Origin of the sequence: Micromonospora sp. NPDC005254 (genome assembly GCF_042872525.1) — a bacterium.
In the GTDB taxonomy this organism is placed as follows: domain Bacteria; phylum Actinomycetota; class Actinomycetes; order Mycobacteriales; family Micromonosporaceae; genus Micromonospora.
The window spans coordinates 24,987-136,738 of the sequence record NZ_JBIAKM010000007.1 but is presented as its reverse complement, the minus strand read 5'-3'; the positions used below and the strand labels follow the sequence as shown (position 1 = coordinate 136,738).

108 protein-coding genes and 1 pseudogene (2 of these 109 cut by a window edge) are annotated in these 111,752 nt (G+C 72.9%); 40 read left to right on the top strand and 69 right to left on the bottom strand.

Translation table 11 applies throughout. From position 1 onward, the window contains the following. The 3 genes from ACFYPR_RS22030 to ACFYPR_RS22020 all read right to left on the bottom strand — a co-directional run. A protein-coding gene (locus ACFYPR_RS22030) for a hypothetical protein (protein ID WP_387262121.1) crosses the window boundary here: on the bottom strand, positions 1-113 show its 5' portion. 313 nt of this gene lie to the left of the window's left edge; only the first 113 of its 426 coding nucleotides appear in the window; the start codon lies at positions 111-113; its stop codon lies beyond the left edge, outside the window. A gap of 179 nt (positions 114-292) precedes the next feature. Continuing rightward, the gene (locus tag ACFYPR_RS22025) at positions 293-745 is read right to left on the bottom strand and encodes an HAD domain-containing protein (RefSeq protein ID WP_387262118.1); all 453 of its coding nucleotides are present in this window, start codon (positions 743-745) and stop codon (positions 293-295) included. A gap of 62 nt (positions 746-807) precedes the next feature. Beyond that, positions 808-1,236: a hypothetical protein gene (locus ACFYPR_RS22020; RefSeq protein WP_387262115.1), complete on the bottom strand. Its 429-nt coding sequence runs from the start codon at positions 1,234-1,236 to the stop codon at positions 808-810. Between the two features lie 150 nt (positions 1,237-1,386). On the opposite strand from ACFYPR_RS22020, the gene ACFYPR_RS22015 reads away from it, so the two are divergent. Continuing rightward, the gene (locus ACFYPR_RS22015; protein ID WP_387262112.1) at positions 1,387-1,674 is read left to right on the top strand and encodes a hypothetical protein; all 288 of its coding nucleotides are present in this window, start codon (positions 1,387-1,389) and stop codon (positions 1,672-1,674) included. Positions 1,675-1,748: 74 nt separating this feature from the next. Here the strand turns inward: ACFYPR_RS22015 and ACFYPR_RS22010 are convergent, their stop codons facing one another. The 4 genes from ACFYPR_RS22010 to ACFYPR_RS21995 all read right to left on the bottom strand — a co-directional run bounded on the left by ACFYPR_RS22010 (position 1,749) and on the right by ACFYPR_RS21995 (position 6,860). Then, positions 1,749-2,972: a cellulose binding domain-containing protein gene (locus tag ACFYPR_RS22010; protein WP_355137498.1), complete on the bottom strand. Its 1,224-nt coding sequence runs from the start codon at positions 2,970-2,972 to the stop codon at positions 1,749-1,751. A 35-nt stretch (positions 2,973-3,007) separates the two neighbouring features. Continuing rightward, positions 3,008-4,423 carry a cellulose binding domain-containing protein gene (locus tag ACFYPR_RS22005; protein WP_387262111.1) on the bottom strand — a complete coding sequence of 472 codons (1,416 nt, stop codon included), beginning with the start codon at positions 4,421-4,423 and terminating at the stop codon, positions 3,008-3,010. After that, the gene (locus ACFYPR_RS22000) at positions 4,420-5,457 is read right to left on the bottom strand and encodes a pectinesterase family protein (RefSeq protein ID WP_387262108.1); all 1,038 of its coding nucleotides are present in this window, start codon (positions 5,455-5,457) and stop codon (positions 4,420-4,422) included. The genes ACFYPR_RS22005 and ACFYPR_RS22000 overlap by 4 nt, the downstream gene beginning before the upstream one ends. Positions 5,458-5,612: 155 nt before the next feature. Further along, positions 5,613-6,860, bottom strand: coding sequence for an MFS transporter (locus ACFYPR_RS21995; RefSeq protein WP_387262107.1), 1,248 nt, complete (start codon positions 6,858-6,860; stop codon positions 5,613-5,615). 123 nt (positions 6,861-6,983) lie between these two features. On the opposite strand from ACFYPR_RS21995, the gene ACFYPR_RS21990 reads away from it, so the two are divergent. The 5 genes from ACFYPR_RS21990 to ACFYPR_RS21970 all read left to right on the top strand — a co-directional run bounded on the left by ACFYPR_RS21990 (position 6,984) and on the right by ACFYPR_RS21970 (position 11,149). Next, positions 6,984-7,229: a LysR family transcriptional regulator gene (locus ACFYPR_RS21990; RefSeq protein WP_355065117.1), complete on the top strand. Its 246-nt coding sequence runs from the start codon at positions 6,984-6,986 to the stop codon at positions 7,227-7,229. 191 nt (positions 7,230-7,420) lie between these two features. Next, positions 7,421-7,807 carry a YciI family protein gene (locus ACFYPR_RS21985; protein ID WP_354856067.1) on the top strand — a complete coding sequence of 129 codons (387 nt, stop codon included), beginning with the start codon at positions 7,421-7,423 and terminating at the stop codon, positions 7,805-7,807. Next, positions 7,807-9,051, top strand: a complete 1,245-nt coding sequence (locus tag ACFYPR_RS21980) for an RNA polymerase sigma factor (RefSeq protein WP_387262104.1) — start codon at positions 7,807-7,809, stop codon at positions 9,049-9,051. The genes ACFYPR_RS21985 and ACFYPR_RS21980 overlap by 1 nt, the downstream gene beginning before the upstream one ends. 192 nt (positions 9,052-9,243) lie before the next feature. Next, a complete protein-coding gene (locus ACFYPR_RS21975; protein WP_387262101.1) occupies positions 9,244-10,494 on the top strand; it encodes a cellulose binding domain-containing protein in 1,251 nt (416 codons plus the stop codon). A 121-nt stretch (positions 10,495-10,615) separates the two neighbouring features. After that, on the top strand, positions 10,616-11,149 hold the full coding sequence (locus tag ACFYPR_RS21970) for a GNAT family N-acetyltransferase (protein ID WP_354856070.1): 534 nt from the start codon (positions 10,616-10,618) through the stop codon (positions 11,147-11,149). Positions 11,150-11,221: 72 nt separating this feature from the next. Here ACFYPR_RS21970 and ACFYPR_RS21965 read toward each other — a convergent pair whose 3' ends face one another. After that, complete coding sequence (locus ACFYPR_RS21965; protein ID WP_387262099.1) at positions 11,222-11,704, bottom strand: hypothetical protein; 483 nt, start codon at positions 11,702-11,704, stop codon at positions 11,222-11,224. A 120-nt stretch (positions 11,705-11,824) separates the two neighbouring features. On the opposite strand from ACFYPR_RS21965, the gene ACFYPR_RS21960 reads away from it, so the two are divergent. Then, positions 11,825-12,751 carry a maleylpyruvate isomerase N-terminal domain-containing protein gene (locus ACFYPR_RS21960; RefSeq protein ID WP_387262096.1) on the top strand — a complete coding sequence of 309 codons (927 nt, stop codon included), beginning with the start codon at positions 11,825-11,827 and terminating at the stop codon, positions 12,749-12,751. Positions 12,752-12,781: 30 nt separating this feature from the next. Here the strand turns inward: ACFYPR_RS21960 and ACFYPR_RS21955 are convergent, their stop codons facing one another. Then, positions 12,782-13,129 carry a hypothetical protein gene (locus ACFYPR_RS21955; RefSeq protein ID WP_354856073.1) on the bottom strand — a complete coding sequence of 116 codons (348 nt, stop codon included), beginning with the start codon at positions 13,127-13,129 and terminating at the stop codon, positions 12,782-12,784. Between the two features lie 255 nt (positions 13,130-13,384). Continuing rightward, positions 13,385-13,579, bottom strand: coding sequence for a nuclear transport factor 2 family protein (locus ACFYPR_RS21950; RefSeq protein ID WP_387262093.1), 195 nt, complete (start codon positions 13,577-13,579; stop codon positions 13,385-13,387). Positions 13,580-13,732: 153 nt separating this feature from the next. Here ACFYPR_RS21950 and ACFYPR_RS21945 point away from each other — a divergent pair, with 153 nt between their 5' ends. Then, positions 13,733-17,197 (top strand): ThuA domain-containing protein, encoded by a 3,465-nt coding sequence (locus ACFYPR_RS21945; protein ID WP_387262090.1) that lies wholly within the window; start codon positions 13,733-13,735, stop codon positions 17,195-17,197. A 218-nt stretch (positions 17,198-17,415) separates the two neighbouring features. Further along, entirely contained in the window at positions 17,416-17,868 is a 453-nt protein-coding gene (locus ACFYPR_RS21940; RefSeq protein WP_355065101.1) for a DUF6817 domain-containing protein, read from the top strand. Here the strand turns inward: ACFYPR_RS21940 and ACFYPR_RS21935 are convergent. From ACFYPR_RS21935 to ACFYPR_RS21890, 10 genes are all read right to left on the bottom strand, one after another. After that, entirely contained in the window at positions 17,772-18,716 is a 945-nt protein-coding gene (locus ACFYPR_RS21935) for an acyltransferase domain-containing protein (RefSeq protein ID WP_355065099.1), read from the bottom strand. The genes ACFYPR_RS21940 and ACFYPR_RS21935 overlap by 97 nt on opposite strands. Before the next feature lie 48 nt (positions 18,717-18,764). Continuing rightward, positions 18,765-19,955 (bottom strand): amidohydrolase family protein, encoded by a 1,191-nt coding sequence (locus ACFYPR_RS21930; protein WP_355065097.1) that lies wholly within the window; start codon positions 19,953-19,955, stop codon positions 18,765-18,767. Positions 19,956-20,175: 220 nt separating this feature from the next. Beyond that, complete coding sequence (locus tag ACFYPR_RS21925; RefSeq protein WP_387262086.1) at positions 20,176-21,333, bottom strand: hypothetical protein; 1,158 nt, start codon at positions 21,331-21,333, stop codon at positions 20,176-20,178. Continuing rightward, positions 21,326-22,129, bottom strand: coding sequence for a sugar phosphate isomerase/epimerase family protein (locus ACFYPR_RS21920; protein WP_387262083.1), 804 nt, complete (start codon positions 22,127-22,129; stop codon positions 21,326-21,328). Before ACFYPR_RS21920 ends, ACFYPR_RS21925 begins: the two co-directional genes overlap by 8 nt. Continuing rightward, complete coding sequence (locus ACFYPR_RS21915; RefSeq protein WP_387262080.1) at positions 22,126-23,280, bottom strand: dihydrodipicolinate synthase family protein; 1,155 nt, start codon at positions 23,278-23,280, stop codon at positions 22,126-22,128. Before ACFYPR_RS21915 ends, ACFYPR_RS21920 begins: the two co-directional genes overlap by 4 nt. Continuing rightward, a complete protein-coding gene (locus ACFYPR_RS21910; RefSeq protein WP_387262077.1) occupies positions 23,277-24,428 on the bottom strand; it encodes a Gfo/Idh/MocA family protein in 1,152 nt (383 codons plus the stop codon). Before ACFYPR_RS21910 ends, ACFYPR_RS21915 begins: the two co-directional genes overlap by 4 nt. 38 nt (positions 24,429-24,466) lie before the next feature. Further along, positions 24,467-25,222, bottom strand: a complete 756-nt coding sequence (locus ACFYPR_RS21905) for an ABC transporter ATP-binding protein (RefSeq protein WP_387262457.1) — start codon at positions 25,220-25,222, stop codon at positions 24,467-24,469. Positions 25,223-25,265: 43 nt separating this feature from the next. Further along, positions 25,266-26,270 carry an ABC transporter substrate-binding protein gene (locus ACFYPR_RS21900; protein WP_363941603.1) on the bottom strand — a complete coding sequence of 335 codons (1,005 nt, stop codon included), beginning with the start codon at positions 26,268-26,270 and terminating at the stop codon, positions 25,266-25,268. A 23-nt stretch (positions 26,271-26,293) separates the two neighbouring features. Further along, a complete protein-coding gene (locus ACFYPR_RS21895) occupies positions 26,294-27,277 on the bottom strand; it encodes an ABC transporter permease (protein WP_387262074.1) in 984 nt (327 codons plus the stop codon). Positions 27,278-27,542: 265 nt separating this feature from the next. Then, positions 27,543-28,259 carry a cupin domain-containing protein gene (locus tag ACFYPR_RS21890; protein ID WP_387179448.1) on the bottom strand — a complete coding sequence of 239 codons (717 nt, stop codon included), beginning with the start codon at positions 28,257-28,259 and terminating at the stop codon, positions 27,543-27,545. 93 nt (positions 28,260-28,352) lie between these two features. On the opposite strand from ACFYPR_RS21890, the gene ACFYPR_RS21885 reads away from it, so the two are divergent. After that, a complete protein-coding gene (locus ACFYPR_RS21885; RefSeq protein WP_355137534.1) occupies positions 28,353-29,426 on the top strand; it encodes a LacI family DNA-binding transcriptional regulator in 1,074 nt (357 codons plus the stop codon). 189 nt (positions 29,427-29,615) lie between these two features. Here the strand turns inward: ACFYPR_RS21885 and ACFYPR_RS21880 are convergent, their stop codons facing one another. Continuing rightward, on the bottom strand, positions 29,616-30,275 hold the full coding sequence (locus tag ACFYPR_RS21880) for a fasciclin domain-containing protein (RefSeq protein WP_354856091.1): 660 nt from the start codon (positions 30,273-30,275) through the stop codon (positions 29,616-29,618). A 153-nt stretch (positions 30,276-30,428) separates the two neighbouring features. Between ACFYPR_RS21880 and ACFYPR_RS21875 the strand changes: the two genes are divergently transcribed. Continuing rightward, complete coding sequence (locus ACFYPR_RS21875) at positions 30,429-30,914, top strand: GNAT family N-acetyltransferase (protein WP_354856092.1); 486 nt, start codon at positions 30,429-30,431, stop codon at positions 30,912-30,914. Positions 30,915-30,929: 15 nt separating this feature from the next. Here ACFYPR_RS21875 and ACFYPR_RS21870 read toward each other — a convergent pair whose 3' ends face one another. Then, positions 30,930-32,204, bottom strand: coding sequence for an MFS transporter (locus ACFYPR_RS21870; RefSeq protein WP_387262069.1), 1,275 nt, complete (start codon positions 32,202-32,204; stop codon positions 30,930-30,932). A 243-nt stretch (positions 32,205-32,447) separates the two neighbouring features. Then, entirely contained in the window at positions 32,448-34,781 is a 2,334-nt protein-coding gene (locus ACFYPR_RS21865) for a beta-L-arabinofuranosidase domain-containing protein (RefSeq protein WP_363938086.1), read from the bottom strand. A gap of 322 nt (positions 34,782-35,103) precedes the next feature. Between ACFYPR_RS21865 and ACFYPR_RS21860 the strand changes: the two genes are divergently transcribed. Continuing rightward, entirely contained in the window at positions 35,104-36,153 is a 1,050-nt protein-coding gene (locus tag ACFYPR_RS21860; protein ID WP_387262066.1) for a S66 peptidase family protein, read from the top strand. A 67-nt stretch (positions 36,154-36,220) separates the two neighbouring features. On the opposite strand, the gene ACFYPR_RS21855 is transcribed toward ACFYPR_RS21860, so the two are convergent. From ACFYPR_RS21855 to ACFYPR_RS21830, 6 genes are all read right to left on the bottom strand, one after another. Further along, the gene (locus ACFYPR_RS21855) at positions 36,221-37,960 is read right to left on the bottom strand and encodes an IucA/IucC family protein (RefSeq protein WP_387262455.1); all 1,740 of its coding nucleotides are present in this window, start codon (positions 37,958-37,960) and stop codon (positions 36,221-36,223) included. A gap of 101 nt (positions 37,961-38,061) precedes the next feature. Continuing rightward, positions 38,062-38,679, bottom strand: coding sequence for a GNAT family N-acetyltransferase (locus ACFYPR_RS21850; RefSeq protein WP_387262063.1), 618 nt, complete (start codon positions 38,677-38,679; stop codon positions 38,062-38,064). After that, entirely contained in the window at positions 38,676-39,953 is a 1,278-nt protein-coding gene (locus ACFYPR_RS21845) for a lysine N(6)-hydroxylase/L-ornithine N(5)-oxygenase family protein (protein WP_387262060.1), read from the bottom strand. The genes ACFYPR_RS21850 and ACFYPR_RS21845 overlap by 4 nt, the downstream gene beginning before the upstream one ends. 26 nt (positions 39,954-39,979) lie before the next feature. After that, positions 39,980-41,557: a pyridoxal phosphate-dependent decarboxylase family protein gene (locus ACFYPR_RS21840; RefSeq protein WP_387262058.1), complete on the bottom strand. Its 1,578-nt coding sequence runs from the start codon at positions 41,555-41,557 to the stop codon at positions 39,980-39,982. Between the two features lie 96 nt (positions 41,558-41,653). Then, positions 41,654-42,511 carry a siderophore-interacting protein gene (locus ACFYPR_RS21835; protein ID WP_387262056.1) on the bottom strand — a complete coding sequence of 286 codons (858 nt, stop codon included), beginning with the start codon at positions 42,509-42,511 and terminating at the stop codon, positions 41,654-41,656. Between the two features lie 4 nt (positions 42,512-42,515). Further along, positions 42,516-43,550, bottom strand: coding sequence for an ABC transporter substrate-binding protein (locus ACFYPR_RS21830; RefSeq protein ID WP_387262053.1), 1,035 nt, complete (start codon positions 43,548-43,550; stop codon positions 42,516-42,518). A 118-nt stretch (positions 43,551-43,668) separates the two neighbouring features. Between ACFYPR_RS21830 and ACFYPR_RS21825 the strand changes: the two genes are divergently transcribed. From ACFYPR_RS21825 to ACFYPR_RS21805, 5 genes are read left to right on the top strand one after another with little or no spacing between them, the layout of a single operon-like run. Continuing rightward, on the top strand, positions 43,669-44,730 hold the full coding sequence (locus tag ACFYPR_RS21825) for a FecCD family ABC transporter permease (protein ID WP_387262452.1): 1,062 nt from the start codon (positions 43,669-43,671) through the stop codon (positions 44,728-44,730). A 49-nt stretch (positions 44,731-44,779) separates the two neighbouring features. Then, on the top strand, positions 44,780-45,808 hold the full coding sequence (locus tag ACFYPR_RS21820) for a FecCD family ABC transporter permease (protein ID WP_387262050.1): 1,029 nt from the start codon (positions 44,780-44,782) through the stop codon (positions 45,806-45,808). Positions 45,809-45,831: 23 nt separating this feature from the next. Beyond that, the gene (locus ACFYPR_RS21815) at positions 45,832-46,635 is read left to right on the top strand and encodes an ABC transporter ATP-binding protein (protein WP_387179418.1); all 804 of its coding nucleotides are present in this window, start codon (positions 45,832-45,834) and stop codon (positions 46,633-46,635) included. Further along, positions 46,632-48,686, top strand: coding sequence for a penicillin acylase family protein (locus tag ACFYPR_RS21810; RefSeq protein WP_387262047.1), 2,055 nt, complete (start codon positions 46,632-46,634; stop codon positions 48,684-48,686). Before ACFYPR_RS21815 ends, ACFYPR_RS21810 begins: the two co-directional genes overlap by 4 nt. Then, positions 48,676-49,233, top strand: a complete 558-nt coding sequence (locus tag ACFYPR_RS21805; protein WP_387262044.1) for a GNAT family N-acetyltransferase — start codon at positions 48,676-48,678, stop codon at positions 49,231-49,233. Before ACFYPR_RS21810 ends, ACFYPR_RS21805 begins: the two co-directional genes overlap by 11 nt. A gap of 52 nt (positions 49,234-49,285) precedes the next feature. On the opposite strand, the gene ACFYPR_RS21800 is transcribed toward ACFYPR_RS21805, so the two are convergent. The 4 genes from ACFYPR_RS21800 to ACFYPR_RS21785 form a co-directional block, all read right to left on the bottom strand. Then, positions 49,286-49,894: a bifunctional 4-hydroxy-2-oxoglutarate aldolase/2-dehydro-3-deoxy-phosphogluconate aldolase gene (locus ACFYPR_RS21800; protein WP_387262041.1), complete on the bottom strand. Its 609-nt coding sequence runs from the start codon at positions 49,892-49,894 to the stop codon at positions 49,286-49,288. Further along, positions 49,891-50,628, bottom strand: coding sequence for an IclR family transcriptional regulator (locus ACFYPR_RS21795; RefSeq protein WP_387262037.1), 738 nt, complete (start codon positions 50,626-50,628; stop codon positions 49,891-49,893). Before ACFYPR_RS21795 ends, ACFYPR_RS21800 begins: the two co-directional genes overlap by 4 nt. Before the next feature lie 3 nt (positions 50,629-50,631). Continuing rightward, positions 50,632-51,648: a sugar kinase gene (locus ACFYPR_RS21790; RefSeq protein WP_354856106.1), complete on the bottom strand. Its 1,017-nt coding sequence runs from the start codon at positions 51,646-51,648 to the stop codon at positions 50,632-50,634. A gap of 95 nt (positions 51,649-51,743) precedes the next feature. Next, positions 51,744-52,232, bottom strand: a complete 489-nt coding sequence (locus ACFYPR_RS21785) for a S1 family peptidase (RefSeq protein ID WP_387262034.1) — start codon at positions 52,230-52,232, stop codon at positions 51,744-51,746. Between the two features lie 107 nt (positions 52,233-52,339). On the opposite strand from ACFYPR_RS21785, the pseudogene ACFYPR_RS21780 reads away from it, so the two are divergent. Then, positions 52,340-53,266 (top strand): annotated as a pseudogene (locus tag ACFYPR_RS21780) (low temperature requirement protein A); the annotation flags it as partial. A 182-nt stretch (positions 53,267-53,448) separates the two neighbouring features. Here the strand turns inward: ACFYPR_RS21780 and ACFYPR_RS21775 are convergent. After that, a complete protein-coding gene (locus ACFYPR_RS21775; protein ID WP_354856108.1) occupies positions 53,449-54,021 on the bottom strand; it encodes a nucleosidase in 573 nt (190 codons plus the stop codon). Positions 54,022-54,211: 190 nt separating this feature from the next. Between ACFYPR_RS21775 and ACFYPR_RS21770 the strand changes: the two genes are divergently transcribed. Beyond that, positions 54,212-54,643: a Rieske (2Fe-2S) protein gene (locus ACFYPR_RS21770; protein WP_354856109.1), complete on the top strand. Its 432-nt coding sequence runs from the start codon at positions 54,212-54,214 to the stop codon at positions 54,641-54,643. Positions 54,644-54,661: 18 nt separating this feature from the next. On the opposite strand, the gene ACFYPR_RS21765 is transcribed toward ACFYPR_RS21770, so the two are convergent. The 5 genes from ACFYPR_RS21765 to ACFYPR_RS21745 all read right to left on the bottom strand — a co-directional run bounded on the left by ACFYPR_RS21765 (position 54,662) and on the right by ACFYPR_RS21745 (position 60,803). Continuing rightward, complete coding sequence (locus ACFYPR_RS21765) at positions 54,662-57,445, bottom strand: Hsp70 family protein (RefSeq protein ID WP_387262031.1); 2,784 nt, start codon at positions 57,443-57,445, stop codon at positions 54,662-54,664. Between the two features lie 101 nt (positions 57,446-57,546). Continuing rightward, the gene (locus ACFYPR_RS21760) at positions 57,547-58,836 is read right to left on the bottom strand and encodes a DUF4147 domain-containing protein (RefSeq protein ID WP_354856111.1); all 1,290 of its coding nucleotides are present in this window, start codon (positions 58,834-58,836) and stop codon (positions 57,547-57,549) included. 12 nt (positions 58,837-58,848) lie between these two features. After that, positions 58,849-59,457: a dTMP kinase gene (locus ACFYPR_RS21755; protein ID WP_354856112.1), complete on the bottom strand. Its 609-nt coding sequence runs from the start codon at positions 59,455-59,457 to the stop codon at positions 58,849-58,851. Positions 59,458-59,470: 13 nt separating this feature from the next. After that, positions 59,471-60,052 (bottom strand): SLATT domain-containing protein, encoded by a 582-nt coding sequence (locus ACFYPR_RS21750; RefSeq protein WP_354856113.1) that lies wholly within the window; start codon positions 60,050-60,052, stop codon positions 59,471-59,473. A 16-nt stretch (positions 60,053-60,068) separates the two neighbouring features. Continuing rightward, on the bottom strand, positions 60,069-60,803 hold the full coding sequence (locus ACFYPR_RS21745) for a hypothetical protein (RefSeq protein WP_354856114.1): 735 nt from the start codon (positions 60,801-60,803) through the stop codon (positions 60,069-60,071). A gap of 152 nt (positions 60,804-60,955) precedes the next feature. Between ACFYPR_RS21745 and ACFYPR_RS21740 the strand changes: the two genes are divergently transcribed. The 3 genes from ACFYPR_RS21740 to ACFYPR_RS21730 all read left to right on the top strand — a co-directional run bounded on the left by ACFYPR_RS21740 (position 60,956) and on the right by ACFYPR_RS21730 (position 63,493). Next, the gene (locus ACFYPR_RS21740) at positions 60,956-61,726 is read left to right on the top strand and encodes an HAD family hydrolase (protein ID WP_355069184.1); all 771 of its coding nucleotides are present in this window, start codon (positions 60,956-60,958) and stop codon (positions 61,724-61,726) included. A 68-nt stretch (positions 61,727-61,794) separates the two neighbouring features. Continuing rightward, positions 61,795-62,487: a response regulator transcription factor gene (locus ACFYPR_RS21735; protein WP_007461060.1), complete on the top strand. Its 693-nt coding sequence runs from the start codon at positions 61,795-61,797 to the stop codon at positions 62,485-62,487. Continuing rightward, positions 62,480-63,493 (top strand): HAMP domain-containing sensor histidine kinase, encoded by a 1,014-nt coding sequence (locus tag ACFYPR_RS21730; protein ID WP_354856116.1) that lies wholly within the window; start codon positions 62,480-62,482, stop codon positions 63,491-63,493. Before ACFYPR_RS21735 ends, ACFYPR_RS21730 begins: the two co-directional genes overlap by 8 nt. A 12-nt stretch (positions 63,494-63,505) precedes the next feature. On the opposite strand, the gene ACFYPR_RS21725 is transcribed toward ACFYPR_RS21730, so the two are convergent. From ACFYPR_RS21725 to ACFYPR_RS21715, 3 genes are read right to left on the bottom strand one after another with little or no spacing between them, the layout of a single operon-like run. Further along, a complete protein-coding gene (locus ACFYPR_RS21725) occupies positions 63,506-64,189 on the bottom strand; it encodes a class I SAM-dependent methyltransferase (RefSeq protein ID WP_387262449.1) in 684 nt (227 codons plus the stop codon). A 47-nt stretch (positions 64,190-64,236) separates the two neighbouring features. Next, a complete protein-coding gene (locus ACFYPR_RS21720; protein ID WP_354860863.1) occupies positions 64,237-64,917 on the bottom strand; it encodes a DUF2064 domain-containing protein in 681 nt (226 codons plus the stop codon). Next, positions 64,914-65,588, bottom strand: a complete 675-nt coding sequence (locus ACFYPR_RS21715) for a glycosyltransferase family 2 protein (RefSeq protein WP_387262027.1) — start codon at positions 65,586-65,588, stop codon at positions 64,914-64,916. The genes ACFYPR_RS21720 and ACFYPR_RS21715 overlap by 4 nt, the downstream gene beginning before the upstream one ends. A gap of 145 nt (positions 65,589-65,733) precedes the next feature. Here ACFYPR_RS21715 and ACFYPR_RS21710 point away from each other — a divergent pair, with 145 nt between their 5' ends. Then, positions 65,734-67,227, top strand: coding sequence for a hypothetical protein (locus ACFYPR_RS21710; RefSeq protein WP_387262024.1), 1,494 nt, complete (start codon positions 65,734-65,736; stop codon positions 67,225-67,227). A 388-nt stretch (positions 67,228-67,615) separates the two neighbouring features. On the opposite strand, the gene ACFYPR_RS21705 is transcribed toward ACFYPR_RS21710, so the two are convergent. Further along, entirely contained in the window at positions 67,616-68,680 is a 1,065-nt protein-coding gene (locus ACFYPR_RS21705; protein WP_355069211.1) for an NAD-dependent epimerase/dehydratase family protein, read from the bottom strand. 237 nt (positions 68,681-68,917) lie between these two features. On the opposite strand from ACFYPR_RS21705, the gene ACFYPR_RS21700 reads away from it, so the two are divergent. Both ACFYPR_RS21700 and ACFYPR_RS21695 read left to right on the top strand, forming a co-directional pair. Continuing rightward, positions 68,918-70,285 carry a molybdopterin-dependent oxidoreductase gene (locus tag ACFYPR_RS21700; protein ID WP_387262022.1) on the top strand — a complete coding sequence of 456 codons (1,368 nt, stop codon included), beginning with the start codon at positions 68,918-68,920 and terminating at the stop codon, positions 70,283-70,285. Next, positions 70,278-70,808 carry a hypothetical protein gene (locus ACFYPR_RS21695; RefSeq protein ID WP_387262019.1) on the top strand — a complete coding sequence of 177 codons (531 nt, stop codon included), beginning with the start codon at positions 70,278-70,280 and terminating at the stop codon, positions 70,806-70,808. The genes ACFYPR_RS21700 and ACFYPR_RS21695 overlap by 8 nt, the downstream gene beginning before the upstream one ends. A gap of 42 nt (positions 70,809-70,850) precedes the next feature. Here ACFYPR_RS21695 and ACFYPR_RS21690 read toward each other — a convergent pair whose 3' ends face one another. Further along, a complete protein-coding gene (locus tag ACFYPR_RS21690) occupies positions 70,851-71,267 on the bottom strand; it encodes an SgcJ/EcaC family oxidoreductase (RefSeq protein WP_355069206.1) in 417 nt (138 codons plus the stop codon). A gap of 212 nt (positions 71,268-71,479) precedes the next feature. Here ACFYPR_RS21690 and ACFYPR_RS21685 point away from each other — a divergent pair, with 212 nt between their 5' ends. After that, entirely contained in the window at positions 71,480-72,451 is a 972-nt protein-coding gene (locus tag ACFYPR_RS21685) for an RNA polymerase subunit sigma-70 (RefSeq protein ID WP_387262016.1), read from the top strand. Between the two features lie 10 nt (positions 72,452-72,461). Here ACFYPR_RS21685 and ACFYPR_RS21680 read toward each other — a convergent pair whose 3' ends face one another. The 7 genes from ACFYPR_RS21680 to ACFYPR_RS21650 form a co-directional block, all read right to left on the bottom strand. Beyond that, the gene (locus tag ACFYPR_RS21680; protein ID WP_355069204.1) at positions 72,462-73,154 is read right to left on the bottom strand and encodes a dihydrofolate reductase family protein; all 693 of its coding nucleotides are present in this window, start codon (positions 73,152-73,154) and stop codon (positions 72,462-72,464) included. Further along, positions 73,151-73,849, bottom strand: coding sequence for a GTP cyclohydrolase II (gene ribA / locus ACFYPR_RS21675; RefSeq protein ID WP_387262012.1), 699 nt, complete (start codon positions 73,847-73,849; stop codon positions 73,151-73,153). The genes ACFYPR_RS21680 and ribA overlap by 4 nt, the downstream gene beginning before the upstream one ends. A gap of 57 nt (positions 73,850-73,906) precedes the next feature. Further along, positions 73,907-74,845, bottom strand: a complete 939-nt coding sequence (locus ACFYPR_RS21670) for a lysylphosphatidylglycerol synthase transmembrane domain-containing protein (RefSeq protein ID WP_363939998.1) — start codon at positions 74,843-74,845, stop codon at positions 73,907-73,909. 64 nt (positions 74,846-74,909) lie between these two features. Beyond that, a complete protein-coding gene (locus ACFYPR_RS21665) occupies positions 74,910-75,734 on the bottom strand; it encodes a class I SAM-dependent methyltransferase (RefSeq protein WP_387262009.1) in 825 nt (274 codons plus the stop codon). Then, a complete protein-coding gene (locus ACFYPR_RS21660) occupies positions 75,731-76,759 on the bottom strand; it encodes a glycosyltransferase family 4 protein (protein WP_354860866.1) in 1,029 nt (342 codons plus the stop codon). The genes ACFYPR_RS21665 and ACFYPR_RS21660 overlap by 4 nt, the downstream gene beginning before the upstream one ends. A 62-nt stretch (positions 76,760-76,821) precedes the next feature. Further along, positions 76,822-77,220, bottom strand: coding sequence for a 6-carboxytetrahydropterin synthase (locus ACFYPR_RS21655; protein WP_354860845.1), 399 nt, complete (start codon positions 77,218-77,220; stop codon positions 76,822-76,824). Positions 77,221-77,222: 2 nt separating this feature from the next. Then, complete coding sequence (locus ACFYPR_RS21650; RefSeq protein WP_354860844.1) at positions 77,223-78,206, bottom strand: NAD(P)-binding protein; 984 nt, start codon at positions 78,204-78,206, stop codon at positions 77,223-77,225. Between the two features lie 93 nt (positions 78,207-78,299). Between ACFYPR_RS21650 and ACFYPR_RS21645 the strand changes: the two genes are divergently transcribed. Both ACFYPR_RS21645 and ACFYPR_RS21640 read left to right on the top strand, forming a co-directional pair. Continuing rightward, positions 78,300-79,208, top strand: a complete 909-nt coding sequence (locus ACFYPR_RS21645) for a CDP-alcohol phosphatidyltransferase family protein (RefSeq protein WP_387262006.1) — start codon at positions 78,300-78,302, stop codon at positions 79,206-79,208. Beyond that, a complete protein-coding gene (locus tag ACFYPR_RS21640; RefSeq protein WP_387262003.1) occupies positions 79,208-80,953 on the top strand; it encodes a sulfatase-like hydrolase/transferase in 1,746 nt (581 codons plus the stop codon). Before ACFYPR_RS21645 ends, ACFYPR_RS21640 begins: the two co-directional genes overlap by 1 nt. 28 nt (positions 80,954-80,981) lie before the next feature. On the opposite strand, the gene ACFYPR_RS21635 is transcribed toward ACFYPR_RS21640, so the two are convergent. Then, entirely contained in the window at positions 80,982-81,575 is a 594-nt protein-coding gene (locus tag ACFYPR_RS21635) for a helix-turn-helix domain-containing protein (protein WP_387262000.1), read from the bottom strand. A gap of 74 nt (positions 81,576-81,649) precedes the next feature. Here ACFYPR_RS21635 and ACFYPR_RS21630 point away from each other — a divergent pair, with 74 nt between their 5' ends. The 4 genes from ACFYPR_RS21630 (at position 81,650) to ACFYPR_RS21615 (ending at position 87,648) form a co-directional block, all read left to right on the top strand. Beyond that, on the top strand, positions 81,650-83,212 hold the full coding sequence (locus ACFYPR_RS21630) for an FAD-dependent oxidoreductase (RefSeq protein ID WP_387261998.1): 1,563 nt from the start codon (positions 81,650-81,652) through the stop codon (positions 83,210-83,212). A gap of 211 nt (positions 83,213-83,423) precedes the next feature. Further along, entirely contained in the window at positions 83,424-85,133 is a 1,710-nt protein-coding gene (locus tag ACFYPR_RS21625) for a hypothetical protein (RefSeq protein ID WP_387261995.1), read from the top strand. A gap of 8 nt (positions 85,134-85,141) precedes the next feature. After that, a complete protein-coding gene (locus tag ACFYPR_RS21620; protein WP_387261992.1) occupies positions 85,142-86,065 on the top strand; it encodes a methyltransferase domain-containing protein in 924 nt (307 codons plus the stop codon). Positions 86,066-86,253: 188 nt separating this feature from the next. Next, positions 86,254-87,648, top strand: coding sequence for a dihydrolipoyl dehydrogenase family protein (locus ACFYPR_RS21615; RefSeq protein ID WP_387261989.1), 1,395 nt, complete (start codon positions 86,254-86,256; stop codon positions 87,646-87,648). 7 nt (positions 87,649-87,655) lie between these two features. On the opposite strand, the gene ACFYPR_RS21610 is transcribed toward ACFYPR_RS21615, so the two are convergent. From ACFYPR_RS21610 to ACFYPR_RS21600, 3 genes are read right to left on the bottom strand one after another with little or no spacing between them, the layout of a single operon-like run. After that, entirely contained in the window at positions 87,656-88,429 is a 774-nt protein-coding gene (locus ACFYPR_RS21610; protein WP_387261986.1) for a nucleotidyltransferase domain-containing protein, read from the bottom strand. Positions 88,430-88,479: 50 nt separating this feature from the next. After that, entirely contained in the window at positions 88,480-89,865 is a 1,386-nt protein-coding gene (locus ACFYPR_RS21605) for a hypothetical protein (RefSeq protein ID WP_387261984.1), read from the bottom strand. Between the two features lie 5 nt (positions 89,866-89,870). Further along, positions 89,871-90,353 (bottom strand): hypothetical protein, encoded by a 483-nt coding sequence (locus tag ACFYPR_RS21600; RefSeq protein ID WP_387261981.1) that lies wholly within the window; start codon positions 90,351-90,353, stop codon positions 89,871-89,873. 101 nt (positions 90,354-90,454) lie between these two features. Between ACFYPR_RS21600 and ACFYPR_RS21595 the strand changes: the two genes are divergently transcribed. Both ACFYPR_RS21595 and ACFYPR_RS21590 read left to right on the top strand, forming a co-directional pair. Next, a complete protein-coding gene (locus tag ACFYPR_RS21595) occupies positions 90,455-91,282 on the top strand; it encodes a copper resistance protein CopC (RefSeq protein ID WP_387261978.1) in 828 nt (275 codons plus the stop codon). A 372-nt stretch (positions 91,283-91,654) separates the two neighbouring features. Continuing rightward, positions 91,655-94,486 (top strand): ricin-type beta-trefoil lectin domain protein, encoded by a 2,832-nt coding sequence (locus tag ACFYPR_RS21590; RefSeq protein WP_387261976.1) that lies wholly within the window; start codon positions 91,655-91,657, stop codon positions 94,484-94,486. An 87-nt stretch (positions 94,487-94,573) separates the two neighbouring features. Here the strand turns inward: ACFYPR_RS21590 and ACFYPR_RS21585 are convergent, their stop codons facing one another. Further along, positions 94,574-94,960 (bottom strand): DUF2267 domain-containing protein, encoded by a 387-nt coding sequence (locus ACFYPR_RS21585; protein WP_354860673.1) that lies wholly within the window; start codon positions 94,958-94,960, stop codon positions 94,574-94,576. Positions 94,961-95,139: 179 nt separating this feature from the next. Here ACFYPR_RS21585 and ACFYPR_RS21580 point away from each other — a divergent pair, with 179 nt between their 5' ends. From ACFYPR_RS21580 to ACFYPR_RS21570, 3 genes are all read left to right on the top strand, one after another. After that, the gene (locus ACFYPR_RS21580) at positions 95,140-95,472 is read left to right on the top strand and encodes a nuclear transport factor 2 family protein (protein WP_354860672.1); all 333 of its coding nucleotides are present in this window, start codon (positions 95,140-95,142) and stop codon (positions 95,470-95,472) included. A 253-nt stretch (positions 95,473-95,725) separates the two neighbouring features. After that, complete coding sequence (locus tag ACFYPR_RS21575) at positions 95,726-96,058, top strand: STAS domain-containing protein (RefSeq protein WP_355066522.1); 333 nt, start codon at positions 95,726-95,728, stop codon at positions 96,056-96,058. Positions 96,059-96,087: 29 nt separating this feature from the next. Then, positions 96,088-96,483 (top strand): ATP-binding protein, encoded by a 396-nt coding sequence (locus ACFYPR_RS21570; protein ID WP_387261973.1) that lies wholly within the window; start codon positions 96,088-96,090, stop codon positions 96,481-96,483. Between the two features lie 10 nt (positions 96,484-96,493). Here the strand turns inward: ACFYPR_RS21570 and ACFYPR_RS21565 are convergent, their stop codons facing one another. After that, complete coding sequence (locus ACFYPR_RS21565) at positions 96,494-98,038, bottom strand: PP2C family protein-serine/threonine phosphatase (protein ID WP_387261970.1); 1,545 nt, start codon at positions 98,036-98,038, stop codon at positions 96,494-96,496. 191 nt (positions 98,039-98,229) lie between these two features. Here ACFYPR_RS21565 and ACFYPR_RS21560 point away from each other — a divergent pair, with 191 nt between their 5' ends. Next, positions 98,230-98,607, top strand: a complete 378-nt coding sequence (locus ACFYPR_RS21560) for a nuclear transport factor 2 family protein (protein ID WP_354860666.1) — start codon at positions 98,230-98,232, stop codon at positions 98,605-98,607. A gap of 24 nt (positions 98,608-98,631) precedes the next feature. On the opposite strand, the gene ACFYPR_RS21555 is transcribed toward ACFYPR_RS21560, so the two are convergent. The 3 genes from ACFYPR_RS21555 to ACFYPR_RS21545 form a co-directional block, all read right to left on the bottom strand. Next, entirely contained in the window at positions 98,632-99,102 is a 471-nt protein-coding gene (locus tag ACFYPR_RS21555) for a molybdenum cofactor biosysynthesis protein (RefSeq protein ID WP_354860665.1), read from the bottom strand. Between the two features lie 100 nt (positions 99,103-99,202). Continuing rightward, on the bottom strand, positions 99,203-101,305 hold the full coding sequence (locus tag ACFYPR_RS21550) for a PQQ-dependent sugar dehydrogenase (RefSeq protein WP_387261967.1): 2,103 nt from the start codon (positions 101,303-101,305) through the stop codon (positions 99,203-99,205). A 37-nt stretch (positions 101,306-101,342) separates the two neighbouring features. Further along, complete coding sequence (locus tag ACFYPR_RS21545) at positions 101,343-102,290, bottom strand: LamG-like jellyroll fold domain-containing protein (protein WP_354860663.1); 948 nt, start codon at positions 102,288-102,290, stop codon at positions 101,343-101,345. A gap of 129 nt (positions 102,291-102,419) precedes the next feature. Here ACFYPR_RS21545 and ACFYPR_RS21540 point away from each other — a divergent pair, with 129 nt between their 5' ends. Continuing rightward, positions 102,420-103,454 (top strand): LacI family DNA-binding transcriptional regulator, encoded by a 1,035-nt coding sequence (locus tag ACFYPR_RS21540; protein WP_387261964.1) that lies wholly within the window; start codon positions 102,420-102,422, stop codon positions 103,452-103,454. Between the two features lie 18 nt (positions 103,455-103,472). Here the strand turns inward: ACFYPR_RS21540 and urtE are convergent, their stop codons facing one another. The 6 genes from urtE to ACFYPR_RS21510 all read right to left on the bottom strand — a co-directional run bounded on the left by urtE (position 103,473) and on the right by ACFYPR_RS21510 (position 109,871). Further along, entirely contained in the window at positions 103,473-104,168 is a 696-nt protein-coding gene (urtE, locus tag ACFYPR_RS21535; protein ID WP_387261961.1) for an urea ABC transporter ATP-binding subunit UrtE, read from the bottom strand. Continuing rightward, positions 104,165-104,998 carry an urea ABC transporter ATP-binding protein UrtD gene (gene urtD, locus ACFYPR_RS21530; protein ID WP_387261958.1) on the bottom strand — a complete coding sequence of 278 codons (834 nt, stop codon included), beginning with the start codon at positions 104,996-104,998 and terminating at the stop codon, positions 104,165-104,167. Before urtD ends, urtE begins: the two co-directional genes overlap by 4 nt. Beyond that, positions 104,995-106,182 (bottom strand): urea ABC transporter permease subunit UrtC, encoded by a 1,188-nt coding sequence (urtC, locus tag ACFYPR_RS21525; RefSeq protein ID WP_387261956.1) that lies wholly within the window; start codon positions 106,180-106,182, stop codon positions 104,995-104,997. Before urtC ends, urtD begins: the two co-directional genes overlap by 4 nt. Next, positions 106,179-107,066, bottom strand: coding sequence for an urea ABC transporter permease subunit UrtB (urtB, locus tag ACFYPR_RS21520; RefSeq protein WP_355066516.1), 888 nt, complete (start codon positions 107,064-107,066; stop codon positions 106,179-106,181). The genes urtC and urtB overlap by 4 nt, the downstream gene beginning before the upstream one ends. 72 nt (positions 107,067-107,138) lie before the next feature. After that, positions 107,139-108,383: an urea ABC transporter substrate-binding protein gene (gene urtA, locus ACFYPR_RS21515; RefSeq protein WP_387261953.1), complete on the bottom strand. Its 1,245-nt coding sequence runs from the start codon at positions 108,381-108,383 to the stop codon at positions 107,139-107,141. Positions 108,384-108,788: 405 nt separating this feature from the next. Continuing rightward, positions 108,789-109,871 (bottom strand): substrate-binding domain-containing protein, encoded by a 1,083-nt coding sequence (locus ACFYPR_RS21510; protein ID WP_387261950.1) that lies wholly within the window; start codon positions 109,869-109,871, stop codon positions 108,789-108,791. A gap of 96 nt (positions 109,872-109,967) precedes the next feature. Between ACFYPR_RS21510 and ACFYPR_RS21505 the strand changes: the two genes are divergently transcribed. Beyond that, positions 109,968-110,432, top strand: coding sequence for a MarR family transcriptional regulator (locus ACFYPR_RS21505; protein ID WP_355066514.1), 465 nt, complete (start codon positions 109,968-109,970; stop codon positions 110,430-110,432). 15 nt (positions 110,433-110,447) lie between these two features. On the opposite strand, the gene ACFYPR_RS21500 is transcribed toward ACFYPR_RS21505, so the two are convergent. From ACFYPR_RS21500 to ureG, 3 genes are all read right to left on the bottom strand, one after another. Further along, positions 110,448-110,822, bottom strand: coding sequence for a cupin domain-containing protein (locus ACFYPR_RS21500; protein ID WP_354860647.1), 375 nt, complete (start codon positions 110,820-110,822; stop codon positions 110,448-110,450). A gap of 115 nt (positions 110,823-110,937) precedes the next feature. After that, positions 110,938-111,654, bottom strand: coding sequence for an urease accessory protein UreD (locus ACFYPR_RS21495; RefSeq protein ID WP_354860646.1), 717 nt, complete (start codon positions 111,652-111,654; stop codon positions 110,938-110,940). Further along, positions 111,654-111,752, bottom strand: the 3' portion of a protein-coding gene (gene ureG, locus ACFYPR_RS21490) for an urease accessory protein UreG (protein WP_387261947.1). The gene runs 789 nt beyond the window's last position; the window shows 99 of its 888 coding nt (coding positions 790-888); its start codon lies beyond the right edge, outside the window; the stop codon is at positions 111,654-111,656. The genes ACFYPR_RS21495 and ureG overlap by 1 nt, the downstream gene beginning before the upstream one ends.

Here is a 111,752-nt window from a genome sequence, read left to right as displayed (position 1 = left end):
GGCGTGCCCGTCGCCGCCGACGCCGCCGAGGCGGTGCCGACCAGGATGAGGGCCACGGTCGCCGGCACCATGATCAGAGCACCGGCCAGCCGCGTACTCGGCTTCCTACGCAATCGCGTCAACTCCCCCAGCATTCACCATGATCGTCATTTCGGTCCTGGACGGTAACAGCCGGGCCGTCGCCGAACGAAGCCGATGTGGACGGCGACTCGTCATGGGCCTGCCACCGATCTTCCCAGCGTTGCAGTTCGTCACGACGACAGGCTCAGGGGCACCGAGGTCGATGCGCCTGTCAGCGGTTGAAGTGGGCTCCGTCAGGCCCTACGCCGAGTTGCGTGAGCCATCGGCGAATGACTGAGAAGTCCGCGTCGGTCAGGCCCCTGTACGGGTCAACGCGGTGCAGAAGCGCCGGCGCCGGATGATGAGCCTCGACCCATCGCCGGTCGGCATCGGTCGTCTCGTCGTCTATCCAGACGAACGGGCGGCCGGCCGCCCACTGTGTCAGGAACACCGTCTTCCAGTGCAGACGGGGCGCAGGATCCTCGTCGTCGTCCGGCCAGTCGATGACCGGCAGGGCCGGAAGCCCAAGCCGTGGCGAGACCATTTCGTTCGCCTCGGCCATCCACGTCGTAGCCCAGACCAATTGGCACGTCAGGGCCAGCAGCCGACGACCGTCATCCGGATCAAGTCGATCGAGCAGCGGGTTACCGGCACCCTCATTCGGCTGCCAGGCCGCACTGTCCACTACCAGCAGAGCTGAGGGCCGAAGGGGCTCCACCACGGGTCGGTGGCACGTCCGCGTTCGGTTCAGAACCACGTCCACGGGCGGATCGCCCTCCACACACGTCCGCGCATCCGTGCGCGCCTCGGTTGGAGGAAGACCTCGATGTCCTCCAGCGCGTTGGCGGCGGTACCGGTGACGTGTGGCAGCGCCCGGGCTCGGCGCAGAGCGGCGACCACCCGGCGTTCATCCAGTTGACGGTGGACCCTCGCGAGATGCCCCAGGCACGTCGCGGCGAGCGCACTGACCTGGCGATCGTCGTGTTCGAGCAACCGAAGGTGCAGTTCCTGCAGCTCTCTCCAGTCCCCGTCGCCGTACAGGGCGGTGCCGACCATGGCGTCCAGCGCGGCCGACAGGTCGCCGCGGTCGAGCGCGGCGCGTACCTCATCCGGTGTCGATGGCGGCGGGTTGTGGAAGACATGATGCTCGTGACGCACCGGCGCATCCTCCCTCATCCCGCGCTGCGGCGCGTGGCCCGACTCGTCGCGCTCGGTTGGCGGCGCAGGACTCCGCCAACGATCGAGGTGCTGCGGGATCGCGGCACGGCAGTCGCCGTGAGTTGATTACGTGGAGTCGGCAGCAGACCCGGTCCGAAGGAGTTACCCGTGGCACTTGGCAGCGAGCAACGTCGTGGAGAACGCAAGCCGCGCGTCGAAGGGCTGTTCGCCGGTGGGCAGATTGAAGCCGCGCTCGACCTCCTGCACCTGATGGACATGGCGTGGCACGACTGCTACGGCCCCGAGGAACTGGAGGTTCCGCCTTTCGTGCTCGACGATGTCCTGTTGCTGGCAGGAGGTGACCTCGCCGTCCTGATCACGGTTGCTCGCGAGGCAGTTGTCGACTTCCGTGACGTCCGGATCGCTGCCGACGCAAGACGTACGAAGAGCAGGTAGCGGCGCACGCCTCCAGCAGCCTGGCTCCTGTCGTCTGCGAGCGCGATCGGGTCACACCGCCAAAGGGGTGGCTGTCACTTCAGGTGGGCGGCGAGCGGGATGTTCTGCGCCCGGAGGGCGGTGGCGATCAGGCCGGCGATCTGTCTGGCGCCGGCCGCCTCGAAGTGGGTGTGGTCGTTGCAGAAGAACGCGCCGACCGCGCCCGTCGAGTAGTCGCCGTTGTTCGGGCACAGCCTGAGCGTGTTGTAGAGCGCCACGCTCTTGGCGTGCAGGTCGATGACCGGTACGCCGTTGGCGGCGGCCGCAGCCGTCGTCTCGGCGACGAAACCGCGATTGCCGACGGCGGAGCCGCCGCTGCAGGTGATTGCCGCGACCGGGGTGACGAAGATTGGCTTCACCCCTCTGGCTTTGGCAGCCGTCGCCATGACGCCGAGCAGTTCCTTGAAGCGATTGGTGCCAACGTGTCGCGGGCAGGCCGAGTCACCGTCGTTGATGCCGAACTGGATGATCAGATAGTCACCGTTCTTGAAGCCGCTGCCGGTGTCCAGCATCGCCGACCACCGCGCGCTGTAAGCAGTCGAGCTGAGCGTGCACTCGCCGGCCGAGTTCTTGGTGGAGGTCACATTGCCCTCGTAGAGCCACGTCTGGATGCTGCGACCGCCGACGGCACTGTTCTGCACGGTGACGTTCGACGTGAAGTAGGACGCGAACTGGCTGCCCCAGCCGATCGGACAGGAACTGGCGTTCATCATCGTGGAATCGCCGGCCATCCACACCTTGATCGGCGCGGGTGCCGATGACGTGGAAGGGGTCGCCTGCGGTGTGCTCGGCTCGGGGCAGGGCGTTGGCCCCGGCGTGGGCGTCTGCGCGGTGGGGGTCGCTGCCGGTGGGCCGGCACAGGTGATGCCGTTGAACGAGAACGACGACGGCACCGGGTTGCTGCCGCTCCACGAGCCGGTGAAGCCGAAGTTGACCGATGCGCCGGAGCCGACGGCACCGTTGTAGCTCACGTTGGTGGCGGTCACCGCCGTGCCGGTGACCGTGACGGCGGCGTTCCACGCCTGCGTCACGCCCTGCCCGGGGGCGAGACTCCACCCCACGGCCCAGCTGGTCACCGCGTCACCGAGGTTGGTGACGACGACATCGGCCCCGAACCCGCCGGTCCACTCGCTGGTGACCCGATAGGCGACACCGCACGCCGGGGTGGCGGCCTGGGCGGTGGCGATGCCGAGCCCGCCGGCCACGACGGTCAGGACCGTTGCTGCCAGGACCACGAGACGCCATCGACGAACCGTCATCGGGTCACTCCTGCCTTGATCGGAGACGCTCGCCATCACGTGGCGGCGGCGCACGGGGAGCCGTTGAGGGCGAAACCGGTCGCTCCGCCGAGCGGGCTGTCGGTGACGAATCCGAAGCTGACCGAACCGGCGGCCGGGATCACCGCGTTCCAGGAGGCGTTCACCGCCGTGGCCGCAGCGCCGGACTGCGTGACGGTGGAATTCCAGGACTGCGTGATCCGCTGACTGCCTGGCAGGGACCAGGTCAGTGTCCAACCGTTGACCGGGATGGTGGAGGTGTTGCTGAGCGTCACGTCGAACTGGGCGCCCGTACCCCAGTCACCGGTCTTGCGGTAGGTGACCGCGCAGGCCCCCGCAGGAGCGGTCGGCGCAGGGGTGGTCGGCGCAGTCGTGGGGGGCGGGGTCGTCGGGTCCGGGGTCGTGGTCAGTCGTGCGCTGAGGACCGGGGCCAGCCTGTCGGTGATGGCCTGATGGCCCGCGTCGTTCGGGTGCACCGAGTCGCTCAGGCCGCCGGACGGCAGCCAGCCGGTGGTGTCCACGTAGAATACGTTGGCGTCACCCGCGGCGTTGCGTGCCCGCACCGCCGCCTCCGTCTCCGTGGCATAACGACCGATGAACGTCCGCATCGCGAAGAGCTTGGCGTTCGGGAACCTGGCCCGGATCCTCGTGAGGAAGGTGGTGTACGTCGCCTGGAAGGCCGCGGCGCTCACGCCATGGCTCTTGTCGTTGGTCCCCAGGTTGATCACCACGCCGTCGGCCGTGTAGCGGGAGAAGTCCCACGGGTCGGTGCCGGCCTGGCCACCGGACGACATCCAGTAGCGTGTCTCCTGCGCCCAGCATCCATCGGTCGTCTCGGCCAGACACATGCCACCGATCGCGATCTGGGTGTGGTCGTAGCCGAGCCTCTCACCGACCTTGAAGCCGTAGTCGGTCACGGCAAGCTGACTGCTCGTGGCCCCTGCGGTGATCGAGTCACCGACGAACTCGACCAGCTTGGGGCGGGCCGGTGGCGCGAATGTGCCCGCGCCCGACTCCAGGATCAGCCCCTGGAAGACCGCGTCACCCGTGTAGGAGCCGGCCACCTGCCGGTAACTGACGATCAACGTGTGGTTGCCGGCCGCCAGCGCGGTCGGCGTCAGGTTGATCGTGCTGGAGCCCGTGAAGGACGTGAACGCCCTACCGTCGATGCTGGCCCACAGCTGGATGGTGTTGCGCTGCCGGAGCTTCACCGTTCTGCCGGTGAACCCGACCCGCAGGTACGCGCCGGCCCAGTAGGGCACGTAGGCCGAGGCGTTCGTCTTGTTCCACCGGCCGACGAAGCTGATGTTCGAGTCGGCCGGCGTGCCGTCACCGACCGCAGCCTCGGCGCTGAGGACCGGCAGACCTGCGGCGAGCACCCCGGCGGCGACTGCGATGAGGGCCGCGGTCCGCAGGGAACGAATCTTCGTCATCGGATGGGGTTCCAGCCGTCGTTACCCGCCAGGTAGGCGGTGGGTGTGTACTGGGTGGCGGTGGAGGCGCTCATCTGGGGCCGGTCGGCGTTGATGACGGCGCCAGCCCCGGTGCTGCTGTACTCGGCGAACCGGGCGGTCCGCCACGAGAAGCCGGACATGTCGGTCCAGGGGTCGGTGCGGATGTGTGCGCCCATCGCGACGCCCCGGTAGAGGACCTGACCGCGGGCGTTGACGTCGCCGCTGGGATGCCAGGGCCGGCCCAGATAGACGGTTCTGGCGGGGGCGTTGCTGGTCAGTGTGGTTCCCCAGAACAGGAAGCCGAACTTGTTGTTGATGTCGGTGGCCGCCGCGGTGAGGTAGCCGTTGTTCGACGACGAACCCCGGGTGAGCGAGTGCACGGTGCCGTTCTGGAAGACCATGGTGCCCCGGCCGAAGATGAAGTCGACGTCACCCTCCACGTAGGAGTTACGGACGTAGAGACGCCGGACCGAGCTGACACTGGGTGCGTTGACCAGCAGGGTGTCCTGGTTGCCGAGGATGCGGACGTTGTCGAACTGCACCCGGTCGCCGGAGGTGTTGACGGCGACGGCCTGCTCGGCGTCGAGGGTGTTGGCGGCCTCGTTGAAGTCGTTCGACATGGTCAGATTGCTGATCGTGGTGTCGTTGGCGTTGACGAAGACCGAGGCACTGCCGGACGTGCCGTACGTGCCGCCACCGGGCTTGGTCTGGCCGGCCGCGTGCCCTTCGACGATCAGCACCTGGGCGGCGGAGCTGCCGGCGCCGGCCAACGTGAGGTGGGGCTTGTTGGCGGGAATGGTGACCACGCCCCGGTAGGTGCCGGGTTTGATGGTGATGGTGACCGGAGCGCCGTTGTTCGCCGCGACACTGTCGATCGCCGCCTGCACGGTCGTGTAGTTGCCGCTGCCGTCGGCGGCCACGGTGATGGACGCGGACGCGGACGCGGACGCGGCAGAAGCCACCGAGACTGCGGCGGCGAGAGCGCACACCGTCACCACCGCCACCGAGCGCACGCGAAGAACCCTGCCGGACGTGGTCATAAGCGTTCTCCGATCCCACCGGGCCGCTGCCGAAGATGATGTCGACCGGCAGACGACGACGTTAAGTGAACGTTAACATCGATGAGCGAGAATATAAAGGTCGCGGGCACGGAGGGTGCGCCACCCGTTCATCCGACCTGAACGTCTCTCCCGGACGCGGCGGGCTCGGTGGCCACCGACGGTGTCCGCCTGGGCAGCAGGAGCGGGGTGGCGAGCAGGAGAACGCCGGAGATGGTGATCGCCGCGAGAGGGCTGGTGAGGGTCGCGAGGACGCCCCAGATCACCACCAGGGCCGCCTGGACGAGTCTGCTGACGGCACTCCACGTGCTGAGGACGCGGGCGGTGTGGCCGAGCGGGGTGCGGTGCAGTCGTTCGGTCGCGTAGATCGGGTTGAAGACGCCCATGCAGGTGATCAGCAGGCCCTCGACGACGATCACGGTGACCAGTCCGGGGATGCCCGGCTGGACGAACGCGAGACCGAGTGGGAAGACCGAGCGCAGCCACCCGGACACGATCATGACGCGGTGCCGGCCGTGGCGGGCCACGAGGCGCGCGGACAGGCGGGCGCCCACCAGGCCGCCGAGCGCCGGGACGCCGAAGGCGAGGCCGTACTGCCAGGCCGGGAGGTGGTACTGGCCCAACAGGAGGACAGCCAGGAGCGGGGCGGTGGCCATGATGAGGCCGCCGACCAGGATGGAGTTGAGGAACAGCCCTCGCAGGGCACGGTCGTGCAGGATGAACCGCCAGCCGACCAGAAGATCGGCGCCGCGCAGCCGGCCGGCACGGTCCTGGGGCGACGCGACGTCGCCGCCGCGAATGCGCAGGACCGCGAGCGCCGACAGCAGGTAGCTGAGGGCGTCGGCCGCGACACTGACGACCGGGCCGAGCAGCCCGACGAGCGCGCCACCGAGGGGCGGGCCCACCGCCGTCGCCGCCCAGCTCGTGGCCTCGAACCGACCGTTCGCCACCAGCTGGTGATCGCCCTGGACGAGATACTTGAGGTACGCGCCGGACGCGGCGGCGAAGGCGATGCTCGCGGTCCCGGAGAGGACCGAGACGACCAGCAACTGGCCGTAGGACAGCAGACCGAAGGCGTACGCGAGCGGGACACTCGCCATGGCCACGAACCGGAGCAGGTCCATGGCGACCAGCACCGGACGCTTCGCCCGGTGCTCGACCCACGGCCCGAGCGAGAACGCCACGACCGCCGCGACGGCCGGTCCGGCCGCCGCCAGGATCGACACGGCGAACGCCGGCGAGTGCAGGACGCGAACCGCGATCAGCGGGAACGCGCCGAAGGCGATCCACGTGCCGTACGTGCTGACGGCGTACGCCGACCACAGCCAACCGAAACTGGACCCCAACCGCGCGCCCATCCGCCCCCCTCGTGACAACCGACGTTCGGGTCCGGGCAGCACACCAACGCCACCGACGTCGGCGCAAACAACCAACGTCCGGGCGTGTCACAACCAACGGTTGTACGGGTGGATGATGGTCCGGTGGATACCGAGGCAGTGCGATCGTTCGTCCGGGCGGCCGAGTTCGGGCAGTTGCAGCACGCGGCCGAGGAGCTGGGCGTGACGCAGCAGGCCGTGTCGAAGCGGATCGCGGCCCTTGAACGCGCCCTCGACGTCCGGCTGTTCACCCGTACTCCCCGAGGGGTCGAGCTGACGCTCGACGGCCAGGCATTCCTCCCGCACGCCCGGGGCATCGTGGCCGGGGTGGACCGCGCCCTCGGAAGCTGATGGCCGCGAGCCCGCAGCACCCCGCCGGCCGACCGCACTCGCCGCGGTCGCGCCCGAGCAGGATGAACGGATGTCGAGGGCGACCGGACTGCGACGAGGGTTTCTTTTGGGGGCCGCGTCGATCCACCGGCCGTTCGTTCGACGTGTGGAGTGAGGGCCGAGGGGCGGCCCCGCCGGACGAGGAGAACAAGTTGTCGACGTACATGCTGATCATGCGAGGCACCGACGAGTCGAACGCCGCCATGATGGCCTCGATCGACGAGGCGATGGTCGCGACCCGCACGTTCATCGAGGAGATGGTCAAGGCCGGTGTCCTCCTCGCGGCCGAGGGGCTGGACGATCCGGCCCAGGGCGTCGTGGTCGACTTCGGCGGCGAGGCCCCGGTGGTCACGGACGGGCCGTACGGCGAGACCAAGGAACTGTTCGGGGGCTACTTCCTGCTCGATGTCGCCTCGAAGGAGGAGGCGGTGCAGTGGGCCAGGAGGTTCCCCGCGGTCCGCGGCTCCAAGATCGAGGTCCGGCGGGTGGCCGAGGCCGACGAGGTCCCGGCGGACAGCGCGAGCAACGGCCACCTCTGATGGGTACGGCCGACGTCGAGGCCGTCTGGCGGATCGAGTCGGCGCGGATCGTCGCCGCGCTGACCCGGTTCACGGGCGATTTCGAGCTGGCCGAGGACGCCGCCCAGGAGGCGGTGGCCGAGGCGCTGGTGTCATGGCGGCGTGCCGCCCCGGTCAATCCGGCCGGTTGGCTGATGGCCACGGCCCGACGGCGGGCCATCGACGCGATCCGCCGCCGAAGCGCGCTCCAGCAGCGGTACGCCCTGCTGGCGATCGACGCGGCGGCCTGCTTCGTTGACGAGGACATCGACCCCGACCGGATCGACGACGACGTGCTGGCGCTGATGTTCGTCAGCTGCCACCCGGTGCTCTCCCCCGAGGCCCGGGTGGCGCTGACCCTGCGCGTGGTCGGCGGCCTGTCCAGCGAGGAGATCGCCCGCGCGTTCCTCGTGTCCGTGCCGACCGTGCAGGCCCGCATCACCCGCGCCAAGAAGACGATCGCGGCGGCCCGGGTGCCGTTCGAGCTGCCGCCGGCCGCCGAGCGCCGGGAACGGCTCGGCGGCGTGCTCAGCGTCCTGTACGTGATCTTCACCGAGGGGTCGACGGCCACGTCGGGCGACCGGTTGCTGCGCCCCGACGTCGCGTACGAGGCGATCCGGCTGGCCCGTACGCTGGCCGCGCTGCAACCGGACGAGCCGGAGGTGCACGGCCTTCTCGCGTTGTGCGAGCTGACGGCCGCACGCTTTCCGGCCCGGACCGGCCCGGACGGCTCGCCGGTCCTGCTGGAGGACCAGGACCGACGGCGGTGGGACGTGTCCGCGATCCGTCGCGGGCTGACCGCGCTGTCCAGGGCGTCGGCCCGCGGGCTCGGCCCCTACGGTCTGCAGGCCGCGATCGCCGCCACCCACGCGTCGGCGCCCTCCGTCGAGGCGACCGACTGGGAGCGGATCGTCGTGCTCTACGAGGCGCTCGGCCGGGTCGCCCCCTCACCGGTGGTCGACCTCAACCGGGCCGTCGCCGTGGCCATGGCCTCGGGCCCGGCGCACGCCCTGGCCATCGTGGACGAGCTGATCGCCGCGAACCGGCTCCCCGGATCGCACCTGGTCCCGACCGTACGCGGGGAGCTGCTGGCCCGGCTCGGACGGCGAGCGGAAGCGCGCGCCGAGCTGGAGCTGGCCGCCCGGCTGTGCGCCAACCAGCGTGAACGCTCGGTGCTGCTGCGCAAGGCGTCGGAGTCAGCGAGCCCGGGACCGACCATAGATTGACACTTTTCGTTACGGCAGTGATAGTAACTGCATACCGCTCCCATCGGATCGCCTGTGGGGACCCCGCCGGGTGGTCGACGCGTTCGCCTCGACCTGGCCCGTGGCCTGCGCTGACCACTGCGGTCGCAGCGTGAACGAACAGCCGCCACCGCCGCCGCCGGGAGCCCACCGTGACATCCGTTGGAGGGGTGCATGAGAAGGAGATCGAAGATCTACGCGGGGCTGGTGACCGTCATCGTCCCGGTTGCCTCGGTGATCGTGATGCTCGGCGCGACACCGGCCGATGCCGCCGTCGGCGGTTCCGGGCCCTATCCCGCCGACTACGAGACGTCGGCCAGCCTGGCCAACCACACCATCTTCCGGCCCCAGACCCTCCCGTCCGAACGCCTCCCCATCTTCGTCTGGGGCAACGGCGGGTGCTCTGCCAACGGCCTCTCCCAGGGCAACTTCCTGCGCGAGATCGCCTCCCACGGTTTCCTCGCCATCGCCAACGGAGCCCCGAACGGGTCCGGCTCCACCACCTCCCAGATGCTCACCCAGTCCATCGACTGGGCCGTGGCGGAGAACTCCCGGCAGGGCAGCAAGTACTTCAACAAGCTCGACACCACCAAGGTCGCCGTCGCGGGCTTCTCCTGCGGAGGGCTGGAGGCGTACGCCGTCTCGGCCGACCCGCGCGTCACCACGACCGGGATCTTCAGCAGCGGCCTGCTGAACGACGCCGACGACTACCAGCTCAGGAGGCTGACCAAGCCGATCGCCTACTTCATCGGCGGGCCCAGCGACATCGCCTACCCCAACGCCATGGACGACTGGGGCAAGCTGCCGACCGGGCTGCCCGCCTTCATGGGCAATCTCAACGTCGGTCACGGCGGCACCTACGACCAGGCCAACGGCGGCGAGTTCGGCCGCGTCGCGGTGCTCTACCTCAGGTGGCGCCTGAAGGGTGACACCACCGCAGGCGCCAACTTCGCCGGCCCCGACTGCGGCCTGTGCCGCAACCAGTGGACCGTCCAGCAGAAGAACCTGACGCTCGACGGCGGCACGCCGCCCACCACGCCGCCACCCACGACACCTCCGCCCACGACGCCCCCGCCCAGCACACCTCCGCCCAGCACGCCTCCGCCGACCACGCCGCCGCCCACCGGCACCCCGGCCTGCACCGCCGTCTACTCAGTCCAGGACCAGTGGAACGGCGGATTCGTCGCCACCGTGACCGTCACCGCGGGGACGTCCGCGCTCACCGGCTGGCGGGTCACCCTCACCCTGCCGAGCGGAGCTTCGGTCAGCTCGGTGTGGAACGGCGTCGCCAGCGGTACCAGCGGCACCATCACCGTCGCCAACCAGAGCTACAACGGACGACTGGCGGCGGGTCAGACCACCAGTTTCGGGTTCCAGGGCACCGGTAACGGCAGCGGCACCACCGCCACCTGCACCGGAAGCTGACGTAGGCCAGCTCTGCGGTTCGGCGCCGGGGGCGCCGGCCCGCAGAGCCGTTGTGCGCCCTTCCACTGCTGGCCGTGCGCACCCGGTCAGAGCGCCCCGGTCGGCATGCAAGACTGCCGCGGTGCCCTGGGAAGCTGCGATGCCGCCTCGCCCGCCCTCGAACCCCGTCGCGCTGATACCGGTCGACCGGTCGCACCGGGCGGTGCTCGGCAATCTGGGTCAGTTGTATCGCCATGACCTGTCAGAGGCGTACGGTCACGTCCCCAACGATGATGGCACGTTCAACGACCGGCCACTCGACCGGTTTCTCGCCGGCGTCGACCCGCAGCGCCGGGCATGGTTGATTACTGCGGCCGGCCGTACGGCAGGGTTCGTGATGACCACGCCGACCGAGGACGGCGGCAGGTCCGTCACCAGTTTCTTCGTCGTCCGCGCGCTGCGTCGCACAGGCGTCGGCCGTACCGCTGCCGTTCAGGTCATCGCACTGTGCCCCGGAAGGTGGAGTATCGGCTTCCAGCGTTACAACACCGGTGTCGAAGCGTTCTGGTCGCGGGTGGCAGAACAGGTCGTCGGGGACGCGTGGGAGGTCCACGACGGTGCGACTGCCGAAACGCGGCCCCCCGACACCTTTATCACCTTCACCACCTCCGGCTGACAGGATCGTCGCGGCCGGCGGGAGCTGCTCCCCGGCGGGTCATCGGCGGAGCGTGGCCGGTCGCGGCAACGGTCAGACCTGTCGCCACACCTGGAAGGTCTGCTGAACTCGCCACGTTCCGTCGGGCTGCTGTGCCTCGTTGCGCCAGCGGAACTCGTCGGCGCCGATGTCGGAGAAGGTCCACCGCAAATCACCGCCGTCGAGCACGATCTGCTCGCCGACGCGGGCGGCCCGGAAGGTGTGCGTCCGATGCCGGCCCGGCCCCACCCACGTCGAGCGCCAGATTCCCGGCCCTGCCGTAGGATCGGGGAATCGCACGCTGACGCCGTGTTCGACGCCGGGCAGGATCCAGACATCGGTGGTCGCCCGACCGCCCAACGCGTACCCGAAGTGCCACTCGCCCCGCCGGACGGACGAGGACCCATCGGGGTCGTACTCGGTGCAGTCCAGTGCCCAGGAGCCCGTGAACTGTCCGAACAGGCTGAGGTCGACGCCATCGGCCGGGCCGTCCGCGAGGAAGGCGGCACCGACGGCGCGGGATGAGTCGCGGAGCATGTCAGAACGATAGCCACACCACCGAAGCGGGTGAGGTAGCTCGTGACGGCGGCCCGGAACTGGCGAATGAGCGCACGTTCGGAGAAGTCCGGTGTGAGCGAATGCCCGATACTGCTGGACGTGAGTGAAACGGCAGGCCCGGACCGCTGGAATGTGGCGAACACGGCCCTGCGGGCGGCTGCCGACCGGTTCACCGAGATGGTGGCCGCCGCGCCGTCGCCCACGGTCCTGGTCACCGACGACTGGACCCTCGCCGACACCGTCGCGCACGTGGTGTCGATCGCGGTGCTGTACGTGGCCAGACTGGAGGGCACCGAGGTCACCATCCGGGTGCCGGGCCTGGAGGACATGCTCGCCGTCACGAACGTCGACACGGTGGCCGACGTCAACAGCCACGTGCTCGCCCACTTCACCGAGCGGGAGCCGGAAGTCCTGCTGCCGCAGCTGAACACCGCGGTCGCCCGCCTCCTGGTCACGACCGCGGATCCGCGGTCGACGGTGAGTTGGCTGGGCAACGCGCGGGTGACGGCCGGCGGCCTGTTCGCCCATCTGACCAACGAGCTGCTCGTGCACGGCTGGGACATCGCGCGGGCGCTGCGCCGACCGTGGCCGATGCCGGACGAACACGCCGCGCTCTACTGGGACCTGTTCATGTTCGACATGCTGCGCGACTCGTACGGGGTGCTGCTCAACACCGAGCTGCCGATGCCTCGCCACCACGTGTCGGTGCAGTTCCGATCGGCGTTCACGCCGACCACGACGCTGACGCTGGGCGACCGCAGGGTGTGGATCGCACCGCCCGACGCCCCGTTCGACGTGCGCGTGAGGTTCCAGCCCGCCCGGTTCAACCTGATGATGTTCGGCCGGATCAGCATCGCGCAGGCGATGCTGCGGCGCGACGTCGTCATCGGCGGGCCACGGCCGTGGCGGCTGCCCGCGTTCCTCCGGGTCGTCCACATGCCCAACGGTCGGCTCGCGCCGGCGGGAACGGAGAGCGCCGATCGACGACGGAGCGACCGGCCGAACGGCAGCGCTGGCGACCGGTGATCGTCGTACGCCGCGACGGCCGGCCAGCTGTCAGCTGGCCCGGTAGGTGAGGTAGCGGCCCTCCGGCCAGCTGTGGAAGTTGTTGAGCTCGGTTGCCGGACCGCTGCAGTCGGGGGTCCGGTAGCCGGGCACCGAACCGAAGCCACCGCTCCAGGTGAGCATCCAGGCCGCGTCGGCCGGGACCTGGTGGCAGATGCCGTCGGGTGTGGCCAGCCTGCCGGCCACTTCGGTCGGGTAGCTCGAGTAGAAGACCAGGCCCTGGTCCGGGCTCTGGAACGGTTCGCCGGCCACCGCGGGCGACCCCGGCAGCGTCACGGCCAGCGCGGCGATCAGGACGGCGGCGAAACCCGCCGCGGTCCGGTGGGCGAATGTGCGCATGAGCGTCCTTCCCGGAACGGCGTTGAAAGAGCGGACCGAAAGCTGACTCGGTCCAGAATCAGAGTGACTTGCATCAATGCCTCAGTCCATCCGGGACGCCTTTCGACACGGATCGCGGCAGACGCACGCGCTTGATCACGTCGGAGAGAAATCCTCCAGGTCCCGCCCGGCCAGCTCGACGTCGGCCAGGGAAGGTCGCTGCCCGAGGGGCACCTGTGGCCCGCCTCTCGGTGACGCAGGTCGGCGGCCGGCGGCCTACGCGTGAGTGCCGCCGGTGATGCTGGCCAACGCGTCGAGCAGCGGGAGCGGGTTGATGTAGTCGCGGTACGACAGGATCTGACCGTCCCGGACCCGGAACACGGCGATGACGATCTGCTCGAACGCCGCGCCGGTGGCGACGACGCTGCCGAGCGCCGCATTCACGATGTCACGGAGCGTGTCCAGGGACATCGTAAGCGCCGCCGCGCGGGCGCGGTGTCCCTGCTGCCGCGTCAGGAAACCGCTTACCCGAAGCTATTGACGGTCGTCACTGGCTGTCAGTACCGTGATGCGGGCAGCAAGAAAGCGCTTTCCGACCCTCACCGTCCGACAGGGAGCGCCCCCATGCCCAAACACCTGCGCGCGATCTGCCTCGCCCTGCTCACCGTCGCCACCGTGCTGAGCACCACCACCGCCCTGCCCGCCGAGGCCGCCCCGCGCTTCCGGGTGCTGGTCTTCTCGAAGATCACCAATTTCTACCACGACTCGATCCCGGCCGGCGTCGCCGCGATCCAGCAGCTCGGCGCCACTCACAACTTCGAGGTCGTCGCCACCACCGACGCGGGCGCCTTCACCGACGCCAACCTCGCCACCTTCGACGCCCTGGTCTTCAACAACACCAACTCCACCCCCGCCTCGGGTGACCTGCTCAACGCCAGCCAGCGCGCGGCGTTGCAGACGTTCATCCGCAACGGCGGCGGCTGGGCCGGCCTGCACGCCGCCTCGGCCAGCGAACGCGACTGGCCGTGGTACGAGGGCCTGGTCGGCACCATCTTCGACTACCACCCCGACTTCTCGGCCACCGGCGGCACGTACCCGGGTCGGGTCAAGGTCCTCGACCGCGCCCACCCCTCCACCCGCAACCTGCCGGAGCTGTGGGAGCAGAGCGAGGAGTGGTACAACTGGCGGACCAACCCGACCGGCAACGTGCACACCCTCGCGCAGATCAAGGTGCGCGACGGGATCAGCGGTCTGGACGAGGGCGTCGACCACGCGTACTCCTGGTGTCAGCGGTACGACGGCGGCCGGTCGTGGTTCACCGCCGGCGGGCACGCCAGCTCCCGGTTCAGCGAGCCGGCGTTCCTGGAGCATCTGCGCTACGGCATCGAGTGGGCCGCCGGCGCGGTCGCCGGCGACTGCTCCGCCACCAGGACCGGAAACTTCGAGCGGGTGGGCCTGGTCACCGAGAACCTCGCCGACCCCTTCGAGCTGGCCGTCGCCCCGGACCGGAAGGTCTACTACATCCAGCGCACCGGCGCGCTGAAGGTGGTCGACTCGAACACGCTCCAGGTCACCACGCTGCTGGACTTCGCCTACACCTCGGCGATGACCGACCAGTCCGACGGGCTGCTCGGGATGACCCTGGACCGCAACTTCGCCAGCAACGGCTGGGTCTACCTGCTCTGGTCCGACAAGACCCTCAAACAGCTCAACCTGTCCCGGTTCACGGTGGCGAACAACAGCGTCGCGCTGTCCTCGGAGAAGCGGCTGCTGACCGTTCCGACGTACCGCGGCGTGGGCCGGGCCAACTCGCACATGGGCGGCTCGCTGGCCATGGACGCGGCCGGTCGCCTGTACGCAGCGATCGGCGACAACACCGACCCGTTCGCCTCCAGCGGTTACACCCCCATCGACGAGCAGGCCGGCCGGGCCGCCTGGGACGCGCAGGGCACCGCCGGCAACACCAACGACCTGCGCGGCAAGATCCTGCGGATCACCCCGCAGGCCGACGGTACGTACACCGTGCCGAGCGGCAACCTCTTCCCGGCCGGCACGGCGAAGACCCGGCCGGAGATCTACGCGATGGGTATGCGCAACCCGTTCCGGATCACCATCGAGCCGCAGACGAACGCGGTGCTGGTCGGTGACTACGGCCCGGACGCCCGCGCCGCCGACCCCAACCGCGGTCCGGAGGGGACTGTCGAGTTCAACCGCATCACCGCCGCCGGCAACTACGGCTGGCCGTACTGCGTCGGCAACAACATCCCGTTCAACGACTACAACTTCGCCACCAGCACCTCCGGGGCGAAGTTCACCTGCGCGGCGCTGACGAACAACTCCCCCAACAACACCGGCCTGACCACCCTGCCGGCGGCGAAGTCGGCGCTGGTCTGGTACGCGTACTCCGCCTCCAGCCAGTTCCCGGAGGTGGGCACCGGGGGCGGCGGCCCGATGAGCGGGCCGGTCTACGACTACGACCCGGCCAACACCCGCACCACGAAGTTCCCGGAGTACTTCGACGGCAAGTGGATCACGTACGAGTTCACCCGCAAGTGGTTCAAGACGCTCTCGATCCACCGGACCGCGCAGACCTTCACCAACTCGCGCTTCGGTCCCACCGCGGTCGGCGACCTCCAGTCGATCAACGGAATCTTCGACAACATGAGCTGGATCCAGCCCTTCGAGGCGGAGTTCGGCCCGGACGGCTCGCTCTACGTCATCGACTTCGGCGAGGGCACCGGCAGCGGTCGTGGCGGCAGCAACGCCGGCGCCGGCATCTACCGGATCGACTACGTGGCCAACGGCCGACCGCCGACCGCGAAGATCGCCGCCACCCCGGACAGCGGACGCGCGCCGCTCGCGGTCAGCTTCTCCTCGGCCGGTACGGCGGCCGGTGACGGCTCGGCGCTCAGCTACGCCTGGGACTTCACCAACGACGGCACCACCGACTCCACCGCCGCCAACCCGAGCTTCACCTACTCGACGGCCGGGAAGTTCACCGCCCGGCTGACCGTGCGCAACAGCGGCAACGGGTTGACCGCCAGCGCCGTCACCGACGTGGTGGTCGGCAACACCCGACCCACGGTGACCATCACCGTGCCCGACGGCGGGTTCTTCGACTTCGGCGACAAGATCCCCTACACGGTGATTGTCACCGACCCGGAGGACACCACCATCGACTGCGCCAAGGTGACCGTGCAGACCCAACTCGGCCACGACACGCACGCCCACCCGCTGGACGTCTACACCGGCTGCTCGGGACTGCTCGCGACCGAGGCGGACGCCGGTGACGGCCACGGGCCGGGGCAGAACCTCTACACCGTCGTCACCGCGCAGTACACCGACGGCGGCGCGGCCGGCGGCGTACCGGCGCTGACCGGCTCGACCCGGGCGCAGCTGCAACCCAAGAGCAAGGAGGCCGAGCACTTCAGCGCCCAGTCCGGCCTCACCGTGAACGACCGGACCACCGCCCGCGCCGGCAAGCGGCTCGGCGACGTCGACCACAACGACTGGGCGGCGTACGGGCCGGTGGACCTGCGCAACATCGGCTCGGTGACGCTCGGGGTGACCAACGGCGGGCTCGGCGGCGTCATCGAGCTGCGCACCGGCTCCCCCACCGGCACCCTGATCGGCTCGGCCACCATCGGCTCGACCGGCGGGTGGGACAACCTGGTCTCGCCCACCGTCACGCTGACCAACAAGCCCGCCGGCACCACAGTCCTGTACGCCAGGTTCGTCAACGCCGCACAGGTCGGCGGCACACCGGACCTGCTCTCGCTCGACTGGCTGCGGTTCAACGGGGCCGGCGTCAAGCAGGAACCGGGCGGGACGCTGTCGCTCGCGGCCAACCCGGCCAGCGGCACCGCGCCGCTGACCACCACGCTGACCGCCACCGCGACGGCACCGTCGGGGCAGAGCATCACCGACTACGCGTGGGACTTCGGCGACAACAGCGCCGTCACGCACGGCGCGACCCTGCGGTCGACGAGTCACAGCTACACGCGCAAGGGGACCTTCACCGCCCGGGTGACGGTCACCTACACCAGCGGGGAGACCCGCTCGCTCAACCTCACCGTCACTGCCACCTGATCGGGAGTCGGGGGTGGACGGGCCAAACCCCCGTCCGCCCCGCCGAGACGGGCCCGCGGAGCCGCTGACGGCGCAGATCTTGGACAGTTTCCGTTCGGCCCGAACGGAAACTGTCCAAGATCTCCCCTCGGACCTCGGCGACATCCACCTGAGCGTGTGACATATTGCCCACGTCCGGGGGCAGCGAGTTCCGGCAGCCGATACCTACAGTCGGGGCCATGAGCACCGACACCGCCGTGCGGGGCTGGCTGCGCGACCGGGGCGCTGAGCAGATCGCGCATCCCGGGGGCAATCTGTACGCCCACCTGTGTCGCGTCAGCGACCGACTCGCCGCGCTCGGCTGCGACGGCGACGTGCAGGCCGCGGGCCTCACCCACGCCGTCTACGGCACCGACGGGTTCGACCTCACCCTGCTCGATCGGGCCGATCGTGCGGTCCTGCGGGATCTGATCGGCGCCGACGCCGAGGAGCGGTGTTACGGATCGCCGGAGATAGAAGATCACGTCGCGGCCACTGTGCCTAGATCGTCTTTCCAGGCGCTGGCAGAGCGGGGTCCGCGCTCCCAGGTGGATGGTCAGATCGGGAAGCGGCCCTGGCGCCATTGCCAGTGGCGGCCGGCCGCCAGGTGGTCGACGATCGCGCGCTGGAGGGCGGTACGGCGCGGCAGTTGATCGAGCGGCGTGCTCAGGGTGCGGAACGTGAACCGCAGCACCTCGACGTCGGCGTCCAGCCCCTCCGGCTCCTCGTAGGGCTCCAGCTCGAACCGTCGCTGGAACCGGACGATGTTGGAGTCCTCGGGCAGGTACTCCCGCAGCTGCGGGTCGAGCAGCCACGAGCCGCAGGAGAACTCCGTGTAGCGCTCGTCGGGGAAGTGGCGCGGGAAGAACGCGCGGGCCTCGTCGAGCGACGCCGTGATCGCCTCCGGCGTCAACGGTCCCGACTCCGGGATGTGCAGGCCGAGGGTCGTGCCGCCCCGGTGGTGCTGCAGCCGGCCCAGCTCGTAGACGCCGCCGCGCACATGCAGCGTCAGCCAGCTCTGCATCACCGGCCAACCCTCACCCCGCATCCGCCGATCGACGGCGAGATTGCGGCCCAGGTCCGCGAGGGTCAGCCAGGAAACGGCATCGGGCACGCCGTGGTCGCGGTGGTAACCCCGGACGACGTCGACCAGGGCGAGGTACGCGTACACGTAGAGGTGCCGCCACGCGTTGCCCCGTTCGCGCGGCAGCTCCGGACCGGGCGGCAGCCAGACGTGGCCACCGAGATCGGCACGGACCAGTGCGATCGAGCGGTCGAGCAGCCAGCACAGCTCCGGAGTCCACAGTGCGGAGTCGGGGTCCGGCCAGCCCGCCATGATCTCCGCGGCGTCGTCCGGCCGCACCGCGAGCCGGTCAAGGAGCGCGGGCGCGTCGGCCCTGGCTGGCAGCGGAGCCGACGGCTGGTCCCCGGCGAGCCGGTGCACACGCTCGACGTCCTGGACGGGCACCCCGAGCCGGGCGGCGATGTCCTCCAGATCCATGCCGACGAACCTACCGCCGGTCGGCGCCTTCCCACAGCCCGCGACTGCTCAGTCTCCAGGCACCGCCCCAGCGAGGTACACGGCGAGCGGGCGGCGCAGTACGGTGATGTCGCTGGTCGGGTCGCCGTCCACGACCAGCAGGTCGGCGTCATAGCCGGGGCGGACGCGGCCCTTACTCCGCCCCAGGCCACACACCTCGGCGCCGACCGAGGTCGCCGCGGCGAGGGCTGCTGTGGCGGGGATGCCACACGCGACGTACTCGACGAGCGTCTCCGGCAGGATCCCGTGCGGCTTCGCGGGGCCGAGGCCCGCGTCCGAGCCGGCCACCAGGCGAACCCCGGCCCGGTGCAGGGTGGCGGCGGCGGCGCGCAGCGCGGCCTCGCTGAGCCCGGCCCGCGCCGCCATCTCCACCACCTCCGGCGGGGTGATCACGGCTGGGTCGGTGCCGAGCGTGGCACAGACCGCCACCCCGGACATGGCCAGGCGATCCGCGAGGTCGTCGGGGACGTGGGCGCCGGCCGCGGTCACGCACGTGCAGTGCTCGATGCCGTCGACACCGACGCGCAGGGCCTGCTCGACAGCGCTGAGCGCGTGCGCGTGCGCCGTCACCGGCAGGCCGAGATCATGCGCCCGGGTCACCGCGGCGGTCAGCTCCTGGTCGCTGAACTGCGGCCGGGTGGTGTCGGTGCCGGGGGTGAACACCCCGCCGCTGGCCATGACCTTCACCAGGTTGGCGCCGGCCGCCGCCTGCTCACGCACGGCCGCGCGGATCCCGTCGACGCCACTCGCCTCGCCCCCCATCCACCAGCAGTGCCCGCCGACGCTGGTGATCGGCGCGCCCGACCCGACCACCGTTGGTAGGTCGTCGCGCACCCCCCGGTCCCGCCACCGCAGCACGGCACCGCGGCGGTCGCCCAGGTCCCGGACGGTCGTGACGCCGGCCGCCAGGTGCGCACCCAGTGACGCCTCGACGACCGCGTCGAGGTCCGTCTCAGGACGTTCGGCGAGCCGGCCGAGCGCGTCCGGCCCGGCATCGGCGCACAGGTGCACGTGCGCGTCGATCAAGCCCGGAAGCAGGGTGCCGTCCGGATGCTCGCGCACCGGCCAGTCCTCCGGCGCCTGCGCCCAACCCCGGTGCACGTCGGTGATACGACAGTCGTCCAGCAGGACCAGCACCCCGCCGTCCACGAGCCGCTCGCCGTCGAACATCCGCGCCGCCCGGACAGCATGCTTCGTCATCGGTCCTCCCCCGTCGAGCTGAACAGTTACCACCGGCTCTGCGCTGACGGCGCCCCGCGAACAAGGGGCCCTGGTCAGCCCGAACCTGCTCGCCGGTTTCCCGGCGCCTCCCGTGGGCACGGCTGGCGTCAGGCTCGGACCGGTCGAGGTGGGGCTCATGGCGTCCACGATCCGCGCCGTCGAACCCTGCCACCTCCCCCCAGGAGGCGAGCCCTGTCCCTCACCAGAGGGAACGGCGCCAGCTCATGGTGAGCGCCCCGGCGAGGGCCAGCCCGAGCAGCGGCGCGACGCCCACCCCGGCGAGCGTGCACCCGACCGCGAGCAGTGCCGGCGGCACCCAACACCACGCGGGCACGGTCCGTGGGGCACGGCCGCGCCGCCGTGCCGCCGCCTCCACGGCCATCGGCACGACAAGCACCGGCAGCGCGGCGGCCAGCAGGGTCAACCACGGCAGGACGAGGCGGTCGAAGCGGGCAACCGCCAGCATCCCGCCGAGCACCGCGACGGCGAGCATCGCCACGCGGGCCGGCACCCGGGGCGCCAGGCCGCGCACCGCCAGAGCACCGGAGTACGTCGTGGTCAGCGCCGCCGCGAAGACCGCCACCGCGACGAACAGATTCGCGTACGCCGCCAGTCCCGAACCGGCGGCGAGCAGCGCGACCACGTCCGCCGAGCCGGTTCGCAGCCACAGGCCGGCGCCCGCGAGCACCCCGAGCAGCGCGGGCCCGATCAGCAGGCCCACGCACCAGGCCAGGTCCCGCCGTCGGGCGAGGTCGACGCTGAAGTCCGGGGCGCGCAGCGCGAACACCGCGGCGTACCCGATCAGCGCAGCGGCGTCGGCGAGCCCGCCGGCGGCGACACGGACCGGAGCACCCGGTGGCGGCAGCACGGTCAGGCACCAGCCGACCAGCACCACCGCGCTGAGGGTGGTGACGACCGCGACCCGGTTGCCGAGCCGGGCCGGCGCCCAGGAGACGGCGAGGACCGCCACCTCCAGCAGCGCCGGCCCGGCCCAGCCCGGCAGGTGCGTCAGAGCGGCGAGGGAGGCGCCGCCGAGCCCGACGTTGAAACCGTTCCAGCCGATCATGGACACAGTCAGCACGGCCGCCAGCAGCAGCCGCGAGGTGTCGCCCAGGTAGGCGGGCAGCACCGCGGTAAGCGTTCCGCCGTCGCCGAGCGGCCGGCGCAGGCCGATCCGGCCCTGCCCCCACAGCAGCGCCGCCGTCAGCACCCCGCCGACCAGCAGGCCGGTCACCGGCACCGGGCCACCGTGCCGGGCGGCCATCGCCGCACCGAGCACGAGGGTGGCCGGCGCGGTGCCGATGCCCAGCCAGGCGCCGACCGCCGCCGGCCACCGCCGTTCGGGAGCCTCAGACAACGTGGCGCAGGTAGCCGGTGATCGCCGCGTCCAGCACCTCCGCGCCCGGACGCGCCCACACCTCGGCGGAGAAGACCTCCACCTCGATCGGGCCGACGTAACCGGCCGCGTCCACGGCCTCGCGCAGCCGACGCAGCTCGATGCAGCCGTCACCGGGCAGCGCCCGACCCAGCAACACGCCCTCCGGCAGCGGAGTCACCCAGTCGCAGACCTGGAAGGCGGCGATCCGGGCCCCCGCGCGGGCGATCTGCGCGTACACCGTGTCGTCCCACCAGACGTGGTACGCGTCCACGACCACGCCGACCACCGCCGGGTCGAACCGCTCGGCGATGGCCAGCGCCTGGCCGAGGGTCGCGATCACGCACCGGTCGGCGCTGAACATCGGGTGCAGCGGCTCGATCGCCAGCCGTACCCCGGCAGCCGCCGCGTGCGGTGCCAGCTCGCCGATCGCCTCGGCGACCCGGGCCCGAGTGCCGTCGATGTCCCGACTGCCGGGCGGCAACCCGCCGGAGACCAGCACCAGCTCGGGCGCGCCCAGGACGGCCGCCTCCTCGATGGCCCGCAGGTTCTCCGCACGCCAGTCGTCGCCGGAGAAGAAGCCGCCCCGGCACAGCGAGGTGACGGCGAGACCCGCGTCCCGGACCAGCTTCGCCGAGCGGGCCAGCCCGTACTGCGTCACCGGCTCCCGCCACAGCCCGATGCCCGGCACGTTGGCCGCCACACAGCCGGCGACCACCTCGGGCAACGGCCAGTGCTGGGCGGTCGCCTGGTTGAACGAGAACCGCTCCAAACTCATTGCTCCACACCCGCCACTGTGAAGAACGACCGCGCGCGGGCGGCGGCCAGGTCGGCGTCGGGCAGCAGCCCGGCCGCGTCGGCCAGGGTGAGCAGGGTCGCCAGGTGCGCCGGGGACCGCCCGGACTGCGCGCCGCCGACCATGGTGAAGTGGTCCTGGTGACCGGCCAGCCAGGCCAGGAACACGATCCCCGTCTTGTAGTGCCAGGTCGGCGCCGCGAACAGGTGCCGGGCCAGCGGCACGGTCGGCGCGAAGATCTCGTCGTACGCCGCCAGGTCGCCCCGGTCGAGGGCCGCCAACGCGGCGGCGGCGGCCGGCGCGATCGCCGCGAACACCCCGAGCAGCGCGTCAGAGTGGCCCACCTCGTCACCCCGGATCAGCTCCGGGTAGTGGAAGTCGTCGCCGGTGTAGAGGCGTACCCCCGCCGGTAGCCGGCGGCGCAGCGCGACCTCCCGGCCGGCGTCGAGCAGCGACACCTTGACACCGTCCACCGTGGACTGGTGCGCCTTGATCAGCTCGATGACCGTGTCGGCGGCCAGATCCAGATCGACAGATCCCCAGTAACCGGTCAGCGCCGGGTCGAACATCGGCCCGAGCCAGTGCAGCACCACCGGTTCCCCGGCGGCGGTCAGCAGCTCGTCGTACACCCGCAGGTAATCCTCGGGGCCGCGGGCGGCGGCGGCCAGGTGCCGGCTGCACATCAGCACCGGCCGGGCGCCGGCCGCGCGGACGTCGTCGAGCTGTTCGCGGTACGCGGCGGCGACCGCCGCCAGGGTCGCCGGGCCGGCCGGCAGCTGGTCGGTGCCGACACCCGCGACGATCCGGCCGCCCACGGCGCGGGCCTCGGCGGCGCTGCGCCGGATCAGCTCCTGGGTCGCCGGATAGTCCAGGCCCATCCCCCGCTGGGCGGTGTCCATCGCCTCGGCGACCCCCAGCCCGTACGACCAGAGGTGCCGCCGGAACGCGAGGGTGGTGTCCCAGTCCACCGCCGCCGGGGCCCCCGGCACGTTCTCCGCGCCCGGGTCGGCGACCACGTGCGCGGCGGCGTACGCGATCCGGCCGGTCGCCGGGGCGGCCGGGCGGGCGAAGCCGCTCCCCCCGGCCAGCCGGTGTCGCCGCCCGCCCGGCAGCACCACGTCGGCGGCGCTCATGCGCGCAGCTCCGGAACCCGGACGCGGACGCCCTCGCGGGCCGCGCGCAGCCCCAGCTCGGCGAGCTGAACGCCGCGCGCGCCGGCCAGGAAGTCCCACTGGAACGGCTCGCCGGCCACGACGTGCCGCAGGAACGCCTCCCACTGCACCCGGAAGCCGTTGTCGAACTCCTCGTTGTCGGGCACCTCGGCCCACTGGGCGCGGAAGTCCTCGGTGACCGGCAGGTCCGGGTTCCACACCGGTTTCGGGGTGACCGCCCGGTGCTGCACCCGGCAGTTGCGCAGTCCGGCGACGGCGCTGCCCTCGGTGCCGTCGACCTGGAACTCCACCAGCTCGTCGCGGTACACCCGCACGCCCCAGGACGAGTTGATCTGCGCGATGATCCCGCCGTCGAGTTCGAAGATGGCGTACGCGGCGTCGTCGGCGGTGGCCGCGTAGGTGCGGCCGTCCTCGTCGACCCGCTCGGGCACGTGGGTGGCGGTCACGCAGGAGACCGCGTTGACCCGGCCGAACAGCTCCTCCAGCACGTAGTGCCAGTGCGGGAACATGTCGGACGTGATCCCGCCGCCGTCCTCGGCCCGGTAGTTCCAGGACGGGCGCTGGGCCGGCTGCCAGTCGCCCTCGAAGACCCAGTAGCCGAACTCGCCCCGCACCGAGAGGATCCGGCCGAAGAAGCCGCCGTCGATGAGCCGCTTGAGCTTGCGCAGACCGGGCAGGAACAGCTTGTCCTGCACGACGCCGGTGCGGACGCCGGCCGCCTCGGCGGCCCGGGCCAGGTCGAGCGCGCTGGCAGTGTCCTCGGCCAGGGGCTTCTCGGTGTAGATGTGCTTGCCGGCCTCGATCGCCTGGCGGATCGCCTTCTCGCGCTGCTGGGTGACCTGGGCGTCGAAGTAGATCTCGACGTCGTCACGGGCCAGCGCCGAGGTCAGGTCGGTGGTCCAGTCGGTGAGGCCGTGCCGTTCGGCGAGCTCGCGCAGCTTCGTCTCGTTACGCCCGACCAGGACCGGTTCCGGCCAGATGGTCGTGCCGTCGGCCATTGGCACGCCGCCGGACTCGCGGATGGCAAGCAGGGACCGGACGAGGTGCTGGCGGTAGCCCATCCGTCCGGTCACGCCGTTGACGATGATGCCGATGGACCTGCGGGTCATGGTGTTCCTTCCGTCGTGCTGGTCATGCCGATCCGCGTTCAGTGGTTGGCGGCCGCGCTGCCGAGCAACCCGCGCAGTTCGGTGGCGAGCCGGTCGAAGCGGGGGTCCGACATCACCTGCGCGTAGTCGCGGTGCGCCGGCAGCTCGACCGGGAAGGTGCGGATGATCCGGCCGGGCCGGGCACTCATCACCACGACCCGGGTGCCGAGGAAGACCGCCTCGGCGATGGAGTGGGTGACCAGCACCACAGTGGTGCCGGTCTCCCGCCAGATGCGGTGCAGCTCGGCGTTCATCTGCTCCCGGGTCAGCGCGTCCAGGGCGCCGAAGGGCTCGTCCATGAGCAGCACCGGCGGGGCGTGCAGCAGCGCGCGGCACAGCGCCACCCGCTGCTGCATGCCGCCGGACAGCTCGTGCGGCAACGCCTTCTCGAAGCCGGTCAGGCCGGTCATCTCGATCAGCTCGTCGGCGCGGCGGGCCGCCCGTGCCCGGTCCATGCCCCGCATCTCGGCCTGGAGCAGGATGTTGGCCCGCGCGCCGCGCCACTCGAGCAGCGCGGCCTTCTGGAAGACGAAGCCGATCTCCTTCTGCGGGCCGCGTACCGGGCGCTCCAGCAGCGACACCTCGCCGTTGGTGGGCTTGACCAGCCCGGCGACGATCTTCAGGAGGGTGGACTTGCCGCAGCCGGACGGGCCGACGATGGTGACGAACTCCCCCGGCTCGATGTCGAGGGACACGTCGTCGAGGGCGGTGGTCTGCGACCGCCGGGTGGTGAACCGGACGGTCACCCCGGACATCCCGATGGCGGTGCCGGTCGCTGCCGGCGCGGCGCTCACCGGGTCACCCCTGCGCCGCGTACGAGGAGTCCCAGTACGCGTTGGGCGCCCCCGGGTCCTTCAGCTCGGCGTAGCGCGACATCAGGTCGATGGTCTCGGACCACTGGGCCTCGGTGTTGACCCCGGGCGGGCCGTCCGGGCCGAGCAGCGGCAGGTTGAGGGTGAGCTGTTTGGTGAGCACCTCCGGGGCGGGCTCGTTCTCGGCGAGCGCGACCATGGCGCTCACCGCGCCAGCGGGGTCGCGGGCGGCGTCGGCCCAGGACTTCTGGGTGGCCCGGACGAACTTGCGGGCCAACTCCGGGTCCTTCTGCAGGGTCTGCGTGTTGGCGATCAGGCCGGTGCCGAGCAGGTTCATCCCGTAGTCGGCGAAGAGCAGCACGTCGACCTTCTTGCCGGTCTTGCTCTCGATGGTCGGGGCCTGGTCGTGGAAGAAGCCCATGATGGCGTCGACCTTGCCCTCGGCGAGCGCGGCGATCTTGCCGGCGGCGTCCACGTTGACCACCTTGACGTCGTTCTTGTTGACGCCGTTCTTCTCCAGCCAGGCCGGGAAGGTCGCGTAGAGGGCATCGCCGGGGGTGCCGCCGACGGTCTTGCCCTTCAGGTCGGCCGGGGTCTTGATGTTCTTCTCGGTGAAGAACTCGACCGAGGAGGGGCCCTTCTCCAGGTACGCGCCGAGGCTGCGCACCGGCATTCCGCTGGCCACGGACTTGAGCAGCACCGGGCTGTCGGCCCAGCCGAAGTCGGTCTGCTTCTGGGCGACCTGCTTGACCGTGTTGCCGGAGCCGTTGCCGGGCAGGATCTTCAGGTCGATGCCCTCGGCGGAGTAGTAGCCCTTCTGCAGGCCGTAGTAGAAGGGAGCGTGCTCGCCGTACGGCACCCAGTTGAGGGTGAGGGTGACCTGTTTGCTGCCGTCGGCGCCGGTCTTGCCCGTGGAGTCGTCCGCACCGCAGCCGGTGGCGGAAAGGAGCAGGGCGGCGGTGGCCAGGATGGTGGTGGCGGTGCGTTTCATCGGTGCCTCCGTGATGGGGTCGGTCAGGAGGTGGTGAGGGACACGCCGGCGCGACGGCTGGCGTGCCACGGGATGAGCAGTGCCTCGGCGATCTCGACCAGGACGAACAGGACGATGCCGATGGCGGACATCAGGATCAGGTCGGCGAACAGCAGTGGGGCGTCGAGGTTGCCGTTGGCCAGCAAGAGGACGTAGCCGAGCCCTTCGCTGGCGCCGACGAACTCGCCGACCACGGCACCGACCACGGCGAGGGTGACGGCCACCTTGAGGCCGGCCATCAGGTGCGGCAACGCGTTCGGAAAGCGGATCTTGCGGAAGGTGCGCCACGGCCCGGCGCCCATGGTGGCGGAGAGGTCGAGCAGCTCCGGGTCGGTGGACCGCAGGCCGGCCACCCCGGAGATGACCACCGGGAAGAACGCGATGAGCACGGCCAGGATGATCTTCGGGGTGAGGCCGAGACCGAACCAGACCACCAGCAGCGGCGCGATGGCGATCTTCGGGATGACCTGTGCGAACAGGACGATCGGGTAGAGCGCCTTGTCCAGGGTGCGCGAGTAGGCGATGGCGACAGCGGTGGCCAGCCCCAGCGCGGCGGCCAGCACGAAGCCGAGCACCGTCTCGTAGAGCGTGACCATGGTGTGCCGGGCCAGCTCGGACCACTGGCCGGTCATCGTGGTCCAGACCTGGCCGGGAGTGGGCACCAGGTAGTTCGGCACGTACTCCCGGGCGGCGACGAACCACCAGGCGGCGAAGAAGGCGACCAGCACCAGCGCCGGTCGCCACAGCGAGTCGGCGAGGGCCGCCGCGCGCCGACCGAGCGTCGGGCGTGGTGGACGGCCACCGCCAGGCGGCGGTTGCACCACCGTGGACGATGGCTGGCCGCCGACGAACGCCGGCGCACCGACGCTTCCGGACCGGGATGCGGGCTCGGAGGCGGCTGCCCGCGCACCGCTCGCGTGGTCGGCGGCGGCCGGCCGGCCCGCCGTGTCCAAAGAGTTCTCGGTCACGCGGAACCTCCTCGGGGGCCTGGCACGGCACTCGTGGAGCGGGCCGGTCGGCGGATCAGGCAAACGCTTTCCTGGAGCGTAGGCGGCCCCCTCACGCCGGGCAAGGCCTTTCCTCGATCTATTCGTCGATCGGCCCGGCGCCGCACGCGCCGGGCCACTTCGAGATCACCTCGACCTCCCGAAGACGGCTGTCGGCGGCCCTCGGGACGCCCCGACGTCAGTATTCGAGGAGATCAGGACAGTCCAATCTGGACCGATGACGCCGTCAGCCGCCAGCCGGGTAGGTGTCGAGGAGGCCGCACATTCCGAGCCGGCCCCGCTCGACCGGCTCGGTCACCGCGTACACCCCGGCGTCGCCCAGGTGCCCGGCGTCCCCCCGCTCGAGGGCGTCGAGCTGCACGGCGGTGTCGGCGGCGGCACGGCCGGCGCCGGACTCCCACCGCTGCCGCCAGCGCGTCAGCAACGGCCGGCGCAGCGCGATCGCGGCGGCGTGGAACGCGGCCAGCGCCGCCGGCCCGCCGGACCGCAGCGCCGAGAAGCCGGTCACCGCCAGATCCCGCCGCCGGTACGCGGCGCGCACGTCCGCGCCCGGCGCTCCCCCGTCGGGCAGCGCCGCCGCCGCGGCGTACGCCGCCGGATCGGCCAGCACCTCGGGTGGGAAGGTCAGCACCGCGTCGCCGGCCTCGGGCAGTCCGCTGTTCTGCATGAGCACCACGATGCTCAGCCCGCCCCCGTTCACCAGGCGGTGCACGGTGCCCGGCTCGAACCAGACCACCACCCCCGGCCGCAGCGGCGTCTCCCGGAAGCCGGCCGTGGTCAGAGTCTGCACCGCGCCCTCGCCGTCGGTCACCACGTACCCCTCGGTGCAGCACAGGTGCACGTGCGGGGTGCCACCGACCACGCCGTCCGGCGCGACCGTGTCGTAGACGCGCAGCCGGGAGACGCCGATCCCGCCGGGAAGCGCCGCGAAGCGATCGGACATGGCCGGGCCTCCCTGCGGGAAAGGGCTTTCTCTGCGGTACGGTGACGCTAGCCGGCGCGGCGAAACGCCGTCAACAGACCGAGGGGGCGGGCCATGGCGACCCTGTCCGACGTGGCGCGGCGCGCGGGCGTCTCACCCGCCACCGCCTCCCGCGTCATCAACGGCAGCAGCAAACCGGTCACCGACGAGCTGCGCGAACGGGTGCTGGCCGCCGTCGCCGAGTTGCAGTACGTGCCCAACGCGCACGCTCAACTGCTGGCCCGCTCGCACCGCAGCGCGGTCGGCGTGATCGTGCACGACGTCTCCGACCCGTACTTCGCCGAGATCACCCGAGGGCTGCAACGGGTCGCCACGGACCAGGGCCGGCTGCTGATGATCTGCAACAGCTACCGCGACCCGGATCGCGAGCTGGAGTACGTGGAGCTGCTGCGCGGCCACCAGGTGGCGGCGCTGATCCTGGCCGGCTCCGGCTACCACGACGAGGCGTTCACCCGGCAGCTCAACGAGAAGCTCGCCGCGTACGAGGCGACCGGCGGGCGGGTCGCGGTCATCGGCCGCCACGAGCACTCCGGCGACGCCGTCATGCCGGACAACCGGGCCGGCGGTCACCTCGCCGGTCGCGAACTGTGCGAGCTGGGGCACCGGGCGATCGGCGTGGTCGCGGGCCCCCGCATCCTCACCACCACCACCGATCGGCTGGCCGGGCTCAAAGAGGCCCTCGCCGAGCAGGGCCGCGAGCTGCCCGAGCGCCGCATCCGGTACGCCGAGTTCGACCGCGACGGCGGCGCCGAGGCCACCGCCCGGCTGCTCGACGCCGACCCCGGGCTGACCGCGATCGTGGCCCTCAACGACTCGATGGCCATCGGCGCCCTCGCCACCCTGCGGGCCCGCTCGCTGGCGGTGCCGCAGCAGGTCTCCGTGGTCGGCTTCGACGACATGCCGATCGCCCGGGACGTGACACCCGCGCTGACCACCGTCCGGCTGCCACTTGTCGACATGGGAGTCCGGGCGATGTCCCTGGTGCTTGGCGCGGAGGCGCCGGCGCCCCGGGTCGAGGTGCTCCCCGCCGAGCTGATCCGCCGCGACACGTCCGGGCCGGCGCCGGAGCATCGGCGCGAGACGGCAGGGTCGGCGCCCCGCGCCCGGCGGGCCGACGCCGCCTCGTGACCCGGGTCAGCCCCGCGGCGTCCCGTCACGACGGTCGACGGGGCGTACCGGTCCGCGGATGGAGGACGAGCGGGAGCACCCGGCGGCGCTGCTCGACGAGGAGATCACCGCGCTCGGCCGGAACTGACCACGCACGGCGCGGGCCGCGCGGGTGGCGGCCGACGCGGGGTCGGCCGCCACCCGGGTGGGTCAGGGCAGGTCGATCGGGCGCAGCACCCGGTCCACGGTGTGCGCGATCTGCCGGTTGCCCTTGTTGACGTCGAACGCGACCACGCGTGCGTCACGGTCGTTGGTGTCGGCGTCGACCAGCCGCAGCTGGCGGAAGATGTGCCAGTAGGTGCGGACGTCGACCTCGACGGTCGGGCCGAGGGCGGTGGTCAGCTCCGCGCCGTCGGCCTTGAGGGCCGCCCGGCGGTCGATGGTCGCGCCCGGCACGACGTGGTAGAGCAGCACCGTCTCCACGGTGTCGATGCCCAGACCGGCGACCGCCGCGAACGCGGCGCTCTCACCGGGCAGCTTCCGGGCGTGGGTCAGCTCGCGCACCAGCTGCTGGAACGCGGCGTCGTTGGGCAGGAACGCGGTCAGTGCGACGGTGCCGTCCGTGAGCACCTTCACCGGCGAGTTCGGCTTGGCCTCGAGCACCGCCAGCACGGCCGCGGTCAGTACGTCGAAGTCCCGCGAGTTGCGGTCGAAGCCGCTCGTGTCCTTCGTGAGCACCTGGGCGAGCGACTTCGTGCCGAGCGGCTTGGCCTTACCGGTCGCCTGGGCCGGCACGGCCACGGCGGTGGTGGCCAGCGCGGTGGCCACGGCGCCCACCGCCATCCGGGCGGCGAATCGTGCGATCTTCATCAACGGGCCTTTCGTCGAAGCGACGGATCCGTGACGTCTCGTCACGACACATGCTTCGCGGCCTGCACACCGCCCGGATGCAGCCACCGCCGGGAAAGTTCGACAGTCGAAATCCGCTGTCCCCACCCGGAGCGCCGCGCGTAGCCTGCGCCGGTGCTGATCCGCGAGTTCGACGACCAGGACTGGTCGCAGGTGTGGCCGATCATCGAGGAGGTGGTCCGGGCACAGGAGACCTTTCCCTACGACCCGGACATGACCGCGGACACGGCGTACCGCATCTGGGTGGAGGCCCCGCCCGGGCGGACCGTCGTCGCGGTCGACGGCGAGCGGGTCCTCGGCACCGCGAAGATGGGCACCAACCGGCCCGGGCCGGGCGCCCACGTGTCCACCGCCAGTTTCCTGGTCGCCGCCGACGCGCGCGGCCGGGGCGTGGGCACCGCGCTGTGCCGCGACGCCCTGACCTGGGCACGGCGACGGGGGTACGCCGGCATGCAGTTCAACGCCGTGGTGGAGACCAACCGATCGGCGGTCGAGCTGTACCGCAGGGAGGGCTTCGACGTGGTCGGCACGGTGCCGGGCGCGTTCCGCCACCCCACCCTCGGCCGGGTCGGCCTGCACGTCATGTACCAGGAGTTCTGACCGCCCCGCCGGTGGTCAGCCGGCCTGACCCACCGGGACGGCCGGCGGCGACAGACGGGCCTGCGCGCCAGCTGTGCGGATCGGGGTGAACAGCCCGCCGACCGCGACCAGCAGGCAGCCCGCTCCGGCCACGAACGCGACAGCCGCGACGCCGTACCGGCCGGCGGTCCAGGTCAGGATGGCGGCGCCGGCCGGTCCGAGGGCGTAGTGCGTGCTCCAGAACGCCGAGGTGACCCGGCCGAGCAGATGGTCGGGGGTGATCTCCTGGCGCAGTGACATCGAGCAGATCCCGCTGACGCTGAGACAGCACAGGTAGACGGCGGTCAGCGCGGTGACCGCCGGCACACTCGTCGCCATGCCGGCGCCCGCCACCGCGAATCCGCAGACGGCGTGCGCCCCGATCCAGGTGGCGCCGAAGCCGCGCCGACGACGCAGCGGGGCCACCAGCAGCGCCCCGGCGACCGTGCCCAGCGCCGCCAGGCCGAGCACCGTGCCGACCGTGCGCTCGGTGCCGCCGAGGTCGTGCGTCACGTGGTAGATCAGCACATCGGTGAAGCCGTAGGTCAGGAAGATGAACACCGACAGCAGGACGGTCAGCGCGCGGAGCACGGGCTGTCGCCACAGGAACCGCGCCCCGGCCAGGAACTCGGCCAGCGGGCGCTCCCGGGGCACCGGCGCGACGTCGGCGGCCTGAGCCCGGCGCAGCCGGACCAGCCGGAGGCCGGCGGCCGAGAGCGCGAAGCTCGCCGCGTTGACGGCGATGGCGACCGCCGGGCCGAAGCGGGCCGACACCACACCGGCGAGCAGCGGCCCGAGAACGGCGGCCGCCGCGAACGTCGCCTGGAGCCGGCCGTTGGCCTCGGTGAGCCGGTCGGAGTCGACGAGGTTGCGCACCGCGGTCACCGCCGCGACCTGGAACAGCATCCCGGCCGCCTCGCAGATCGGCAGCACGACGAAGAGCAGCCAGACCTGCGGGCCCGCGAGCCAGGCCAACGGCACCACGGCGTAGAGGACCAGACGGGCCAGGTCCGCGACGATCATGAGCGTACGGCGGTCGTACCGGTCGACCAGCACCCCGCCGAAGACCCCCGCGACCACGGACGCCGCGCCCGCGACGGCGGTGAGCAGGCCCATCTGCGCCACCGACCCGGTCGCCTGCAACACCAGCAGCGGCACCGCCAGGTAGGCGAACGCGTCACCGGCCGCGGAGAGCGACTGCGCGATCCAGTACGTGCCGAAGGAGCGGTCCCGCCACAGCGGAGCCCGCTGAGGGCTGGCAGCTCGGCTCATCCCGCCGAGGGTAGTGGCCCTCGTAGCGCCATGCTGACCGTCACACCGGCGCCGCCCACCACGTCTGGTCGAAGTGAGACGGCCCCGGGAAGGGCTCCCGAGGCCGTCTTGAGGCGTACGCGAAGCGGGTCAGCCCTGGCGCAGCGGCGCGAGCGCGGTGCTCCAGGCCACGACCTGGTCGAGGGTCGGGCGCGTGGGAACGGCCGACTGAGCGAGGCCGAGCCCTCGACGTGGCGACCACCGCTAGGCGTTGGCCACCAGCCGCCAGCGGTTGTCCGCGCTGCCGTTGTCGGAGTCCTGTACGGCCTGCGCGCCACGCGCGGTGGAGCCGTTGAGGATGCCGAGCAGCTTGCCGCTGTTGACGTTGCGGATCTTGTAGGTGCCGTCGCCGTTGTCCACCAGGGTCCACCGGTGGTCGGCGGTGCCGTTGTCAGCCCACTGCAGGACGCGGGCGTTGTCGGCGGTGGACATGTTCTCCACACCGAGGACCTTCCCGCTGTTGACGTTGCGGAACCGGACGGCGTTGCCGTCGGTCACCACCACCCAGTTGTGGTCGGCGGTGCCGCTGTCGTCCCACTGCAGAGCCAGCCCACCGTCGGCGGTGGACATGTTCTGGATGCCGAGCACCATCCCGCTGCCGACGTTGACCAGCCGGTGGCTGCCCCCACCGCTGCTGCCGCTGGTGTTCCAGTAGACGGTGTAGTTGAAGCCGTGGGCGTCCTGGAACGGCCCGAGGTTGACGGTGGACCCGTTCGCGGTGGCGGTGAACGCCAGCGAGCTGGTGCTGGTCCGGGCGATGGACGAGACGTTGAGTGCCGGCGGCGCGCTCAGCGTGGTGTTGCCGTAGTTGCCGCAGAGCACGCTCGGGCCGTAGGTGACGGCGGCGACGCTGGGGTTGTCGTTGGTCGGCTGCACGACGACACGCATCGGCAGACGCACGGTGAGGGTGTCTCCGGCCGCCCAGGTACGCGTGACCGTGGCGTAGCTGCCGGGCGTCGTGGCGACGGACTGCGCCACGCCGTTGACGCTGATCGTCGCGCCGCTGGTCCACGCCGGAATGCGGACGCGGACGCTCCACGAGCCGCTCATCGTGCCGCCGAGGGTGAGCGTGGTGGTGTCGCTCACCGGGTACGTGGTGCTCTGCGTGACCGTGATGCCCCGCTGCGACCAGGTCAGCTCCGAGGGCACGAACAGGTTCACGGTCAGCGTCGTGCCGCTGTAGAAGTAGATGGAGTCCATCAACTTCGTGTTGATCTCCACGCCGGTGCCCTGGCAGCACCAGAACGAGTTGTAGTCGGTGCTCCAGGTGCCGCCGCCCCACGCCGGGCCCACGCCCCGCCGGCCACCCGGCTTGAGCGGGGTGAAGTAGGTGATGTGCCCGTGGCTGTCGGCCGGGTTCTGCGCGCCGATCAGGTGGTTGATCGTGGCGCGCTCGTAGTAGTCGAAGTAGTCGGTGCGGTTCGGGTCGAGCAGCCACAGCTCCCGCGTCAGCTTGAGCATGTTGTAGGTGTTGCACTGCTCGCAGGTGTCGTTGCTGAGGTACCCGGCGATCGCGTTGGGCGCCCGGAAGTGCTCGGCCTGGCTGTTGCCGCCAATGACGTAGGAGTGCGCGCCGACGGTGATGTTCCACGCGTTGCTGGCGATGTCCCGGTAGCGGGTCGTCCCGGTGGCCTTGAACTCGCGGGCGGCGCCCACCCACTTGGGCACCTGCGTGTTGGCGTGCAGTCCGTTGAGCTGGTCCTGGTTGGAGGCCAGGGGGTTGAACACGGCGGCATGGTCGAACCGCTGGGCGGTGGTGAGCCACCGGGTGTCACCGGTCTGCTGGTAGATGTCGGTCAGCACCTCGTTCATGCCACCGAACTCGGTGCCGAGCATCGACTGCATCTGGCTGGAGCTGAGCCGGGACGTGCGGGTGTCGACCCAGCCGGCGAGGGCCAGCAGCACCGTACGGGCCTGGGTGTTGCCGGTGTAGCGCCAGACGTCGAGCAGACCGGCGAGCGTCTTGTGGATGCAGTAGTAGGGCACGTTGCCGTTGGACAGCGTCCGTGCCTCGAGCGCGGTGAAGTCGGACTCCGGGAAACCGGAGAGGTATCCCGACCCGAACCCGGCCGCGCCGTTGTTCGCCTGGCACTTGGCCATCTCGGCGACCATGTAGTTCGCCTTGTCCCGGCAGGTGGTGTCGCCCAGCACCGCGTACGCCTGGGCCCACGCGGTCAGGAAGTGCCCCTGCATGTGGGTCCGGAACGGGAAGTTCGGCGCGTCCCAGCCGCCGTTGGTGGCGGCGCCGTTGGTGGAGAGCCGGTGGTTGGCGCGGAAGTTGTAGAGCATCCGGTCGACGTCGACGACGCGCAGGTAGTTCAGGGTGCGGGTCTGGTTGTCCAGCCAGCGGCCGGCGGTCAGTCGCACCTGACCGAACTCGAAGGGGTAGGCACCGACGCCGATGTCCGACCGCGCTGGCGGGACCACGGCAGCGGCGGCGGGGCCCGCGCCGAGCGTCGTGGCTCCGGTCGCGGAGAGCACGGCGGTGGCGCCGGCCGCCTGCAGCACGCGGCGTCGGCTGAGGGGCAGGGACGACATGGGACCTCCAGATGAGCGCTACCGGCGACGGGGCGACAACCGGGCGGGACGGGCTCGGTGGGATGCAGGGGTCCGAACGTTAGCGTTCACATCCGTGTCCGGCATGTTACGGCCCACCGACCCACGAATTCAAGATGGTAACTGTATTCGTACGCCGTACACCTGTGCGCGAGCTTGGAGAACCGGCGCGGTGAAGGGGATGCGGTATGGCGTGCCACCTCGTGTTATCGATAACACCGAAGGAATACCGCAAGATCGGTCCCGGGTCGACGTACCCCAAAACGGGATGCGCGCCGACGGGCGCCGCTGGTGGAATCTCGGGATGAAGCACGATCTTGTGCGTCCCCCGAAGGCACGACCGGGTGACCACATCGCGGTCCTGTCGCCGTCCTTCGCCGCGGCCGGCGCCTATCCCGAGATCCACGAGCAGGCCATGCGGCGGCTCGCCGACCTGACCGGCCTCGTCCCGGTCGAGTACCCGAGCACCCGCACGGTCGGCGCGAGCGCGCAGGCGCGCGCGGCGGACATCAACGCCGCCTTCGCCGATCCCCGGGTACGCGCCATCCTCGCCGTCGTCGGAGGCGAGGACCAGATCACGGTCATCCCCCACCTGGACGCCGACCTCGCCCGCGCCGACCCGAAGCCCTTCCTGGGCACCAGCGACAACACCAACCTGCACCAGTGGCTCTGGGGACTCGGCATCGCGAGCTTCTACGGCGGGTCCTCACAGGTGCACCTCGGCCCCGGACCCGCCGTGGACGACATCCACGCCCGGTCGCTGCGGGCCGCGCTCCGCACCGGCGAGCGGTTGGAGATCACCGATCCGGGCGAGTCCGAGGACATCGGGGTCGACTGGGCCGACCCACGGGCGTTGCAGTCGTTCGGAGAACGCGAACCGACGGCGCCGTGGACCTGGTACGGGCCGCGCCGCACGGTCACCGGCCCCAGCTGGGGTGGGTGTCTGGAAGTCCTCCAGTGGACCCTCACGGCGGGACGCTTCCCGTTTCCTCCGGAGGTTCTGCGCGGCGGCGTGCTGATCATCGAGACGTCGGAGAAGCTCCTTCCCGCCCGCGAGGTCGGTTGGATCGTGCGGTCGCTGGGTGAACGCGGTCTTCTCGACGCCGTCGACGCGGTCCTGGTCGCCCGTCCGCCGGTCTCCGACCACACCCGCCGACCCGCCGCCGAGGAGAGGGCGCGCCTACGCGAGCAGCAGCGCGACACGGTCGTCGACGTGGTGAACCGCTACAACCCGGAGGCGGCCGTCTGCGTCGGCGTCCCGTTCGGCCACACCAAGCCGCAGTGGATCCTTCCCCACGGCGGCCCGATCACCGTCGACGGTGTGGAACGTCGGATCTTCGCCGACTATCGCTGAGGTATGCCGCACGTCCGCGTCCCGGCCGGCGGACGGACTCTCGGAGCCTGCCGGGACGCGGACGGCGTCAGCGGGCCGGAGCGTGGGCGGCCAGCGGATTGGTGAGGGTGCCGACGAACTGCAGGGCGGCCGACGGGTCGGCCAGGTCGATCATCTGCTGGTTGTCGCGCAACTGGAGGCGGTTGAGGCAGGACAATGCGAACTCGGGGGCGAACAGGTCGTAGTGGCGGACCCGCTCGGCCAGGTGCGGCACCCGCTCGAAGTAGTCGGCGGCGCAGGCCGCGACCGTGCCCCAGAAGGCGTCCTCGGTGAGCACGCCGGCCTCGACGAGCACCGCGTTGAGGTGGCGCAGGAAGCAGTCGACCACGTCGGTGAAGATGGTCAGCAGCTTGGTGTCGTCGGGCACCTCGACCCGGATCCGCTGCACCTCCGCCGGCAACTCGGCGTCGGCGCTCAGCACCGCGATCTCCTCGGCGATGTCCTTGAAGATCACCCGCTGGACGGTGTCGTGCTCGTCGAGGACCAGGATGACGTTCTCGCCGTGCGGCATGAAGGCCAGGTCGTGGGCGTAGAAGCTGTGCAGCAGCGGGGTCAGGTAGGCGTCCAGATAGCGGCGCAGCCACACCTCGGGCGCCAGGCCGGACCTGTCGATCAGGGCCGCCGCCAGTGAGCCGCCGTCGTCGTCGACGTGCAGCAGCGCGGCCATCGTGGACAGTCGCTGCCCCGGGGCCAGGCCGGGCACCGGGCTCTCCCGCCACAGCGCGGCCAGCATCTTGCGGTACGGGGAGGTGCGCTCGGTGGCCGCCTCGTACTGCCGGTGCCGGTAGCCGACCGCGGCCCGCTCCCGGATGACGGTCAGCCCGGTGCCGGTCAACACCTCGTCGCCGGCGATCAGGTCGGCCAGCCAGTCGTTGATGGCCGGGGTCGCGGCCATGTACGCGGCCGACAGCCCCCGCATGAAGCCCATGTTCAGCACCGACAGAGCGGTCTTGACGTAGTGCCGGCCCGGCTCGGTGACGTTGAAGAAGGTCCGGATGGACTGCTGCGCGAGGTACGAGTCCGGCCCGGGACCCAGGTGCACCAGCCGACGCTGGGCCAGCTCCCCCGCGAACGTGACGGCCAACTTGTTCCACCACTGCCACGGGTGCGCCGGGATGAGGTGGTAGTCGGCGAGGTCCAGGCCGAGGTCGGCCATCGTGGCGGCGAAACGGGCCCGGGTCCCGGCGTCCAGCTCGCCGGAGATGAGCGTGTCGTAGTCCAGGTCGGTGGCGCTGCTGAACGTCGAGTGGTCCCGATGCGCGGCCAGCCACTCCAGGCGTACGGGGGTGGCGGCCTCGGGGGCGTAGCGGTGGTACTCGTCGACGCCGAAGCCGAGCCGGCCGTTGTTGGCCACGAAGCAGGGGTGGCCCTCGGTCATCGACGTCTCGATGGTCTGGAAGTCCGCCCCGGCCAGCTCGGCGGCGCACGGCAGGGACTGGGCCAGCTTGTACGCGGTACCGGCGAGGGTGGAGGTGATCTCCTCCAGGTAGACCGGGAGCACCCGCGCGGACAGCCCGAGGGTGCCGCGCAGCTCGACGATCAGGTCCACGGCGTCCGGCGGCAGCGCGACGCCGTCCCGGTGCCGGGTGATGCTGTCGGCGTCGACCTGCCAGTGGGCCAGGGCGAGCACCCGGGCGACGAACCGGTACGTGACGGCGCCGTCGTCGCTGCGGACCTCGTACCACTGCCGGTCGTCGGGGCCGGGCACGGGCGCCGGGGTGAGCAGCCGTTCATGGGTGAACTCGGCGAGCGCCTTGCGGACCAGCATCCGGTTGGCCCGCGCCCAGCGCTGCGGGGTGAGGTGCGCGACCGGGTCGCCGGGGGCGGCCTGGCCGGCGACGGTCGGCGGGGTGGGGACGGCGGTGGTGGTCACGCCGGGGCTCCTTCGGTTCGGGTGGCGGCAGCGGACTCGGCGGCGGAGTGCTCGGCGTGCTCGGCGGCGGCCTCGAACTGGGCGCGGGTGCAGACGCTGAGCAGCGCGTCCTTCTCCGGCTTGGCGATCGGGCCGACGACCTCGAAGCCGACTGCGGCGTTCAGCGCGTGCACGGCGGTGTTGCGCACGTCCGGCTCGACCACCACCCGCCGGGTCGCCGGGTCGGCGAAGAGCCAGGCCATGACGGTACGGATCACCGCGCGGGTGAAACCGTGCACGGGAGCGCCGGCGGGCGCGCACAGGAAGTGCATGCCCACGTCGCCGGGCTGGGCGTCGTACAGGCCGACCAGTTCGACGCGGGCCGGGTCGTAGCGCTCGGCCAGGAAGGCGGGTTCCCCCCGCCACAGGCCGAGGTACGCGTCGTGCTGCGGGTGCGCGGCGATGCGCCGGTACTCCTCGATCACCTGTGCCTCGTCGGCGTCCTGCATCAGCCAGAACGCCGCCTTCGGGTGGGTCACCCAGCCGTGCAGCAGCGGGGCGTCGGCCTCCGGATCGAGGGTACGCAGGGCGAACGCGCCGAGCCGGTCGTCGACGCGGGTGAAGACCACGCTCACGAGATCACCCCGAACTCCTGGAAGGTGATGCTCTTCTCGATCGGGTAGTGCTCCCGGCCGAGCAGCTCACGGATGATCCAGGAGTTGCGGTACGCGCCCATGCCCAGATCCGGCGAGGTGATGCTGTGCGTGTGGGTGCCCGCGTTCTGCAGGAAGATGCCCCGCCCGCTGTGGTCGATGCTGTAGTTGCGGGCCACGTCGAAGCGGCCGTGCGCGTCCCAGCGGATCCGTTCGCGCACCGGGGCCAGGAACTCCGGCACCCGGTAGTGGTAGCCCGTGGCCAGCACGAGTCCCTCGGTGCGCAGGGTGAAGTCCCGCTCCTGCTCCACGTGCCGCAACCCGAGCGTGTACTCCCCGTCGCGGTGCGCGGCGTCGACCAGCTCGGTGTTGGTCAGCAGCCGGGTGCGCGCCGGCCCGTCGACGCTGTGCGCGTAGAGCAGGTCGAAGATGTCGTTGATCAGGTCGGCGTTGATTCCCTTGAACAGGCCCTTCTGCTCGGCCTCCAGCCGGTAGCGGGTCGCCTCGGGCAGCGCGTGGAAGTAGTCCACGTAGTCCGGTGAGGTCATCTCCAGCGTCAGCTTGGTGTATTCCAGCGGAAAGAACCGGGGCGAGCGGGTGACCCAGTTCAGCTGGTAGCCGTACCGGTCGAGGTCGCCGAGCAGATCGTGGTAGATCTCGGCGGCGCTCTGCCCGCTGCCCACCACCGTGATGCTGCGCTTGGTGCGCAGCGCGTCCCGGTGCTCCAGGTAGCGCGAGTTGTGCACGGCGTCCCCGCTCAGCCCGGCGACGGCGGCCGGCAGGTGCGGCGGAGTGCCGGTGCCGAGCACCAGGTGCCGGGCCCGGTAGGTGACGCTCCCGGACCCGCCGGTGGTGGCCCGGACCACGTACCGCTCGTCGGCGCTGTCGTACTCCACGGTGGTCACCGTCTGGCCGAAGCGCAGGTTCGGCAGCTTCGCCGCCGCCCACCGGCAGTACGCGTCGTACTCGCTGCGCAGCGGGTAAAAGCTCTCCCGGATGTAAAACGGGTAGAGCCGGCCGATCTCCTTGAGGTAGTTGAGGAACGAGTACGGCGAGGTCGGGTCGGCGAGGCTCACCAGGTCGGCGATGAACGGGGTCTGCAACCGGGCCGACTCCAGCAGCATGCCGGGGTGCCAGGCGAGGCTCGGCCGGGCCTCCAGGAACACCCCGTCCAGCTCGTCGATCGGCGCGGTGAGGCAGGCCAGACCCAGGTTGTACGGGCCGAGCCCGATGGCGACGAAGTCGTGGGTGGACATCTTCTTCTCCAGGCGCGGATTCGGGGTCAGCCGACGGGGCAGGTCAGGTCGGCGGCGGTGTTGTCGCGCACGTACCGGCCGGCGTGGCCGGCGATCAGTTCGAGCACGTGGCCGACGTCGTCGCCGGTCGTGGCGGGGTTGAGCAGCGTGAACTTGAGGAAGTGCCGGCCGTCCACCCGGGTGCCGGCGACCACAGCGAGGCCGGAGGCGGCCAACGCCTCCCGGGCGTACAGGTTGGCGGCGTCGGCCAGCTCGCGACCCGGGCCGGTGGGCAGGTAGCGGAAGACCACGGTGCTCAACTGCGAGCGGGTCACCACCTCGAAACGCGGGTCCTCACTGACGAGCTGCCAGGCCTCGGCCGCCCGGTCGACCACCTCGTCGAAGAGCGCGCCGAGCGCGTCCGGGCCCATCACCCGCAGGGTCAGCCAGAGCTTCAGCGCGTCGAACCGGCGGGTGGTCTGCAGGCTCTTGTCGACCTGGTTGGGGATCTGCTGCTGCACCATCCGCGCCGGGTTGAGGTAGTCGGCGTGGTACGTGGCGTGCCGCAGTGCCCGCCGGTCGCGGACCAGCAGGGCGCTGGAGCTGACCGGCTGGAAGAACGACTTGTGGTAGTCGACGGTCACCGAGTCGGCCCGCTCGATGCCGTCGAGCAGGTGCCGGCGCGTCGGCGAGACGAGCAACCCGCAGCCGTACGCGGCGTCGACGTGCAGCCAGACGCCGGCCTCCGCGCAGATCCCGGCCAGCTCCGCGAGCGGGTCGATGGAGCCGAAGTCCGTGGTGCCGGCGGTGCCGACGACCGCCATCACGACCAGTCCGGCCTGCCGGCACCGGGTGATCTCGTCGCGGACGGCGGCGGGCCGGATCCGCCGCTGCGCGTCGGTGGGCACCGCGATCACCGCGTCCGGGGCGAGGCCGAGGAGCTTGGCGGACTTCTGCACGCTGAAGTGCCCGGCGGCGGACGTGAGCACGCGCAGCCGGGGCAGCAGCTCCATGCGGGCCGCCGGGGTGGTCGCCGCGGCACACGCCTCCTCCCGGGCCAGCAGCAGCGCCTGGAGGTTGGACTGGCTGCCCCCGCTGGTGAACACGCCATCGGCGTCCGGGCCGAGGCCGACCCGGGCGGCGGTCCAGTCGATCAGTCGACGCTCGATGAGCGTGGCGCCGGCGCTCTGGTCCCAGGTGTCCAGAGAGGAGTTCACCGCGCTCAGCACCGCCTCGCCGAGCAGCGCCGGGATGACCACCGGGCAGTTGAGGTGGGCCAGGTAGCGGGGGTGGTGGAACCAGACGGCGTCGCGCAGGTAGACGTCCTCCAGCTCGTCCAGGGCCGCGCCGGCGTCGCCCAGGGGCCGGTCCAGGTCGACGGTGTTCACGAGGGGGGCCAGCTCGGCCGGAGCGACGCCGGTGGCGGGCCGGTCCACCGTGGCGACCCGGCGGGCGACCCGGTCGACACCGTCGGCGATCGCCCGCCGGTACTGCTCGACCGAGCCGCCGTGCAGCAGCTGCGCCCGCGCCGCGGGCAACGCGCTTGTCGACACCGGTGGTGGAGCGGCCTGCGCGCCGGTCGGCACGGGCGGGTCGGTCTCGACGGGGTACGTCGGCACGGTCACGGGAGGTCCTCCACGTTCTCGACGATGGGCAGCCGGAACCCCTTCCCGGCGCGTCCGCGCGCCGGGGGCCGTGCTGCGGGTGTGGTGGGTCGCTACTCAGGCGGTGGCGCCGGCCAGCGCCGCGGCGCGCAGGTCCTCCTCGGACAGCCCGCGCCGCCAGTAGCCGGCGAAGGTCACCCGTCGACGGTCGAAGCCGCGCTCGCCGACCAGGTGCCGGCGCAGCGCCCGCACCACGCCGGACTCGCCGGCGATCCAGGCGTACGGGTTACCGGCGGGCAGCCGGGCGGCGCGGAGCGCGCTGACCAGCAGGTCACTGCCGGGTGTGGTGCTGCCGCGCACGATCCAGCGGATCTCCGCGGCGGCCTCGGTGGGCAGCTCGGTGATGTCCGCGGCGTCCGGGACCTCGATCCAGGCGCGGACCCGGGTGCCGGCGGGTAGCCAGGCCAGGATTCCGGCGGTGGCCGGCAGCGCGGTCTCGTCGGCGGCCAGCACCACGAGGTCGGTGTCGTCCGGCGGGCGGAAGCAGACGCTGCGGTTGTCGTACACCGCCGGGCCGAGCAGCAGCACCCGGTCGCCGAGCCCCGCCAGGCTGGCCCACCGCGAGGCGGGACCGGTGCCCCCGTGGCCGACGAAGTCGATGTCCACCTCGCCGGCCGCCGGGCGGTGCTCCCGGATGGTGTACGAGCGCATGACCGCGCGGACGTCCGGCGCAAGGGCCCGCCAGGCGCCGAACCAGTCCTCGCCCCGCTCGACCGGAACGACCGGGGCGTCCTGCCCGGGGTGCGGCAGGAACAGCGAGACGCTCTGGTCCCGGCCGCCGCCGGCGAAGTCGGTCAGCTCCGCGCCGCCGAAGGTGACCCGGATCAGCGAGGCGCCGACCCGCCGGGCCCGCAGGACGTGCGCGGCGAAGAAGCGGTACTGCAGGGCGACGGGTTCGCGGGTGCTGGTGCTCACGGCGTCAGCTGACCTTCTTCGCGTTCCGGATGGCGGTGGCGAGGTTCTCCAGCAGCGGCGCGGCGCCGGCGTACGAGAAGCGGGGCACCGCGTCCCACGGGGTCACCTGGTTGGCCCGCACGGCGGGCAGCTGCTGCCAGGTCGGCTTGGCGGTGAGGTCCTTGGGCTGCAGGGCGGTGCTGCGGTTGTCCAGCAGGATCAGGTCGGCGGGGAACTTGCCGGCGTTCTCCCAGCTGAGCGCCTCGAAGTAGTCGCCGGCCTCGAGCTTGGTGGGCACCACGATGTCGACGCCCAGCTCGGCGAAGTACATGAGGTCGGTGCTGACCTTGGGGTTGGAGACGTAGAACAGGTCGGGGCTGCCGGAGCAGGCCATCACCTTGATGCCCGGGTTGGCCTTGACGGCCTGTCGGACGGCGTCGGCGGCGGCGTCGAAGCGGGCCTTCGCGTCGGTGACCTTCTTGGCCGAGAGGTCCGCGCCGAGCGACTGGGCCAGCGCGGCGTACCGCTCGATGGGCTTGGTCATCGGCACCCGGGCGGTGGTGATCGCCACGCTGGGCGCGAGCGGCAGGATCTTGTCCTTGCTCTCGTCCGGCACGTACCAGAGGGCGTCCGGGTCGTACATGTGGGTGACGAGCAGCTCGGGGCGCAGGGCCGCGTACTTCTCCAGGCTGAACTCGCCCCACACGTTGCCGAGGATCTCGACGCCCTCGACGTTCAGGTCGCCCGCCTGCGGGTCGGCCGTGCCGTCGGCGCGCTTGGTCTCCCCGAACACCCCGACGAGCTGCTTGTCGAGACCGAAATCGACCAGTGCTGCCGCCACTCCGGTGAAGGCCACCACGCGCGCCGGGCGGGCCGCCGCCTCGATCTTCTTGTTGCGGTCGTCGGTGAATGACCAGGGACCACCGGCATTTCCGCTGCCAGCGGGCTTGGCGGCATCGTCCTTGCCGCAGCCGGCGAGCAGCGCGGCCAGCGTGGCGGCGCCGCCAGCGGCCAGCAGGCCACGACGAGAGAGGCGACGGGCGGACAGTGCATCGGGCATGGTGTCGTCTTTCGATCAGGGGAAGGTCGGGGTCGACCGGGACAGCGGGGTTAGGTTAGCCTAACCTCGGTCGTTGTCAACAGCGGTTCGCCGTGTCGCCACACCCCCGGAGCCCACACTGGACGCCACACCCACCGTCACCGCATTGGCACCCTCCGCGCCGGCCGGGTCGACGGCCCCTCCCCCGCAGCGACACCGGGCGGCCCGCGCCGCCGGCCTGCTCGGCGCGGTGGCGCTGCTCGGCGTGATCCTGGTGCTCAGCATCGCGGTCGGCGCGAAGTCGTTGCCGCTCGCCGACGTCTGGTCCGGGTTGCTGCACCGCGACGCCGCCGAGTACGCGGTGGTGCACCGGATGCGCCTGCCCCGCACCCTGCTCGGGCTGCTCGCCGGCACGGCGCTCGGAGTGGCCGGCGCCGTGATGCAGGCCCTCACCCGCAACCCCCTCGCCGACCCCGGGCTGCTCGGCATCAACGCGGGCGCGTCCGCCGCCGTGGCCACCGCCGCCGCCTTCCTGGGCGTCACCGCCATCGGCGGGTACGTCTGGTTCGCGCTGCTCGGCGCCGCGCTGGTCACCGCGCTGGTCTACGCCGTGGGCGGCGGGCGCGGCGCCACCCCGGCCCGCCTCGCGCTGGCCGGCGCGGCGCTCAACGCCACCCTGTACTCGTTCGTGAGCGCGGTCATGCTGCTGGACACCGCCTCGCTGGACCGGCTGCGCTTCTGGACGGTCGGCTCGCTGGCCAGCGCGGACTCCGCGACAGTGACCCGGGTGGCGCCGTTCATCCTGGTGGGCCTGCTGGTCGCGCTCGGCGCCGCCCGTCCGCTGAACGCCCTCGCGCTCGGCGACGACGCGGCCCGGGCCCTGGGCGCCCGCCCGGCCCTGATCCGCGCCGCCGTGATCGTCGCGGTCACCCTGCTCTGCGGCGCGGCCACCGCGGCCTGCGGCCCGATCGTCTTCGTCGGCCTGCTGGTGCCCCACCTGGTGCGCGCGCTGACCGGGCCCGACCTGCGCTGGCTGCTGCCGTACTGCGCGGTGCTCGCGCCGGTGCTGCTGCTCGGCGCCGACGTGCTGGGCCGGGTGCTCGGCCGGCCCGGTGAACTCCAGGTCGGCATGGTCACCGCCGTGCTGGGCGGCCCGCTCTTCCTCTGGCTGGTCACCCGGGGACGGGTGGCGCACCCGTGAACGAACGAACCAGCAGCTGCGCCAGCGCGCAGCGAAGCGGAGCGGTGACGTGACGGTTCTGCGTACCCCCGGTGGGTTGTCGGTGCGGTTCCGCCCCCGCGCCCTGGCCGTCGGCGTCGGCGCGGCGGTGCTCGCCGCCGGCCTCGGTCTGGTCGCGATGGGCAGCGGCGACTACCCGATGGGCCCGGCCGACGTGCTGCGCACCCTGACGGGCGGCGGCAGCGTGGCGGAGCAGTTCATCGTGACCGAGCTGCGACTGCCCCGACTGGTCACCGCCCTGCTGGTCGGCGCCGCGCTGGCGCTGGGCGGCACGGTGTTCCAGTCGCTGGTCCGCAACCCGCTGGGCAGCCCGGACATCCTCGGCTTCACCCAGGGCGCGTCGACCGGCGCGCTGGTGGTGGTCGTCCTGGGCGGCGGCAGCCTGGCCCTGGCCGGCGCCGCGGTCGTCGGCGGGCTCGCCACCGGCCTGCTGATCTACGCGCTCGCCTGGCGGCGTGGCGTGCACGGCTACCGGCTCGTCCTGGTCGGCATCGGCGTCGCCGCGATCCTCACCGGCGTCAACGGCTACCTGCTGACCCGGGCGCCGCTGATGGACGCCGCCCGCGCGGTGCTCTGGCTCACCGGCAGCCTGGACGGGCGGGGCTGGGCCAACGCCGGGCCGCTGCTCGCCGTCACCGCCGTGCTGGCGCCGCTGCTGCTCGTCGTCTGCGCCCCGGCGCTGCGGATGATGGAGCTGGGCGACGACACGGCCAACGCGCTCGGCGTGCCGGTCCGCCGGCTGCGCCTGGTGCTGCTCGCCGCGGCCGTGCTGCTGGTCTCGTTCGCGGCGGCCGCCGCCGGCCCGGTGTCGTTCGTGGCGCTCGTCGCGCCGCACGTGGCCAAGCGGCTGACCCGGGCGCCCGGCCCGAACCTGCTGCCGTCGATGGCCCTTGGCTCGGCCCTGCTGGTCGGCGCCGACCTGCTGGCCCAGCGCGCGTTCACCGGGCACCAGCTTCCGGTCGGCGTGGTGACCGGAGTGCTCGGCGGCGGCTACCTGGTCTGGCTGTTGGCCGTCGAACGCCGGGCGGGCCGGCTGTGAACACCCCTTCCGAAGGAGCCCTCATGACGTCCCGCCTCGGCGGCACCGCGCTGACCCTCGCCTACGACCGGCGCATCATCTCCGAGGACCTGACCGTGGCGGTGCCCGACCGGTCGTTCACGGTGATCATCGGGCCGAACGCGTGCGGCAAGTCGACCCTGCTGCGCGCGCTGTCGCGGATGCTGCGCCCGAGCGCCGGCGCGGTGCTGCTGGACGGTCGGGACATCCACGACCTGCCCGCCCGCACGGTGGCCCGCACCCTCGGCCTGCTGCCGCAGTCGTCGATCGCGCCGGACGGGATCGGCGTCGCCGAACTGGTCGCCCGGGGTCGCTACCCCCACCAGGGTCTGCTGCGGCAGTGGTCCCGCGAGGACGAGCGGATCGTCGACGAGTCGATGGCCGCCACCGGGGTCGCCGACCTCGCCGACCGGCCGGTGGACGAGCTGTCCGGCGGCCAGCGCCAGCGCGTCTGGATCGCCATGGCGCTGGCCCAGCAGACGCCGTTGCTGCTGCTCGACGAGCCGACCACGTACCTCGACATCGCCCACCAGATCGACATCCTGGACCTGTGCGCCCGGCTGCACGAGGAGCAGGGCCGCACGCTGGTCGCGGTGCTGCACGACCTCAACCACGCCGCCCGGTACGCCACCCATCTCATCGCGATGCGCGACGGGAAGGTGGTGGCCGCCGGCGACCCCCGCGAGGTGGTCACCGCCGATCTGGTCGCCGACGTGTTCGGGCTGCCCTGCCGGGTCATCGACGACCCGGAGACGGGCACCCCGCTGGTCGTCCCCGCCGCCCGCCGGCGCGCGACCGAGCCGGCATGAGCGCGCGGCGCTTCCGCGACCCGTGGGGCGTGCCGCACGTACGCGCCGACGACCCGCTGGCCCTCGCGGCGGCGCAGGGTCGGGTGACCGCGTACGACCGGGCGTGGCAGATCGAGGTGGAACGGCACCGGTCGGCGGGCACCAGCGCGGCGTTCCTCGGCGTCGACGCGCTCGCCTGGGACCGCTTCGCCCGCCAGGTACGGCTGGACGACACCGCCCGTCGTTGCCACGCCAACCTGGACGAGGCGACCGCCGAGTGGGTGGGCGCGTACGTGGACGGGGTGAACGCCGGCCTCGCCGCCGGGGCGGCCCGGTCACCGGAGTTCGCCGCCGTCGGGCTGACGCCGGGCCGGTGGGAGCCGTGGACGCCGCTCGCGGTGTGGCTGGGGCACCACATCCTGTTCGCGGGGTTCCCCGGCAAGCTCTGGCGCGAGCACGTCGCACAGTGCCTCGGCCCGGCGGCGGTCGAGGTGTTCGCCACCGACGGGCCGGCCGTCGCCGGCAGCAACGGGTGGCTGCTCGCCGGTTCCCGCACCGCCACCGGCGCCGCGCTGCTCGCCGGCGACCCGCACCGGTTTCTGGAGGACCCGGGCGTCTACCAGCAGATCCGGCTGGCCTGCCCGGAGTACGACGTGGTCGGCCTGGCCGTGCCCGGTGTGCCGGGCATCGCGCACTTCGGCCACACCGGGACGGTGGCGTGGGCGATCACCAACGCGATGGCCGACTACCAGGACGTCTACGCCGAGCGGCTGCGCCGGCACGGCACCGGGGTGCGGGCGCTCGGCCCGGACGGCTGGCGCGAGGCGCACGTCCACGTCGAGACGATCGAGGTGGCCGGCGCGGACCCGGTCCGGGTGGAGGTGGTGGAGACCGAGCGGGGGCCGGTGATCGCCGGCGGGCCGGACGACGAGACGGCGGTGAGCCTGCGCTACCCGCCCCGGGTCCGCGGCGAGCTGGGCTTCGCGGCGCTACCGGAGCTGCTGCGCGCCCGTGGCGTGTCCGATGTGGACGAGGCTCTGCGGCACTGGGTGGAGCCGGTCAACGTGGTGCAGGCGGCGGACACCGCCGGCGGGCTGCTGCACCGGGTCGCCGGGGTGGTGCCGCTGCGGCATCCGGACAACGGCCGCCGGGTGGTCCCGGCCTCAGACGCCGCGTACGCCTGGCGCGGCTGGCACGCGTCGATGCCCCGCGCCGAGGTGACCGGCCGGGCGGTGATGGCCAACGAGCGGGGGCTGGCGGCGCCGCTCGGCGTCGAGTTCGCCCCACCGCACCGCGCGCGCCGGATCACCGAACTGCTCGACGCCGGCCGGGACTGGACGGCCGCGCAGATGGCCGCCGTGCACACCGACACGCGCCTCGGCTCGGCCGGGCCGCTGCTGGCGGTGCTCGACGGACTGACCGGGCTCGGCCCCGCCGCCGCCGCGCTGCGCGACCGGCTGCTGCGCTGGGACCGCCGGATGAGCGCCGACAGCACCGACGCGGCGGACTTCGCCATCCTGCGGGCCGCTGTCGTCCGCCGGATCGCCGCCCACCCGGCCCTGGCCGCGCTGGCCGAGCCGCCCGCGTACCCCGAGGTGTTCGCGCCCTGGTTGGCGCTGACGCCGCGGGTCGGCTACGCGCTGGAGCACCTGCTCGCCGGCAGGTCGCTGCCCGGCGTCGACGCGGCGGCGGCGGTACGCGCGGCGGCGGAGGAGGTCGCCGGTGCGGCGGCCGGCCCGGTGCGCTGGGGTGACCTGCACCGGTTGGCGGCCTGGCGGGCGCTGCCCGACCCGGACGCCGCGCCCGGTCCCCGGCTCGACGGCGACCACGACTGTGTGCTGGCCACCTCCAGCGTGCCCGGGGTCACTCACGGGTGCTTCCGGGGGCCGGCCGCGCGGTTCGTCTGGGACCTGGCCCGCCGCCAGGACAGCCGGTGGGTGGTCCCGCTGGGCGCCAGCGGCGTGCCCGGCGACCCGCACCACGACGACCAGCAGCCCGCGTGGCTGGCCGGCGAGCTGCTGCCGGTGACCACGGACTGGCACCACCTCACCGAGGAGCCCGATGAGCACTGACGGTCAGCACTACCGGCGCGACGTCACCGGGTTCGGGGTGGTCACCATCCGCCCGGTGCGCCCGGACGAGGACGCCGACCTGCTGCACGGCTGGGTCACTACCGAGCGGGCCCGGTTCTGGGGGATGCGCGAGGCCAGCCGCGAGCGGGTGCACGAGATCTACGCGTACCTGGATTCGCTGACCACGCACCACGCGTACCTGGCACACCGCGACGGGGTGCCGGCCGCGCTGGTGCAGACGTACGACCCGGGGGCCGATCCGGTCGGCGGGTGCTACGAGGTGCGCCCCGGCGACATCGGCGTCCACCTGCTCATCGGGCCCCCGGTGAACGCCGAGCGGGGATTCACCGGCGCGCTGTTCGGCGCGATCCTGGAGTTCGTCTTCGCCGACCCGGGGCGGCTGCGGGTCGTGATGGAGCCGGACGCCCGCAACGACCGGATGCTGCGGCGGCTGCGGCGCAGCGGGTTCCGGGCCGGTCCGTTGATCGAGCTGCCGGAGAAGCAGGCGCGGCTGCACTTCCTCGACCGGCCCGAGGGCACCGGCTGAGCCGGTCGAGCCCGCGACGCGCCGGCCGCCGGAACCCCTCCCCGGGGGCGCGTCAGCGTGGGTGGTTTGTCAGCTTGGCCAGTTGGTCCAGCTGGGTGGGGTCGGAGAGGGCTGAGCCGACGGCTGCCACCCGTACGCCCGCGTCGAGGAACGCGGCGGCGTTGCCCGCGTCCAGGCCGCCCGTGGCGACGAAACGCAGCTGCGGCAGGGGGCCGGCCATGGCCCGGAACCAGGCCGGCCCGAGGGAGATCGCGGGGAAGGCCTTGAGCCAGATCAGGCCGTGCCGCAGCGCCTGCTGCGCCTCGGTGGGGGTGGCCACCCCGGGCAGGTGCGGCAGGCCGCGCGCGGCGGCGGCGTCGGCGACCGCGAGGTCCAGACCGGGCGCGACGGTGAAGGCGGCGCCCGCGTCGGCCGCCGCCGCGACCTGATCGACATCGAGCACGGTGCCGGCGCCGACGATCCGGTCCCGCGCCGCGCCCGCCTCGACTGCGGCGCGCAGGGCGGGCACCGCGTCGGGGGTGGCCACCGGCACCTCCACCACGACGATGCCGAGGTCCCAGGCGCGCTCGGCGAGCCGGACGGTCTCGGCGACCGGCAGGCCGCGCAGGATCGCCATCACCCGGGCGCCGCCGAAGATGTGCTCGAAGTCCGCTGTGGTCATGGTCCACTCCATCCGAGGTCACGGGAGATCTGCTGGGTGGTGCCCAGCAGACGGGGTAGCAGGAGGCGCAGGTCGGCGAGGGTGGCCACCACCGTCGGAGCGGTCACCGACACCGCCGCGCTGACCGACCCGTCGGCGTGGCGCACCGGCGCGGCCACACAGGTGATCAGCGGCTCGAACTCGCCGTCGTCGGCGGCCCAGCCCTGCTCGGCGACGGCCGCCAGCTCCGCACGCAGCGCGGCCGGGTCGCAGATGGTGGCCGGGGTGTACGCCCGCAGCGCGGCGCCCTCGACCAGCCGGGTCAGCTGCGGGCGGTACGCGAGGACCACCTTGCCGACCCCGCTGGCGTGCAGCGGCGCGGTGCGGCCGATCCGGGAGTACATCCGCACCTGACCACGGGCCTCGATCTTGTCCACGTAGACGAGGTCGTCGTCGACCAACTGTGCCAGGTGGATGGTGTGCCCGCAGTCGCGGCCGAGCGCCGCCAGGTGTGGACGGGCCACCGCGCGCACGTCCAGGGAGTCCAGTGCCTGCTGGGCGAGGTCGATCAGTCGCAGGCCCACCGTCCAGCCGCCGTCGGTGCGGCGGGCGAAGCCACCCGACTCGAGGGTCTGCAACAGTCGCAGCGCGGTGGACTTGTGCACGCCCAGGTCGGCGGCCACACCACCGAGCTGCGCGGGCTCGCGTGCCAGCAGTTCCAGCACGCGCATCGCCCGGTCGACGCCCTCGGACACCCCTCAGCCCTCCGCTCGTACGACGGTCAGGTCGGGTGGTGACCAGGGCGCGTCGAGCAGCCGCTGAAACCAGGACCACGGTGGCAGCGGCGCGTTGTCGCCGGGGCTGCCCAGCGCCTGCGCGGCGACGAGGTGGCCGAGGCGCAGGCGCCGCGTCGGGTCGAGGTCGCGCAGCAGCCCGGCCAGGTAGCCGGCGGCGAACGCGTCACCGGCGCCGACCGGCTCCACCACCGACACGCGGGGCGCCGGGACGACGACCGGTGCGGCGTCGCGGCACAGGGCGGTGGCGCACACCGCGCCGTCCTTGACGACCACTGTCCGCGGGCCGGGCAGCAGCCGGCGTACCGCCGCCGCGTCGGCGGTGCCCCAGAGGGCGTACGCCTCGTCCTGGCCGACGAAGACCAGGTCGCTGCGGTCGGCGAGGTCACGCAGCACCGGCGCGGCCCGCTCGGCGGGCCAGAGCCGCGCCCGGTGGTTGACGTCGAAGCTGACCAGCGCGCCCGGCAGCGGCCGGTCGGTCACCGCGTGCTCGACCAGCGCACGGCAGGAGGCGGAGAGCGCCGGGGTGATCCCGGACAGGTGCAGCACCCGCGCGCCGGCCAGCCGTGGGTCGGCCAACGCTCCGGGGTCCATCCGGGACGCGGCCGAGCCCGCCCGGTAGTAGTGCACGGCGGTGGCCGTCGGGCCCGGATCCTTGAGGTAGAGGCCGGTCGGGGCGGCCGGGTCCACACCCACCAGGTCGACGCGGACGCCGGCGTCGGCGACGTGCCGGACGACTGCCCGGCCGAAGGGGTCGTCGCCGACCCGGCTCACCCAGGTCGCCCGGTGGTCGAGGCGGGCCAGGTAACCGGCCACGTTGGACTCCGCGCCGCCGACCGAGACGGCGACCTGCTCGGCGTGCTCCAGCGGCTCGCCCGGCGGTGGGCACAGCACGACCATGGTCTCCCCCACCGTGACCACCTCGGCCGGCGGGGAGCCGGCCGGGGCGGCCGCGTGGTCGGGTCGGGGCTTGCTCGACATGGCGGCACACGTCCTCGGGGAGGGGGTCCGGGGCGTCGCCGAGCCTAGGCGCGTTGTGCCAGACGAGCAATCTGTTGCGCTCAGCGCAACGAATGTCAGGGCAGGGTCAGGTCGTACGCGGCCAGCACCCCGGCGATCAGCTGGTAGTAGGTCGTGCCGCCGGAGGTGCAGTTGCCGCTGCCTCCGGAGAGGATGCCGATGATGGTGCCGGTGGACGCCACGTACAGCGGTCCGCCGCTGTCCCCCGGCTCGGCGCAGATGTTGGTGCGAATCAGGCCGTAGATCACGCCGGTGGCGTAGTTGACGGTCTGGTTGAGACCGGTGACGGTGCCGCAGCGGACGCCGGTCGTGACGCCGCTGCGGCAGACCGCCTGCCCGACGTACGCGTTGCCGGGGCCGTTGATGGTGAGCAGCCCGGGGTAGGTGTAGACGGCGCTCGGGTGGGCGATCCGGCCGGTGTAGCGGATCAGCCCGTAGTCGTCGCCGGGATAGCTGGTGGCGGTGCGGGTGCCGAGAACGGTGGTCTGCGCGCTGTCGGCGTACCAGGTGGTGGCGGCGGCGGTGCAGTGGCCGGCCGTGATCACGTAGTAGGTGCTGCCGCTGCGCGCGTTCGCGCCGAGCGAGCAGCGCGTACCGCCGGCCCGCGCCGACGCCGCCGATAATCCTCGGGAGAAACGGCGGGAGGCCGGGCATGACCACCGGAGGCACCGGGGCGCTGGTACGCCGGCTGGACGGGTCGACCCGGGCCACCCTGCTGGAGCTGCTCTTCGACGTGGTCTTCGTGGCCGCGCTCGCGCAGACCTCGAAGCTCCTCGCCGACCAGGAATCCTGGGCCCGCAGCGCGGCCGTGTTGCTGATGCTGACGGCGATCTGGTGGACCTGGTCGGTCACCACCACCACGACCGAGTTCTACGACCCGCAGCAGCGCCCCATCCAGGCCATCCTGATGATCGCCATGGTCGGGTCGGTGGGGATGGCGGCGTCACTGCCGATGGTCACCAGAGGGCAGGCCACGGCCTTCGCGCTCGCCTACGTCGGCACCCACGTGGTGCGTGGCATCGTCCTGGTCAGCACGTTGTACCGGCAGCAGCACCACGCGGCCATGGCGCGAGCCACCCGGTTCCTGTTCTGGTTCCTGGTCTCCGGCGTCCTCTGGATCATCGGCGCGCTGGCCGACACCGCGTGGTGGTGGATCTGGATCATCGCGATCGCGATCGACCTGATGTCCGCGGCGGCGCGGTACCCCACACCCCGGCTCGGGCGGGTGCCGCTCGACCAGTACGACCGGACCACGGCGCACCTGGGCGAGCGGTACCAGCAGTTCGTCATCCTGGCCCTCGACGACATCATCCTGGTGCCCACCCTGGAAGTCAGTCGCAGCGAATTCGACCGCCTCCGAGTCACCGCCCTGCTCTGCGCGTTCGCCATCATGCTGCTGCTCTGGCAGATCTACGTCCACCGAGCCGGCGAGTTGCTCGAGACCGCGGCCGCGTCGGTGCCCGGCAGGTCCACCCGGATCGCTCCGTACAGCCATCTGGTGCTGCTGGTCGGCGTGGCCGTCACGGCGGCCTCCTTCGACCTGGTCGTGGAGCGACCGACCGGACCGACCCCGGTGCGGTGGCTGATGCTGATCATCGGCGGGCCGCTGGTGTTCGTGCTCGGCCGGGGGCTGGCCACCGGTGCTGGTCACCGCGGTCGTGGCCCTCACGCTGGCCGGGCACGTCCTGGTCCCCCACCACGGCAACCAGGAAACCACCCGAGGGCTCCAACCACGAGGGCCCGCCGGATGACAGTCGACGGTCAGGCGAGGTGCCGACCGGCCCAGTCGGCGAGGTCCCGGGCGCAGGCGTCCACCGACTCCCGCCACGTCCGGGCAGCGCCGTCGCCCGCCTCGTCGCTGACCTGCTTGATCAACCGGCAGGGCACACCGGCCTGGGCGGCGGCCCACGCCACCGCGTACCCCTCCATGTCGACCAGGTCGGCGCGCTGGGCCAACCGGTCCCGCGCGTCGTCGTCGGCCACGAACGTGTCGCCGGTGGCCAGCACCGCCCCCTCGGCGGCCAAGGCCAGCGGCGCCCCGTAGGTCTCGCCGGTGAGCGTGCGCAGCAGGGCCGTGTCCAGGTCGTGTTGGAGCACGGTGGCGACCTCGTGGATGCCCGCCCACCCGGGGCGCAGCGCCCCGGCCGTGCCGAGGTTGAGCAGCAGGCTGGGGCGCGGCCCGGCGGCCAGCACCGCCGCGACCGCGCTGGCGGCGTTGACCTTGCCCATGCCGGTGAGCAGCACCGGCAGGTCGGGCGGCAGGTAGCGGGCCTCCTCCCCGACGGCGAGCACCACCAGCGGACGATCGGCGCGGACCGTGCCCCGAAGAATCACCGCAGCATCCTAAGGGCCGTCGTCGACCGGCCCGCTCAGCACCCAGTCACCATCCAGGTTCGTCTCACCGCACGTCCAGGCACGTGCGGCAGGCTGGTCCCGCGACCATCGGGCCCACCCGAGCACACCGCCGCCGATCACCGGCGACGCCGCCGGGGGGTCCGGGCCGTCGACGAAAGAGGTGACGAGGGTGTACGACGGACAGGAGTTCCTCCGCGACAAGCGGTGGTGCCTGAGCAGGCGGACGCTGCTGACCGGAGCCGGCGCCCTCGGCGCGGCGGGGCTGCTGAGCGCCTGCGGTGGCGGCGACAGCTCCGCCGACCAGGCGGCCGCCACCCCCGGCACCGTGCTGGCCCGCACCGGCGACGTGCCGGTCGGCGGCGGCACGGTGGTCGACGGGGTCCTGGTCGTCCAGGCCGAGGCCGGCACCTTCACCGCGTACGACGCGACCTGCCCCCACCAGGGCGTACGGGTCGGCGCACCGCGCGACGGAGTGATCACCTGCCCGGCGCACAACTCCACGTTCGCGATCGGCGACGGCGCCCGCCTGGGCGGGCCCGCCAGCCGGGGGCTCACCGAGATCCCCGTGCGGGTCGACGGCACCGACATCGTCCGCGCCTGACCGCTGCCCGGCCGGCGGTCAGTCGTCGGTGAACCGGTACACCACGAAATCCTTGTCCGCGCCGCACGCGATCACCCGCGTGTTCCACGAGCAGGACGCGCTGCGGACGTCGACGAGCTGGCCCAACTCGTCGACGGCGCCCGACTCGGCCCACACGCCGGCCACGCTGCGGTTGTCCGCCACCGTGCTGGTCGGCTCGGCGAAGACGAGCAGGTTGCCGGCGTCCAGTCGGGCCGCTACGCCGGGGCGGTCGGCCAGCACCGCCTTGCCGGTGGCGTCGAAGAGGGTGACCGTCGCTTTCGGGTACTCCCGCTGGATGAGCACCTGCTCGCCGACCGGCACCAGACCGGTCGCGCCCGGCGCCGACCAGGAGATCGCCGACTTCCCCTCGGTCGCCGCCACCACCTCGGCGCGCTCGGCGTCGCTGTTGCGCACCTGCACCAGGCAGGCCCGCCGCTCGCCGCAGGCCACCAGCGCCTTCGGCCGGTACTCCGCGTTCTCGGCCCGGTAGAGGACCACCGGCGCCGCGTCGGAACCCAGGTCGTACGCCAGCACCTGGTACCCGCCGTCGGTGGGGGCCACGTAGAGGCGGTCCTCGTGCGCCACCACCAGGTCGTCGAGGTCGGCGACGTTGCCCCACTCGCGCAGAACCGAGCCGGAGGACATGTCGAGCAGCCGCGCCGAGCGGTCCGCCCCGACCTGCACGAGTCGTCGCCCCTTGCCCGTCCACGGGTCGCGGGCGCCGCCGTCGAGGTACGCCGGCCCACCCGCCGCCTCGTCGGTGCCCACCGGCCGGACGACGGTACGCGCGCCGCCGTACTGGTCACGCGGGTTGGGCTTGCTCCACTTGTCGGTGCCGTCGCCCAGCCGCAGGCCGACCAGCCGCCCGGCGGCCCGGTCCACCAGCACGGCGGTGTCGTCGGAGAAGTAGACGTCGTCGTCGCCGCGGACCGCCCGGTGCCAGCGCTGGGCGCCGGAGCGGCCGTCCAGGACGGCCAGTTCACGCGGTGTGCTCTCGCCCGGCGCGTCGGCGAGGACCGCGACCGCCCCCGGTACGGCGACCAGGCCGGCCCAGTCGTCGGCGGTGACGCCGGTCTGCCGTCGCCACAGCTCGTCGCCGATGCCGGTGTCGACGGCGACCACCTCCAGCCGGTCGTCCGGCAGCGGGTACCCGAGGTAGGCCCGGTCGCCGAGCACCGCGGTCCACATGCCGCTGGGCCGTTCGGCGCCGGCCGGCAGCCTCGACAGCTCGCCCAGCGATCCGAACTCCAGGTCCGGGTAGCGGTCCCGCAGCAGGTAGAGCGTCGCCGCGGTGGCCACCCCGGCCAGGGCGAGCACCGCGCCGAGCACCACCCAACGGGCCCGCCGCCAGGTCGTACCGCCGGGCGGGGTGGGCGTCGGCGTGGCGCCCGCCGCGCCGACCAGCGTGCCCGCGACGCCCGCCGGCTCCGGCACGGTCGGCGCGAGCGCTGGCGGCCATCCCGGGCCGCCCGGTCGGGCCGCCGCCGGCCCGGGTTGCGACGGTACGGTCGGCGCGGTCGACGCCGCAGCCGGCGCGGGCGGTCCCGCGAGAGCCGGGGCGGCCGGCTCCGGCGGGCCCGCCGGAGGCGGTACGGGCAGCGCGGTCGGGGCGGCCTGCCGTCCCGCGTACGCCGGCAGCGCTCGGCGCAGCGGAAGGTCCGTCAGCGCGCCCTCGGCCACCGGCAGCTCCGGCTGGTCCAGCACCGTCGGCGCCACTCCCAGCTCGGCGTGCAGCATCCGGGCGACCAGCGGGATCCGCGAGGAGCCGCCCACCAGGAACAGCCCGGCGAGCTGGTCGGGGCGGAGCCCGGCCGCGGCGATGACCTCCCGGGCCCGCTGCACCGCCCGGCGCAGCAGCGGCGCGACCACCCGCTCGACGTCCTCCCGCGTCAACCGCACCGCCTCGGCCACCCCCGGCACCGCGACCGGGGCCACGGCCGAGCGCGACAGCGTCTCCTTCGCGCCGCGCACCTCGTCCCACAGCCGGACCTGGTCGCGACGCTGCGCCGGATCCGACGGCCGGACCAGCCGGGCCCACCGCCGGGCGTGCCGCTCGCCGAGCAGCTCGCCCACCCGCTGCACCAGCGCCGCGTCCAGATCGAGACCACCCAGGTCGGGCAGGCCACCGTCGGCGACCACGCGGAAGCCGGAGTCACCCCACGGGTCGGCGCCCTCGTTGCGCAGCACCGCGACGTCGAGCGTTCCACCGCCGAAGTCGAACACCGCGATCGCGCCGCCGACCGGCACCGGCCGGTGCAGCACCTGCGTGTAGTAGCGGGCGGCAGCCACCGGCTCGCGCAGCAGCCGGGTGCCCGGCGGCGTCGGCCCGGCGAGGGTGTGCTCGGCCGCCTGCGGCCAGCCCGCCCGCAGCAGCGCGTCGGCGAGCACCTGCCGGCGCGTGTCGTCCCAGGCCGCGGGGCAGGTGAGCACGGCCGGCGGCAGGAAGCCGACGGCGTCCACCGCGGCCCGACCGACCGCCGTCAGCACCGCGGCGAGCAGCTCCGCCGGAGCGTACGCGCGGTCACCGAGCTGCACGGTCGGCTCGTCCACCCGGCGCTTCGGGTTCGCCTCGAACCGGGCCGGGTCGGCCTGCGCCAACCGCCGGGCGTCCATCCCGACGTGCAGGGTGCCGTCCGGGTCGGCGTACACGGCGGACGGGCTGACCGGCTGACCGTCCATCAGCAGCGGACGGGTCCGCCCGTCCGGCCACCGCAGCACGGCGACCGTGTTGGACGTACCGAGGTCGACACCGAGGGCGTAACCCTCGTGCTGGCCTGCCATCTGCCGATACCTCCGCCGCGACGAGGGAAACCCAGCCCCGCATCGTACGCAGCCCGCGCCGCCGGACCGATCAGTCGGTGCGGGTTCGGTGGGCAGTGCGCCTACCAGCGGAACAGGGCGTAGATGTCACAGACGTTGGTGCCGGTCAGCGCCGCCTCGATGATCTGCCCCATCCTCGCCAGCGGCTCGTAGGTGTTGTTGTCGGCCAGGACCCGTTCCCACGAGTAGCCGAGGTCGCTCAGCAGGCCGAAGCTCCCGCCGGTGACCCACGCGCCCATCGCCTCGGCGACGAAGTCCTGGCCGTCCGTCGCCAGAGCGACGAAGCAGGTCGAGCGGGAGCCCGAGATCTGCCGTGCCACCCGCCAGGCCAGTTCCTGACATCTGCCGCCCCGCCCGCCTCCACGGACGTTGACGGTGGCTTCGCCGCCGCCCAGCACGACCCGGGGTGGTGGCCCGCCGTCGCGGGTCGCCAGATCCAGACGGCGGGCGAAGAGCGCCGCCACATCCTGCGTACTGCCCTGCAGGGCGCTACCGATGATGTCGGTTCGAAACCCGCGACGCGCCGCCTCCTCGGCGCAGAGCCGCACCGCGAGCCCCGGATCGCCGACCATGGTGTTCCGGCATTCCGCGTGACCGGCGAACCTGCTTCTGCGCAACTCCATCGCGGCGACGAAGTTCGCCGTCAACCTGCTCGGGATCTCGGCCTTCTGCATGATCTCGACGACCGCGTCGGCATCCGTGACGGACGGGTACGTCATGCCCGAGCCGACGCCGGCCGGCCCCACCTGAACGTTGTCGCACAGTATGTACGAGCAGCAGCGGGCACCCAGTGAGTACGACAGGAGCCCGCCGTTGTGAATGGCGGACACCGACCGCCTGACCATGTTGACGGTGGTCACGTCCACCCCGGAGAGCACGAGGATCCGGGTGACCTCGGTGAGGTCTTCGAGAGTGACCGGTGGCAGCGGCAGGACCGCCAGCGCCGACGCTCCTCCCGAGATGCCGAACACGATCACGTCGCGCTGGTCGTAGGCGCCTGACGTCAGGAACGAGCGGAGTTGGATGCCGGCGGTGAGGCTGTTGCTGCGCGGGAAGGGATGGTCTCCCACCAGTTGGGTCACGCCGGGGATCGGCGTGCCCACGGACTTCGACACGCAGATTCCGCCTCGAAATCGGGTGCCGCTGGCCGCGACGATGGCCGACGCCATCTCGTGCGCGGCCTTTCCGACGGTAACGGACCGGACCGAGCGCACCCCGGGATGGAGGAACGGTTCACGATCTATCGCCGTCGCGGTCAGCTTCGTCGCGTGCAGACCGGGCAGGCAGGCGGCCGCGACCGACACGCACGTCTGGACTTCTGGCAACGAACGCACAACAGGCCCCCGCGTCATCGTCTGAGGTCCCTAGAGCACGACTCGCACGATGCGGCGGGCGAGCGTGCGGGGATCCTCGCGGTCACTGGAAAAGACCTCTGTTCTGCCCGGACTCTCCTTCAGCCCGTCGAGATATCCGGCCCGCAGCGCCGTCCAGTAGGACTCCAGCCCGATGTCCTTGCGGCTGAACGGGCTGAGTGTGCTCCGCTCGAGCGTGGTCGACAACGAGACATCGAGGAAGACCGTCACGTCCGGTTCGATTCCCCTGCTGGCAAAGGCGGTGACCCCTGCCACGACCTCCGGCGGCAGGCCCCGCACGTGAACGAAGAAGGCGGAGACGGACAGCGACCAACGGTCCGCGATGACGATGGCGTCCGGCGCGTCGGCGGAGACCCTGCTCAGGAGGTGGGCCTTCCGGCTGAGGTGCCCGGCATACAGCATGAGTTCGGTGTTGGCGTCCAGCTCGTCCGCGAGCTTGGCCGGGTTGGTGATCGACTTCAGCCGCGTCGAGATCGGATCTCTGACCACGAGATCCTTCAGTTCGACGCAGGGCACTCCGTCGGAACGCAGGAGCGCGGCGACGGCCCCGCAGGTCGTGGACTTCCCGGCATTGGTCATTCCCTCGATCGCGACAAGCACCGACTGCACCCTCCTAGTTCGATCCCGCACCGACCTCCTTGGGCCCGGTGTCGAGCGCGAGCGCATCGGACTCCGCCGCACGGCGCTCGTCGAACGGCGTGAACAGGACGTTCTGCCGCGGTTTGGCGGACAGATCCCGGACTGCCCGACGCTTCACACGGGCAGGTATGGTCAGCGAACCCTGGGCCAGGTCATCCATTTGTTTCTTGATGGCACCGAGCGCGTCCCGCAGATCAGAGTCACGTCCGGGTGGGATCGCCATGATCTGTTCCAACTCCCGGCGGATGGCGCCGTACCTGGCCGAATCCGCGCGGTAGCGATCGGCCCGCTGCTCGAAGCGGAGGAACGTCTGGAGACTGGACAGGACCACGGAACACAGACTCAGGACACCGGTCGCGATCCGTATCCAGAGTGCCGGGTCGGCCGCGAGGGTTGCGAAGATTCCCGTGCTCACGACGGCGGAGAGCGCGATCGTCGTGCCGCCGATCAGGCTGTTCAGGCGGGAGTAGTGGTTACCGGTGTCGTACTGCACACGCTGACTCTGCCTGCTGCGTCGATGCCAGTCGGCGATGAGCTTCTTGGTCGAGTCGTCCATTCCCGACCTCCGGATGTCAAGAAGTGCCCGCGCTCAGGCGGTCACGCAACCGCCGGTGTCGTTCTTCGACGGGCGCTGCGAAGACGAACCTGTTCTTCTGGGGCGAGAAGCAGAGGTCTCCCGCAGCGTCCTTGAGGAACACCGCCTCAAGTTTCGGCTTCTCGATGAACTCGCCGGGATCGAGCAGGAACGCCGCGCGCGTGTAGGCGCCGGCATCGACCTGGTAATAGATGGTCAACAGGTCGACGAAGGGCCCCGGCTCGGCACGACCACCGACGGACGCCATGGTCGTGATCCGGTCGCAGGACTCGTCCAGAGAGATCTTCTCCCGCACGTACAGACCGAGGGCGTCGTCGGACAGGAGCCCTCGGCAGATGGCCCACTCCCGATCACTGATCGGCAGCGCGTCCCGCAGATCCGACCAGACCGCCAGGGTGTATTCGTGCTGCAGGCCCTTCTGCTCCTCGGCCAGAGCGCGGGGCTTACCGATGTCGTGAAGGCACAGCATGAGTCGGAGCGCCCGCAGCCGCAGGCCAAGCGGCAGCGGGACGGCACTGAACCACTTTTCGAACAGGGAACAGACCATGATCGTGTGGTCCCGGAGCGAATAGTCACGCTTTCGGGAATTCCTTCCCCGGAGCTGTTCCTCGATCGCCGGAATGGTGGCCAGAACGCCCAGAGCGCGCTCGGGAAGGTACGCCGCGTCATCGACCAGGCCCTCAAGTCGCGAGCGGACGACCGAATGATCCAACTGAACCTCCCACCGTGCCCCTACGGCGTGCCCTACGCCTAGCTTGCAGCGACACCGATGAGTAGGCAAGGCGACCCTGCTCCACATCCTCCGAAACGGTCGACCTCGTGCTCGCCTCCCCTTCCCGTGCGTACTGGTGCAGGATTGCCGACATGCTTCGCTCACCTCGCGCGCTCCTGCTGGACTTCGGTGGCGTCTTGGTCGACGCGCCGCCACAGCCCCCGGCGCCGCCCGCGCTGGTCGACCGGTTCTCGCACCTCCTGGGTGGGCTGGTCTCCGACGCGCAGATCGCCGCCGACCTGAGCGAGGGCACGACCGCGTACGCGCATTGGCGTGACGAGGTGGGCACGACAGGCGACCCGGTCGAGCTGCCGCACGCGCGGGTATGGGCCGAGTTCGTGACGCCACGATGGCCGCCTGCGGCCCGTGCGGCCGTCGAGCGGGAGGCGACCGCACTGGCGTACGCCTGGACCTCGCGAGCCGAGTGGGAGGTCCGCCCGGGCATCCCGGAGGCGCTGCGTGCCGCCGCTGCTGCCGGCCTGCGGCTGGCGGTGGTCAGCAACACGCTGTGCGGCGCCGCCCACCGGGACTACCTGAACACCGCCGGCTTGTCCGAGCTGTTCGCCGCCGAGTTCTACAGCGACGAAGCCGGGCCCCGCAAACCCAACCCACAGCTCGCACTTCTGGCGGCGCGGGCCATCGACGTGTCCATCGACGAATGCTGGTTCGTGGGTGACACCGTGCACCGGGACATCGCCTGTGCCCGCCGCGCCGGTGCTCAGGCGGCGATCCTCATGCGGTCGCCCCGGACCGACCGGGAGCCGCCACATCCCGAACTCGTTCCCGATGCCGTGATCGAGGACGGGCACGGTCTGCTCGCGCTGCTTCGACAGGTGTGGGGCACGGCGGTCGCGGCACCGTAAGCGAACCGCAAGATCTCCCGGGTCGGGGCCGTCGGCTCCGCTGGCTAGGCTGGCCCGGGAGGTGGCCGGTGGCGCAGCGGGTGCTCGTGGTCGACGACGATCGCACCGTCAGCGACGTGGTGTGCCGCTACCTGGAGCACGCCGGGTACGAGGTGAGCCACGTCGGGGACGGGCTGGCCGCCCTGGAGGCCGTCCAGGACCGGCCGCCGCACCTGGTCGTGCTGGACCTGATGCTCCCCGGGCTGGACGGGTTGCAGGTGTGCCGGCGGCTGCGGGAGCGGCCGGACGGCGTACCCATCATCATGCTGACCGCACGCGGCGACGAGGCGGACCGGGTGCTCGGCCTGCAACTGGGCGCCGACGACTACCTGGGCAAACCGTTCTCTCCGCGCGAGCTGGTGCTGCGGGTCGGTTCGGTGCTGCGTCGGGCCGGTGAGCCGGCCGCGCCGGCGGCCGAGCTGCTGGCCGACGCGGGGCTGGAGGTGGCCACCGGGCCACGGATCGCCCGGCTGCACGGCCGCGAGCTGGCCCTGACATTGCGCGAGTTCGATCTGCTGGCACACCTGATGCGGCACCCGACGCGGGCGTTCAAACGCACCGAGCTGCTGGAGCGGGTGTGGGGGTGGAACTTCGGCGACCAGTCCACGGTGACCGTGCACGTGCGGCGGCTGCGGGAGAAGATCGAGGACGACCCGGCCGAGCCGCGACGGATCGTCACGGTCTGGGGCGTCGGCTACCGGTACGAGCCAGCCGATGCGTGACCTGGCGCTGATCTTCGGGGCGGCGCTCACGGCCGCGCTCGGCGTGGGCCTGCTGGGCGCGCTCACCCTGCGGCTGCTGCGCCACCGGTCGATCACCGTGCACGTGTGCGTCCTGCTCACCGTCACCGTGGCCGCCGTGGTGGCCGGGGTGGTGGTGGTCGCCCAGGCGATGTTCCTGTCTCCGCACGACCTCCAGGTCGTCCTGCTCACAGTCGCCGCGGCGGCGGTCGTGAGCCTCGGCGTCGGCTGGTACTTCGGGCGGCGACTGGCCGTGGCCGCGGTCTGGGCGGCCCAGGCCCGGGAGCGGGAACGGCGGGTCGAGAAGGGCCGCCGGGACCTGGTGGCCTGGGTGTCACACGACCTGCGGACGCCGCTGGCCGGCCTGCGGGCGATGGCCGAGGCGCTGGAGGACCGGGTGGTCGACGACCCGGAGACGGTCGCCGAGTACCACCGGCGGATCCGCCTGCAGACCGACCGGATGACCCGACTCGTCGACGACCTGTTCGAGCTGTCCCGGATCAACGCCGGGGCGCTGCGCCTGACATTGTCGGCGGTGCCGCTCGGTGAGGTGGTCTCCGACGCGTTGGCCGGCACCGCGCCGCTGGCCAAGGCCCGCCGCATCCGCCTGGTGGCCGCCGAGTCGGGCTGGCCCACCGTGCTGGCCAGCGAGCCCGAGCTGGCCCGGGTCGTGGGCAACTTGCTGCTCAACGCGGTGCACTACACGCCGAGCGACGGCACGGTACGGGTGGACGCCGGATGCGAGAGCGACGCCGCCTGGCTGGCGATCGCCGACACCTGCGGCGGCATTCCGGAAGACGACCTGCCCCGGCTGTTCGACGTGGCGTTCCGGGGTGAGCCGGCCCGTACGCCCCGCTCCGGTGGGGAGGGCTCCGGCGGGCTGGGGCTGGCGATCGTGCGCGGGCTGGTCGAGGCGCACGGCGGCCGGGTGGACGTGCAGAACGTCGTCGGCGGCTGCCGATTCGTGGTCCGCCTCCCGACGGCCTGACGCCCCGCGGCGTCAGCGTCCCGCTGCCAGCTCGCCGAACCAGCGTCGCCCCCGCCGGAACACGTCCCGTACCGCCAGTCCGGCGGCGTCGGCGACCGGGTGCACGGCGCGCGCGTCCAGCCGGGCCCAGCGGAACGCCGGGCCGAGCAGCAACCGGCCGGCGCGCTGCTCGGCGGCCACCCGGGCCAGGCCCTGCCACAGCCCCGCGCCGGGCGGCTCCAGCTCGACCAGCACCGTTCCGTCGGGTGCGAGCAGCTCCCGGCAGCGGCGCAGCAGCGCGACCGGTTCACCGCCGATGCCGATGTTCCCGTCGATCAGCACCGCGTGCGCCCACCGGCCCTCGCCGGGCAGCGGCTCGAACAGGTCGCCGTGCACCGCCACCGCGCCCCGGGCCCGCGTCAGCCGCACCGCCGTCGCGGACACGTCCACGCCGACCGCCGTCCGCCCGGCCCGGGTCAGCGCCACGGTGAGCCGCCCCGGCCCGCAACCGAGGTCGAGTGTCGGCCCGGCGCACCGCTCGACCAGCCCGGCGACCGCCGGCTCGGCCGGTCCGTGCCAGCGGTCCACCGGTAGCCGGCTGCGGACACCGTCGCCGTGCACGAGCCACCGCCTCCGGGCCGCGCGGTCGGCGAGGGCGGCAGCGAACGGATCCGCCCCCGTGCCCGCCGACGACCCGTCGTGCCCCCGCGCCGGCACCGCAGGCGACGTCGACAGCGCCTCGATCGGGGCGGTGTCGACGGGATTCACCGCCGACCTCCCGGCTGCAGGGCGAGGCGGACCGCCGCGACCTGTCGGGCGAACCGACCCTCGGGCGCCTCGACGGCCACCGCGAGGGCGTCGGACCACTCGTCGACGTCGCGCAGCACCGGCAACGGCGCGGTACGCAGGCCGCGCCCGGTCAGGGCCGCCCACGTGTCGTGGCCGGTGTCCGGCGTCGACATCGGCACGTCGCGCAACACCCGGGCGTGCCGGGGGTCGCGCAGCCCGAGCGACCACCAGCCGCCGTCGCGCGCCCGGCCGAGCACCGCGTCGGTGGCGCCCAGCCGCACCACCGCCGCGGCCAGCCCGGTCGGCGTCACCTGCGGGGTGTCCATCCCGATCTGCAGCACCGGCCGACCCGGGTACGCCGCCGCGACCTCGGCGTACGCGTTGGCGAGCCGATCGCCCAGGCCGACGCCGCGCTGGTCGAGCACCACCCAGCCGGCCAGCGCGGCGGTCAACGCGGCGGCGTCCTCCGCCTCGGTCAGCCGACCCGTCCAGGCCAGCACCGGCGTGACACCGGGGGTGGCGCGGACGGCGTCGAGGGTGTCGCGCAGCGCGGCGGCCGCGATCCGGGCCGCCTGCGCCGGGGTGGCCGGTGGGCAGAGCCGCGTCTTCACCGCCCCCGCGACGGGCGCCTTGGCGACCACTAGCAGAACGGTCACCGGGGGCCCTCCACGGCACGCAGCACCCCGGCGAAGTCACGGGTCGCGCGCAGGGTGCCCCGCACCGAACCGGACACCTTGGACCGGGTGCCGGCGGCCCGGGGCGCGTAGGTGACGTCCAGCTCGTAGATCCGCCAGCCGGCGGCGGCGGCCCGGATCAGCAGTTCGAGGGGATAGCCGAAGGCTCGGTCGGTGACGCCGAGGTCGAGCAGCGCCTCGCGGCGGGCCACCCGGATCGGGCTGAGGTCCCGCAGCGGTACGCCCCGACGGCGCAGCAGCGCGGCGACCAGCGCCGTACCGGCGCGGGCGTGCCACGGCCACACCCCGGCCCCGACCGGCCGTCGCCGGCCCACGCTGAGGTCGGCGGTGCCGGCCAGCACCGGGGCGACCAGGGCCGGCAACTCGGTGGGATCGAACGACCCGTCGGCGTCGAGGACGCACACCACCTCGGCGTCGGCGGCCTCCAGGCCGGCGTGCACCGCCGCGCCGTAGCCGCGCCGGGGCTCGTGCACCACCCGGGCGCCGTGCCGCGCGGCCACCTCGGGCGAGCCGTCGCGCGAGCCGTTGTCCACCACGATGGCCCGGTAGCCGGGCGGCAGCGCGGTCAGCACGCCGGGCAGGGCGGCCGCCTCGTCCAGGCAGGGCAGCACCACGTCGATCTCAGTCGGCATACCGCCGACGCTAGGGCGGCAAGCCCGCGGCGGAGGCCGAAATGTGCTTACCGAACCCTTACCACCTGGGCATTTCTTACCGTCCGGTGACGGGCCGCCGATTGGCGAGCGCGAGGGCGGGCTGTCGCCGTACCGTCCGGTGGTCATGGCCTCGACCACCACTCTCGCCGCCGCCCCCGGGCGGACCCCGCCCCGCCGCCGGGCCGGCGACCTCCTGATACTGGGCGTGGAGGCGGCGCTGCTCGCCGCCGCCGTGCTGGTGGGCGCCCTGCTCAACGCACGCGGCGCCGGGCTGCACGCCGACGCCGCTCCGCTGTACGCGACGTGGCGGCCGCACGTCGGCTGGGGCAGCCCCGCCGCGCTGGCCGTAGCGGTCGCGGTGGTGGGGTGGGGAGCGCGGTGGGCCCGCACCGCCCGGTGGGGTGTCCTGCTGGCTGCCGCGTGGCTGACCGCGGTCGCCTGGACGTTGTCGTTGGCCCTGGTGGACGGCTGGACGGCAGGGCTGACCCGGCGGCTCACCCCGCAGGCCGAGTACCTGCACGAGGTCCCCGGGGTGACCGACATCCCGGCGATGCTGGCCGGCTTCACCGGCCGGATCGTCGACTTCCAACCCGACGCGTGGTCCACGCACACCGCCGGGCACCCGCCGGGCGCGCTGCTGATCTTCGTCTGGCTGGACCGCATCGGCCTCGGCGGAGGCGCCGCCGCCGCGCTGGCCTGCGTGCTGGTCGGCGCCACGGTCGCGGTGTCGGTGCCGGTGACCCTGCGGGCGCTCGGCGCGCCCGACGCGGCCCGCGCGGTGCTCCCGTTCCTGGTGCTGCTGCCGGGGGCGGTCTGGGTGGGCGCCTCGGCCGACGGCATCTTCGCCGCCGTGGTCGCGGCCGGCCTGGCGCTGCTGGCGGTCCGTGGCCGCGTCGCCGCTCTCGCCGGCGGGACGGTGCTCGGGTTCGCGCTGTACCTGTCGTACGGGTTCCTCCTGGTCGGCGTGCTCGCGCTGGCCGTGGTGACGCTGCGCCGTACGCACCGTGGGGGCGCGCTGCTCGCCGCCGCCGTCGGGGTCGCGGCCGTGACGGCGGCCTTCGGCGCGGCGGGCTTCCACTGGTGGGTCGGCTACCAGTTGGTCGTCGAGCGGTACTACCAGGGCTGGGCCGCCGACCGCCCGTACGCCTACTGGGTGTGGGCCAACCTGGCCGCGCTGCTGCTCAGCGCCGGGCCCGTGCTCGGGCCGGCGCTGCGCCGCGTGCTGTCGGCCGCACGGTCGCCGTGGCCAGGGCTGCGCGCGGCGCTGCCGGCGCGTGCCCCCACCCCGCCGGGCGGACCGGCGCCGGGTGGGCCGCGCTTCGGGCCGGGCGCGGCCGCGCGCGGGTGGCGGGCCGTCGGCCGGCTGGCCACGCCTGCGGCAGCAGCGGTACGCGCAGCCGGCCCCACCGTGCTGCTACCGCTGGCCGCCCTGGTGGCGGTGCTCGGCGCGGACCTGTCCGGGCTGAGCAAGGCCGAGGTGGAGCGGATCTGGCTGCCGTTCGTCGTGTGGCTGCTGGTGGCCACCGCCCGCCTGCCGACGGGGTCCCGGCGCTGGTGGCTGGCCGCGCAGGCGCTCACCGCGCTGGCCGTCAACCACCTGGTCTGGACTGTCTCCTGACCACCCCGGCCGCACCGCCCCGGCCACACCGCCGCACCGCCCGGCCGCGCCGCAACCCGCGCCGCACCGCCGCACCGCCCGGCCGCGCCGCAACCCGCGCCGCACCGCCCGGCCGCGCCGCCACCCGCGCCGCCCGGCCTGCCACTCCGTTGAGCGGTATGACTGTGAGTCATAAATATGACTCACAGTCATACCGCTCATTGGCCGTACCGGCTCGTCGCGCGCGCCAATCACCGCGAGCCACCACCGCCGGAGCCAGCACCACCGCCCGAGCCAGCAGCACCACCGCCGGCTCGACACACCGCGCCGCGCGAGCAGCACCACCGCGCGCACCACTCGGCGTGGACCAGCCGCGGGCGGCGGGCGGCGGGCGGCGGGCGGCGGGCGGTCAGCCTGCGACGGCGGCTGGTTCCCGTAGCGGGTCGGTGGCGAAGCCGGCCACGCCCTCGGCGAAGCCGACCCGGGCCGTGTAGCCGAGCAGTTCCACGGCCCGGCGGGGGTCGGCGACCACGTGCCGCACGTCGGCCGCGCGGGCCCCACCCACCACCTGCGGGGCCGGCCCGCCCATCGCCTCGGCCAGGGTGACCGCCAGCTCTCCGACCGTGTGCGGCTCGCCCGAGCAGACGTTCACCGGCACCAGCGTGGCCGGCGGCGCGCTGCTGGTGAGGGCCAGCAGGTTGGCCCGCGCCACGTCGGTGACGTGCACGAAGTCGCGCCGTTGCCGGCCGTCCTCCAACACCCGCGGCGCCACGCCGGCCGCCAGCGCCGACCGGAAGATCGATGCCACTCCGGCGTACGGGGTGTCGCGGGGCATCCGGGGGCCGTAGACGTTGTGGTACCGCAGCGCCCACACGGCGCCGCCGGTCTGCCGGGCCCAGGCGGCGGCCAGGTGCTCCTGGGCGAGCTTGCTCGCGGCGTACGTGCTGCGGGGTTCCAACGGCGCGTCCTCCGGCACGAGCACCGGATCGAGTCCGCGGCCGCAGTGTGGGCAGGTCGGGTCGTACCGGCCGGCCGTCACGTCCTCGGGCCGGCGGGGCGCGGGGCGCACCGTGGCGTGCTCGGGGCAGGCGTAGCGCCCCTCCCCGTAGACCACCATCGAGCTGGCCAGCACCAACCGACCGATCCCCGCCCGGTGCAGCGCCGCCAGCAGCACCGCCGTGCCGTAGTCGTTGTGCGTGACGTAGTCGGGGGCGTCCGACGGATCGAGGCCGTGGCCGACCATCGCCGCCTGGTGACAGACCGCGTCCACGCCGGTCAGCAGCCGGTCCAGCAGAGGGCCGTCCCGGACGTCGCCGCGGACCACCTGGTGCCCGCGTGACCAGGCGGGCAGCTCGCCGCCGTGTGCCTGGGGCAGCAGCGCGTCCAGCGCCACCACCTCGTGGCCCTGCTCCACGAGCAGGTCGACGACCTGCGACCCGATGAACCCGGCCGCGCCGGTGACCAGTACGCGCATGCCGGTCACGGTAGGGCGGACGGGACGCCCGGCGGGCCGGTTCGGCGGACCCGTAAGGAGTTCGCAACAGCTCGGCGGGCGCCGACGCCCCGGTAAGCGTTCGGTAATGCGGTAAACCCGGCCCGGCCGTACCCCTGCGGTCTAACCTGCCGGCAGTGCCCGCCACCGGCCCACGCGCCCGGCCGGGCCGACCGGTGTGGACGACAACGGCGCGTGACGGCGAGGAAGGGGCAGCGGGTGCCGGTTAGCAGACCCGGCCCGAGCGGCAGCGAAACCCGGGCAACGGACGCGGACGGCTACGGCGCTCCGCGCCGGCTCTGGCGCGGGCTGGCCCAGCACGGCCCACCGGGTGTGGACGCCGTCAAACGGAGCTGGCGCAGCCCGTTGCGCGGCCCCTGGCTCACCGCCGTCTACGGGTCGGTGCTGCTGGTGGCGCTGCCACTGGTGATCATCACCGGGCTGCTCGACTACGCCGCCTACAGCCCGCAGTTCGACCAGGCGTTCCCGGCGAACGTGGGCTGGCTGCGGCTGCCCGCCTTCGACTGGCCGACCCGGCCGTCCTGGCTGTTCCGGGTCACCCAGGGGCTGCACGTGACGCTCGGCATCGTGCTCGTCCCGGTGGTGCTGGGCAAGCTGTGGTCGGTGCTGCCGAAGCTGTTCGACTGGCCGCCGGCGCGCTCGCTGGCCCAGGTGCTGGAACGACTGACCCTGCTGCTGCTGGTCGGCGGGATCCTGTTCCAGATCGCCACCGGCCTGCTCAACATCCAGTACTCGTACGTGTTCGGCTTCGACTTCTACACCGCCCACTACTTCGGGGCCTGGATCTTCACCGGCGCCTTCGTGGCGCACGTGATCATCAAGTTTCCCCGGCTGGTGACCGCGCTGCGGTCCCGCCCGCTGGGCGCGGAACTGCGCACCCCGCGCGCCGCGACACGACCCGAGCCGCCCGACCCGGACGGCCTGGTCGCCGCCGAACCCGGGCCGGCCACGGTCAGCCGGCGCGGCGCGGTCGGCCTGGTCGGCGGCGGGGCGCTGCTGCTGGCCGTCCTCACCATCGGGCAGAGCCTGGACGGCCCGCTGCGGCGCACCGCGCTGCTGCTGCCCCGTGGACGACAGCCCGGCACCGGGCCGAACGGTTTTCCGGTCAACCGCACCGTCGCCGCCGCCGGCGTACGCCCCGAGCAGACCGACGCGAGCTGGCGGCTGACGCTGCGGGGCGGCGGGCGGACCGTGACCCTGGACCGGCCCGGCCTGCTGGCCATGGCGCAGCACACCGCCGCCCTACCCATCTCCTGCGTGGAGGGCTGGTCCACCCGGCAGACCTGGACCGGCGTCCGTCTTCGTGACCTGGCCGCGCTCGCCGGGGTCGCGGACCCGGCCTCGGCGCGCGTGTCGTCGCTGGAGCAGGCCGGGCTGTTCCGCACGGCGGTGCTCGCCGCCAACCAGGTCCTCAATCCGGATTCGCTGCTCGCCCTGCGGGTCAACGGGGTCGACCTCGCCCCCGACCACGGCTACCCGGCTCGGGTCATCGTGCCGGCCCTGCCCGGGGTGCACTGCACGAAGTGGGTCACCGAGATCGACTTCCGGGGTCAGGCCGATGGCTGAGCGGGCCGGCGGACGGGAGGGGCCGACGGAGGGACGGGCCGGACCGACGGCTGGGCGGGCCGGGCGGTTGCGGGCCGCCTACGGCGCCGCGCCGTGGCATTTCGTCCTGGTGACGGCGGCCATCGTGCTCGCCGGCTGGGTGGCGCTGCGGCTGGCGCAGGAGGCGACGTTCAGCCGGATGTTGCTCTGGTTCGTCGGCGCGGTCATCGCCCACGACCTGGTGCTGTTCCCGGTGTACGCGAGCGCCGACCGGGTGCTGCGCGCGGTGGTACGCGATCGTGTCACGCTGCTCAACCACCTGCGGGTGCCGGCGCTCGGCACGGCGCTGCTGTTCGTGGTCTTCTCCCCCGGCATCCTGCGGTGGGGCGAGACCACCCACGAGGCGGCCTCCGGCCTGACCCAGCGGCCGTACCTGGTGCGCTGGTTGGTGCTCAGCGCGGCGCTCTTCCTGCTCAGCGGCGCGACGTACGGCCTGCGTGCGGCGTTGGGCCGGCGCGGTTCGGCGTCCCGCGCCCGGCGCTGACGGCCCCGGGCGCCCGGCCTGCCGGTCGGGCGCCCGCAGCGGTCAGGCCGCCGGCGCGTTGGCGTACGCCGCGACGGCCCAGGCGCCGTCCGTGCGGTGCAGGACCCAGGTGGCGTGCCGACGCCGCTCCGTCGGCAGCTCGTCCTCACCGGCCATCAGGATGCCGGCAGCGCTCACGACGATCGCGGTCTCTCCGAGCACTCGGATGTCCAGTGGCTCGTCGACCCCACGGGATCCCTTCAGCGGTCCGGCGAACCCGGCGGCCATGTGCGCCCGCACCGCCTCGCGGCCCTGGTGCAGCACACCGGGCATGACCACTGTGGCGTCCGGGCGGTAGAGGGCAGCGAAGGCGTCCGCGTCGTTGTCGCCCCAGGCGGCGTAGAGGCGCCGGAACAGGTCGAGGATGGCATCGGTGGCGGTTGGCGCGTCGCCTTTCGGGGCGAGCGAGGTGTTGCTCATGCGGGTGACCTCTCTGTCGGTGGCGCCGTCGATCCGACGCCGCGCTGGACGTGCCGCGCCGCACCAACGGGGCGCGGGCCGACGGCACGTCTCACAGGGGGATACCGGCGAGCGGCAGTGAACTCATCGCTGCCGGCGGTGGGCATTTCTCACCGCGCCCGCAGCTGGGCGGGGAGCGTGCCGCGCTGGCATGCTGCCGGTGGAGGTGGCGCATGGATGTGCTGGCGGGCGACGGTTTCGTGACGACGACGGCCGGGCTGCGACCCGAACTGCTGGCGCACTGCTACCGGATGCTGGGCGCCGTCGACGAGGCCGAGGATGTCGTCCAGGAGACGATGCTGAGGGCCTGGCGGGCGCGGGACCGCTACGACGCCGCCCGGGCCACGCCGCGTACCTGGCTCTACGCGATCGCCACCAACGCCTGCCTGACCGCGCTGGAGGGCCGCCGACGACGACCGCTGCCGACCGGTCTCGGCCCGCCCAGCGAGGACGCGGACGCGCCGCTGACTCCGCGCATGGACGTGCCCTGGCTCCAGCCGCTGCCGGACGCCCGGCTCACCGGCACCGATGACCCCCAGATGGTGGTGCAGCGGCGCAGCAGCCTGCGGTTGGCGCTGGTGGCGGCCCTGCAGCTGCTGCCGCCGCGGCAGCGCGCGGTGCTGATCCTGCGCGACGTGCTGCGGTTCAGCGCCGCCGAGGTGGCGGGGCAGCTGGGCACCTCGGTCGCCGGCGTGAACAGCGCCCTGCAGCGGGCACGCGCCGGGCTGGCCGACACCGGCCTGCGCGACGACGCCGTGCGGGAGGCCGACGATCCCGAGGCACGCGCCACGGTGGACCGGTACGTGCGGGCGTTCGAGGCCGCCGACGTGCCCGCGCTGGTCGACCTGCTCACCGACACGGCGGTGTTGGAGATGCCGCCGGTCCCCCTCTGGTATTCGGGCCGGGCGGCGTACGGCCGGTTCATGTCCCGGGTTTTCGCCCTGCGGGGCCGGGACTGGCGGGTGCTGCCGACGGCGGCGAACGGTCAGCCGACCCTCGCCGCGTACTGTCGGCAGGACGGCCCGGGGTACCGCCTGCATACGGTGCAGGTGCTGACCGTCGTGTCGGCCAGGGTGGCGCACAACGTGGTCTTCCAGGACCCGGCGGTGCTGCGCGCCTTCGCTGTGCCGGCCACGTTGGGCTGAGCGGCGGGCGTCAGGACTCGCCGAAGCGGTCGGAGAGCGCGTAGCGCAGCAGCACCACGTCGCCGATCTGGCGGGCCTCGGCCAGGCGGGCGCGGCGATCCGCGTGCCAGGGGAAGCTTCCCTCGCCGACGAACCGGGGCGCCCGGCGGTCGCCGACGAAGAACGGGGCGACCACCAGGTGCAGCTCGTCGGCGAGGCCGGCCGTGAGGAACTGCGCGTGCACCGTCCCGCCGCCCTCCACCATCAGCCGCCGCACACCCCGCGCCGCCAGGTCGGCGAGGACCCACCCCGGGTCGACCGGCTCGCCCCCGTCCACCACGGTGGCCAGCCGACCGACCCGCTCGCGGGTCTTGTCCAGCACACCGCTGGCGCAGTAGACCAGCCGGTCGGGATCGCCCGCGGTGAAGAACCGGGCGGTCGGATCGAGATCCCCCCGGGCGGTCAGGGTCACCTTGGTGGGCGAGGCGGGCCGCCCGCACGCCACCCGCTCGGCCCGGCGCCCGGCGGAGCGCACCAGCAGGCGCGGATCGTCACGGCGGACCGTGGCGGCGCCGACCAGGATCGCGTCGCAGCTGGCCCGTACCGCGTCGACGCGGTCCAGGTCGTCCTCGTTGGACAGCAGCAGCCGCTGGTCGGAGGCGTCGTCGATGTACCCGTCGAGGGAGGCGGCGCAGCTCAGCAGCACGTACGGCCGGCTGATCATCGGGAGACGGGCCGGTCAGGGGTACGACCCGCCGGCGCCTCCGCCGCCTCGGTCTCCGCCGCCTCGGTCTGCGCCGCCTTGGCGGCCTTCGCCGCGAGGTACTCGGCGTTGGCCGGGGAGAGGAAGACGCTGGTGGGGACGCGTTCGACGACGTCCACGCCGAGCCGGGTCAACTGCTCGGCCTTGTCCGGGTTGCTGCTGAGCAGGCGCACGCGCGGCACGCCGAGGGTGGCCAGCATCTGCGCGGCGGCGCTGTAGTCGCGCTCGTCCTCGCCCCGGCCCAGCGCCACGTTGGCCTGGTAGGTGTCCAGCCCGGCATCCTGCAGGGCGTACGCGTCGAGCTTGGCGTACAGGCCGATGCCCCGGCCCTCCTGGCGCAGGTAGAGCAGGAACCCACCGGTCTCGGCGATCCGCTGCACCGCCTCGCGCAGCTGCGGCCCGCAGTCGCAGCGCTGGCTGCCGAACACGTCACCGGTGAGGCACTCGCTGTGCGGGCGGACCAGCGGCGGCTCGCCACCGGCGGCGAGCCGGTCCAGCGCCCCGGCCCAGTCACCCAGGCCGAGAGCGAGGTGCTCCCGACCGTCGATGAGGCCCTTGAACGTGAACACCCGGACGGTGGTGGTGTAGCCGTCGGGAAACGCCAGCGGCACCGTGACCTGCGTACGGACCGTGGCGACCGGCAGTGCTTCGGGCATGGGACTCCTTTGTCCGGCGCCGCCAACAGGCGACGACGCGTACCGTCTCACCACGACTCAACAGCCGCCGCCGGAGGCAGCTTCCCGAGCGGTGGCGGGATTGCGGGCCCGCCGGGCGAGCAGCACGGCCGCGCCGGGCAGGCTGGCCACCAGCACGAGGGCACCGTAGACGGTGGCGGTGGCGACACCTTCGGCCGCGCTGAGTCCGGCCGCGCCGAACACCCACGCGGCCACTCCCTCGCGGGGTCCGAACCCGGCGACGTTCAGGGGCAGACCCATGGCGAGCAGGGCCAGCAGGGTCAGTGGCAGCAGCCGTGTCAGCGGAGCGTCCGAACCAGCGGTCCGTGCCGCCACCAGGAAGGTGGCCAGGTGCCCGGCGACCATCACGGCGGAGGCGACCAGCACGCCGAGCCAGGTACGCCGGGCCAGCAGCCCGGACCGCACGTCCGCCACGGCGGTGCGTACGCCTCGGGCCCACCGGGACCGGCCGCCGCCGGGCAGGCGCCGCGCCAGCAGCACGACGGCCAGCCCGCCCGCGAGCAGCAGGGCGGCGGTGGCGGGCAGGTACGGCCGCACCGGCGACGGAAACGCCGCCAGGACCACCAGCGCGACACCCACCAGGACCACCTGACCGGCGGTACGCTCCCAGACCACCGCGCGGATGCCCCGGCTGACGTCGCCGGCGTCGCGGCCGTGGCGTACCGCCCGGTGCACGTCCCCGAGCACCCCGCCGGGCAGCGTGGCGTTGAGGAACACCGCCCGGTAGCAGTGCGCCACCGCGGTCGCCAGCGGCAGTCGTACGCCGAGGCCACCGGCGACGAGGCTCCACCGCCAAGCCGCGCAGACCGTGGTGAGCACGCCGATGAGCAGGGCCGCGGCCAGCGCCGGCGCGTTGATCAGCCGTACGCCGGCGAGGAACGGGCCGCCGCCCACCTGCCACAGCAGGGCGGCGAGCAGGCCCACCCCGCCGACCACTCGTGCCCAGGCCCACACCATCGACGCCGGTCCTCCCTGAAGATCGTCCACTCCCTCTAGTGCACGTACCCAGGGCGTCGACGGTTCATCCACCGGCCAGAAGGTCCAGGTGCTCGACCAGCACGCCGAGCCGGCCGGCGGCGGCGTCGGCCAGCCGGCGCTGGGCGTACGCCCCGGTTGCGCTCGCCAGTTCCGGGCGTTGCTCGCAGGCCGCGCCCAGCCAGCCGCGGAACCACTCGGCGGCCAGGTCGGCCTGCTCCGGGCCGAGCCGCCACGGGCTGGGCCGCTCCCGCGCCGGCACGCCCCGCCGGGCGAACGCGGCGGCGGTGGCGTCGGCGGCGTCCGGGCCGAGCAGCCGGCGGCCGTCGACCGTACGCCGCTGATGCTCGTTGAACGCCTTTTCGACGGCGGCGTCGAGCGGGTCGGCCGGGGTGAGCCGGACCCGGCCGGTCACCGATATCGCGAACAGGGCGGGGCGGCCGGCGTCGACGCAGGCGGCCACCACCCGTTCGACCTCCTCGGCGGTCAGCATGTCCAGCAGCGCGGACGCGGTGACCAGCGCGCCGTCGGACAGGTCGGCGGCGCTCAGCCGGGTCAGGTCGCCGCAGCGGGTGTCGACGGTGACCGGCGCTCCGTCGGCGGCGGTCACCCCGGCCATGCCGTCGGCGGCCCGGGCCAGCAGGTCGGCGTCCCGGTCGTGCAGCACCCAGTGCTGCGGCCCGGTCAGCCGGGCCGCGAGCCAGCGGCTCATCGAGCCGGTGCCGCTGCCCAGGTCGTGGATCAGGATCGGGTCGTGGCCGGTCAGCCGGGGCCGGACGGCGTCCACCAGGTCCTCGGCGCGGGCCGCCGCGTCGGCCGGCTCGCGCAGACGCAGCCAGTCGGCGAACGGCAGGGTCTCCTCGACGGTCATTCCGCCACCTCCTCCAGCACGGCGGCCAGGCGCGCGGTCGTCACCGGCCAGTCGGTCAGGGTGTCGCGCCGGGCGAGCGCGGCGTGCCGCAGCCGGGCCCGCAGCTCGTCGTCACCCCACCACCGGCTCAGCGCGTCGGCCAGGGCGGCCGGGTCGTCCGGCGGGACCAGCAGCCCCGGCAGGTCACCGTCGGGGGCGCGGCCCAGCGCCTCGGGCAGGCCCCCCACCTCGGTGGCCAGCACCGGCACGCCGCGGGCCAGCGCCTCGGTGACGACCATCCCGTACGTCTCGCCCCGCGACGGCAGCACCAGCAGGTCGGCGGCGGCGTACGCGGCGTCGAGCGCCGGGCCGGTCAGCGGGCCCGCCAGCCGGACCCGTTCCGACAGGCCGGCGCCGGCGAGCCGGTCGCGGAGTCGGTGCACCAGTTCGGGTTCCCGGGTCAGCGTGCCGGCGCAGACCAGCGTCCAGGGCATCTCGGCCAGCACGCACAGGGCGTCGACCAGCACGTCGTGGCCCTTGTGGCGGGTGACCGCGGCGACGCAGAGGAGTCGGTGGCCGGCTGCCGAGCCGGGGGCCGCCGGCGGTGCGGGCGTCACCCCCGGCGGCGCGACCCGGACGCGGTCGGCCGGCAACCGGTGGTGGGCCAGCAGGCGACGGCGGGTCCACTCGCTGGTGGCGACGACGGCTCGCGCGGTGGCCAGCGCCCGGCCCTCGGCCTCGTCGTCAAGCGGCATGTGCACCAGGAGGACGAGGCGCAACCGTGTCGCGTGCGGGGCGAGCAGGTCCGGCACCGTCGAGGCGATCAGGCCGTCGACGAGCACCACGGCGTCGTCCGGCGCGGTGGCGAGCAGCCGGGCCAGCGCCGCGAGCGCCGCCGGGTCGGGGTGCGGCCACGCTCCGGGCACCGAATGCTCGTGCACCACCCAACCGCGCTCGCCGAGCCCGGCGCAGACCCGCCGGTCGTACGTGTTGCCGCCGCTGGGCGCTGCCGGGTCGTCGATGTCGCCGGGCAGGACGACGTGCACCGTACGGCGGTGCGGGCCGACGACCCCGGCGGCGTGGGCCGGCGTCGGCTGGCCCGCGTCGATCACAGCGACCGCTCGTAGCTGGCCCAGGCGACGTGTGACTCGTGCAGGGTGACGGTGATGCCGGCCAGCTCACGCGCCCCGGCGCCCAGCTCACCGGCGTGCACCCGCTCGGCCAGGCGGTCGGCGACGGTACGGGCCAGCACCTCGGTGGTGGTGTTCATCCCGGCGAACGCGGGCTCGTCGTCGAGGTTGCGGTAGGACAGCTCGCCGACCACGGCGCGCAGCTGCTCGGTGGCCAGCCCGATGTCGACGACGATGCCGTCGGCGTCCAGGTCGGGCCGGCGGAACGTCGCGTCCACCACGAACGTCGCCCCGTGCAGGCGCTGGGCCGGGCCGAACACCTCGCCCCGGAAACTGTGGGCGATCATCATGTGATCCCGAACGGTCACGCTGAACACGGTCACTCCCCGTCGTCGTAGCTGATGAGGTGGCAGAGCGCGGGCAGGTCACCCGTGCTCAGTTGGGCGAGTACGTCGGGCAGTTCGGTGAACCGGGACGCGCCGGTGATCAGCGCGTCGAAGGCCGGGTCGTCGAGCAGGTCCAGGGCCAGCGCCAGCCGATCGGCGTAGCTGCGGCGGCCCCGCCGCGCGGGCGCGACCATGCCGACCTGGCTGCTGCGCACGGTGAGCCGTCGGGAGTGGAACGCCCCGCCCAGCGACACCTGCACCGGGCGGTCGCCGTACCAGCTCAGCTCGATCACCGTGCCCTCGGGCGCGAGCAGGTCCAGCGCCTGTTGCAGCCCGGCGGACGTGGCGCTGGCGTGCACGACCAGGTCCCGGTCGCCGGTCGCGTCGCCCGGCCGGGCGAACCGCACACCGAGCGCCCCGGCTACCCCGACCCGGCGCGCGTCGGTGTCGATCAGCTCGACGTCCACACCGGGGAAACGCGCCAGTAGCGCTGCGACGCAGCAGCCCACCATGCCCGCGCCGACCACGCTGACCCGGTCGCCGACCAGGGGCGCGGCGTCCCACAGGGCGTTCACGGCGGTCTCCACCGTGCCGGCGAGCACGGCGCGGGCGGGCGGCACGTCGTCCGGCACCGGCACCACTGCCGTCGCCGGCACGACGTACGCGCTCTGGTGCGGGTGCAGGCAGAACACCGTACGCCCGAGCAGCTCCGGCGGGCCCTCTTCGACCACGCCGACGCTGAGGTAGCCGTACTTCACCGGGCCGGGGAAGTCACCCTCCTGGAACGGGGCGCGCATCGCCGCGTACTGGTCGGCGGGCACCCGGCCGGCGAACACCAGCGTCTCGGTGCCCCGGCTGACCCCGGAGTAGCGGGCTCGCACCAGCACCTCGTCCGGCCCCGGGACGGGCAGCGACACCGGCCGGATCTCCGCCGCGCCGGGCTCGCGCACCCAGCAGGCGTACGCCTCGCGGATCACCCTCGCACACCTCACCTTTTGTCCCGGTCGAACCGAACGGCCCTGATTTCCGTGTTCCCTGTCGGGGTCGTCGATCATAAACACGGAGGTACGGTGCCCACAGTTCGAAGCGGTCCGGTGATCGGGCTGAGCGCGCAGTTGGTCGTGCTGGCGGCGCTGGCCGCCACCGTGGGTCTGAGCACGGCGGGCTGGCTGGCCGGGGCCGGCTACGCGGCGCTCACCTGCCTCGCGTTGAGCCGGGGCCTGCACCTGTCCGGCGCGTCGCGGCTCGGCCCCGCCGACCGGGTGACGCTGGCCCGGGCCGTCCTGGTCGGCGCGGTCACCGCGCTGGTGGTGGACTCGTTCGGCCACCCGACGCCGGTGGGGCTGCTGGTCGCGCTGAGCACGGTGGCCCTGCTGCTGGACGCGGTGGACGGTCAGGTCGCCCGGCGCACCGGCACGGTCAGCGCGCTCGGGGCCCGCTTCGACATGGAGGTCGACGCGTTCCTCATCCTGGTTCTCAGCGTGTACGTCGCCCCGGCGGCCGGGAGCTGGGTGCTGGCCATCGGCGCGATGCGGTACGTCTTCGTCGCGGCCAGCGCCGTGCTGCCCTGGCTGCGCGGCGCGTTGCCGCCGCGCTACTGGCGCAAGGTGGTGGCCGCCGCGCAGGGCGTGTTGTTGACGGTCGCCGCCGCGCGGGTGCTGCCGGAGCCGTGGACCACAGTGGTCCTGGTGACGGCGTTGGCGCTGCTGGTCGAGTCGTTCGGCCGTGACGTGGCCTGGCTGTGGCGTCGCCGCCCGGCACCTCGACGGGCTGACCCGCTGCCGGTCCCCGGCCCGGCCGGCGCGGCGATCACCGCCCTGCCCGCCGCTCCGATCGCACCGCCCGCCGCGCCGGCGGCGGTGCCCCTGCTGCCGCTGGGCGGGCACCCACCCGTCGTCGTACCGCCGCTGCTGCCGGTGCCCACGCCCGCGCTGGCGGCCCGCTCGGGCGGTACGGTCCACTCCGACTGGAGGCCCTGATGACCCTTCCCGCCCGGCTACGCCGGCTGACCGGCCGGCAACGTCCGCGCCCCGCGTCGACCGGTGACGCTTCGGCGCGTATCCCCGCGGTGTCGCCCGTGCCACGCGGCCGTGCGCGGCGGGCGCTGGGGTGGGTGGGCACGGTGCTGGCGGTTCTGCTGGTGTACGCCGTGCTGGTCGGCCCGGACCGGCTCGGCGAGCTGACGCCCGGCGCGTTTGTGCGGATCCCGCTGGAGGGTCTGCTGGTCGCCGCGCTGCTGCTGGCGCTGCCGCCGCGGCCGCGGCGGGTGGTGGTGGCCGTGGTCGGGCCGCTGCTGGGCTTGCTGGCCATCGTGAAGCTCGCCGACCTGGGGTTTCGCACGGCCCTCGACCGGCCGTTCGATCTGGTGCTGGACTGGCTGCTGCTGGACGACGCGTTCGGTTTCGTGCGGGACTCGGCGGGGCGGGCCGGGGCGGTCGGCGCGGTGGTCGGCGTCGTGCTGCTGGTCGGTGTGCTGCTGCTGGTGGCGACCGTGGCGTTGCGGCGGCTGGCGGCGCTGCTGGTCGGCCACGAGCGGGTGGCGAGCCGGGCGGTGGCCGCGCTGACGGTCGCCTGGGTCCTCTGCGCCGTCGTCGGCGTGCGGATCGTCCCGGGCCTGCCGGTGGCCGACGCTGGAACCACCGCCCTGGTCGGCGCGCACGCCGAGCAGGTGGACGCGCGGCTGCACGACCGGGAACGGTTCACCGCCCAGATCGACGCCGACCCGTTCCAGGGTGTCCCGGGTGACCAGCTGCTGACCGGGCTGCGCGGCAAGGACGTCGTCCTCGCCTTCGTGGAGAGCTACGGGCGCGACGCCGTCGAGGACCCGCAGTTGGCGCCGCAGGTCAACGCTGTGCTGGACACCGGCACCGAGCGGCTGCGCGCGGCCGGGTACGCCGCGCGCAGCGGCTTCCTCACCTCCCCCACGTTCGGCGGGGGCAGCTGGTTGGCGCACGACACGCTGCTGTCCGGTCTGTGGACGGACAACGAGCAGCGGCACCGCGGCCTGCTGGCCAGCGACCGGCTCACCCTCAACGGCGCGTTCCGCCGGGCGGGCTGGCAGACCGTCGGGGTGCTCCCGGCGGCCACCCAGCCGTGGCCGGAGCAGGGTTTCTTCTCCTACGACCGCTACTACGACGCCGAGGCGCTCGGCTACCGGGGCCCGAAGTTCAGCTACGCGCCGATGCCCGACCAGTACACGCTGTCGTTCTTCCAGCGGCGGGTCCGCGCCGGTGCGGACCGTCCGATCATGGCGGAGATCCCGCTGATCTCCAGCCACTCGCCGTGGACGGCGGTGCCCCGCATGATCGGCTGGGACGAGGTGGGCGACGGTTCGATCTACCACAGTGACGCTGGCGCGAAGGACGACGGCGACGCCGACGACCGGGACACCGGCCGGATCCGGGCCGGCTACCGGCAGGCCGTCGCCTACTCACTCCAGGCGCTGATCTCCTACGTCCAGACCTACGGTGACGACGATCTGGTGCTGGTCTTTCTCGGCGACCACCAGCCGGCCCCGGTGGTTACCGGCGAGGGCGCCAGCCGGGACGTGCCGATCACCATCGTCGCGCGGGACCCGGCCGTGCTGGACCGGGTCGCCGGTTGGGGCTGGCAGGACGGCCTGCGGCCCGGCCCGCAGGCGCCGGTGTGGCCGATGGACACCTTCCGCGACCGGTTCCTGACCACCTTCGGGCCGTCGACGTCACCCCTCGCCGCCCCGCGCTGAGCACCGGCCAGCAGGCCAGCTCGCCCGGCTACCCCCGGTCGGTGGTGACGGGGCGGGCGCGGACGTGCAGCCGCTCCCCCTGCGGCCCGAAGAGGCTGAGCGCCTCGGCGGTGCCGGGGCCGGGATTCAGGATGAGGTGCGGGACGCGGGTGTCGAACTCGGCCACCTCCCCGGGCGTCAGGATGAGGTCGCGGTCACCGAGCAGCAGGCGCAGCCGGCCGGAGAGCACGTAGAGCCACTCGTACCCCTCGTGGACCTGTGGGGTCCGTCCCCCGGCGGACGGGTCCGGCGGGAAGATCTGCTTGAACGCTTGGAGGCCGCCCGGTCGGCGGGTCAGCGGCAGGTGCGTCACGCCGTGCCTGACGATCGGCGTGGGGCGTACGCGGGGGTCGCCGGTAGTCGGGGCGTCCACCAGCTCGTCCAGCGCCACCTGGTACGCCCGCGCCAGCGGGAGCAGCAGCTCCAGGGTGGGCCGACGGGTGCCGGACTCCAGCCGGGACAGGGTGCTCACCGAGATGCCGGTCAGCTCGGCGAGCTGGGTCAGCGTGATGCCGCGCTGGTGGCGCAGGGCACGCAGCCGGGGACCGACGGCCGCCAGCGCGGCGCTGTCCTCGTTTGCCATAACGGCAAGGATACTTGCCACTCGGGTTGCGGCGACGGATGGTGGGCTCAGCCGACAAGTAGGGGGACATTCCGGTGGACGAGACATACGACGTGGTGGTGGTGGGCGGCGGCGCGGCCGGGCTCAGCGGGGCCCTGGCGCTGAGCCGGGCCCGGCGGTCGGTGCTGGTGATCGACTCCGGCGAGCCGCGTAACGCGCCGGCCGACCACGTGCACAACTACCTGGGCCGCGAGGGGACGCCGCCGGGCGAGCTGCTCGCGGCCGGACGCGCCGAGGTGGCCGGGTACGGCGGGCAGTTCCGCGCCGGCCGGGTCCAGACCGCCACCCGCGACGACGACGGCTTCCGGCTCACCCTCGACGACGGGAACTCGGTGCGGGCCCGCCGCCTGCTGGTGGCCACCGGGCTCACCGACGAGCTGCCCGACGTGCCCGGGGTGGCGCAGCGGTGGGGCCGTGACGTGCTGCACTGCCCGTACTGCCACGGCTGGGAGGTGCGGGACCGGCGGGTCGGCGTGCTGGCGACCGGGCCGATGTCCGTGCACCAGGCCGAGATGTGGCGGCAGTGGACCTCCGACGTGCTGCTCCTGCTGCACGACGCCCCGACCCCGAACGAGGAGACGGCCGAGCGGCTGGCCGCCCGGGGCATCGCGGTGGTGCCCGGCCCGGTCGCCGCGCTGGAGGTGAGCGGGGACGCGCTGAGCGGAGTACGGCTCGCCGACGGCCGGGTGGTGGCGCTCGACGTGGTCGTGGTCACGACCCGCACGGCGCCCCGCGCCGACCTGCTGGTGGGGCTGGGCCTGGCCCCGGAGGAGGTGACGATGGGTGGGCACGTGATCGGCACCCAGATCCCGGCCGACGCGACCGGGGCGACGACCGTGCCGGGTGTCTGGGTGGCCGGTAACGTGGCCGACCTGCGTGGCCAGGTCATCACGTCCGCCGCCGCCGGCCTCACCGCCGCGGCGGCGATCAACGCCGACCTCATCGCCGAGGACACCCGCGACGCGGTGACCGCGTACCGGCAGTTGGTGGCCACCACCTTCGAGGAGCCGGCGTGGGAGGAGCGGTACCAGGCCAAGCCGGCCGTCTGGAGTGGGCGCCCGAACCCACAACTGGTCGCCGAGGCCGCCGATCTGGCCCCGGGGCGGGCGCTGGACGTGGGCAGCGGCGAGGGCGCCGACGCGGTGTGGCTGGCCGAGCGCGGCTGGCGGGTGACCGCGGTGGACATCTCGACCACCGCGCTGACCCGGGCCGCCGAGCACGCCGAGACCGCCGGGGTAGGTGACCGGATCGAGTTCACGCACGCCGACCTGCGCGACAAGCCGCCCGCCGAGGAGGCGTACGACCTGGTGTCGGCGCAGTTCATGCACCTGCCGCCGACGCAGCGGCGGGAGTTGTTCGCCCGGCTGGCCGACGCGGTGGCCCCGGGCGGCCTGCTGCTGATCGTCGGGCACCACCCGTCGGACCTGTGGACGCCGGGGCACCGGATGCACATGCCCGACATGATGTACACCGCCGAGGACGTGGCCGCCTCGCTGGACCCGACCCGGTGGGACGTGCTCGTCACCGACACCCGCCCACGTCCCGGGCCGCACGACGTCGTCCACCACGACGCGGTCCTGCTGGCTCGCCGCCGCTGAACCGGCCGATCGTGGAGTCGTGGTGCATGACAAGAGCCGCGGATCAGGGCCTTTTGGGCACCGCGGCTCCACGATCGACCACGGTGTGGCGCGGAGGCGGGACGGGCCTTCGCACACCGGTGGGCTCGGCGGTAGCGTTGCGCCACACTCACGGCCCGCAGGGGCGGTTGACCGCCGGCCCTGACGCCCCCGATCGTACGGAGGATGGTGCATGTCCATCGGCGCTGAGCCGCTCGCAGCACGCGACGACGCGGCCTCGCGGCCAACCTTCGAGCTCGCCCTGCGCGGCTACGACAAACGCCAGGTGGACCGGCACCTGGAGCAGCTCGACGGCCAGATCGCGATGCTCAGCGGCGAGCACGGACGTTCCGCGGTGCGGGTTCGTGAGCTGACCGCCGAGGTGCAGCGGCTGCGCGCCGAGCTGTCCGAGCTGCACGAGCAGCCGGTGCAGGTGGACCGCGCCTCGTTCCAGGATCTGGGCCCGATGGTCGGCGAGATCCTGACCCTCGCCGAGAAGCAGGCCGCCCTCATCACCGAGTCGGCCAGCGACCGGGCCAACGAGCTGCGCACCGAGGCCGAGCGGATCCTCGCCGACACCCGCGAGCGGGCCGCGCAGGCACGCCAGGACCTGTCGGAGGAGCTGGCCGCGCGGCGCACCGAGCAGGAACAGGCGTACGAGGAGCGGCGCGCCGCGGCCGAGGCCGAGCTGACCGCGATCCGGGAGCGCGCCGAGCAGTTGCGCGCCGACGGCGAGGCCGCGCACGAGCGCGCCCAGCACGAGGCGAAGCGCATCACCGAGCAGAGCGCGCAGCAGCTCAACCAGACCCGGGTCGCCGCCGATGCCCTCATGAAGTCGGCCCGCACCCAGATCCAGCAGGAGGTTCAGGCCGCCCGGGCCAAGAACCAGCAGGAGATGGCCCAGTGGCAGGCCGGGGTGGAGCGCGAGGTCGCCGAGCGGCGCAGCGCCGCCGAGCAGGAGATCGCCGAGTTGCAGGCCGCCGCGGAGGAGGAGCTGGCCGAGCAGCGCAGCTCCACCGAGCAGCAGATCGCCGCGCTGCTGGCCGAGGCGCAGCAGCACGTGACCGAGCTGCGTAACCGGGCCGACGAGCAGGCAGCCAGCCACCAGGAGCAGCTGACCGCGCTCCAGCAGGAGATCGAGGAGCGCCGGCAGGAGTCGGCCCAGCTGCACGCTGAGCTGGCAACCGCCCAGCAGCAGCTCGCGGAGGTACGCCAGGAGGGCGAGACCCTGGAGAACGAGCTGTCCCGCGTCCAGCAGCGGTTGGGCGAGGTGCGCCGGGACCTGACCGCCGAGGCGGCCCGGCTGGACGAGGCCCGACGGGCCGGGGATTCCGCCGAGCGGCACGCCAAGGAGGTCCGCGCCCGGGTGCAGCGCGAGGCGAAGCGGGTGGCCGACCTGGCCGCCGCCGCCGTGATGGCCGCCGCGGCCGGCGGCACGGAGACCGCCGAGTACCCGATGGTCGGTCCCCGGTCGAACCCGTCCCGCGCAGGTGTCGACCTGCTCCCCGTGGACCGGCCCGCGAGCGACCGCGCCGACGCCGACCGGACCGACGCCGACGACACCCGGGCCGACCAAGCCCGGGTCGAGGTCGAGCATGCGGAGGTCACGCACGCCGATGCCACGCACGCCGGTGGTGAGCACGCCGATGCTGAGCACGCCGGTGGTGAGCACGCCCATGCTGAGCACGCCGAGGCCGAGCACGCCGGTGGTGACCATGCCGACGGCGAGCGCCCGGGTGGGGCGCCCGTGCGGTACCCGGTGGAGCCGGCCGACCGGACGGCCACGTCGGGGATGCCGACCAACGACGCCGAGCGGATCTTCACGCGGCCCGAGACCCCGACGCCCGTACCGTTCCTGGCCTTCGGGCAGCCGGTCAGCGACAACGGCACCGCCCGGCACTGACCTCGCCGGTGGCTGACCCGGGGCCCCGCGCGGATGCGCGCGGGGCCCGGGGTCACGGTTGGGCGCGGCCAGGCCGGCCCGTCGACGACGGCGGCTTACACCGAATCTGCGCGCCGTGTTCGCGGTACGCCCACAATCCGGTGTTCGGATGGGCCGATGAGCCAGCTCACGAGCGCGACGCCCACCGCCTCCGACCAGATCGCGTACCTGGACACGGCAGCGGCCACTTTGGTCGGGCGCGACTACAAGAGGCGTGCCCTCGACGCCCTCGACCTGCGGCCGGGGCACGCCGTGGTGGACATCGGCTGCGGCCCGGGACCGATCTCGGGCGGCTGGCCGACGCGGTCCAGGCCGGCGGCCGGGTTGTCGGAGTCGACCGTGACGCGCGGATGCTCGCGGAGGCCGGCCGGCGGCTGGCCGACCGGGAGACGATCGAGCTGCGCGCGGGCGACGCGCACACGCTTCCGCTGGACGACAGCAGCATGGACCGGGCCAGGATGGACCGGGTCCTCATGCACGTCGAGGATCCCGCGACGGTGCTGACGGAGGGTCGTCGGGTGCTGCGCCTGGGCGGTGTGCTCGCGATGGCCGAGCCGGACTGGGACACCCTGGCGGTCGCGGACGAGGACGTGCGGACGAGCCGCGGCTTCGCCCGCTTCGTCGCGGGGCGTGTGCGGAACCCGACGATCGGACGGGAGCTGGTTCGGCTGTCGGTGCAGGTGGGCCTGCGGGTGAGATCGGTCGAGGCGGTCGCCGTCGTCTTCCGGGACTTCGACACGGCGGACCGGATTCTGGGGCTGCGGCGCAATTCGGCCCGCGCCGTGGCGGCCGGCGAGCTCACCGACGCGGACGTTCAGCCGTGGCTGCGGCGTCTCACCGACGGTCCCCTGCTGGCGGGTTTCACCCTGTACCTGGTCACGGCCGAAGCCTGACGCCGCGCGGCGGGCCGGTCCCGACTCGGCGTCGCCCCCGTCGTCGGGCGCGACGTACCCGGGGCGATTCTGCACCGAACCTTCCCGAACGTCCCGTCGCTGCTGGCAGGCTGGGTTGGCCGACGCGCACCGAGGGCCGCCGGCCCGACCGGCGACCCGACAGCGCCTCGCGGCCGAGAGGAGCGCCCGTGACCGACCAACCGGAGGACTTCGACCTGCTCGTCGTGGGCGGCGGCAAGGCCGGCAAGACGCTGAGCATGGACGTTGCCCGGTCCGGCCGTCGAGTGGCGATGGTGGAGCGCGGCATGATCGGTGGTAGCTGCATCAACGTCGCGTGCATCCCCACGAAGGCGCTGGTGACGAGCGCGCGGGCGGCCCGCCAGCTGCGCCACGCCGCCGCGCTCGGCGTCGTGGTCGAGGGCGGCCGGGTCGACGTGGACCTGCTGCGGGCGCACAAGCAGGACGTCGTCGATCAGATGGTCGCCGCCAACCGGCAGCAGTTCCTCGACTCGGGTCTGCACCTGGTGATCGGTCAGGCCCGGTTCGTGGCCGCGCGGACCGTGCGGGTGTCACTGGCCGACGGCGGCGAACGACTGCTGCGCGGCGACGACGTGGTCATCAACACGGGCACCCGGCCGTACCTGCCGTCCGTACCCGGGATGGCCGAGGCCGGGGTGCTGACCAGCGACGATCTGCTGCGCCTGAACCGGTTGCCGGCACGACTGGTGGTGCTCGGCGGCGGCACCGTCGGGGTGGAGTTCGCGCAGATGTTCGCGTCGTTCGGCAGCGCGGTGACGGTGATCGAGGGCGGTCCTCAGCTGTTGACCCGTGAGGACCCCGACATCGGCGACGCGATGATGCGGGTCTTCCTCGACGACGGCATCGACGTACGCGTCGGGGTGACGGTCGCCCGGGTCGACCGCGACGCCGACGGTACGGTCCGGATCACGCTCGACGACGGCAGCGTGGTGACCGGCGACGACGTGCTCGTGGCGGCCGGCCGGGCGCCGGTCACCGACGGGCTCGGGCTGGACGCGGCCGGTGTCCGACTCGACGACCGTGGCTTCGTGCTTGTCGACGAGTACCTGCGCACCAGCGCCGAGCGGACATGGGCCGCCGGGGACGTCGCGGGCAGCCCACAGTTCACCCACGCCTCGCTCGACGACTATCGGATCATCCGGGCGAACCTGGCCGGTGAGCAGCGCAGCACGGCGGGCCGACTCATCCCGTACACCGTCTTCACCACCCCGGAGCTGGCGCGGGTCGGTCTCGGCGAGAGCGACGCGCGACGCGCCGGGTACGACGTCCAGGTGGCCCAGCTGCCCGTCGCCGCGATCCCCCGGGCCCGCACCCTGCGCCAGACGCAGGGCATGTGGAAGGCGGTGATCGACGCCCGCACCGACCAGATCCTGGGCGCGGCGCTGCTCGGCGCGGAAGCGGGCGAGGTGATCACCTCGGTGCAGTTGGCCATGCTCGTCGGCATGCCGTGGACCGCGCTGCGAGACGCGATCATCACGCATCCGACCATGGCCGAGGGCCTCAACCTGCTCTTCGCGTCGCTGAAGTCCCGCCCGGTGCGCTGACCCGGCGTCAGCGGTGGGCGGCGACCTCGGCGCGTACCCGCTCCTGGAAGGCACGCGCCTGGGCGCCCGTGGGCGGTGGCCCACCGTGCCGCGCGGCGATCGCCCGGCGGATCACCTCGGCCGGGTCGCCGGTGTCGACGAGACGCCGGCCGGCGGCCACCTTGGACAGCCACTCACCGTCGCGGTGGCGCACCAGCGAGCGGCAGGCGCCGAGCACCGCGTCCTCCGCGCCGGGCGCGGGCCGGTCGCCCGGTGGCGTCGGCAGGGCCAGCCACCAGGTCAGCGCCTCGATCAGCAGGCGGCTCAGGTCGGCCGGGGTGAGGTCGCCGAAGACCTCCGCCGCCGGCGGCCCGAGCAGCGCCACCCCGCTCTGGTGCAGGATGCTGCGGTCCAGCCCGTACCAGAAGCGGCCGTCGGCGCTCGGGCGGTCCGCCGGGTCGAGGGTGCGGCGGAACGGCATCGCGGGCCCGGTGTTCAGCTCGACCTCGAAGCCGGGCTCGGGGCTGCCGGCCGCGGCCACGGCCCGCTGGTACACGACCAGTTCCAGCCCGCGCGCCGGGCAGGGCAGCTCCTCGTGGCGCAGCCGTGCCACCAGCGTCCGCTTGACGGCCTCGGTCAGCGCACCGGCGCAGACCAGCGCCACGTCCACGTCGCTCCGGCCGGCCTGGTACGCGCCGAGCCCCACCGAACCGGCCGCGTACGCGCCGACGAGATCGCCGCCGAGCACGTCCCGGGCGGTGTCCACGAGGTCGTCGAGGTAGCGCCGAAGATCAGAGTCCACGCCCCATCCTCACCCGTGGACGCGGGCGCGTCGGCACCGGGCCGGCGGCCCTAACCGGCGTAGAGCAGCAGCAGGCCGGCGACGGTGTACGCGACCATCAGCGCGAGCAGCGGGACCTGACCGGCCACCGCCCGCGCCCGGGGAAACAGATACAGGGCACGGTCGTGGGCGAGCAGCGTGCCGAGCAGGTGCCCGACGATGATGACGGTGATCTGGAGGTTGGCCACCCCGGACGGGGTGACCAGCCCGGTGTGCGGCTGCCAACCCGCCGTGCCGAACCAGTCCGCCCCGGTGTCGCGAGGGTCGGACAGCAGGGCGACGGTGCGCTGACCCTCCAGGATCAGCAGCGAGTAGTAGTGCGCCACCACGTAGCCCACCGCGATCGGCACGATCGAGTGCGCGAGTTCGCTCGGCACCCGCGCCGGCTCCGCGCCACCCGCCGGAACCGCATCGTCGGCCGGCTCCGCGGCGCTTGGCGGTCTGGCACGGCCGACGCGGGCGGCGGCGCCGGTGGCGAGGAGGTACGCCACGGCGACGACGCCGATGACCACGATCAGTCCGGCGCTGCCGGTGACCGCCGGGGGCAGGCCGTTCTCCTGGGAGAAGCGCAGCCACGCCGGCGCGTTGGAGAGGCTGTCGAACATGGTCGAGCCGAGCAGCACGATCACCACGGCGACGAGCCCGGGACGGGGCCGCAGCCCGGCGATCCCGTCGAGCGGGTTGCGCCACACGAGCACGCCGTCGGCGGCCCTGCCGATCGGGGCGAGCTGGCCGACGAGCGCGCTGTAGACCTCGAACGGGTCGGCCCGGTCGAACCAGCCCGCGCCGAAGAGCGTGGCGCCGCCCAGCATGACCACGGCGTACCCGGCCAGCCACGCGGTGATGACCGGCAGGGTGGCCCGGTCCGGCGCGACCAGCTCCAGCCAGACGAACCCGAACAGGGTGAGCGCGGCCGGCCAGAGGCCCAGGCCGGCAGGCAGCTCCCGGACGCCGCGCGCCGGCTCGCGCCGCGCCGCCAGGGCGACGAGCAGGTGCACGGTACGCAGCGGGTTGACCGCCCGCCAGACCGGACCGAACAGCAGCGAGACGGGTACCAGCCCGACCCAGAGGAGCACGTAGAGCGCGCCGGCCGTCGGATTGTCCGGGGTGTCCGGCCCGCCGAGCAGGCCCACGCAGAACCAGCCGGCGGCGAGCAGTCCCAGTCCGCGCAGCGCCCACCGGAACGCGGGGGCGTCGACGAGGCCGGCCAGCCGGTCGGGTACCGGTCGGCCACCGGCGGCGTCCCGGTCGAGGCGTGGCTCGCGCCAGAGCAGGCCCAGGGCGAGGAACGTGACGACCAGGGTCAGGGCGGCGGCGACGACGAGTTCGGGCAGTGTGATCGGCAGGTCCTGGCGGCCGCCGACGCCGTGCGCCAGCAGCGCGGGAGCGGCGGACATTCCGCTCAGCGGACGACGAGCTGGAACAGCACCAGCTCGCTCTCGTGCGTCTCCACCTCGAACAGCCCGGTCTTCTCGGCCCGGAACTCCACCGAGCCGGGCGTGCCGGCTGGCAGTCGGGCGCCCAGGTCGTAGCCGTGCACGTGCAGTTCGTCGTCGGCGTCCGAGGTGACCGTGATCCGGACGAGTTGGCCCTTGGCCACGGTCACCCGGCCGGTGGGCGGGCTGATCCGTCGTTTGGCGATGGTCACGGTGATCTCCCGGTCGACCGCGGGCGTACTGGCGGTGGCGGCGGGAGTGGGACTGTCCGCCGAGGCCGGCGCGGAGGCGGTCGGTGCGGCGGCCGACGTGGCCGGCGTCGAGGGGGCGGCCACGGACGGGTCGTCGTCCTGCCCGCAGCCGGCGGTGAGCAGGGCGCTGAGCAGACCGGTGACGAGGAGGGTGGTGGGGACGGCGGCGCGGCGGGCACCGGGGGCGCGGACGAGCACGGGCGGACTCCGAACGACGCGGGGGGCGGGGTGTCGAGCTGATCGTCGGAGGGTGAACTCTACGTCTTGTTCGGCGGTGGGGAAATGACCATGATGAACGAATGCGATCGAGGCTGGTCACTGTCTGTCACGTTGTGTGCCGTACCGTCGCCGTGCTGGCGGCGCTGCTGGTGGTGTCGCTGGCGCTGCCCGCCGCCCCGGCGTCGGCGCACGGGCAGTTGGCGACCTCCACGCCGCTGACCGGCACCGTCGTCCGCAAGCCCCTGGCCCAGGTCGGGTTGTACTTCACCGAGAAGCCGGCCGCCAACGCGCACTTCACCCTCACCGGCCCGAACGGGTCACGGGTGGACAGCGGCTGGTCGTACGGCGAGCCGAAGCGGCTGGACAAGCCGGTCCAGGAGTACTTCATGGTCAACGGCGTCTTCGAGCCGCGGCTGTACCACACCGGCTTCCCCGCCATGGTGACCGTCGCCCACTGGCCGGCGAAGGGCCGCTACACCGCCAGCTACCTCACGGTCGCCTCGGACGGCGAAGCGGTGCGGGGCACCGTCACCTTCGACTACCAGGGCCCGAGCACGGCCGCCCCGGCCGGCTGGACGGCACCGACGAACGGTCCCGAGCCCGCCCTCCTCGCCCAGGCCGAGGGCACCCCCTCGGCCTCCGCCGTGCCGGCGGCGACACTCCCTGCGGACGCCACCCCCGCGGCCGCGCCACCGGCGTCCCCACCGGAGGGAGGGCTTCCGCCCTGGGTGGCGCCCGCCGCCGTCGTGGTGGTCGTCGGCACGATCATCGTGGTGGCGGCCCGCCGCCGGCCGGCGCCGTCCGGCGGCACCACCCGCCCGCGCGGCGCAGCGCCTCGGCCACGGGGCGCGGCCTCGCGTCCGCGCGGTGGAACGGACCGCCGGCCCGCTCGTCGCGGCCGCCGCTGAGGCGCACCGACGTGACGCCCCGGGCCGGGGCGCGGTCCGCTTTCTGTCCAGCAACGACCATCGGCGGCCGGGTGTACCGCCCGGAGCACCCCACCCCCTGACCGGGACCTGAAACGCCGTACGGCGCTGGCGCATTTCCGACATCCAGGGACCAGTGCCGCGATCTTTCGCACGAACATCGGGAACTTTTGATGTATCGATGCAAAGGCATGGACAGCCCTATCGAAACCCCTTAATGTCTCGACCCATCAACCCGGTGTTTCCGGAGCGTCACTCGTCGGCGTCGAGGACGTTACGGACCGGGCCGGCGGCCACCGCCTCACCATCTCTGCACGCCGGCCGTCGGTCATTCCTATCCTCTGTGGAGGAACGATGGGCACACCGCTGCTGCGCCGATTCCGCAGTCCCGTCCTGGGCGCGCTCGCGCTCGTCCTCGCGGTCGGCTTCTGGGCCGACCCGGCCGACGCCGCCCCCGAGCAGGAACCGGGCGTCACTCTGCGCGTCTACGACGTCCAGGTGCCGCTCTCCGAAATCTGCACGCTCAAGCCCGCGCAGACCCCGAACGTGGACAAGCTGATGTCCACGATCAACTGGACGTCGCCGGCCGACTTCGGCTTCGACGACAACTTCGTCTCGCAGGTGCTCGGCAACATCACGATCACCCAGGCCGGGAGCTACACCTTCCGGCTCAGCAGCGACGACGGGTCCAAGCTGACGATCGACAACACCATCGTGATCAACCACGACGGCCTGCACGGCGCCACCCCACCCAAGGAGGGCGCCGTCACCCTCGCCGCCGGGCTGCACCCACTGCGCATCGACCACTTCGAGCGCGCCGGTGGCCAGCAGATCACGCTGGAGTGGCGGACGCCCGGCTCGTCGTCCTTCGTGGTCGTACCGACCTCGGCGCTGAGCACCGACGCCGGAGTCGTACGGGTGACCGCACCGGGGCGCAAGGAGTGCGAGGGCGTCACCGACTCCCCTGGCGACGGGTTGCCGCTCACCGGCGTGCACCCCGGCTACACGCTCACGAACCTGCGACCCTCGGGCTTCCAGCCGAAGGTCACCGGGATGGACTGGCTGGCCGACGGCCGGCTGGTCATCAGCACCTGGGGTGGCAGCGACCAGTCCGGCACCTCCCAGGACGGCGAGGTGTACATCATGGGCAACACCGGCGGCGCGACCGGTCCCGGGTCGGTGACCACCAAGAAGATCGCCGGCGGCCTCAAGGAGCCGATGGGGCTCAAGGTCGTCGACGGCGTGGTCTACGTGTCGGAGAAGCAGCGGCTCACCCGGCTCGTGGACACCACCGGAGACGAGGTGGCCGACCGCCTCGACACCGTCGCCACCTGGCCGTACGGCGGCAAGTTCCACGAGTTCGCGTTCGGTCTGCTCTACCAGGACGGTTCCTTCTACGTGAACCTGTCGGTGTCGATCGACTACGGCGGCGCGACCACGGTGCCGCAGCCCGCCGCCAACCGGGGAACCACCATCAAGGTCAACAAGGACACCGGTGCGGTCAGCTACATCGCCGGCGGCCTGCGGACGCCGCACGGCATCGGCTGGGGCCCGGAGGGCGGCATCTTCGTCACCGACAACCAGGGCGGCTGGCTGCCGTCGTCGAAGCTGGTGCACATCAAGCAGGGTCGCTTCTTCAACCACTACATGACCCCGGCGGGCCCGTTCGACGCCAACCCGGTCACCCCGCCGGTGCTCTGGATGCCGCAGAACGAGATCGCCAACTCCCCCAGCACGCCGCTCTACCTCACCACCGGGCGCTACGCCGGGCAGTTCGTGATCGGTGACGTCACCTACGGCGGCCTCCAGCGCGCGTCGGTGGAGAAGGTCAACGGCGAGTACCAGGGTGCGCTGTTCCGGCTCACCCAGGGTCTGGAGGCGGGCGTCTCCGAGGTCAACCTCGGTCCGGACGGCGCGATCTACGTCGGCGGGCTCGGCGCGGGCGGCAACTGGGGGCAGACCGGCAAGCTGACGTACGGGTTGCAGAAGCTCACCCCGAACAGCACCAGCACCTTCGAGATGCTGGCCATGCGGGCCACCACCGCCGGTTTCGAGGTGGAGTACACCCAGCCGGTCTCGGCGGAGACCGCCGCCAACCTGGCCGCCCACTACAAGGTCAAGCAGTGGCGGTACGAGCCGACGTCCAACTACGGCGGCCCGAAGATCGACGAGGAGACGTTGACCGTCAGCGGGGCCACCCTCTCGGCGGACGGCAGGAAGGTCAGCCTGACCGTCGACGGCCGCAAGGCCGGCCGGGTGGTCTACCTGCGGTCACCGCGCCCGTTCACCTCCACCAGCGGGCAGTCGTTGTGGAGCACCGAGGCGTGGTACACGCTCAACGCCATCCCGGGCGTCACCCCGCCGAGCGGCGGGACCAACCTGGCGCTCAACAAGCCGGCCACCGCGGACAGCTCCTGCTCGACGACCGAGGGGCCGGCCAAGGCCGTCAACGGCAGCGTCACCGGCGGAAACAGCGACAAGTGGTGCTCGAAGGGCACGTCGAAGTACCTCCAGGTGGACCTGGGGGGCAGCTACGCGGTGAACCGGGTGGTGGTCAAGCATGCCGGCGCCGGTGGTGAGGACACCGCCTGGAACACCCGGGACTTCACGATCGCGTCCAGCCCCGACGGCACGAGCTGGACCACCCGGGCCACGGTGACCGGCAACACGGCGAGCACCACGACGCACGACCTCACCGCGCCCGGTGCCCGTTACGTCCGGTTGGCCGTCACCACGCCGACCAGCACCAGCGACACCGCGGCGCGCATCTACGAGTTGGAGGTGTACGGCAGCGCCGCCAGCGGCGCGGGCAGCATCACCGGCATCGGCGGCAAGTGCCTGGACGTGGACAACGCCGGTACCGCCGACGGCACCAAGGTACAGTTGTGGACCTGCAACGGCACGGGCGCGCAGTCGTGGAGCCGGTCCGGCGACACGTACCGGGCGCTGGGCAAGTGCCTCGACGTGGACAACGCCGGCACCGCCGACGGCACCAAGGTGCAGTTGTGGACCTGCAACGGCACCGGCTCGCAGGTGTGGCAACCGCAGTCCGACGGGTCGATCCGCAACCCGCAGTCGGGCAAGGTGTTGCAGGCCGCCGGGGGCGGCACCGCCGACGGCACCCAGATCCAGATCGGCACGTACGTCGGTGGCGCACACCAGAAGTGGGTGGTCACCGCCGGCTGACACCCGTCGGGGCGCGGTCTGGCCGGCCGGTCAGACCGCGCTCCGCGCCGACCGTCGGTCGGCCAGCCCGACGGGACACGGCTTCGGTCAGGGACCCTGCGGCAGGGGTTGGGCCAGTGCGCGCAGGTCCGCCGGGAGTTGGGACAGGGCGTCGGAGAACTCGCGGTGCCCGACCACCCGGTGCATGGTCTGCAGAACCGCCCGTACGCCCCGTTCGGCCCCGGGCCGGTCGGTCCCGGCGCGGTCGGCCACGCGGCGCAGGAACTCGTCGTACCCGAACGCTTCCGGCGGCTCGGCGGCCTTGACCAGCAGTGGGCTCAGCTCGACGGCCAGGTGGGGAGCGAGCGCGGCGGCCTCGCCACCGCTGAGGCGCTCGGTGAGCGTCCGCAGCACGGCCTCGGTCAGCGGGCGTGCCTGCGCGGGCGGGATGCCCGCCCGCGCCGCGACCTTGTCGACGAATCCCAGATCGGCCATGGTCCCGCCCTTTCCGTTGCCGAGACGCGTGGCTACCCCGGCCCACCGGCGGCAAACCCGGGCGCGCCGAGGTCGCTTCTGTCGGTTGCCCCGCGCCCGGCCAGCCCCGTCTCGTACGGTGAGATCGGACCGGGTTCACGCCGGCCGCCCGGCGGCGGCCCGTGCCGCAGGAGGAGCAGATGGCGGTCGACCTGCCCGACGTGATCGACAGGTACTTCCGGGCCGTCCGCGACGGCGACCTCGACGCCTTGGTCGCCTGCTTCGCGGACACCGCGAGCGTGGCCGACGAGGACCGGTTGTACGAGGACCGGCCGTCGATCCGCTCCTGGGCGCAGCGGACGATGGCGGCCTCCTCGTACACCGCCGAACCGCTGCGGGTGACGCCCCAGGCGGGCGACTCGTACCTGGTCATCGCACGGGTGTCGGGCGAGTTTCCGGGCAGCCCGATCGAGCTGCGGTACCGGTTCACCCTGCGCGACGACCTGATCGGCGCCCTGGACATCCGCCCGTAGCGTCCACGCGAGTCGCCCGCCAGGAGGAGACGTCGTGCCACGGGTCCGTCGCGTTCGAGGCGACGCCCTGACCTCCTCGAAGGGCGAATCGCCGACCCGCGCCCGACGCTCCGCGTCCCGTCGTCGGGCCTCGGAAGCGGACCGGAACGGCTTATGGTGATCACCCGCCGAACGGACGACGTGGTCGGTCGGCCGACGGATGACATGATGTGCCGACAACAGCTGACGCTACGAGGAAGGGTGCTGCTGTCTGATGGCGCACTTCGAGGCCCGCACGTCCACGACACCCGGGCGGATCGTGGTCACGCTGACGGGTGAGTGTGACCTGGCCGCCCAGGCTGAGCTGACGGCCGTGCTGTCCGCGGCGGTACGCGCCGCGCCGGTGGTGGTGGTCGACGTCGGCGAGCTGCGGTTCCTCGACTCCACCGGCCTGCACGGCCTGGTGACCGCCCATCAGGAGGCACGCGCGAACGGCCGACATCTGTACGCCGTGAACGCCGCCGGCCCGGTCGCGACAGTCCTCGACATCACCGGCATCGGCAACCTGCTGCGCCCACCCGCCGACGACTCGCGGCTGGCGGGCTGATGGCGGCCGACCGGCGGGAGACCCGCGGCGTGACCGAGCAGCCCTCGACAGCCCTGCGGACGGACACCATGGCGTACGAGGTGGCGACCGACCTGCGGGCGCTGCGCGCGTTCGTCTGCTCCGGCGCCATCGCCCGGGGCCTGTCGGCCGAGCGGGTGGAGCTGCTGGCGCTGGCGGTCAGCGAGCTGGCCACGAACACGTTGCAGCACACCGCCGACGGTGGCCGCGTCCGGCTCTGGGCCGAGGGTGACCAGTTGTTCTGCGACGTCGTCGACCAGGGCCCGGCGCGGGCGTTCGGCCGGGCCATGCCGGCCGCCGACGCGGTACGGGGTCGCGGGCTGGCCATCGTCGAGCAGATCTGCGACGAGGTGGCCGTGCTGGCCGCCAGTGAGGGCACCGTGGTCCGGATCCGGCTGGCGCTGTGAGCGGGGCGGCTCAGGGCAGCACGCGCACGGCCAGGGTGCACGTGTCGTCGTCCGGGTTGGGATGGTTGAGCAGGTCACGCAGCCGGGCGAGGGGCTGCTCCCCCGGCGTCGCGGTGAGCGCCGAGAGGGTCGCGCGCACCTGCGGCAACCGGTCCTGCTCGGGCGCGCGTCGCTCGATGAGGCCGTCGGTGTAGAACAGCACGAGGTCGCCGGGGCTCAGGCGCGGGGAGAGCACCGGGTACACCGCGTCGTCACCGGCGCCCAGCAGCAGACCCGGGGGGCGGTCGAGCGGGTTGGTCTCGCCGGCGCGGGACAGCAGCGGCACCGTGTGCCCGGCGCGGCCCCAGCAGAGCACCCGGGTGGCCGGGTCGTACACCGCGACCACGGCGGTTCCGGTGATCGAGAGCTGCCCGCAGAGCCGGTTGAGGTGCCCCAGCAGCACCGACGGGTCCCGGATGCCGATCGACAGCCAGGCCACCAGGGCGAAGCGCAGGTGCGCCATTCCGCTCGCCGCGTCCAGCCCGTGACCGGTGACGTCGCCGACGGCGAGCACGACCTTTCCGTCCGGCAGGGACTGCGCGTGGTACCAGTCCCCGCCGACCCGCGCGGCGCTCTCGGCCGGCAGGTAGTTGACCACCGCCTCCAGGCCGGCCAGCGGAAACGGGTCGCGGGGCACCGGCTGGATGAGGTTCTGCAACTGCCCGGCCAGCCGGTGCTCGGCGAGGGCGGTCATCTCCCGCGTCCGCAACTGGTCACTGAGTCGCTCGATGGCGGTCCGGGAGTCCACCCGGGCGGTCACGTCCTGCACCACAGCGTGGATCTTCAGCGGTGCGCCGTTCGCGTCGCGGGAGACGTCGGAGAGGATCCGCAGGTACCGGACCGCGCCCGCCGCCTGGAACCGGACCGTCACGTCCGAGGAGGCACCGCTGTCCAGCGTCTGCCACGCCGTCTCGCGCAGCATGTAGTCGTCGGGGAGCAGGGCGGCTGCCTGCTCGGCGCGCGACATCGGGCCGAGCGCCGGATCACGCTCGAAGATGCGGTACATCCCGGGTGACCACTGGCTGACCCCGCTGGCCAGGTCGTACTCCGCCCAGCCGAGGTTGCCCAGCAGCTCGGTACGGTCCATCCGCCGGCGGTCCTCGTCGAGGCGCTGCCAGGACACCAGCAGACCGCCGAGGACGCGGTGCACGTGGACGTCGAACAGCGAGTCGGCGACGACGCCGGTGCGTTTCTCCACGTACCGGAAGTCGGCCAGGCGGCCGGACGAACCGGTGGCGAGCACCTGCTGGTACAGCTGCCAGAGGGGTCCGCCGACCATGCTGGGGTACAGCTCGCTGAGCCGGGCGCCCACCCGGTCCACGCCCCGACCGTAGATGTCGTGGCTCTGGCCGCTGGTGGCCGCGATCCGGAAGTCGGCGACCGCCCGGTGGTCGTCGGGCACGGGCAACAGCCACGTACACCCGGCCGGGACGACCGCAAGGATCTCCCGGACGACCGCCTCGACCGGCCACGTCGCTTCGGCGGCGAGCGCGCCGGGACCACCGTGGTCCGCCATGGCACGAAGCCTAGTCACCGACCGGCGAACGGCACACAGCCGGCGCATCGAGGTGGCATTCCGGCCGGGTGGGACCCACGGTGGGACGAGACGCGCCGCCGCGCCGATGCGCCCCCGTCGAGGCGTGCCGACTGCCACAATGCGGTCAGTCCGGACGGTGGCGCCGGACGGAGGAGACCAGGAGGACGGCCATGCCGGACAGCGAACGCGAGGCGGAGCTGCTCGACGCCGAACGCACCCTGCAGGCCGCGCAGCGCGCCGGTGACGTCGCGGCCCTCGATCAGTTGCTGGTCGACCAGCTCATCGCGATCGGCCCCGACGGGCGCCAGCACGGCAAGGCCGAGGACCTGGCCGCGCACCGGGACCGGACCTCGGTGATCGAGGAGCTGATCGAGGAGGAACTGGACCTGCTCGTCGTCGGACGGACCGGTGTGACGTTCTTCCTGGGCCGGGTGGCCGGGGTGTTCAACGGTGAGCCGTTCGCCGCGCGGCTGCGCTACACCCGGACCTGGATCCACGACGACCCGCACGGCTGGCGGATCCTCGCCGCACACATCAGCCCGGTCTGACCCGCCGGGCCGGGCTGTCCCGCTTCAGCTCACGGTGGCGTCGATCGGGCCGACGCGCAGCAGACCGTCGTTGAGCGGGGTGCAGCGGATGCCGCCCGTGGTGCGCAGCGCCTTCCAGGCGCCCGGACCGACCGTGACGTCCATCCAGGCGCACGGGCGGGCCGCCCGGTTCACCCGCAGGCTGACCGGGCCGTCGCCGGAGTCCAGGATCAGGACCCGGCCGATCAGCTCGTCCACGGCGATGCCTGCGGTGAGGATGTTGCGCCGGACCTGCGCCAGGCCGATGCCGGCCGGCAGGGACTCCTGGGCGATCACGGTCACGCTGGCGTCGCGGTGCGCCGGCTTGCCGAAGTAGCGGTCGCCGACGATGCCGAGGCCGGCGCGGAGCGCAACGGTGTCAACCAGCTCGCCGGGCGGGGCCGGCGCCGGGCCGTCGGAGGGCCGGCCCCGAAAGCGGTGCACGGGCGAGGCCAGCAACTCGACGATCTGCGGCATGGCACGGATTCTACGAACCGGACGTGCCCTGCGGGCCGGCTCGGCGGACGGGGTGCAGTGCCGGGGACGACCGCACGAAAGGCCGCCGTCCCCGGCGGTCTCAGGCCGGTGTGCCGGTGACGGTGAGGTTGCGCAGTCGGCCGACGTTGTCGAACGAGCCGAAGCCCACCCGCCCCGAGCCGAAGGTGGTGTCCTTCGCGGTCAGCAGCGGGTCCCGGTGCCCGTCGACGTAGACGGCGATCTCGCCGGTGGCCGGCAGGTGCACGAGGCGTACGCGGTGCCAGTCGGCGTCGGTGATCGCCGGGTTGGCGCCACGGGAGCGGCCGTTCCACTGGTGGTCGATGCGCTCCCGGTCGGCGTTGTTGACCTTGAAGATGCCGTTGTGCGGATAGATCGTGTTGTCGGTGGAGAGGTGGGCGTAGTAGAACTCGGTGTCCGAGCGCCAGCCGAAGACGATGATCACGTCGCGGTTGCTGACCTCCACCGGCGTGTCGAGTCGTACCCGAGCGTCGAGGAGGACCGACGACCACGCCGGGCCGGCGGTCAGCACGGCGTACTCGAAGGGCCGGCGCGGGCCCGGCCGGCTCTCGCCGGCCTCGGCGAGGATGACCTGGTCGCGGGTGAACTGCCACTTCGCGGGCGTCACCGGCGCCCAGTTCGCGGCGCCCGAGGTGTGCCGCAGCGTGGTGTCGCCGACGTCGCCGCTGGCGAACTCCATCGTGCCGGTCACCTTCCAGATCGTGCCGTTGGCCTTGGCGACGAGATACAGCTCGCCGGCGGCGTCGGTGCCGAAGCGCAGGTCGACCCGGTTGGGGTCGCCGGGGGCGCCCGGTCCGGAGAGGTCCCGCATCCGCACCGGGCCACCCGCGGCGTTGAAGAGCGCGAGCTGGTGGATCGGTGCGAGGCCGTGCCCGCGGCGCATCTCGTTCGCCTCGGTGTAGAGCACCCGACCGTCGACGAGGTCGCCGAAGACGTACTTGCCGCGTAGCGCGGGGACGGCGTGTCCGCGGTAGACGAACCCGCCGGCCACCGCGACGCCGACGTCCGAGGTGCAGTTCCAGTCCGCCGCGGGGTCGTGGTCGTACGCGGCGACGGGGTACGTGTAGCCGTAGCGCTCATCGTCGGCGGGCAGCGGGAACAGCCGGTCGCAGGGGTTGGTGGCCGTCTTGTCGAAGACGAAGGACCCCTCGCGCTCGCTCCAGCCGAAGTTGTCGCCGGCGCGGACCTCGTAGATCGCCTCGATGGCGTGCTCACCGATGTGCCCGAGGTACATCCGGCCGGTCGCCCGGTCCCAGCTGAACCGGTGCGGGTCGCGGAAGCCCACGGCGTAGATCTCGCCGAGCGCGCCGGCCTGCCCGACGAACGGGTTGTCGGCGGGAATGCCGTACCGGCCGTTGGCCGAGTTGGCGCCTCGCGGGTCGATGCGCAGCAGCTTGCCGTGCGGCAGGCCCAGGTTCTGCGGGTCGGTGTTGCGGACGCCCAGGCCGCCGTCGCCGACGGCGAGGTACAGCAGGCCGTAGTCGCGGTCGTGGCGCTTGGCCGTCGGGTTGAAGTTGATCTCCTGGATGCCGTGCACCTGCCCGCCGAAGCCGATGCGCAGCACCTCCCGGCGGGTGCCGGCGAAGGTGTCGGCGGCCGGGTCGGTGGCCGTCCACTCGGTGATGACGCCGTGGTAGATCGTGCCGGCCTGGGCGTAGTCCGGTGCCGTGGTCGCCGCCGACGCCAGCTCGGTGTGGATGGTGTAGAACCGGCCGTTGACGGCGAACTCGGGGTGGAAGGCGACGTAGCCGAAGCCCTGGCCGAGCCCTCGGCCGGAGAAGAACCGGGGCGCGAACGTCGCCGCCACGTCGAGGTAGACGTGCGGCACGCCGTTCTCGACCAGGTAGAGGTTGCCGTTCAGGTCGGGCACCGCGCGCCGGCCGGAGCCGTCGGGCAGCTCCATGATGGTGTTGATCCGGGCGGTCCGCATGAGCCGTTGGTCCGTCGGCGCGGGGGTCGGGTACGACTGCGGGAAGCGGGCGTACTCGCTCAGGACCAGCCCGAGGCGGGACTGGATCGGCATCTCGGGGATCGGGTCGTAGACCGCGCCGGCGGCTCGGGCGGGGCCCGCGACCAGGGTGGACAGCACCACCACGAGGGCGGTGAGGCCGGCCGTCAGCGCGGACCGGCGGACGCGGCCGGGGCGGCGGTGGAGGATGCGCACGCGTGTCTCCTTCTCGGTGGGACGGTGCCGAGGGTGGTCAGCGGGCCATGCGGTCGTACTGCCTGCGCACGTCGCGCGCGGAGACCACGCTGTCGAGGAACAGCAGGCCGTCCATGCGGCAGTCGCAGGGGTTGCGCTCCAGCGTGTCCTGCGGGAAGCTCCCGCCGATCTTGATGCCCCGGGGGTCGGAGGCGGTGGTCACGTGCGGGCCGGGCCCCGACACGAGCCACGGGTCGTCGGTGCGGGTGTAGAAGCCGTCGACCGGTTCGCCGTTGCGATAGAGGGCCAGCGCGCCGGTGCCGAAGTCGAAAGTGGCGGCGAGGTGCACCCACTCCCCCACCGGCAGCAGGTCCCGCCAGTCCCGATTCGCGGCGAAGGTCTGCGAGTTGCCACCGTCGAGGCGGCGGCCGAGCGCGACGAGGCGCAGTTCGCCGTCGACGTCGATCAGCTCCAGCAGGGCCCGGACGCCGTGGCCGTCGGAGTCGCCGGTGAGCAGGCCGGCCAGCCCTATCGCGTTGTACCGGTCGTTCGGGTCGGCGGTGGTGGAGTTGAGCGCCGGGCTGTCCATGTTCAGCTTGAACCAGCCCATGATGGTGGTGCCGCCGGTGGCGCTGAAGGCGCGCAGCGTCCGCACCCCGCTGGCCGACCACGTTCCGGCCTTCCAGTCGTCGTTGCCGGTGGTCGCGGGGTCGACCTGCCGGGTCTGCACCGCGTTGCCGCTGCCCCGGTAGGCGCGGTCGGGCACCCGCATCGCCGCGCCGCCGTTGATCAGCTCGATCTCGGTGCCGGAGCGGCCCTGGTCACGCTCCAGGGCCGGGTCGCCCGGCACCGGGTGGTCGAAGTCGTACGCGGCGACCAGGTGCGCTCGCAGAGCCGGGTGGACGTCGTGCGCGGTGCTGCGGTCCGCCTGGGCCGGCGGCCCGCCGACGCCGGTCAGCACGCCGACCACCAAAAGCGAGACGGCGACGATTCGGGCTCTGGACATCGTTCACCTCGTTTCGCGGCACGCCGGTGCCCGCTACGTAAGCGCTTACGTAAGCGCTTACGTACCCTAGGCTTCGTCGAACGTCACTGGCAATAGATCCGGTGACATGGATGTGTCGGGGAGTCGCGGATGCCCAGGGCTGGCCAGCGGCCGCGCCTCGTGGAGGTGGCCGAACGTGCGGGCGTCTCACTGGCGACCGCCTCCCGGGCCCTCGCCGGCCGCGAGGGGGTCAGCACCGAGGTGGCCGACCGGATCCGGCGGGTCGCCCACGAGCTGGGCTACGTCGCCAACCCGTACGCCCGCACCCTGGCCGGGGGCGCCCGGTCCACCGTCGGGCTGATCGTCCACCAGGTCGACGACCCCTACTTCTCCGAGATCGCCGCCGGGGTCATCCAGCTCGCCGCCGAGCAGGGGCTGCTGGTGCAGATCTGCCAGTCCGGCCGGGACCCGGGCTACGAGCTGCAGCAGCTGCGCCACCTCATCGCCCAGCGGGTCGGCATCATCCTGATCAGCGGCTCCGGGTACGACGACCCGCGGGTCGAGGCCGAGGCCCGCGCCGAGCTGGCGGCGTTCCAGGACCACGGCGGCCGGGTCGCCGCCATCGGCCGGCACGCGCTCGGCGTCGACGCCGTCCTGCCGGACAACGAGGCCGGCGGCCGCGCGCTCGCCGCGCACCTGATGGACCTCGGCCACCGCCGCATCGCGGTCGCCGCCGGCAGCGCCGGCCTCACCACGGTCGCCGACCGGCTCGCCGGCGTGACGTCCGCGCTGCGGCAGCGCGGGCTGCGCCCCGCCGACCTGACGGTCGTGCACGGGAACTTCACCCGCGGCGGCGGACGGGCCGCCACCGAGCAGATCCTCAACGAGCACCCGGAGACCACGGCGATCGTCGCGCTGAACGACGCCATGGCGATCGGCGTCCTCTCGACGCTGCGGTCGCGCCGCGTGCCGGTGCCCGCGCGGATCTCCGTCGTCGGCTTCGACGACGTCTCCGTCGCCGCCGACCTCGCGCCCAGCCTCACCACCATCCGGCTGCCGATGACCGAGATGGGCCGCACGGCGCTCACCCTCGCCCTCAAGCCCCGCTCGGCGCGTCCCCGCCGCCGCAGCACCGGCCACCTGCTGGTCGTCCGCGACTCGACCGGCCCCGCCCCGACGACCTGACCGGCGGCAGGGGTGCGGTCAGACCGCCAGGGCCGCCCGGACGTCCCGCTCCGCGGTGCCGCCGCCGTCGCCGTCCGAGGTGACCCGACCGGATTCCAGCACGTGGTAGCGGTTCGCCACCCGCAGCGCGAAACCCAGGTGCTGCTCGACGAGCAGCACGCTGAAGCCGGGCTGTCGGGTCAGCTCGACGATCCGCTCCTGGATCTCCGCGACCACCGACGGCTGGATGCCCTCGGTCGGCTCGTCGAGCATCAGCAGCCGGGGCCGGGTGATCAGCGCGCGGGCGATGGCCAGCTGCTGGCGCTGGCCGCCGGAGAGCAGCCCGGCCCGTCGGCGCAGCAGCGGGCGCAGCGCCGGGAACAGGTCCAGCACCTCCGCCGTGGCCACCGCGCCGTCGCGCCGGCCGTCGGCGACCAGGCGCAGATTCTCCGCGGCGGTCAGGTGCGGAAAGCACTGCTGGCCCTGCGGGACGTACGCCATCCCGCGCTCCACCCGCTCGTGCGGCGCGAGACGCGTGACGTCCTCGCCGTCCAGCTCGACGGTGCCGGCGCTGGGTCGCAGCAGACCCGCCGCGACCCGCAGCAGGGTGCTCTTGCCGGCGCCGTTGTGCCCGAGCACCGCGGCCACCCCGTCGGGCGGGACGGCCAGGTCCACCCCGTGCAGCACCCTCGAACGCCCATATCCGGCGTGCACTCCGCGCAGGGTCAGCATCATGCCTCCAGAGGACTGGGGGCCGACCCGGCGGCGACCGGGTGGCCAAGGTAGACCTCCTGCACGCGCGGGTCCGCCTGGACCTGCGCCACCGTGCCCTCGCTGAGCACCTTCCCCGCGTGCAGCACCGTGACGCTGCGCGCGAACCGGCGCAGGAAGTCCATGTCGTGCTCGATCACCACCACCGTGCGGTCCCGGCTCACCGTCTCCAGCAGCGCGCCGGTGGCGTCGCGCTCCTCGTGGCTCATCCCGGCGACCGGCTCGTCGAGCAGCAGCAGCCGCGCGTCCTGCACCAGCAGCATGCCGATCTCCAGCCACTGCTTCTGGCCGTGCGCGAGCGTCCCGGCGAGCTGGTCGGCCCGCCCGGCGAGGCCGATGGTCTCCAGCGCGGCGGCCACCTCGTCGGGAACCCCCCGCCGACGCCGCGCCAGGGTCATCCAGCTCCGCCGGGCGCCGGCCGCGATGTCGAGGTTCTGCACGACCGACAGCTCCTCGAACACCGTCGACGTCTGGAAGGTTCGCCCGATGCCCAGCCGGCTGATCCGGTGCACCGGGCGGCCGAGCAGCTCCTGGTCGCCGAACCGCACCGAGCCGGTGGCCCGCACCAGACCGGTGACCGCGTCGACGAGGGTGGTCTTGCCGGCGCCGTTCGGGCCGATCAGGAACCGGATGTCGCCGGCTGGCACCTCCAGCGAGACGCCGTCGACGGCGGTGAAGCCGTCGAAGCTGACCCGCACGTCACGGACGGACAGGCCGTCCAGCCGCTCGCCGCTCATGCCGCGCTGGCTGGGCATGCGCTCACGGCCCTCGCTGCGCTCGGTGCGTTCGCTCATGCCGCCGGCACCTCCGTCCGCTCGACGCGACGTCGACCCGGTGGTGACCACCCGCGCCGGCTCGGCTCCGGGCCGCCGTCGCGGCGGCGGGCCAGCGCCCACAGCGACGCCAGGCCGCCGGGAAGGAACGCCACCACGACCACGAAGAGCAACCCCTGCAGGTACGTCCAGGTGCCCGGGAAACGCTCCGACAGGGCGGTACGCGCCCAGGCCACCGCCACCGCGCCGAGCACCGGGCCCAGCAGCGTCGCCCGGCCACCCACCGCGACCCCGATGACGAACTCGATCGACGGGACGATCCCGATCAGCGCGGGCGAGATGATGCCCACCGCCGGCACGAACAGCGCCCCGGCCAGCCCCGCCATACCGGCCGCGACCACGTACGCCACCAGCTTGACCGACGCCGGGTCGTAGCCGAGGAAGCGGACCCGCTCCTCGCCGTCGCGGACCGCCACCAGCAGCTCGCCGTAGCGGCTGTGGATGAGCTGACGGGCCAGCGCGAGCAGCGCCAGCAGGACGCCGGCGATGATGAAGTAGACCATCCGCTGGTTGACCGGATCGTCGAGGTCGTAGCCGAAGAAGCCCTCGATGTCGGTGAGCCCGTTGGTGCCGCCCGTGGTGCCCTGCTGCCCGATCAGGAGGATCACCATGGCGGCCGCGAGGGCCTGACTGAGGATGGCGAAGTACGCGCCCCGCACGCGGCGGCGGAACACCAGCGAACCGAGCCCGAAGGCGACAGCCATCGGCAGCAGCACCGTGGCGGGCAGCGCGAACCACGGGCTGGCGAACGGCCGCCACCACAGGGGCAGTTCGTCGAGCTGCCCGTACAGCTGCATGAAGTCGGGCATCCCACCGGGACCCGCGTCGGCGAGCTTGAGGTGCATGGCCATCGCGTAGCCGCCCAGGCCGAAGAAGACGCCCTGGCCGAGGGTGAGCATCCCGCCCCGGCCCCAGGCGATCCCGATGCCCACCGCGACCATGGCGACGCAGAGGTACTTGGCGAGCAGGGCCAACCGGAAGTCCGACAGCACCAGCGGCGCCACGGCGAACAGCAGCGCCGCGCCGAACGCGAAGCCCGCCGCCGCGCGCAGCCGCGACCGGCCCCCCGGCGGGTTCGGCGGTACGGCGCCAGCGGGTGCCGTTCGCACGGCGGTGTCCGGTGGGGCGGGTGTCACGGCGGTCATGCGAGGCTCCTGGTCCGCAGGGTGAACAGGCCCTGTGGCCGCCACTGGAGGAACGCGACGATCGCCACGAACACGATCACCTTGGCGACGCTGAGGGTCGTGAGGTACTCCCCGGTGGCCTGGAGCACGCCGAGGGCGAAGGCGACGATCACGCTGCCCTTGAGTTGGCCGATCCCGCCGACCACGACGACCAGGAAGGCGTCGATGATCAGGTTGGTGCCCATGGTCGGGCCGATCGGGCCGAGCAGGGTGAGCGCCACCCCGGCGAGCCCCGCCAGGCCGGAGCCGAGGAAGAACGTCGTCCGGTCGACGCGGGCGGTGGGAATGCCGGACACCGCGGCGAGGTCGCGGTTCTGCACCACCGCGCGGATCCGGCGCCCGAGCGGGGTGAGCCGCAGCGCCAGGGTGAGCGCCGCGACGGCGGCCAGGGCCAGGGCCAGGATGAACAGCCGGTTGTTGGCGATGGTCAGCCCGCCGGGCAACGCCACGTTGCCGGTCAGCAGGTCCGGTGCGCGGGTCTGCACGTTCGGGCTGCCGAAGACGTCGCGGGCGAGCTGTTGCAGCATCAGCGACACACCCCAGGTGACCAGCAGGGTGTCCAGCGGGCGCGCGTAGAGCCGGCGGATCAGCAGGATCTCCAGCAGCACACCCATCGTGCCGGCGACCACGAACGCCACCGGCAGCGCGACCAGCAGCGACAGGCCCGCGCCGGTGATGCTCTGCTGCAGGACGTACGTGGTGTACGCGCCGGCCATGATGAACTCGCCGTGCGCCATGTTGATGACGTTCATCTGGCCGAAGGTCAGCGCCAGCCCGAGCGCGATGAGCAGCAGCACCGCGCCGATGCTGATGCCGGTGAAGAGTTGACCGAAGAGGACTGTCACGGTGGGTACTCCGTACTGCTGGTCGGGTGGCCCGGGCGGGCCGCGAGGCGCGCGCCGCCCGGGCCGGCGTCGTCAGCTCAGGCCGCTCGCCCACGGGTAGGTCTTGAGGTACGGGTCCGGCGCGACCGGCTTGCCGGAGTTCCACACCTCGGTGATCAGACCGTCGGCGCCGATCTTGCCGATCCGGGCGGTCTTGGCGATGTGCTGGGTCTTCCCGTCGACGGTGACCAGGCCCTCCGGCGCGTCGAAGGTGATCCCGTCGGAGGCGGTACGGACCTTCTCGACGTCGAACGCGCCGGCCTTGGTGACCATCGCCTTCCACAGGTACACGCTGACGTACGCGGCCTCCATCGGGTCGCTCGTCGGCTTGTCCGCGCCGTACTTCGCCTTGTACGCGGCCACGAACTTCTCATTCGCCGCGCCGGGCGTGGTCTGGTAGTAGTTCCAGGCGGTGAGCTGGCCCTGGAGGTACTGGGTGCCGATGCCCTTGACCTCCTCCTCGGCGATCGACACCGACACCACAGGCATCGCCGCGGCGGTCAGGCCGGCCGACTTGTACTCCTTGAAGAAGGCCACGTTGCTGTCGCCGTTGAGGGTGTTGAACACGGCATCCGCGCCGGAGGACTTGACCTTGTTGACGATCGTGCCGAATTCGGTGGACCCGAGCGGCGCGTAGTCCTCACCAGCGACGGTCATCCCGTTCGCGGCCGCGTACGCCTTGATGATTTTGTTGGCGGTACGGGGAAACACGTAGTCACTGCCGACCAGATAGACCGACTTCACCCCCTCGGCCTTGAGGTAGTCGAGCCCGGGAACGATCTGCTGGTTGGTCGTCGCTCCGATGTAGAAGATGTAGGGCGACTGTTCCAACCCCTCGTACTGCACCGGGTAGAACAGCAGCGCCTTGTTCTTCTCGAACACCGGCTTGACCGCCTTACGGCTCGCCGACGTCCAGCAGCCGAAGACGGCGGCGACCCGGTCCTCGGAGATGAGCTTCTCGGCCTTCTCGGCGAAGGTCGGCCAGTCCGAGGCGCCGTCCTCCCCCACCGGCTGGATCTTCTTGCCGAGCACGCCGCCGGCCGCGTTGATCTCCTCGACGGCGAGCATGATGGAGTCGCGGACGGTGACCTCACTGATCGCCATGGTGCCGGAGAGCGAGTTGAGTAGGCCCACCTTGACGGTGTCGCCGGAGACGTCGGCGGTGACGCCGGCCGCGCCGCCCTCGTCACTGGTCTTGCTGCCGCACGCGCTCAGCGCGGCCGCGGCGACGACGGTCATGGTGCCCGCCAGGATGCGGCGGCTCCAAAGAAGTGACATCTATTCTCCCTGCGGTGCACTCACGTGACGAATGGACGGTCGGTGCGGTCCGGTGGAGCTGAGTGGGCGATGCCGAGGTCGACGGGTGGACGCCGCCTGTGGTCATCGCATCGGGTACGGGCACGCAAAGCGTCGACCGGCTTGATTGCGTGAGTGTTTCCCAGTCCTTAATTGACTGTTTCCCGCGCTCGTTCGAAGGCGCACACCACAATGGCCGACACCGTCAGTCGGAGACAGCGTCGGCCTTGGGGAATTCCGAGGAAGAATGGCCACCACAATGGTCGGCGAACAGATTGCACCGACGGTGGACACACATTCGCGGTATCCGGCCCTCGGCCAGATACTTCACGCAGGAAGCATCTTAGGGTCGAGCCGGGTGGGGCTGTCAAGGGCCGGAGGCGGCGGTCAGAGCTGGGCGAGCACCGTGAAGTCGAGACCGTCTGCCTCGGCGAGGTAGATCCGCTGACGCACGTGCCGCCGTCGCAGCCGCAGCCGACCGCGCGGCCCGTGGTACGCCACCGTGTCGGCGGCCGTCTCGATCGCCCGCACGTCGAGGGTGCGGGCCTGCCCGATCAGGGCGGCGAGCAGCATCACGCCCTCGTAGCAGGACTCCCCCAGGCTGCCCAGCGGCGGCGCCTCCACCCCGAACCGGCGGGCGAACTCACCGTGGAAGTCGAGATTCTCCTGGGTCACCAGGCCGGCGAAGAAGCCCGCCGTGCTGTAGAGCCGCCGCGTCGCGCCGACGCCGCTGGCCAGCAGCATGTTCTCGTCCATGAGGGTGCTCAGTCGCAGGCAGCGCTGATCCATCCCGGCGCGGGCGAACGCCCGGTTGAACCGCACCGCGTCGGCGCCGACGAGCAGCATCACCACCGCGTCGGCCTCGCTGCGCTCGATGTGGCGCAGCACGTCGTCGAAGTCGTGCGTCTCCAACGGCAGGAACGCCTGCCCCACCACCCGCCCACCGCCGCGCACCGCGTACCGCTGGGCGGCCCGCGCGGTGCGCCGTGGCCACACGTAGTCGTTGCCGACCACGAACCAGCGGCGTACGCCCTGTTCCCCGGCGAGCAGCCGCATCGCGGGCCACAGCTGGGCGTCCGGTGTCTCGCTGGTCAGGAACACTCCCTCGGTACGCTCACCGCCCTCGTACAGGGCGGTGTAGACGTACGGCACCCGGTGGGCGACCCGGGGCGCCAGCGCCTGCCGCACCGAGGAGATGTGCCAACCGGTCACGCCCTGCACGGCGCCCACCGACACCAGCGCCTCGACCTCGGCGGCCACCTCGGCCGGCGGGGCGCCGCCGTCGACCGGCACCAGCCGCACCTCGCAACCCAGCACCCCGCCACAGGCGTTGATCTCCTCGACCGCGAGCTGGGCGCAGAGTTCGCAGGTCGGGCCGAACATTCCCGCCGGCCCGCGCATCGGATAGACCAGCGCGATGCTGACCACGGCCCGATCGACGGTGAGCCACGGCGGTGCCGGCGCGGACATGAGCACATGATTGCCCGGCCCACCTCGGAAGACCAGAGCTCACCACGGACCGGGACGACTCGGTACCATGGCAGGGCCACCGCACCAGGGAGATCCATGTCAGACGTGCCCGGGGCGCCAGCCGACCTGCTGCGCTCGCTCACCCGCGCCGAACGGCTGCTCTCCCGCCGGTTGGGCGCCGTCCTGGCCGACGACGAGCTGACCACCGAGGCGTGGCGGGTGCTCTGCCTGCTCGCCGACGGTCAGGGTCACCCGATGAGCGAGGTGTCCGTTGAGGCGTCGCTCCCGCCGGGCACCCTCACCAAGCTGGTCGACCAGCTCGTCGACCGCAACCTCGTCTTCCGGCGGATCGACCCCCTGGACCGCCGACGCATCCGGGCCTACCTGACGGCCCGGGGCCGCGGCGAACACGCCCGCCTCGACGAGCGGATTCGGGCCAGCCTCGCCGACCTGGGCGTACCGGCCGACCCCGCCCTGATCGACCACCTCGACGACCTGATCGCCCGCCTCGACCCGACCCGTCGCCGCGACCACGCCGACGCAGCCGGTCCGCGCCACTGACCCGATCTCGGCGGGTCACTCCACCTTGGTGAGAAGCGGCTTACCCTTCTCGACGACGTACGTGGCCAGTTCGACGGCGACGCCGTCGCCGACGTTGCGTGCCTGGTGATGGACGCCGTACGGCACGGTGAGAGCGTCACCGACGTTGCACACCACCGGTGGCTGGCCCTCAAGGGTGTACTCCAGCGATCCCTGGAGTACGCAGATGATCTCTTCGCCGGGATGGAAGTGCTTGAACGGCGGTGAGTCCGGCGTGAATTCCACCCGACTCTGGATGACCTCGCGGCCCTCGATGCTGAGATCGTGTCGCTGGAGATCGACACGCCACAGCCCGGGCGCGCCCTCCACGGCTGTCGGGCTGATGCCCTCGGGGCGATCTTTCCCACTCATCACGGCCTCCTGTGAGCCGTCATCCGAACGGCGGTCGCTCCGGTTGGCACATCCCCTCGAGGATAGGAGGCTCCCCACCCCTGATGGGCCGAGATGCCGAACAACAGGGGTCCACCTACCCGCTGAGGTGGGCGCGCAGGGTGTGCGCGTCGGGGGCGGTCGCGGTCCACAGTGTCGCCGGGCCCCCGGCCAGCGGCAGTCGGGCGACGGTCCCGTCGACCGTCGCCGGCTCGACGGGCCGCGACGGGTCCACCAGCAGCAACGAGCCGGTGGCCGGCGCCCCGCCGAGCACGGCGGGGCCGGCCCAGCCGGGCGCCTGCGGTCCCACCGCCAACGACTGGCGCAGCAGCGGCCGGCCGTCGTAGTCAACCCGGGTGTGCACGACCGCACCGCCGGGCGACTCGCCGTACCGGCCGCAGATCAACTCGTCCCGCCAGCTCAGCCTCGCCCCGGCGGCCAGCTCGATCCGGGATTCGGCCAGGTGGGCGCAGCCGGCCGCCGCGATGAGTTGCTCGGGCAGCCAGTGCAGCGCTGCGCCGTCGTGCACCACCGCCCGCACCGCCATCCGCGACACCGCGCCGGGCCGGCCGGGCAGGGCGACCGAGGCGGCGACGCTGTGCACCCGTACCGCCGCTCCCGGCCCCACGTCGATCTCCAGACGGAGGTCGTCGCCGGCGAGCGGGCCGGCGGCCCCGCCCACGACGTGCACGGTCGCGACGCCACCGTCGCCCGGCGTCTGCCGCAACAGCAGCGGCGTCTCGCCGTGCAGCTCGGTCAGGACAGTGCCGCCCCGGCCGTCGGCCCGGGCCACCAGCCGGGCGAACGCTCGCATCAGGCCGGGCCGGCCGGCGGGGCGACGGGGTGCAGGGCCGCGTGGTGGGCCAACTCGTGGCGGATCCAGTCGGCGACCCGACCTGCCGTCGGGTCGCC

Bases quoted from the DNA above. Each gene is read 5' to 3' on its own strand.
- ACFYPR_RS21710 (WP_387262024.1), top strand. From the start codon at position 65,734: ATGGCCTCGACCACCACTCTCGCCGCCGCCCCCGGGCGGACCCCGCCC.
- ACFYPR_RS21865 (WP_363938086.1), bottom strand. From the start codon at position 34,781: ATGTCGTCCCTGCCCCTCAGCCGACGCCGCGTGCTGCAGGCGGCCGGC.
- ACFYPR_RS21665 (WP_387262009.1), bottom strand. From the start codon at position 75,734: ATGACCGTCGAGGAGACCCTGCCGTTCGCCGACTGGCTGCGTCTGCGC.
- ACFYPR_RS21975 (WP_387262101.1), top strand. From the start codon at position 9,244: ATGAGAAGGAGATCGAAGATCTACGCGGGGCTGGTGACCGTCATCGTC.
- ACFYPR_RS21690 (WP_355069206.1), bottom strand. From the start codon at position 71,267: ATGAGCAACACCTCGCTCGCCCCGAAAGGCGACGCGCCAACCGCCACC.
- ACFYPR_RS21790 (WP_354856106.1), bottom strand. From the start codon at position 51,648: ATGTCGAGCAAGCCCCGACCCGACCACGCGGCCGCCCCGGCCGGCTCC.
- ACFYPR_RS21950 (WP_387262093.1), bottom strand. From the start codon at position 13,579: ATGTCCCTGGACACGCTCCGTGACATCGTGAATGCGGCGCTCGGCAGC.
- ACFYPR_RS21560 (WP_354860666.1), top strand. From the start codon at position 98,230: ATGCCGGACAGCGAACGCGAGGCGGAGCTGCTCGACGCCGAACGCACC.
- ACFYPR_RS21880 (WP_354856091.1), bottom strand. From the start codon at position 30,275: ATGAAGATCGCACGATTCGCCGCCCGGATGGCGGTGGGCGCCGTGGCC.
- ACFYPR_RS21640 (WP_387262003.1), top strand. From the start codon at position 79,208: ATGACCCTTCCCGCCCGGCTACGCCGGCTGACCGGCCGGCAACGTCCG.
- ACFYPR_RS21885 (WP_355137534.1), top strand. From the start codon at position 28,353: ATGGCGACCCTGTCCGACGTGGCGCGGCGCGCGGGCGTCTCACCCGCC.
- ACFYPR_RS21855 (WP_387262455.1), bottom strand. From the start codon at position 37,960: ATGCTGGTCCGCAAGGCGCTCGCCGAGTTCACCCATGAACGGCTGCTC.
- ACFYPR_RS21625 (WP_387261995.1), top strand. From the start codon at position 83,424: ATGTCCATCGGCGCTGAGCCGCTCGCAGCACGCGACGACGCGGCCTCG.
- ACFYPR_RS21800 (WP_387262041.1), bottom strand. From the start codon at position 49,894: ATGACCACAGCGGACTTCGAGCACATCTTCGGCGGCGCCCGGGTGATG.
- ACFYPR_RS21685 (WP_387262016.1), top strand. From the start codon at position 71,480: ATGGATGTGCTGGCGGGCGACGGTTTCGTGACGACGACGGCCGGGCTG.
- ACFYPR_RS21635 (WP_387262000.1), bottom strand. From the start codon at position 81,575: ATGGCAAACGAGGACAGCGCCGCGCTGGCGGCCGTCGGTCCCCGGCTG.
- ACFYPR_RS21495 (WP_354860646.1), bottom strand. From the start codon at position 111,654: ATGCGAGCGTTCGCCCGGCTGGTGGCCCGGGCCGACGGCCGGGGCGGC.
- ACFYPR_RS21830 (WP_387262053.1), bottom strand. From the start codon at position 43,550: ATGCCCGATGCACTGTCCGCCCGTCGCCTCTCTCGTCGTGGCCTGCTG.
- ribA (WP_387262012.1), bottom strand. From the start codon at position 73,849: ATGCCCGAAGCACTGCCGGTCGCCACGGTCCGTACGCAGGTCACGGTG.
- ACFYPR_RS21715 (WP_387262027.1), bottom strand. From the start codon at position 65,588: ATGCCGACTGAGATCGACGTGGTGCTGCCCTGCCTGGACGAGGCGGCC.
- urtC (WP_387261956.1), bottom strand. From the start codon at position 106,182: ATGACCGCCGTGACACCCGCCCCACCGGACACCGCCGTGCGAACGGCA.
- ACFYPR_RS21930 (WP_355065097.1), bottom strand. From the start codon at position 19,955: ATGACGAAGCATGCTGTCCGGGCGGCGCGGATGTTCGACGGCGAGCGG.
- urtE (WP_387261961.1), bottom strand. From the start codon at position 104,168: ATGATGCTGACCCTGCGCGGAGTGCACGCCGGATATGGGCGTTCGAGG.
- ACFYPR_RS21995 (WP_387262107.1), bottom strand. From the start codon at position 6,860: ATGGGCGCGCGGTTGGGGTCCAGTTTCGGTTGGCTGTGGTCGGCGTAC.
- ACFYPR_RS21580 (WP_354860672.1), top strand. From the start codon at position 95,140: ATGGCGGTCGACCTGCCCGACGTGATCGACAGGTACTTCCGGGCCGTC.
- ACFYPR_RS21695 (WP_387262019.1), top strand. From the start codon at position 70,278: ATGGCTGAGCGGGCCGGCGGACGGGAGGGGCCGACGGAGGGACGGGCC.
- ACFYPR_RS21815 (WP_387179418.1), top strand. From the start codon at position 45,832: ATGACGTCCCGCCTCGGCGGCACCGCGCTGACCCTCGCCTACGACCGG.
- ACFYPR_RS21510 (WP_387261950.1), bottom strand. From the start codon at position 109,871: ATGTCCGCGCCGGCACCGCCGTGGCTCACCGTCGATCGGGCCGTGGTC.
- ACFYPR_RS21605 (WP_387261984.1), bottom strand. From the start codon at position 89,865: ATGTCCGCCGCTCCCGCGCTGCTGGCGCACGGCGTCGGCGGCCGCCAG.
- ACFYPR_RS21670 (WP_363939998.1), bottom strand. From the start codon at position 74,845: ATGGTGTGGGCCTGGGCACGAGTGGTCGGCGGGGTGGGCCTGCTCGCC.
- ACFYPR_RS21505 (WP_355066514.1), top strand. From the start codon at position 109,968: ATGTCAGACGTGCCCGGGGCGCCAGCCGACCTGCTGCGCTCGCTCACC.
- ACFYPR_RS21870 (WP_387262069.1), bottom strand. From the start codon at position 32,204: ATGAGCCGAGCTGCCAGCCCTCAGCGGGCTCCGCTGTGGCGGGACCGC.
- ACFYPR_RS21750 (WP_354856113.1), bottom strand. From the start codon at position 60,052: ATGGACGACTCGACCAAGAAGCTCATCGCCGACTGGCATCGACGCAGC.
- ACFYPR_RS21705 (WP_355069211.1), bottom strand. From the start codon at position 68,680: ATGCGCGTACTGGTCACCGGCGCGGCCGGGTTCATCGGGTCGCAGGTC.
- ACFYPR_RS21730 (WP_354856116.1), top strand. From the start codon at position 62,480: ATGCGTGACCTGGCGCTGATCTTCGGGGCGGCGCTCACGGCCGCGCTC.
- ACFYPR_RS21845 (WP_387262060.1), bottom strand. From the start codon at position 39,953: ATGTCCACCCACGACTTCGTCGCCATCGGGCTCGGCCCGTACAACCTG.
- ACFYPR_RS21945 (WP_387262090.1), top strand. From the start codon at position 13,733: ATGCCCAAACACCTGCGCGCGATCTGCCTCGCCCTGCTCACCGTCGCC.
- ACFYPR_RS21590 (WP_387261976.1), top strand. From the start codon at position 91,655: ATGGGCACACCGCTGCTGCGCCGATTCCGCAGTCCCGTCCTGGGCGCG.
- ACFYPR_RS21915 (WP_387262080.1), bottom strand. From the start codon at position 23,280: ATGAGCGCCGCCGACGTGGTGCTGCCGGGCGGGCGGCGACACCGGCTG.
- ACFYPR_RS22010 (WP_355137498.1), bottom strand. From the start codon at position 2,972: ATGACGGTTCGTCGATGGCGTCTCGTGGTCCTGGCAGCAACGGTCCTG.
- ACFYPR_RS21810 (WP_387262047.1), top strand. From the start codon at position 46,632: ATGAGCGCGCGGCGCTTCCGCGACCCGTGGGGCGTGCCGCACGTACGC.
- ACFYPR_RS21765 (WP_387262031.1), bottom strand. From the start codon at position 57,445: ATGGCAGGCCAGCACGAGGGTTACGCCCTCGGTGTCGACCTCGGTACG.
- ACFYPR_RS21575 (WP_355066522.1), top strand. From the start codon at position 95,726: ATGGCGCACTTCGAGGCCCGCACGTCCACGACACCCGGGCGGATCGTG.
- ACFYPR_RS21965 (WP_387262099.1), bottom strand. From the start codon at position 11,704: ATGCTCCGCGACTCATCCCGCGCCGTCGGTGCCGCCTTCCTCGCGGAC.
- ACFYPR_RS21595 (WP_387261978.1), top strand. From the start codon at position 90,455: ATGCGATCGAGGCTGGTCACTGTCTGTCACGTTGTGTGCCGTACCGTC.
- ACFYPR_RS21900 (WP_363941603.1), bottom strand. From the start codon at position 26,270: ATGAAACGCACCGCCACCACCATCCTGGCCACCGCCGCCCTGCTCCTT.
- ACFYPR_RS21585 (WP_354860673.1), bottom strand. From the start codon at position 94,960: ATGGCCGATCTGGGATTCGTCGACAAGGTCGCGGCGCGGGCGGGCATC.
- ACFYPR_RS21760 (WP_354856111.1), bottom strand. From the start codon at position 58,836: ATGACGCGGGGGCCTGTTGTGCGTTCGTTGCCAGAAGTCCAGACGTGC.
- ACFYPR_RS21555 (WP_354860665.1), bottom strand. From the start codon at position 99,102: ATGCCGCAGATCGTCGAGTTGCTGGCCTCGCCCGTGCACCGCTTTCGG.
- ACFYPR_RS22005 (WP_387262111.1), bottom strand. From the start codon at position 4,423: ATGACGAAGATTCGTTCCCTGCGGACCGCGGCCCTCATCGCAGTCGCC.
- ACFYPR_RS21910 (WP_387262077.1), bottom strand. From the start codon at position 24,428: ATGACCCGCAGGTCCATCGGCATCATCGTCAACGGCGTGACCGGACGG.
- ACFYPR_RS21935 (WP_355065099.1), bottom strand. From the start codon at position 18,716: ATGGATCTGGAGGACATCGCCGCCCGGCTCGGGGTGCCCGTCCAGGAC.
- urtD (WP_387261958.1), bottom strand. From the start codon at position 104,998: ATGAGCGAACGCACCGAGCGCAGCGAGGGCCGTGAGCGCATGCCCAGC.
- ACFYPR_RS22020 (WP_387262115.1), bottom strand. From the start codon at position 1,236: ATGAGGGAGGATGCGCCGGTGCGTCACGAGCATCATGTCTTCCACAAC.
- ACFYPR_RS21680 (WP_355069204.1), bottom strand. From the start codon at position 73,154: ATGATCAGCCGGCCGTACGTGCTGCTGAGCTGCGCCGCCTCCCTCGAC.
- ACFYPR_RS21805 (WP_387262044.1), top strand. From the start codon at position 48,676: ATGAGCACTGACGGTCAGCACTACCGGCGCGACGTCACCGGGTTCGGG.
- ACFYPR_RS21500 (WP_354860647.1), bottom strand. From the start codon at position 110,822: ATGAGTGGGAAAGATCGCCCCGAGGGCATCAGCCCGACAGCCGTGGAG.
- ACFYPR_RS21890 (WP_387179448.1), bottom strand. From the start codon at position 28,259: ATGTCCGATCGCTTCGCGGCGCTTCCCGGCGGGATCGGCGTCTCCCGG.
- ACFYPR_RS21980 (WP_387262104.1), top strand. From the start codon at position 7,807: ATGGGTACGGCCGACGTCGAGGCCGTCTGGCGGATCGAGTCGGCGCGG.
- ACFYPR_RS21565 (WP_387261970.1), bottom strand. From the start codon at position 98,038: ATGGCGGACCACGGTGGTCCCGGCGCGCTCGCCGCCGAAGCGACGTGG.
- ACFYPR_RS21545 (WP_354860663.1), bottom strand. From the start codon at position 102,290: ATGTCCAGAGCCCGAATCGTCGCCGTCTCGCTTTTGGTGGTCGGCGTG.
- urtA (WP_387261953.1), bottom strand. From the start codon at position 108,383: ATGTCACTTCTTTGGAGCCGCCGCATCCTGGCGGGCACCATGACCGTC.
- ACFYPR_RS21860 (WP_387262066.1), top strand. From the start codon at position 35,104: ATGAAGCACGATCTTGTGCGTCCCCCGAAGGCACGACCGGGTGACCAC.
- ACFYPR_RS21920 (WP_387262083.1), bottom strand. From the start codon at position 22,129: ATGAGTTTGGAGCGGTTCTCGTTCAACCAGGCGACCGCCCAGCACTGG.
- ACFYPR_RS21940 (WP_355065101.1), top strand. From the start codon at position 17,416: ATGAGCACCGACACCGCCGTGCGGGGCTGGCTGCGCGACCGGGGCGCT.
- ACFYPR_RS21905 (WP_387262457.1), bottom strand. From the start codon at position 25,222: ATGTCCGGGGTGACCGTCCGGTTCACCACCCGGCGGTCGCAGACCACC.
- ACFYPR_RS21955 (WP_354856073.1), bottom strand. From the start codon at position 13,129: ATGCGCACATTCGCCCACCGGACCGCGGCGGGTTTCGCCGCCGTCCTG.
- ACFYPR_RS21740 (WP_355069184.1), top strand. From the start codon at position 60,956: ATGCTTCGCTCACCTCGCGCGCTCCTGCTGGACTTCGGTGGCGTCTTG.
- ACFYPR_RS21540 (WP_387261964.1), top strand. From the start codon at position 102,420: ATGCCCAGGGCTGGCCAGCGGCCGCGCCTCGTGGAGGTGGCCGAACGT.